General features: G+C 59.9%; 107 protein-coding genes and 2 tRNA genes (2 of these 109 cut by a window edge). 54 read left to right on the top strand and 55 right to left on the bottom strand.

What is annotated here, in order from left to right:
* From ACRAWE_RS03245 to ACRAWE_RS03220, 6 genes are all read right to left on the bottom strand, one after another.
* Window positions 1–1,151: the 5' portion of an MFS transporter gene (locus tag ACRAWE_RS03245; RefSeq protein ID WP_432524776.1), read on the bottom strand. The gene continues 460 nt to the left of window position 1, outside the view; 1,151 of the gene's 1,611 nt are visible here — the first part of the coding sequence; the start codon lies at window positions 1,149–1,151; its stop codon lies beyond the left edge, outside the window.
* A complete protein-coding gene (locus ACRAWE_RS03240; protein WP_019452447.1) occupies window positions 1,144–1,569 on the bottom strand; it encodes a DoxX family protein in 426 nt (141 codons plus the stop codon). Before ACRAWE_RS03240 ends, ACRAWE_RS03245 begins: the two co-directional genes overlap by 8 nt.
* Before the next feature lie 9 nt (window positions 1,570–1,578).
* A complete protein-coding gene (locus ACRAWE_RS03235; protein WP_432524774.1) occupies window positions 1,579–2,409 on the bottom strand; it encodes an alpha/beta fold hydrolase in 831 nt (276 codons plus the stop codon).
* Window positions 2,410–2,551: 142 nt separating this feature from the next.
* Window positions 2,552–3,946 (bottom strand): MFS transporter, encoded by a 1,395-nt coding sequence (locus ACRAWE_RS03230; RefSeq protein WP_432524772.1) that lies wholly within the window; start codon window positions 3,944–3,946, stop codon window positions 2,552–2,554.
* 173 nt (window positions 3,947–4,119) lie between these two features.
* Window positions 4,120–5,310, bottom strand: a complete 1,191-nt coding sequence (locus tag ACRAWE_RS03225; RefSeq protein WP_019452444.1) for a sugar transporter — start codon at window positions 5,308–5,310, stop codon at window positions 4,120–4,122.
* A gap of 73 nt (window positions 5,311–5,383) precedes the next feature.
* Window positions 5,384–5,551 (bottom strand): hypothetical protein, encoded by a 168-nt coding sequence (locus ACRAWE_RS03220; RefSeq protein ID WP_156785426.1) that lies wholly within the window; start codon window positions 5,549–5,551, stop codon window positions 5,384–5,386.
* Window positions 5,552–5,577: 26 nt separating this feature from the next.
* Between ACRAWE_RS03220 and ACRAWE_RS03215 the strand changes: the two genes are divergently transcribed.
* Window positions 5,578–6,264: an aspartyl/asparaginyl beta-hydroxylase domain-containing protein gene (locus ACRAWE_RS03215; RefSeq protein WP_019452443.1), complete on the top strand. Its 687-nt coding sequence runs from the start codon at window positions 5,578–5,580 to the stop codon at window positions 6,262–6,264.
* A gap of 13 nt (window positions 6,265–6,277) precedes the next feature.
* On the opposite strand, the gene ACRAWE_RS03210 is transcribed toward ACRAWE_RS03215, so the two are convergent.
* Window positions 6,278–7,225, bottom strand: a complete 948-nt coding sequence (locus ACRAWE_RS03210; protein WP_432524769.1) for an aromatic alcohol reductase — start codon at window positions 7,223–7,225, stop codon at window positions 6,278–6,280.
* Window positions 7,226–7,311: 86 nt separating this feature from the next.
* On the opposite strand from ACRAWE_RS03210, the gene ACRAWE_RS03205 reads away from it, so the two are divergent.
* Window positions 7,312–7,734 (top strand): winged helix-turn-helix transcriptional regulator, encoded by a 423-nt coding sequence (locus ACRAWE_RS03205; RefSeq protein WP_019452440.1) that lies wholly within the window; start codon window positions 7,312–7,314, stop codon window positions 7,732–7,734.
* Window positions 7,735–7,763: 29 nt separating this feature from the next.
* On the opposite strand, the gene ACRAWE_RS03200 is transcribed toward ACRAWE_RS03205, so the two are convergent.
* From ACRAWE_RS03200 to ACRAWE_RS03180, 5 genes are all read right to left on the bottom strand, one after another.
* Window positions 7,764–8,480: an ABC transporter ATP-binding protein gene (locus ACRAWE_RS03200; protein WP_019452439.1), complete on the bottom strand. Its 717-nt coding sequence runs from the start codon at window positions 8,478–8,480 to the stop codon at window positions 7,764–7,766.
* On the bottom strand, window positions 8,477–9,352 hold the full coding sequence (locus ACRAWE_RS03195; RefSeq protein WP_019452438.1) for an ABC transporter ATP-binding protein: 876 nt from the start codon (window positions 9,350–9,352) through the stop codon (window positions 8,477–8,479). Before ACRAWE_RS03195 ends, ACRAWE_RS03200 begins: the two co-directional genes overlap by 4 nt.
* Window positions 9,349–10,635, bottom strand: a complete 1,287-nt coding sequence (gene livM / locus ACRAWE_RS03190; RefSeq protein WP_197667759.1) for a high-affinity branched-chain amino acid ABC transporter permease LivM — start codon at window positions 10,633–10,635, stop codon at window positions 9,349–9,351. Before livM ends, ACRAWE_RS03195 begins: the two co-directional genes overlap by 4 nt.
* A 10-nt stretch (window positions 10,636–10,645) precedes the next feature.
* Window positions 10,646–11,560 (bottom strand): ABC transporter permease subunit, encoded by a 915-nt coding sequence (locus ACRAWE_RS03185; RefSeq protein WP_432524765.1) that lies wholly within the window; start codon window positions 11,558–11,560, stop codon window positions 10,646–10,648.
* A 125-nt stretch (window positions 11,561–11,685) separates the two neighbouring features.
* Window positions 11,686–12,804, bottom strand: a complete 1,119-nt coding sequence (locus tag ACRAWE_RS03180; protein WP_019452435.1) for a branched-chain amino acid ABC transporter substrate-binding protein — start codon at window positions 12,802–12,804, stop codon at window positions 11,686–11,688.
* Window positions 12,805–13,237: 433 nt separating this feature from the next.
* Here ACRAWE_RS03180 and ACRAWE_RS03175 point away from each other — a divergent pair.
* Window positions 13,238–13,313 (top strand) — tRNA-Asn (locus ACRAWE_RS03175).
* A 133-nt stretch (window positions 13,314–13,446) separates the two neighbouring features.
* Here the strand turns inward: ACRAWE_RS03175 and ACRAWE_RS03170 are convergent.
* Genes ACRAWE_RS03170 through ACRAWE_RS03160 form a run of 3 tightly spaced genes read right to left on the bottom strand, consistent with a single transcriptional unit; the run spans window position 13,447 to window position 15,953 of the window.
* Complete coding sequence (locus ACRAWE_RS03170) at window positions 13,447–14,082, bottom strand: SDR family oxidoreductase (RefSeq protein ID WP_432525560.1); 636 nt, start codon at window positions 14,080–14,082, stop codon at window positions 13,447–13,449.
* Between the two features lie 15 nt (window positions 14,083–14,097).
* On the bottom strand, window positions 14,098–15,033 hold the full coding sequence (locus ACRAWE_RS03165) for an alpha/beta hydrolase (RefSeq protein ID WP_063919700.1): 936 nt from the start codon (window positions 15,031–15,033) through the stop codon (window positions 14,098–14,100).
* Window positions 15,033–15,953, bottom strand: coding sequence for an alpha/beta hydrolase (locus tag ACRAWE_RS03160; RefSeq protein ID WP_025160200.1), 921 nt, complete (start codon window positions 15,951–15,953; stop codon window positions 15,033–15,035). Before ACRAWE_RS03160 ends, ACRAWE_RS03165 begins: the two co-directional genes overlap by 1 nt.
* 138 nt (window positions 15,954–16,091) lie before the next feature.
* Here ACRAWE_RS03160 and ACRAWE_RS03155 point away from each other — a divergent pair, with 138 nt between their 5' ends.
* Window positions 16,092–17,000, top strand: a complete 909-nt coding sequence (locus tag ACRAWE_RS03155) for a LysR family transcriptional regulator (protein ID WP_019453564.1) — start codon at window positions 16,092–16,094, stop codon at window positions 16,998–17,000.
* A gap of 27 nt (window positions 17,001–17,027) precedes the next feature.
* On the opposite strand, the gene ACRAWE_RS03150 is transcribed toward ACRAWE_RS03155, so the two are convergent.
* From ACRAWE_RS03150 to ACRAWE_RS03135, 4 genes are all read right to left on the bottom strand, one after another.
* On the bottom strand, window positions 17,028–17,330 hold the full coding sequence (locus tag ACRAWE_RS03150) for an XRE family transcriptional regulator (protein ID WP_074053691.1): 303 nt from the start codon (window positions 17,328–17,330) through the stop codon (window positions 17,028–17,030).
* 4 nt (window positions 17,331–17,334) lie between these two features.
* Window positions 17,335–17,688, bottom strand: coding sequence for a type II toxin-antitoxin system RelE/ParE family toxin (locus tag ACRAWE_RS03145; RefSeq protein WP_432524761.1), 354 nt, complete (start codon window positions 17,686–17,688; stop codon window positions 17,335–17,337).
* 311 nt (window positions 17,689–17,999) lie between these two features.
* On the bottom strand, window positions 18,000–18,365 hold the full coding sequence (locus ACRAWE_RS03140) for a diacylglycerol kinase (RefSeq protein WP_063919704.1): 366 nt from the start codon (window positions 18,363–18,365) through the stop codon (window positions 18,000–18,002).
* 218 nt (window positions 18,366–18,583) lie between these two features.
* Window positions 18,584–19,708: a GNAT family N-acetyltransferase gene (locus tag ACRAWE_RS03135; protein ID WP_063919705.1), complete on the bottom strand. Its 1,125-nt coding sequence runs from the start codon at window positions 19,706–19,708 to the stop codon at window positions 18,584–18,586.
* A gap of 741 nt (window positions 19,709–20,449) precedes the next feature.
* Here ACRAWE_RS03135 and ACRAWE_RS03130 point away from each other — a divergent pair.
* From ACRAWE_RS03130 to spt, 4 genes are read left to right on the top strand one after another with little or no spacing between them, the layout of a single operon-like run.
* On the top strand, window positions 20,450–22,189 hold the full coding sequence (locus ACRAWE_RS03130; protein ID WP_071892015.1) for a fatty acyl-AMP ligase: 1,740 nt from the start codon (window positions 20,450–20,452) through the stop codon (window positions 22,187–22,189).
* Window positions 22,186–23,100 carry an NAD-dependent epimerase/dehydratase family protein gene (locus ACRAWE_RS03125; protein WP_432524757.1) on the top strand — a complete coding sequence of 305 codons (915 nt, stop codon included), beginning with the start codon at window positions 22,186–22,188 and terminating at the stop codon, window positions 23,098–23,100. The genes ACRAWE_RS03130 and ACRAWE_RS03125 overlap by 4 nt, the downstream gene beginning before the upstream one ends.
* A gap of 31 nt (window positions 23,101–23,131) precedes the next feature.
* Window positions 23,132–23,392 (top strand): acyl carrier protein, encoded by a 261-nt coding sequence (locus ACRAWE_RS03120; protein ID WP_019453571.1) that lies wholly within the window; start codon window positions 23,132–23,134, stop codon window positions 23,390–23,392.
* Window positions 23,379–24,551: a serine palmitoyltransferase gene (spt, locus tag ACRAWE_RS03115; RefSeq protein ID WP_063919708.1), complete on the top strand. Its 1,173-nt coding sequence runs from the start codon at window positions 23,379–23,381 to the stop codon at window positions 24,549–24,551. The genes ACRAWE_RS03120 and spt overlap by 14 nt, the downstream gene beginning before the upstream one ends.
* Before the next feature lie 70 nt (window positions 24,552–24,621).
* Here spt and ACRAWE_RS03110 read toward each other — a convergent pair whose 3' ends face one another.
* A complete protein-coding gene (locus tag ACRAWE_RS03110) occupies window positions 24,622–25,353 on the bottom strand; it encodes a hypothetical protein (protein WP_019453573.1) in 732 nt (243 codons plus the stop codon).
* Window positions 25,354–25,721: 368 nt separating this feature from the next.
* Between ACRAWE_RS03110 and ACRAWE_RS03105 the strand changes: the two genes are divergently transcribed.
* The 7 genes from ACRAWE_RS03105 to lptG all read left to right on the top strand — a co-directional run bounded on the left by ACRAWE_RS03105 (window position 25,722) and on the right by lptG (window position 32,310).
* Window positions 25,722–26,447, top strand: a complete 726-nt coding sequence (locus ACRAWE_RS03105) for a hypothetical protein (RefSeq protein WP_432524754.1) — start codon at window positions 25,722–25,724, stop codon at window positions 26,445–26,447.
* Window positions 26,448–26,477: 30 nt separating this feature from the next.
* Window positions 26,478–27,272, top strand: coding sequence for a hypothetical protein (locus tag ACRAWE_RS03100; RefSeq protein ID WP_432524752.1), 795 nt, complete (start codon window positions 26,478–26,480; stop codon window positions 27,270–27,272).
* Window positions 27,273–27,344: 72 nt separating this feature from the next.
* Window positions 27,345–28,682, top strand: coding sequence for a lipopolysaccharide biosynthesis protein (locus ACRAWE_RS03095; RefSeq protein ID WP_019453576.1), 1,338 nt, complete (start codon window positions 27,345–27,347; stop codon window positions 28,680–28,682).
* A complete protein-coding gene (locus tag ACRAWE_RS03090) occupies window positions 28,679–29,548 on the top strand; it encodes a hypothetical protein (RefSeq protein ID WP_198636366.1) in 870 nt (289 codons plus the stop codon). The genes ACRAWE_RS03095 and ACRAWE_RS03090 overlap by 4 nt, the downstream gene beginning before the upstream one ends.
* Window positions 29,549–29,568: 20 nt before the next feature.
* Window positions 29,569–30,135 (top strand): YtfJ family protein, encoded by a 567-nt coding sequence (locus tag ACRAWE_RS03085; protein WP_432525559.1) that lies wholly within the window; start codon window positions 29,569–29,571, stop codon window positions 30,133–30,135.
* 28 nt (window positions 30,136–30,163) lie between these two features.
* Window positions 30,164–31,234, top strand: a complete 1,071-nt coding sequence (gene lptF / locus ACRAWE_RS03080; protein WP_063919714.1) for an LPS export ABC transporter permease LptF — start codon at window positions 30,164–30,166, stop codon at window positions 31,232–31,234.
* Window positions 31,231–32,310, top strand: coding sequence for an LPS export ABC transporter permease LptG (gene lptG, locus ACRAWE_RS03075; RefSeq protein WP_432524749.1), 1,080 nt, complete (start codon window positions 31,231–31,233; stop codon window positions 32,308–32,310). Before lptF ends, lptG begins: the two co-directional genes overlap by 4 nt.
* A gap of 134 nt (window positions 32,311–32,444) precedes the next feature.
* On the opposite strand, the gene ACRAWE_RS03070 is transcribed toward lptG, so the two are convergent.
* The 3 genes from ACRAWE_RS03070 to ACRAWE_RS03060 form a co-directional block, all read right to left on the bottom strand.
* On the bottom strand, window positions 32,445–33,437 hold the full coding sequence (locus ACRAWE_RS03070; RefSeq protein ID WP_141967758.1) for a hypothetical protein: 993 nt from the start codon (window positions 33,435–33,437) through the stop codon (window positions 32,445–32,447).
* A 407-nt stretch (window positions 33,438–33,844) separates the two neighbouring features.
* On the bottom strand, window positions 33,845–34,051 hold the full coding sequence (locus ACRAWE_RS03065) for a DUF6434 domain-containing protein (RefSeq protein WP_432525558.1): 207 nt from the start codon (window positions 34,049–34,051) through the stop codon (window positions 33,845–33,847).
* 197 nt (window positions 34,052–34,248) lie between these two features.
* On the bottom strand, window positions 34,249–35,556 hold the full coding sequence (locus tag ACRAWE_RS03060) for a serine hydrolase (protein WP_432524747.1): 1,308 nt from the start codon (window positions 35,554–35,556) through the stop codon (window positions 34,249–34,251).
* 107 nt (window positions 35,557–35,663) lie between these two features.
* Here ACRAWE_RS03060 and ACRAWE_RS03055 point away from each other — a divergent pair, with 107 nt between their 5' ends.
* The gene (locus tag ACRAWE_RS03055) at window positions 35,664–36,557 is read left to right on the top strand and encodes a LysR family transcriptional regulator (RefSeq protein ID WP_432524745.1); all 894 of its coding nucleotides are present in this window, start codon (window positions 35,664–35,666) and stop codon (window positions 36,555–36,557) included.
* Between the two features lie 460 nt (window positions 36,558–37,017).
* A complete protein-coding gene (locus ACRAWE_RS03050; RefSeq protein WP_432524743.1) occupies window positions 37,018–37,836 on the top strand; it encodes a haloacid dehalogenase-like hydrolase in 819 nt (272 codons plus the stop codon).
* 149 nt (window positions 37,837–37,985) lie between these two features.
* On the opposite strand, the gene ACRAWE_RS03045 is transcribed toward ACRAWE_RS03050, so the two are convergent.
* Window positions 37,986–38,684 (bottom strand): hypothetical protein, encoded by a 699-nt coding sequence (locus tag ACRAWE_RS03045; protein WP_432524741.1) that lies wholly within the window; start codon window positions 38,682–38,684, stop codon window positions 37,986–37,988.
* Window positions 38,685–39,103: 419 nt separating this feature from the next.
* Between ACRAWE_RS03045 and ACRAWE_RS03040 the strand changes: the two genes are divergently transcribed.
* Window positions 39,104–40,108 (top strand): LacI family DNA-binding transcriptional regulator, encoded by a 1,005-nt coding sequence (locus tag ACRAWE_RS03040; RefSeq protein ID WP_432524739.1) that lies wholly within the window; start codon window positions 39,104–39,106, stop codon window positions 40,106–40,108.
* 6 nt (window positions 40,109–40,114) lie between these two features.
* Here ACRAWE_RS03040 and araD read toward each other — a convergent pair whose 3' ends face one another.
* From araD to ACRAWE_RS03000, 8 genes are all read right to left on the bottom strand, one after another.
* The gene (gene araD / locus ACRAWE_RS03035) at window positions 40,115–40,807 is read right to left on the bottom strand and encodes an L-ribulose-5-phosphate 4-epimerase (RefSeq protein ID WP_033632583.1); all 693 of its coding nucleotides are present in this window, start codon (window positions 40,805–40,807) and stop codon (window positions 40,115–40,117) included.
* A complete protein-coding gene (locus ACRAWE_RS03030; RefSeq protein ID WP_432524736.1) occupies window positions 40,801–41,670 on the bottom strand; it encodes an L-ribulose-5-phosphate 3-epimerase in 870 nt (289 codons plus the stop codon). The genes araD and ACRAWE_RS03030 overlap by 7 nt, the downstream gene beginning before the upstream one ends.
* A complete protein-coding gene (locus tag ACRAWE_RS03025; protein WP_211129744.1) occupies window positions 41,657–43,144 on the bottom strand; it encodes an FGGY-family carbohydrate kinase in 1,488 nt (495 codons plus the stop codon). The genes ACRAWE_RS03030 and ACRAWE_RS03025 overlap by 14 nt, the downstream gene beginning before the upstream one ends.
* A gap of 8 nt (window positions 43,145–43,152) precedes the next feature.
* Window positions 43,153–44,142 (bottom strand): ABC transporter permease, encoded by a 990-nt coding sequence (locus ACRAWE_RS03020; RefSeq protein WP_164114325.1) that lies wholly within the window; start codon window positions 44,140–44,142, stop codon window positions 43,153–43,155.
* The gene (locus ACRAWE_RS03015; RefSeq protein WP_432524733.1) at window positions 44,139–45,629 is read right to left on the bottom strand and encodes a sugar ABC transporter ATP-binding protein; all 1,491 of its coding nucleotides are present in this window, start codon (window positions 45,627–45,629) and stop codon (window positions 44,139–44,141) included. The genes ACRAWE_RS03020 and ACRAWE_RS03015 overlap by 4 nt, the downstream gene beginning before the upstream one ends.
* A 54-nt stretch (window positions 45,630–45,683) precedes the next feature.
* On the bottom strand, window positions 45,684–46,601 hold the full coding sequence (locus tag ACRAWE_RS03010; protein WP_015378502.1) for an ABC transporter substrate-binding protein: 918 nt from the start codon (window positions 46,599–46,601) through the stop codon (window positions 45,684–45,686).
* A 135-nt stretch (window positions 46,602–46,736) separates the two neighbouring features.
* On the bottom strand, window positions 46,737–47,804 hold the full coding sequence (locus ACRAWE_RS03005) for an erythritol/L-threitol dehydrogenase (protein ID WP_004935601.1): 1,068 nt from the start codon (window positions 47,802–47,804) through the stop codon (window positions 46,737–46,739).
* 285 nt (window positions 47,805–48,089) lie between these two features.
* Window positions 48,090–49,043: a LysR family transcriptional regulator gene (locus ACRAWE_RS03000; RefSeq protein WP_432524731.1), complete on the bottom strand. Its 954-nt coding sequence runs from the start codon at window positions 49,041–49,043 to the stop codon at window positions 48,090–48,092.
* A 138-nt stretch (window positions 49,044–49,181) separates the two neighbouring features.
* On the opposite strand from ACRAWE_RS03000, the gene ACRAWE_RS02995 reads away from it, so the two are divergent.
* A complete protein-coding gene (locus ACRAWE_RS02995) occupies window positions 49,182–50,363 on the top strand; it encodes a M20 aminoacylase family protein (protein ID WP_432524729.1) in 1,182 nt (393 codons plus the stop codon).
* 22 nt (window positions 50,364–50,385) lie between these two features.
* Window positions 50,386–51,174, top strand: a complete 789-nt coding sequence (locus tag ACRAWE_RS02990) for an ABC transporter substrate-binding protein (protein WP_154746527.1) — start codon at window positions 50,386–50,388, stop codon at window positions 51,172–51,174.
* 144 nt (window positions 51,175–51,318) lie between these two features.
* Here the strand turns inward: ACRAWE_RS02990 and tmaR are convergent, their stop codons facing one another.
* From tmaR to ACRAWE_RS02975, 3 genes are all read right to left on the bottom strand, one after another.
* Window positions 51,319–51,636, bottom strand: a complete 318-nt coding sequence (gene tmaR / locus ACRAWE_RS02985) for a PTS system regulator TmaR (protein WP_004935612.1) — start codon at window positions 51,634–51,636, stop codon at window positions 51,319–51,321.
* A 160-nt stretch (window positions 51,637–51,796) separates the two neighbouring features.
* A complete protein-coding gene (locus ACRAWE_RS02980; protein ID WP_019453595.1) occupies window positions 51,797–52,864 on the bottom strand; it encodes an FUSC family protein in 1,068 nt (355 codons plus the stop codon).
* Between the two features lie 94 nt (window positions 52,865–52,958).
* Window positions 52,959–53,726: an N-acetylmuramoyl-L-alanine amidase gene (locus tag ACRAWE_RS02975; RefSeq protein WP_309530502.1), complete on the bottom strand. Its 768-nt coding sequence runs from the start codon at window positions 53,724–53,726 to the stop codon at window positions 52,959–52,961.
* A gap of 176 nt (window positions 53,727–53,902) precedes the next feature.
* Here ACRAWE_RS02975 and ACRAWE_RS02970 point away from each other — a divergent pair, with 176 nt between their 5' ends.
* On the top strand, window positions 53,903–54,649 hold the full coding sequence (locus ACRAWE_RS02970) for a S24 family peptidase (RefSeq protein WP_019453597.1): 747 nt from the start codon (window positions 53,903–53,905) through the stop codon (window positions 54,647–54,649).
* A gap of 36 nt (window positions 54,650–54,685) precedes the next feature.
* On the opposite strand, the gene ACRAWE_RS02965 is transcribed toward ACRAWE_RS02970, so the two are convergent.
* The gene (locus ACRAWE_RS02965) at window positions 54,686–55,795 is read right to left on the bottom strand and encodes an SDR family oxidoreductase (protein ID WP_197668043.1); all 1,110 of its coding nucleotides are present in this window, start codon (window positions 55,793–55,795) and stop codon (window positions 54,686–54,688) included.
* 258 nt (window positions 55,796–56,053) lie between these two features.
* Between ACRAWE_RS02965 and ACRAWE_RS02960 the strand changes: the two genes are divergently transcribed.
* From ACRAWE_RS02960 to sbcB, 3 genes are all read left to right on the top strand, one after another.
* Window positions 56,054–56,260, top strand: a complete 207-nt coding sequence (locus ACRAWE_RS02960) for a hypothetical protein (protein ID WP_432524725.1) — start codon at window positions 56,054–56,056, stop codon at window positions 56,258–56,260.
* A gap of 54 nt (window positions 56,261–56,314) precedes the next feature.
* The gene (locus tag ACRAWE_RS02955) at window positions 56,315–56,503 is read left to right on the top strand and encodes a DNA polymerase III subunit theta (RefSeq protein ID WP_019453600.1); all 189 of its coding nucleotides are present in this window, start codon (window positions 56,315–56,317) and stop codon (window positions 56,501–56,503) included.
* A 90-nt stretch (window positions 56,504–56,593) separates the two neighbouring features.
* Window positions 56,594–58,021: an exodeoxyribonuclease I gene (gene sbcB, locus ACRAWE_RS02950; RefSeq protein WP_019453601.1), complete on the top strand. Its 1,428-nt coding sequence runs from the start codon at window positions 56,594–56,596 to the stop codon at window positions 58,019–58,021.
* A gap of 69 nt (window positions 58,022–58,090) precedes the next feature.
* Here sbcB and ACRAWE_RS02945 read toward each other — a convergent pair whose 3' ends face one another.
* Both ACRAWE_RS02945 and ACRAWE_RS02940 read right to left on the bottom strand, forming a co-directional pair.
* A complete protein-coding gene (locus ACRAWE_RS02945) occupies window positions 58,091–59,458 on the bottom strand; it encodes an APC family permease (protein WP_019453602.1) in 1,368 nt (455 codons plus the stop codon).
* A gap of 535 nt (window positions 59,459–59,993) precedes the next feature.
* Complete coding sequence (locus tag ACRAWE_RS02940) at window positions 59,994–61,412, bottom strand: glutamine synthetase family protein (protein ID WP_211129741.1); 1,419 nt, start codon at window positions 61,410–61,412, stop codon at window positions 59,994–59,996.
* A 395-nt stretch (window positions 61,413–61,807) separates the two neighbouring features.
* Here ACRAWE_RS02940 and puuR point away from each other — a divergent pair, with 395 nt between their 5' ends.
* The 5 genes from puuR to ACRAWE_RS02915 all read left to right on the top strand — a co-directional run bounded on the left by puuR (window position 61,808) and on the right by ACRAWE_RS02915 (window position 68,262).
* Complete coding sequence (puuR, locus tag ACRAWE_RS02935) at window positions 61,808–62,365, top strand: HTH-type transcriptional regulator PuuR (protein WP_055317221.1); 558 nt, start codon at window positions 61,808–61,810, stop codon at window positions 62,363–62,365.
* A gap of 157 nt (window positions 62,366–62,522) precedes the next feature.
* The gene (locus tag ACRAWE_RS02930) at window positions 62,523–64,034 is read left to right on the top strand and encodes a sugar ABC transporter ATP-binding protein (RefSeq protein ID WP_432524721.1); all 1,512 of its coding nucleotides are present in this window, start codon (window positions 62,523–62,525) and stop codon (window positions 64,032–64,034) included.
* Window positions 64,031–65,026 carry an ABC transporter permease gene (locus ACRAWE_RS02925; RefSeq protein ID WP_432524719.1) on the top strand — a complete coding sequence of 332 codons (996 nt, stop codon included), beginning with the start codon at window positions 64,031–64,033 and terminating at the stop codon, window positions 65,024–65,026. Before ACRAWE_RS02930 ends, ACRAWE_RS02925 begins: the two co-directional genes overlap by 4 nt.
* 244 nt (window positions 65,027–65,270) lie before the next feature.
* On the top strand, window positions 65,271–67,259 hold the full coding sequence (locus ACRAWE_RS02920; protein WP_063919731.1) for a ligand-gated channel protein: 1,989 nt from the start codon (window positions 65,271–65,273) through the stop codon (window positions 67,257–67,259).
* A gap of 55 nt (window positions 67,260–67,314) precedes the next feature.
* A complete protein-coding gene (locus ACRAWE_RS02915; protein ID WP_432524716.1) occupies window positions 67,315–68,262 on the top strand; it encodes a siderophore ABC transporter substrate-binding protein in 948 nt (315 codons plus the stop codon).
* A 33-nt stretch (window positions 68,263–68,295) separates the two neighbouring features.
* Here the strand turns inward: ACRAWE_RS02915 and ACRAWE_RS02910 are convergent, their stop codons facing one another.
* Complete coding sequence (locus tag ACRAWE_RS02910) at window positions 68,296–69,084, bottom strand: ABC transporter ATP-binding protein (RefSeq protein ID WP_019453610.1); 789 nt, start codon at window positions 69,082–69,084, stop codon at window positions 68,296–68,298.
* Window positions 69,081–70,163 carry a FecCD family ABC transporter permease gene (locus ACRAWE_RS02905; protein ID WP_025160187.1) on the bottom strand — a complete coding sequence of 361 codons (1,083 nt, stop codon included), beginning with the start codon at window positions 70,161–70,163 and terminating at the stop codon, window positions 69,081–69,083. The genes ACRAWE_RS02910 and ACRAWE_RS02905 overlap by 4 nt, the downstream gene beginning before the upstream one ends.
* A gap of 362 nt (window positions 70,164–70,525) precedes the next feature.
* On the opposite strand from ACRAWE_RS02905, the gene ACRAWE_RS02900 reads away from it, so the two are divergent.
* Window positions 70,526–71,626, top strand: a complete 1,101-nt coding sequence (locus tag ACRAWE_RS02900; RefSeq protein ID WP_063919733.1) for a GGDEF domain-containing protein — start codon at window positions 70,526–70,528, stop codon at window positions 71,624–71,626.
* 45 nt (window positions 71,627–71,671) lie between these two features.
* On the opposite strand, the gene ACRAWE_RS02895 is transcribed toward ACRAWE_RS02900, so the two are convergent.
* The 3 genes from ACRAWE_RS02895 to ACRAWE_RS02885 all read right to left on the bottom strand — a co-directional run bounded on the left by ACRAWE_RS02895 (window position 71,672) and on the right by ACRAWE_RS02885 (window position 74,540).
* On the bottom strand, window positions 71,672–73,150 hold the full coding sequence (locus tag ACRAWE_RS02895; RefSeq protein WP_025160186.1) for an amino acid permease: 1,479 nt from the start codon (window positions 73,148–73,150) through the stop codon (window positions 71,672–71,674).
* A 221-nt stretch (window positions 73,151–73,371) separates the two neighbouring features.
* The gene (gene yieE, locus ACRAWE_RS02890; RefSeq protein WP_063919734.1) at window positions 73,372–74,238 is read right to left on the bottom strand and encodes a DNA-binding transcriptional regulator YeiE; all 867 of its coding nucleotides are present in this window, start codon (window positions 74,236–74,238) and stop codon (window positions 73,372–73,374) included.
* A 104-nt stretch (window positions 74,239–74,342) separates the two neighbouring features.
* Complete coding sequence (locus ACRAWE_RS02885) at window positions 74,343–74,540, bottom strand: hypothetical protein (protein WP_019453615.1); 198 nt, start codon at window positions 74,538–74,540, stop codon at window positions 74,343–74,345.
* Between the two features lie 194 nt (window positions 74,541–74,734).
* On the opposite strand from ACRAWE_RS02885, the gene ACRAWE_RS02880 reads away from it, so the two are divergent.
* Together ACRAWE_RS02880 and nfo are read left to right on the top strand one after the other, a co-directional pair.
* Window positions 74,735–75,808 (top strand): YeiH family putative sulfate export transporter, encoded by a 1,074-nt coding sequence (locus tag ACRAWE_RS02880; protein WP_154746531.1) that lies wholly within the window; start codon window positions 74,735–74,737, stop codon window positions 75,806–75,808.
* A gap of 89 nt (window positions 75,809–75,897) precedes the next feature.
* The gene (gene nfo / locus ACRAWE_RS02875; protein ID WP_019453617.1) at window positions 75,898–76,737 is read left to right on the top strand and encodes a deoxyribonuclease IV; all 840 of its coding nucleotides are present in this window, start codon (window positions 75,898–75,900) and stop codon (window positions 76,735–76,737) included.
* Window positions 76,738–76,756: 19 nt separating this feature from the next.
* Here nfo and ACRAWE_RS02870 read toward each other — a convergent pair whose 3' ends face one another.
* The 4 genes from ACRAWE_RS02870 to fruB all read right to left on the bottom strand — a co-directional run bounded on the left by ACRAWE_RS02870 (window position 76,757) and on the right by fruB (window position 81,277).
* Window positions 76,757–77,350, bottom strand: a complete 594-nt coding sequence (locus ACRAWE_RS02870; RefSeq protein ID WP_370520167.1) for a DJ-1/PfpI family protein — start codon at window positions 77,348–77,350, stop codon at window positions 76,757–76,759.
* Between the two features lie 161 nt (window positions 77,351–77,511).
* Window positions 77,512–79,194, bottom strand: coding sequence for a PTS fructose transporter subunit IIBC (fruA, locus tag ACRAWE_RS02865; protein ID WP_432524711.1), 1,683 nt, complete (start codon window positions 79,192–79,194; stop codon window positions 77,512–77,514).
* A gap of 11 nt (window positions 79,195–79,205) precedes the next feature.
* The gene (gene fruK, locus ACRAWE_RS02860; protein WP_004935702.1) at window positions 79,206–80,147 is read right to left on the bottom strand and encodes a 1-phosphofructokinase; all 942 of its coding nucleotides are present in this window, start codon (window positions 80,145–80,147) and stop codon (window positions 79,206–79,208) included.
* The gene (gene fruB, locus ACRAWE_RS02855; RefSeq protein ID WP_197668049.1) at window positions 80,144–81,277 is read right to left on the bottom strand and encodes a fused PTS fructose transporter subunit IIA/HPr protein; all 1,134 of its coding nucleotides are present in this window, start codon (window positions 81,275–81,277) and stop codon (window positions 80,144–80,146) included. The genes fruK and fruB overlap by 4 nt, the downstream gene beginning before the upstream one ends.
* Before the next feature lie 248 nt (window positions 81,278–81,525).
* On the opposite strand from fruB, the gene ACRAWE_RS02850 reads away from it, so the two are divergent.
* From ACRAWE_RS02850 to ACRAWE_RS02835, 4 genes are all read left to right on the top strand, one after another.
* Window positions 81,526–81,948 carry a nucleotide triphosphate diphosphatase NUDT15 gene (locus ACRAWE_RS02850; RefSeq protein WP_019453623.1) on the top strand — a complete coding sequence of 141 codons (423 nt, stop codon included), beginning with the start codon at window positions 81,526–81,528 and terminating at the stop codon, window positions 81,946–81,948.
* A gap of 233 nt (window positions 81,949–82,181) precedes the next feature.
* Window positions 82,182–83,342, top strand: a complete 1,161-nt coding sequence (locus ACRAWE_RS02845) for a NapC/NirT family cytochrome c (protein ID WP_060559953.1) — start codon at window positions 82,182–82,184, stop codon at window positions 83,340–83,342.
* Window positions 83,343–83,354: 12 nt separating this feature from the next.
* Entirely contained in the window at window positions 83,355–85,829 is a 2,475-nt protein-coding gene (gene torA, locus ACRAWE_RS02840; protein ID WP_432524708.1) for a trimethylamine-N-oxide reductase TorA, read from the top strand.
* A gap of 155 nt (window positions 85,830–85,984) precedes the next feature.
* A complete protein-coding gene (locus tag ACRAWE_RS02835; RefSeq protein ID WP_025160184.1) occupies window positions 85,985–87,160 on the top strand; it encodes a sugar efflux transporter in 1,176 nt (391 codons plus the stop codon).
* Here ACRAWE_RS02835 and ACRAWE_RS02830 read toward each other — a convergent pair.
* The gene (locus ACRAWE_RS02830; protein ID WP_019453627.1) at window positions 87,157–87,411 is read right to left on the bottom strand and encodes a YkgJ family cysteine cluster protein; all 255 of its coding nucleotides are present in this window, start codon (window positions 87,409–87,411) and stop codon (window positions 87,157–87,159) included. The genes ACRAWE_RS02835 and ACRAWE_RS02830 overlap by 4 nt on opposite strands.
* A 269-nt stretch (window positions 87,412–87,680) precedes the next feature.
* Between ACRAWE_RS02830 and mtr the strand changes: the two genes are divergently transcribed.
* Entirely contained in the window at window positions 87,681–88,925 is a 1,245-nt protein-coding gene (gene mtr, locus ACRAWE_RS02825; protein WP_019453628.1) for a tryptophan permease, read from the top strand.
* A 126-nt stretch (window positions 88,926–89,051) separates the two neighbouring features.
* Window positions 89,052–89,624 (top strand): elongation factor P-like protein YeiP, encoded by a 573-nt coding sequence (gene yeiP, locus ACRAWE_RS02820; RefSeq protein WP_004935725.1) that lies wholly within the window; start codon window positions 89,052–89,054, stop codon window positions 89,622–89,624.
* Window positions 89,625–89,666: 42 nt separating this feature from the next.
* On the opposite strand, the gene uxuA is transcribed toward yeiP, so the two are convergent.
* The gene (uxuA, locus tag ACRAWE_RS02815) at window positions 89,667–90,857 is read right to left on the bottom strand and encodes a mannonate dehydratase (protein ID WP_063919740.1); all 1,191 of its coding nucleotides are present in this window, start codon (window positions 90,855–90,857) and stop codon (window positions 89,667–89,669) included.
* A gap of 293 nt (window positions 90,858–91,150) precedes the next feature.
* On the opposite strand from uxuA, the gene ACRAWE_RS02810 reads away from it, so the two are divergent.
* Window positions 91,151–92,623, top strand: a complete 1,473-nt coding sequence (locus ACRAWE_RS02810) for a mannitol dehydrogenase family protein (protein WP_211129737.1) — start codon at window positions 91,151–91,153, stop codon at window positions 92,621–92,623.
* Between the two features lie 62 nt (window positions 92,624–92,685).
* On the opposite strand, the gene ACRAWE_RS02805 is transcribed toward ACRAWE_RS02810, so the two are convergent.
* On the bottom strand, window positions 92,686–92,994 hold the full coding sequence (locus ACRAWE_RS02805; RefSeq protein WP_019453631.1) for a type 1 fimbrial protein: 309 nt from the start codon (window positions 92,992–92,994) through the stop codon (window positions 92,686–92,688).
* Window positions 92,995–93,312: 318 nt separating this feature from the next.
* Between ACRAWE_RS02805 and ACRAWE_RS02800 the strand changes: the two genes are divergently transcribed.
* The 8 genes from ACRAWE_RS02800 (at window position 93,313) to yejF (ending at window position 103,688) form a co-directional block, all read left to right on the top strand.
* Window positions 93,313–94,287: a CobW family GTP-binding protein gene (locus ACRAWE_RS02800; RefSeq protein WP_154746537.1), complete on the top strand. Its 975-nt coding sequence runs from the start codon at window positions 93,313–93,315 to the stop codon at window positions 94,285–94,287.
* Between the two features lie 78 nt (window positions 94,288–94,365).
* Window positions 94,366–95,076 (top strand): phosphatase PAP2 family protein, encoded by a 711-nt coding sequence (locus tag ACRAWE_RS02795; RefSeq protein WP_063919743.1) that lies wholly within the window; start codon window positions 94,366–94,368, stop codon window positions 95,074–95,076.
* Window positions 95,077–95,486: 410 nt separating this feature from the next.
* Window positions 95,487–96,062: a bifunctional murein DD-endopeptidase/murein LD-carboxypeptidase gene (gene mepS / locus ACRAWE_RS02790; RefSeq protein ID WP_025160183.1), complete on the top strand. Its 576-nt coding sequence runs from the start codon at window positions 95,487–95,489 to the stop codon at window positions 96,060–96,062.
* Window positions 96,063–96,474: 412 nt separating this feature from the next.
* Complete coding sequence (locus ACRAWE_RS02785) at window positions 96,475–98,061, top strand: cyclic di-GMP phosphodiesterase (RefSeq protein ID WP_019453636.1); 1,587 nt, start codon at window positions 96,475–96,477, stop codon at window positions 98,059–98,061.
* A gap of 89 nt (window positions 98,062–98,150) precedes the next feature.
* On the top strand, window positions 98,151–99,959 hold the full coding sequence (locus tag ACRAWE_RS02780) for an extracellular solute-binding protein (RefSeq protein WP_432524702.1): 1,809 nt from the start codon (window positions 98,151–98,153) through the stop codon (window positions 99,957–99,959).
* Window positions 99,960–99,968: 9 nt separating this feature from the next.
* Window positions 99,969–101,063 carry a microcin C ABC transporter permease YejB gene (locus ACRAWE_RS02775; protein WP_063919745.1) on the top strand — a complete coding sequence of 365 codons (1,095 nt, stop codon included), beginning with the start codon at window positions 99,969–99,971 and terminating at the stop codon, window positions 101,061–101,063.
* On the top strand, window positions 101,060–102,085 hold the full coding sequence (locus ACRAWE_RS02770; protein WP_019453639.1) for an ABC transporter permease: 1,026 nt from the start codon (window positions 101,060–101,062) through the stop codon (window positions 102,083–102,085). The genes ACRAWE_RS02775 and ACRAWE_RS02770 overlap by 4 nt, the downstream gene beginning before the upstream one ends.
* Window position 102,086: 1 nt before the next feature.
* Window positions 102,087–103,688 (top strand): microcin C ABC transporter ATP-binding protein YejF, encoded by a 1,602-nt coding sequence (yejF, locus tag ACRAWE_RS02765; protein WP_019453640.1) that lies wholly within the window; start codon window positions 102,087–102,089, stop codon window positions 103,686–103,688.
* A gap of 8 nt (window positions 103,689–103,696) precedes the next feature.
* On the opposite strand, the gene ACRAWE_RS02760 is transcribed toward yejF, so the two are convergent.
* From ACRAWE_RS02760 to rsuA, 3 genes are all read right to left on the bottom strand, one after another.
* The gene (locus ACRAWE_RS02760) at window positions 103,697–104,041 is read right to left on the bottom strand and encodes a YejG family protein (protein ID WP_025160182.1); all 345 of its coding nucleotides are present in this window, start codon (window positions 104,039–104,041) and stop codon (window positions 103,697–103,699) included.
* Window positions 104,042–104,635: 594 nt separating this feature from the next.
* Window positions 104,636–105,832, bottom strand: a complete 1,197-nt coding sequence (locus tag ACRAWE_RS02755; protein ID WP_019453642.1) for a Bcr/CflA family multidrug efflux MFS transporter — start codon at window positions 105,830–105,832, stop codon at window positions 104,636–104,638.
* A 38-nt stretch (window positions 105,833–105,870) separates the two neighbouring features.
* Complete coding sequence (gene rsuA, locus ACRAWE_RS02750) at window positions 105,871–106,587, bottom strand: 16S rRNA pseudouridine(516) synthase RsuA (RefSeq protein ID WP_019453643.1); 717 nt, start codon at window positions 106,585–106,587, stop codon at window positions 105,871–105,873.
* 320 nt (window positions 106,588–106,907) lie between these two features.
* Between rsuA and ACRAWE_RS02745 the strand changes: the two genes are divergently transcribed.
* A complete protein-coding gene (locus ACRAWE_RS02745) occupies window positions 106,908–108,665 on the top strand; it encodes a DEAD/DEAH box helicase (RefSeq protein WP_019453644.1) in 1,758 nt (585 codons plus the stop codon).
* A gap of 162 nt (window positions 108,666–108,827) precedes the next feature.
* On the top strand, window positions 108,828–109,112 hold the full coding sequence (gene rplY / locus ACRAWE_RS02740; protein WP_019453645.1) for a 50S ribosomal protein L25: 285 nt from the start codon (window positions 108,828–108,830) through the stop codon (window positions 109,110–109,112).
* 84 nt (window positions 109,113–109,196) lie between these two features.
* Here the strand turns inward: rplY and yejK are convergent, their stop codons facing one another.
* Window positions 109,197–110,204 (bottom strand): nucleoid-associated protein YejK, encoded by a 1,008-nt coding sequence (gene yejK / locus ACRAWE_RS02735; RefSeq protein ID WP_019453646.1) that lies wholly within the window; start codon window positions 110,202–110,204, stop codon window positions 109,197–109,199.
* A 210-nt stretch (window positions 110,205–110,414) separates the two neighbouring features.
* On the opposite strand from yejK, the gene ACRAWE_RS02730 reads away from it, so the two are divergent.
* The 5 genes from ACRAWE_RS02730 (at window position 110,415) to ACRAWE_RS02710 (ending at window position 113,774) form a co-directional block, all read left to right on the top strand.
* Window positions 110,415–110,642 carry a YejL family protein gene (locus tag ACRAWE_RS02730; protein ID WP_004935782.1) on the top strand — a complete coding sequence of 76 codons (228 nt, stop codon included), beginning with the start codon at window positions 110,415–110,417 and terminating at the stop codon, window positions 110,640–110,642.
* A gap of 9 nt (window positions 110,643–110,651) precedes the next feature.
* Window positions 110,652–112,433: an LPS biosynthesis-modulating metalloenzyme YejM gene (gene yejM / locus ACRAWE_RS02725; RefSeq protein ID WP_198636329.1), complete on the top strand. Its 1,782-nt coding sequence runs from the start codon at window positions 110,652–110,654 to the stop codon at window positions 112,431–112,433.
* A 78-nt stretch (window positions 112,434–112,511) separates the two neighbouring features.
* A tRNA-Pro gene (locus ACRAWE_RS02720) sits at window positions 112,512–112,588 on the top strand.
* Window positions 112,589–113,095: 507 nt separating this feature from the next.
* Window positions 113,096–113,470: a hypothetical protein gene (locus tag ACRAWE_RS02715; RefSeq protein WP_432524697.1), complete on the top strand. Its 375-nt coding sequence runs from the start codon at window positions 113,096–113,098 to the stop codon at window positions 113,468–113,470.
* A gap of 67 nt (window positions 113,471–113,537) precedes the next feature.
* Window positions 113,538–113,774 (top strand): hypothetical protein, encoded by a 237-nt coding sequence (locus ACRAWE_RS02710; RefSeq protein ID WP_432524695.1) that lies wholly within the window; start codon window positions 113,538–113,540, stop codon window positions 113,772–113,774.
* Between the two features lie 61 nt (window positions 113,775–113,835).
* Here the strand turns inward: ACRAWE_RS02710 and ACRAWE_RS02705 are convergent, their stop codons facing one another.
* Window positions 113,836–114,240: the 3' end of a peptidase domain-containing ABC transporter gene (locus ACRAWE_RS02705; RefSeq protein ID WP_432524693.1), read on the bottom strand. 1,695 nt of this gene lie beyond the right edge of the window; the window shows 405 of its 2,100 coding nt (coding positions 1,696–2,100); its start codon lies beyond the right edge, outside the window; the stop codon is at window positions 113,836–113,838.

Raw genomic sequence — 114,240 nt, 5'->3', positions numbered from 1 at the left:
GCGGCGACGCCCAGCTCCTGCGCCACCAGCCCCCACAGCAGGCTGCCCGCCGCCATCGCGCCGTTGAACACCATCAGGTAGATGGCCAGGCCGCGGCCGCGCACCCAGTTAGGCAGCACACCCTGCGCCGCGCCGTTGAGCGTGGTCAGCGCGATGATCCAGCCGGCGCCCAGCACCAACAGCAGCACCACCGCCAGCCACTGCGGCGGCGCCAGCGACAGGGCCGCCATCACCACGGCGGTGAGCACCGCCGCCAGCAGCACCAGCCCGTCGGCGTTGAGCCGCTGGCGCAGACGCGGCAGCACAATAGCCCCGAGGATCGCCCCGGCGCCCACCGCCCCCAGCAGAACGCCGTAAAAACCGGCGCTGCCGCCCAGCATGCGGCGCGCCACCAGCGGCAGCAGCGCCCAGACCGAGCTGGAGAAGGCGAAAAACACCGCCGCCCGCAGCAGCACCACGTGCAGCTCGCGGCTGGAACGCGCATAGCGCAGACCGGCGCGGAAGGCGCCGAAGAAATGCTCCGACAAGCCGCTGTCTTCGGCCTTCGGCCGCTTCCACCACAGCAGCGCCGCGATCACCAGCACATAGCTCATCACGTCCGCGCCGTAGGCCGCGCCGGCGCCGAAGCTGGCCAGCAGCAGGCCGCCGGCCGCCGGGCCGATGGAGCGGGCGATGTTGATGCCCAGCGAGTTCAGCGCCACGGCGTTTTTCAGCTCGGCGCGCGGCACCAGTTCCGGCACGATCGCCTGCCAGGTCGGCCCCATCAGCGCCGCGCCGATGCCGCCGACAAAGGTCAGCGCCAGCAGGTATTCCACCGTCAGCGCACCGGTCTGCGACAGCACCAGCAGGCTGCCGCTGACGCAGGCCAGCAGGATTTGCACGAAGATCAGAAAGCGCCGCCGATCGAGAATGTCCGACAATACTCCGGCCGGGATCGCCAGCAGGAACACCGGCAGCGTGGCGGCGGTTTGCATCAGCGCCACCGCCGAGGGGTTGCTCGACAGGTCGGTGATCAGCCACGAGCTGGCGACGTCGCGCATAAAGCTGCCGACGTTGCCGAGCACCGTCGCGCCCCACAGCACCGCAAATAATGGGATTTTCAGCGGCGCGAAGCCGCCCGCCGCCGCCTTGTTTTCCGTCTGTTCAGCCATCCGTTCGCTCCTTCAAATCGTTAAATGCCACCAGCAACAGCGCGCCGGCCAGCCCGAGGTGTTCAAAAAATCCGTTCATCATCTGGCCGCGTTCCGCGCCGTCGAACTGCCAGAACGGATTGGCCATCAGCGTCGCCATCAGGGTAAAACCGGCCAGCGCCAACGCGCCGAGCCAGCGGTAAAAACCGCTCAGGATCAGCGCCGACGCCGCCAGTTCAAACAGCGTCACCAGCACGGCGAACAGCGCCGCCGGCTGCAGGCCGAAGTGGGTCATCTCGGCGACCGCGCCCTCGACGTTCAGCGCCTTGACCAGCCCGCCCTGAATGTAGGCGGCGCAAATCGCGAGCAGCAGCAGCCAGCGCACCGCGGGCGCATGCAGCCGCTGAGCGCAGCGGGCGGCGATATCGGTAATATTCATCGCGCCCCCTTAGAATGGCGAATTCTGGATAAAGGCCAGCAGATCGGCGTTGAAGCGATCGGGATCGGTCTGCGCCAAACCGTGTGAGCCGCCAGCGTAAACATTCAGCTCCGCCTGTTGCATAAGCTTAGCGGCTTTCTGCGCCGAGGCTTCGAACGGCACGATCTGATCGGCGTCGCCGTGCACCAGCAGCGTCGGCTTGTCGATCGCCAGCAGATCGGCGGTGTAATCCACTTCGGAGAACTCGCGCACGCCGTCGTACTGGCCTTTCACGCCGCCCTGCATGCCCATCAGCCAAAAGCTGTCGATAAGCCCCGCGTTGCTCTCGACCTCATCGCAGTGGAGGCCGTAGAACGGCACCGCCAAATCTTTGAAGAACTGCGAGCGGTTGCCCGCCACGCCGCTGCGAATGCCGTCGAACGCCGCCATCGGCGTGCCCTCGGGGTTGGCCGGCGTCTGCAGCATCAGCGGCGCCGGCGCCCCCACCAGCACCACCTTCGCCACCCGACTGCTGCCGTGACGGCCGATATAGCGCGCCACTTCGCCGCCGCCGGTGGAATGGCCGACCAGTATCAGATCGCGCAGATCCAGCGTTTCTATCAGCACAGCCAGATCGTCGGCGTATTGATTGATGTCGTTGCCGTACCAGGTTTGATCCGAACGGCCATGGCCGCGGCGATCGTGAGCGATCACGCGGAATCCGCTCTGGCCGAAAAACAGCATCTGGTTGTCCCAAGCGTCGGCGGACAGCGGCCAACCGTGGGAGAACAGGATCGGCTGGCCGCGTCCCCAATCCTTATAGAAAATGCGTGCGCCATCGGGCGCGGTAAGAGTGCTCATGACGTGCTCCCCGTTCGGTATCGAATTGGATTTTGTACGGGTTAACAGTACGGCAGGCGTAAAGGCAGTGATAACGGAATAATTTTCGCATGATCGCGAGTTTTTTTGCTGAAGAGGCCGGCGTAGCCGCCGGCGCATAACGTCAGATGTTTTCCAGATCGATGCCGCGCGTTTTCGGGCCAAACAGCCCGATCACCAGCATTACGATCAGCATGCTGGCGACGATAAACGCGATCACCCCCAGCGAGCCGCCGTACTGCAAGATAATGCCGATGATGATGCTGCTGAACACCGTCGACAGGCGGCTGAAGGAGTAGCAAAAACCGACGGCGCGGGCGCGGATGTGGGTCGGGAAGATCTCGGATTGATACGAGTGGTAGCTGTAGGTCAGCCAGGCGTTGGACCAGGTGATGAAGAAGCCGCACAGGATCAGCCACAGCGGATTGTTCTGCAGCGCGAACAGCGAGCCGAAGATCACCGTCACCAGGCAAGACAACACGATCTGCCACTTGTTCTCCATCTTGTCAGCGTAAAAACTGCACAGCAGCGAGCCCAGCGGATAGGCCAGCGTGATGAAGAAAGCGTACAGCAGGCTGTGCGTGACCGACGCGCCCTTGCCCGACAGCAGCGCCGGCAGCCAGTTGCCGAAGCCGAAGAAGCCGATGGCCTGAAAGAAGTTCATCACCACCAGCATCAGCGTGCGATCGCGATACTGCGGCGCCCAGATGTCGCGAAAGCGGCCGCGCTGCGGCGCGCCGTCGGCCTCTTCAGCCGGGCGCAACGGAAACTCCGCGGGCGCCACGCCGCAGCGCCGTTCCATGTCCCGCATCACCTGCCGCGCCTGCGCATAGCGCCGTTGCTGCACCAGCCAGCGCGGCGACTCCGGCAGCCCCTTGCGCACCAGCCAGATCACCAGCGAGGCCAGCGCGCCGGCGATCACCACGTAACGCCAGCCGCTCAGCCCCCAAATCGTCTGCGGCACCAGCCACCAGGACATCAGCGCCACCGCCGGCACCGACAGGAACTGCACGAAGAACGCGAAGGCGAAAGCCCGGGTGCGCAAGTGCGCGGGCACCCACTCCGTCAGGTAGGTATCGATGGTCACCAGCTCGATGCCGAGCCCCACTCCCACCAGAAAGCGCAGAAAGATCACCCATTCCGCCTGCTGTTGAAACGCCAGCAACAGCGAGAAGGCGCCATACCAGATCAGGGCAAACATAAAGGTGGCACGGCGGCCGAAGCGGTCAGCGTAAGGGCTCAGCAGGCTGGCGCCGACGAACAGACCGAGAAAGGTGGCGGCGGCGAAGGCCGCCTGATCCGACACGCCGAAGACGCCCAGCACCCCAATGTGGAAAATGCCGTCGGCGATAAGGCCGGTGCTGATATAGCCGGTCTGGAACAGATCGTAGAGTTCGAAAAAGCCGCCTAGCGACAGCAAAATGATAAAGCGCCACAGGCCGGCCGACGCGGGCAAGGCGTCGATTCTGGCCGCCAAATCCCGCGCATGGATCGGCGACGCCGCTATAGAGTCACTCACCGTTAACCTCGCATTAACATTTTTGATGACTTTCTATGCTAGCGAAGCGACGCCGGAGTTAAATTTTTAATTAGCAGACTATGAAAAAAAGTTAAGCATAAAACGCTGCAGCGGCCTGTTTTATAGCGAGAAAATGTAGCGCGGGATGCCGGCCGGCATCCCGAATCGGTGGATTAACGGCTGTGGTGCTGCTGCAACCGTTCGCTGCGGTAAAAGCTCAGCAGGCACCAGCCGAGGGCGATCAGCGCCAGCGGCGCGGCGACGAAACCGATGTTGCCCATCCCCAGATGCAGGCTCACCTGATTGCCCAACAGCGCGCCGCTGCCGATGCCGAAGTTGTACAGGCCGGAGAAGATCGCCATCGCCACATCGGTGGCGTCCGGCGCCAGGCTCAGCACCTTGGCCTGCATCGACAGGCCGATGGCCATGATCGCCATGCCCCAGAAAATGCACAGCACCGTCAGGTGGCTTTCGCTGCCGGCGGCCGGCAACAGCAGCAGCAGGCTCAGGGCCAGCAGCGCGATGGCGCCGATAAAGAAGCCGGAAGGAAACCGCTCGCTGTAGCGGCTGAACAGCAGGCTGCCGACGATGCCGGCGGCGCCGAACAGCAGCAGCATCAGCGTGGTGAAGTTTTCCGACAGCCCGGCCACGGTCTGGATAAACGGCTCGATGTAGCTGTAGGCGGTGAAGTGCGCCGTCACCACGATGATGGTCAGCATGTACAGCGCCACCAGCGCCGGGCGTTTGAACAACAGCGGCACGCTGGCCAGCGAACCGGAGTGCTCGCTTTTCAGCACCGGCAGCAGGCGCCACAGCAGCACCAGCGCCAGAGTGGCGCACACCGCGATGCCGATAAAGGTCATGCGCCAGCCGAGTAGCTGCCCGACCACCCGCCCGAGCGGCAGCCCGAGCACCATCGCCAGCGCGGTGCCGCCCGCCAGCAGGCTCAACGCCTGCGCTTTCTTGCCCGGCGGCGCCACGCGGATCGCCAGCGAGGCGGTGATCGACCAGAACACCGAGTGCGCCAGCGCCACGCCGGCGCGTGAAATCACCAGCGTGGTGAAGTTCCAGGCCACGGCGGTCAGCACATGGCTGGCGATAAACAGGATGAACACGCCGATCAGCAGCTTGCGGCGCTCGATCTTGCTGGTCAGCAACATGCACGCCAGCGAGGCGGCGGCGACGATCCAGGCGTAAATGGTGATGATCAGGCCGACCTGTTCGGTTTGCATCGAGAAGCTGGCGGCGATATCGCTCAACAGCCCGACCGGAATAAATTCGGTGGTGTTGAAGATAAAGGCCGAGACGGCGAGGATAACCACGCGCAACCAGGCGGTTGAGCGCGAAACGGGTGCGTGTTCCATGGTAAACAAAATCCGGACAGGTGCGGGCAAGTAGCGATATTTTAACCAACCGCCGCGCTAAATGCGATACGCGTCACACTTTAATTGTGTGGTTTTTTTCGCCGCATTTCGACACACTCGCAGACACACGGTTGCACAAATGCTGTGCTAATCTCTTGAAGCGTACCAATTTTTCCTGCCGCTCTTCCTTCAGCCGCCGCAAGACGATGCGCCGCGCCGAAGAACCGCGCGCAGTGTCCATTTGGCGTTTCCTGAGGCGAGGTCATTATGTCCGCGATTTATGATTGGTCCGTGCTCGCATTGCGCAATGTTTACGATCGTCGCATTCAGGGCCAACCGGTGCTCGACAGCGCCGCGCTGTTCCCCGATGCGGAACGTTTCACCGCCCAGTGGCGGCAGATCCGCGAAGAGGCGCTGACCGTCGCCCACGATCTGCACAATATCCCACGCTTTCACGAGATCATGATCCAACAGGAGTCTATCTCCGCCAACGACGCGCGCGACTGGCGCATGTTCATCATGAAGGCCTACGGCCAGCCGATCGCTCGCAACCTGGCGCGCTGCCCTGCGCTGGCGGCATTGATCGCCTCCTCGCCGGACGTGCTGTCCGCCTCGCTCTCCTTCCTGGCGCCCGGCAAGCAGGTGCCGCCCCACCGCGGCCCGTTCCGCGGCATTCTGCGCGGCTATCTGGTGCTGGACATGCCCAAGCGCGCCGACGGCGTACCGGCGGCGGTGCTGAAAGTGGACGGCCGCGAATACCGTCTGCATGAGGGGGAATTCATGCTGTGGGACGACACTTTCGAACACGAGGTGTGGAACGACAGCGCGCAGGTGCGCACCGTGCTGCTGCTGGATATCCGCCGTCGCGACATGCCCGGCGGGCTGCGGCTGCTCTCCAGCGCCATCATCGCGCTGGTGCGGCTGAACGTGCGCTGGATGCAGCGCCAGTTCTGAACTGCTCAGGCGATCAACCGCCGTGAGCGACCGGCCAATACCGCGCCAGCCACTGGCCGGCGGTGGTGGTGAGCAGGCCCTGACGCGCATTGAAGGTTGCCGCCTTGTCCCAGGCTACGCCGTCGGGCCGGGCGAAAGCCAGCCGGTATTTGGCGCCGACGTCATGCGGATGGTTCCGCACCGCCTCCTGCAGCCGTGCGGAGTCGAGCAGGGTTCTGTTGACCTCGACGCCCCAGTGCGCCTGCAGGAGATCGGCAAGCTCGCGGTAGGTCAACGTGTCGCCGGCGATATAAACCACCTGGTTGCGAAACGCGGGCCGATGGAAAAAAATCTCGGCCGTCAGCCGGCCAATGTCCTCAGGGGTGGTCAGCGTCACCGCATAGCGCCAGTCGCCCAGCGCGCGCACCGTTTTGCTTGCCGCGTCCACCACGCCAAAGCCGGGGTCAAACAGGTAGCTGGTGAAAATGCCCGTGGAAACAATCACCCACTCCGTCGCACGCTGCGCACGCAGCAGGTGGCGCACCTCGAGCTGTTCATCCCACACCTGCTGCCCGCTGCCTTTACCCACGACATCGTAATCTACGCCAAACTGCCACGGGAAATAGCGCGCCACGCCCGCCTGCAAGACGGCCTGGGTGATCTTTATCTGCGTGCCCGTCCCGCCGACAAAGCCGCTGCAGTTGATCACTGCGTCGAAGGAACGGAATAGCGCACTCAGCGCCTCCACGCCGTTTTGCTGCAGATCGCCTTCCACCACGGCGATGCCGAGCCGCATCAGCTCATCTCGCCGCGCCCGATGCGGGCCGCTGACGGCGCGGGCGGCCTCCGGCCGGAGCAGCACGCTGATGGTGACATTCGCATGCCGCTGAGCCTGCCGGCTCATCGCACGCAATACCGGCAGCCCCAGTTCACCGGCGCCGAGTATGAGCACGGTATTGATAGATGGATTTGTGGATTTCATTCTTGCCTCCTGTCTTAACACTGCGTCATCCTGACAGCTGACAAAAACGGGTTCAATTAGGTACACGCGTGATACCGGAGAGGAATATGACGAGCGATCGCGCAGCGCTGCTGCAATTTTCGCAGGCGTTCTGTGAAGAACTGAGCAACGACGATGAAGGGTTGAAGCGTGAGATCCTCGCGCATGCGGGCAACCGTTGGTCGCTGGGGGTATTGCATATCCTGGGCACTCACGGGCCGCTGCGCCACGGCGAGATAAGCCGCCAGCTGGCGGGCGTGACGCAGAGAATGCTGACGCGGACGCTGCGCCATCTCGAGCGGGACGGGCTGATATCGCGCTGCGATTATCAGGAAAAGCTGCCCCGCGTGGTGTACGCCATCACCGAAGCGGGGGAAACGATGCTGCTCAACATGCTGCCGCTCTGGTCGTGGATTATCTCCTCCGCCGACGCTTTCAGGACGGCCCGCTCGCACTACGATGACCAACAGCGCAACGCCGCCGAGGAATGAACGCGGGCTTCCCTGCCCTTGGGCGGCACTCAGCCGCCGCCCAGATAGGCCTTTCTCACCTCAGGATCGTTCAACAGTTCCTGGCCGCTGCCGGTGAGGCGGATCTGGCCGTTGACCATCACATAGCCGCGATCGGACAGCTTCAGCGCGTGGTTGGCGTTCTGTTCCACCAGAAACAGCGTCATGCCGCTGCGGGTCAGCTCGCGCAGCACGCCGAAGATCTGCCGCACCACGATCGGCGCCAGCCCCAGGCTCGGCTCGTCCAACAGCAGCAGCTTCGGCCGGCTCATCAGCGCGCGGGCGATAGCCAGCATCTGCTGTTCGCCGCCCGACAGGGTCATCGCCCGCTGATTGCGCCGCTCCCTGAGGCGCGGAAACAGCTCGAACATGCGCTGTAAATCCTCCGCCAGATAGCGATTGCCGACGGTGATGGTGCCCATCAGCAGGTTCTCCTCCACGCTCATGTCCGGGAAGATGCGCCGCCCTTCCGGCGCCTGCGCGATGCCGCCGGCTGCCACGTAGTGCGTGGAGCGACGGCTGATGTCCTCACCGCCGAACAGGATCTGCCCGCCGGCGATGCGCGGCTGGCCGAAGATCGACATCAACAGCGTGGATTTGCCCGCACCGTTGGCGCCGATCAGCGCCACCGTCTCGCCGGCGTTGACCTGCAGCGACACCTTGCGCAGCGCCTGGATCGGCCCGTAAAACACGTCCACTTCGCGAAATTCCAGCATCGCTTCGCTCATCCCGCCAGCTCCTCTTCGTCCGCGCCCAGGTAGGCGGCGATCACCGCGTCGTTGTGTTGGATCTCCTGCGGCGTGCCGCGGGCGATCACGTCGCCGTGATCGAGCACGATCACCCGATCGGAGATCTCCATCACCATGCCCATGTCATGCTCGATCAACAGCACCGTGATGCCGTGATGCTGGCGCAGAAAACGGATGATGCGGCTCAGCGTGGCCGTCTCCACCGGGTTCAGCCCGGCGGCCGGCTCGTCGAGGCAGATCATCTCCGGCGCGGTGCACATGGCGCGCGCGATCTCCAGCCGCCGTTGCTGGCCGTAGGACATCTCCCCCGCCAGACGGTTGGCGCAGTCCACCAGATCCACCACCTCCAGCCAGTAGAAGGCGCGATCCAGCGCGGCGTTCTCCGCCCGACGATAGCCCGGCGTATTCAGTACGCCGGCGATCAGGTTGCGGTTGCTCTGCATGTGCTGCGCCACCAGCAGGTTCTCCACCACCGACATTTCACGAAACAGGCGGATGTTCTGGAAGGTGCGCGCCAGCCCGGCGCGGTTCACCAGGTGCGTGCCGCCGAACATCTTGTAGTAGAGACGCGAACCGAGCCGCTTCGGGCGTATCCAGTCGCCGGCGCGGAACTTCTGCCCCAGCACCTGGATCACGTCGGTCGGCCGCTTGTGGGTATTGAGCAGGATCGCGCCGCCGGTGGCGCGGTAGAAGCCGGTCAGGCAGTTGAATACCGTGGTCTTGCCGGCGCCGTTGGGGCCGATCAGCGCGGTGATCGAGCCGCGCTCCACCTCCAGATTGACGTCGTTCAGCGCCTTGATGCCGCCAAAGCGCATCATCAGGTGCTCCACCCGCAAAATGGCATCGCTCATGGCGCCACCCCCTTGCGCTCAGCGAAGCTGGATCGGCTGATGCGCACCAGCCCACGCGGCCGCCAGATCATCATCGCCACCATCAGCACGCCGAACAGCAGCACCCGGTATTCGGCGAAGCTGCGCAGCAACTCCGGCGCCACCGTCAGCACGAAGGCCGCCAGCACCACGCCGAGGGTGGAACCCATGCCGCCCAGCACCACGATCGCCAGGATCAGCGCCGACTCGAAGAAGGTGAACGAAGTCGGGTTGACGAAGCCCTGATAAGTGGCGAAAAACACCCCCGCCAGCCCGGCGGTGGAGGCGCCCAGCATAAAGGCCGACAGCTTCACCAGCACGTGGTTCAGCCCGAGGGAGCGGCAGGCGATCTCATCCTCGCGCAGCGCCTCCCAGGCGCGGCCGATCGGCATGCGCGTCAGCCGATGCTTGATATACAGCACCAGCAGCACCACCAAAAACAGCACCGCGTAGATGAAAATGAACTTGAGATTGGGGTTGTAATCGATGCCGAGAAACTCGTGGATCGGCACCCCGCCCTCTTTGGCCCGCCGGCCGAACTCGAGGCCGAACACCGTCGGCGCCGGCACCGAGACGCCGTTCGGCCCGCCGGTGAGCGACATCCAGTTGTTCAGCACCAGCCGGATGATCTCGCCGAACCCCAGCGTAACGATCGCCAGGTAGTCACCGTGCATGCGCAGCACCGGGAAGCCCAGCAATGCGCCGGCCAGCGCCGCCATCAGCGCGCCCAGCGGCAGCATCGCCCAGAACCCCAGCCCGAGATACTGGTAGCCCAGCGCCAGCCCGTAGGCGCCGATGGCGTAAAACGCCACGTACCCCAGATCGAGCAGCCCCGCCAACCCGACCACGATGTTCAGCCCCAGGCCGAGCAGCACGTAGATCAGGCCGAGGATCGCCACCGTCAGCAGGTATTTGGTGGCGACGAACGGGAACAGCAACGCGATCGCCGCCATCAGCGGCAGGATCCAGCGCAGGTTGGATTTATAGCCGAGCGGCCGCACGTAGACGCCGTCGTTGCCGCCGTCGAAGCGCGCCAACACCTTACGCCCCGGCGCGGTTTGCAGGAACAGGCTCAGCAGCAGCCGCCCGGCCATCACCGCGACGATGATCCACACCAGCCGGTGCGGCTCGAAGTTGAAGCTGTAGCCGTTCAGCACGATGCCGACGATCGGCCCGAACACGATCAGGGCGATCAGCCCGGCCAAGACGGCGTCCAGCAGGCTGCGTTTAACGTCCAGCCCGCCGTTGATCACGGATTGCGACATGGCGTTCTCCTTAAACCTTGGCGACCAGCGGCCGGCCGAGCAGGCCCTGCGGCCGGAAGATCAGGATCGCCACCAGCAACCCGAAGGAGAACACGTCCTTATAATCCGAGTTCACCATGCCGGCAAACTGCGCCTCCGCCACCCCGAGCAGCAGCCCGCCCAGCATCGCGCCCGGCAGCGAACCGATGCCGCCCAGCACCGCGGCGGTGAAGGCCTTGATGCCGATGATAAAACCGACGTAAAAATCGAAGGTGCCGTAGTTCATGGTGATCAGCACGCCGGCCAGCCCGGCCATGGCGGCGCCGATCACGAACACCAGCGAGATCACCCGATCGGTATTGATGCCGAGGATCGAGGCCATTTTGCGATCCTGCTGGGTGGCGCGGCAGATGCGCCCCAGCCGGGTGCGCTGAATGATGTAGGTGAGGATCGCCATGCCGAGCAGCGACGCCACCAGAATAAACACCTTGGTGTAGGTGATCTGCAGCACGCCGCCGTCGAACTCCAGGCGGAACACGCCGCTCAGCAGCGTCGGGATGCCCTGCTGGCGCGGCCCCTGGCTAATCTGCGCGTAGTTTTGCAGGATTAACGACATGCCGATGGCGGAGATCAACGGCGCCAGGCGGGTAGAGTTGCGCAGCGGCTTGTAGGCGATGCGCTCGATCACCCAGCCGTAGACCCCGGTGATGACGATGGTGAACACCAGCGTGCCGAGGATCAGCAGCGGGAACGAGTGCAGCCCGAAGAACGACAGCAGCGCCAAACCGATGGCGCAGAGATAGGCGGAGATCATGTACACCTCGCCGTGGGCGAAGTTGATCATGCCGATGATGCCGTAAACCATGGTGTAGCCGATGGCGATCAGGCCATACACCGGACCGAGGGTCAGGCCGTTGATCAGCTGTTGCAGAAAGAATACATCCATAATGAGCAGTCTCGCCTGGTAAGGCCGCCAACGCAGTCCGATGCGGCCCAAAGGTCATCGCGGAACGGGCGCGCCACAGCGGCGGGCCCGTCTGTCATGGGGTCACAACTTCAGTATTGGGTTGTTCAAAGCTGGTGATATTTGCCCTTGTCATCCCACTGATAGACCACGTAGTCCGAAACCTTCAGGTCGCCCTTCTGGTCCCAGGCTTTCTTGCCCATCACGGTGTCCACGTCGTGCGATTTCAGCCATTCGGCGGCCTTGGCGCTGTCTTTGCCGCCGGTGGCGTTGAAGGCGGCGGCGATCGCCTGGATCGAGGCATAGGAATAGAGGGTGTAGCCTTCCGGCTCAAAGCCGCTGGCGCGGAACTTGGCGATCACCGCCTTGCCTTCCGGGATCAGGCGCGGATCGTTGCCGAAGGTCATCAGCACGCCGTTGGTGTACTGCGGCCCGCCGGCAGCGGTCACCAGCTCTTCGGTCACCACGCAGTCGCCGGAGAAGAACTTGGCGGTCACGCCCTGCTCGCGCATCTGGCGCACCAGCGGCCCGGCTTCCGGATGACAGCCGCCGAAGTAAACCACGTCCGGCTTGACCGAGGCGATCTTGGTCACCAGCGCGTTGAAGTCTTTTTCGCCGCGCGACAGCCCCTCATACAGCACCTCTGTGACGCCGCGCTTGTTCATCGCCGCCTTGGCGGCATCCGCCAGCCCCTGGCCGTAGGTGTCTTTATCGTGGATCACCGCGATGCGTTTGGCCTTCAGCGTATCCAGCATGTAGTTGGTGGCGATCGCGCCCTGCTGATCGTCGCGCCCGCACATGCGGAACATGGTCTTCATGCCGCGCTCGGTGATCTGCGGGTTGGTGGAGCCGGGGGTGATGGCGATGATGCCGGCTTCGTCATACACCTCGGAGGCAGGCATGGTGGAAGAGGAGCAGAAATGGCCGACCACCGCCGAGACCTTGTCCTGATCCACCAGCCGGTTGGCGACCGCGACAGCCTGTTTCGGTTCGCAGGCGTCATCCCCCTGCACCAGCTTGATTTTTTCCCCTTTGATACCGCCGGCGGCGTTGATGTCCGCCGCCGCCTGCGAAGCGCCGCGCCAATACTGATCGCCATAGGTGGCGTTCGGCCCGGAGAACGGCCCGGCGACGCCGATGACGATATCGGCCTGCGCAGAAAAGGCCGTGCCTAAACAACCGATGAGCAAAGCAGCGAGCGGACTTTTTATCAATTTCGATGACATTGTTATCTTCCTCAGCACTGTTGTAGCGAAACGCCCTGGGGCGCGGATCAGTCACTTTATGTGTAGACGGGGAAAATAATTTTCTTGAGAGCGCAGTCGCATTCCCCAAAAATGGGTAAGCAAAAATCCAGCCATTGTGACGACGAATACATATTGTTTGCTTATTCATCCTACATATCAGTTGCAGCGCAGCGTGTGGCGGGGATAACCGAGAGTCTGGGCAGTGCGGCTAGCGTGAGAGGGAGAACGGCCTTGCACCATCGCCGTGCAAAGGCTTGTGCAATCGTTGTGGGCCACAAAATCACCGCACAGCGATGGAAAATGCCGAAAAACAGCGCAAGATGTTCATTCCGCCAGCAAACGCGCTTTTTTTGCAGTTTAGCGCTTTGACAAACCCCAGGTGCCCCGCTATTATTCGCCCCGTTCACACGATTCCTCTGTAGTTCAGTCGGTAGAACGGCGGACTGTTAATCCGTATGTCACTGGTTCGAGTCCAGTCAGAGGAGCCATATTTAGAGAAGCCCGCTTAAGGAAACTTAAGCGGGCTTTTTGCTTTTGGCGCGTGCGCGCAATGGCAGAGATGCCACCGGCTTTCTGAACACTGCCTTAACGCTATAGGTTGCTATAGGTTATTGAAGGCACTTACATAAAATACGGCTTGTCACCGTCAGTGCCCGGCTGGTTGACGCCGATGTTCCCACCCAGATGTTTTTTCGGTTGCTCGATGATGTCGGCAATTAAAGCGGCGACGCTCTTGCGCGATACGATGGTTCCTTTGAACGGCGCATTGCGGGCGGTAAGCTCATAGTCAACCTGGTCTTCGTCCGTTAACCAGGCCGGGCGCAGAATGGTGTAGTCCAGCCCGGAGGCTTCAATCGCGTCAGCCGCCCGACGAAATGGCTTGAGGGGCTCACCGATGATCGCGTTGTTCCATTCACCGAATTTTCCCGGGACCTCATCATAAATCCCCAGCGAAAGAACGAAGATCAGGCGCTTGACGTCGCTGGCCTGCATGGCGGCAATCACCGCCTCAGCCTGCACATCCAGATCCTCCCCCGTCAGGTTGGCATACACCAGATCCTGGCTCTGCATCGCTTGTTTCAATGCGGACGGGTTCAACACATCGCCGATAAGGATCCGGCCGTTGGCCGGGCGCGACCGGATTTTTTCCGGCCGGCGAGCGAACAACGTTTGCACAAGCGACTGTTCATCCGCCAATCGGTCGATAACATGACGGGCGATTTGGCCGCCGGCGCCAAGGATCAATACATTTTTCATGGTGTTCTCCATCGGTTATTCACCCAGGTGCGCGGCTAAAAACGGCAGCACCTTGTCCATCGCTGCACGAACGGCTTCCGGCTTGTCATACAGCTCGTAATGTGAAAAGTCCGCTAACGAGACCAGCTCGCGATGCGCCGAAGCCGTTGCGCGCCCATAGACTTCCATGCCATCACGATAGGCGCCAAAGGCACCGACTTTCTCGCCCACCACCACCATCACCGGCTGAGTCAGCAGCACCTCGGCAAAGGCGAAGGCATCCCAGGCCAGCGTTTTTTGCGCATGCGAGAACAACATGCGTGTCGCGCCACCCGGCTGTTGGCCGCGCGCGGTCTTGTAATAGTCTGTCGCTTCGAAAACGTCGCGTTCGGTGAGCCCATGGGCCGTTGCCTCTTGAGGACTGGCGGGCAGCAGTTCATTGACCTGAAGCTCTCCGCCCCGCGCTTCCCGGGTGCGCTGCGCAGCCATCGCGTTCAGCGCGCCCAGCGGATCGTAGCCGCTGAAGCCTTCGCGGAAGAGTCGCCCAATATTAACGCCGGTGATGCTCACCACGGCTTTGATGCGTTTCTCTGTCAGCGTGGCATTGACGGCATAACCGCCGCCGCCGCAAATGCCCAGCACGCCGATACGCTCCGCATCGACATACGGCAAGGTGACGGCATAGTCGATGACGCGGCTGATGTCTTCCACCCGCTGGGTCGGATCTTCTATCCAGCGCGGCGCCCCGCCCGACTCCCCCTGAAAACTGGCGTCATAGGCGATAACGACGTACCCCTGTTCCGCCAACGCCTTACCGTAAACATTGCCGGAGGTTTGTTCCTTGCAGCTGCCGAAAGGATGGACGCTGACCACCGTCGGGTAGCGCTTGGATTCATCGAACCTTGGCGGCAGCTGAATGTTGGCGGCGATGTGCCAGGCCATATCGGCGTTTTGGATGCGAACATTTTTCATTACAGTGTCTCTTCAAAGAACGGCGCCAGGACGGAAACGGCTTCGGCGACATAGGCTTTGCCGTCATACAATTCCATATGATTCGCACCTTCGACGATGTGGTAACGCTTGTCGCTGCTCGCGGCGCGATCGTATAAATCGTCACTCATCCATTTACTGCCCGCCACGCTGCCCGCCACGATCTGCATCGGCTGAGTCAGATACACTTCAGCCATATGGTAGGCGTCGTAGGTAATGATCTGGTTGAGGCTGCGCAGCGTCGCATAGCCGGGCGCCGTCGGATATTGCGCGCGCGGGGTGTGGTAATACTCCCAGGCCTGGCGCAGCTCTTCGTTCGGCGCATCGGATTCTTTCATCGGCGCCAGCGGCATGGTGGCATGTTCACCGCTGCTGATATCGCCGGTACGGGCGTTGGAACCCGCCTCAACATACGGCAGCGCATCAATGGACTTCACATTGTTTTCCCACCCGTTGCGGAACATCGAGCCGATATTGACGGCGCTGACGGTGCCGATCGCCTTGATGCGGCGATCCTGGATCGCAGCGTTGGCGGTATAGCCCGCGCCGGCGCAAATTCCCATCGCGCCTATGCGCTCGTTGTCGACATAAGGCAGCGTGGTCAGGTAATCAATCACCGCGCTGACGTCTTCGGTGCGGATATAAGGGTTTTCCAACTGACGCGGTTCGCCGCCGCTTTCCCCCTGATAAGAGGCATCGTAAGCCACGGTCACAAATCCCTGCTCCGCCAGTTTTGCGGCATAGGTGCCGGCGGTTTGCTCTTTCACGCCGCCCCCCGGGTGAGAAACGACGATGGCCGGATACTGACGGCCCGCGTCGAACGCCGGTGGCAAATAGAGCACTGCGGAAAGATCGATGGTTGGGTTATTGCTATTAGTGAAGCTGATTTTCTGGTTCATCATCCGGTTCCTCATCAGGGTGGTCGGTTAACTACATCGTTTCTGATTCTCACTATAGACATTGAACATTAAGATGATTAGACCCAAAATAATGATTGGACCTATCACTTAAATGATTAATCAGCCGAGCGGAAAACAGAGATGAAACGTGATGAGATAGCCGATTTGGTGGCATTTGTGGTGGTCGCCGAGGAGCGCAGCTTCACCCGGGCCGCGGCCCGCCTGGGCATGGCGCAGTCGGCGTTAAGCCAGATCGTCCGCCGCATCGAAGAACGGCTGGGGTTTCGTCTGCTGACGCGCACCACGCGCAGCGTAGTGCCCACCGAGGCCGGGGAGCAGCTTTTGTCGACCCTTGGCCCCATGCTGCAAGACCTGGATTCCGTCATGACGTCACTGGGCGAGCTGCGCAACCGCCCTTCCGGCACCATACGCATCACCACGGTGGAGCATGCGGCAAAAACCCTGTTGCTGCCCGCCATGCGCACGCTGCTGAAATCTCACCCAGAAATAAACGTGCAGCTCCTGATCGATTATGGTCTTAGCGATGTGGTCGCCGAGCGTTTCGATGCCGGCGTCCGTCTGGGGGGAGAGATGGATAAGGATATGATTGCCGTGCGGATTGGGCCTGATATTCCGATGGCGATCGTTGGCGCGCCGGATTATCTTGCCCGGCGAGGCACCCCGACTTCGGTGGCGCAGCTGGTCGATCATCAGGCGATTAACCTCTATCTTCCCACCTCGGGTACCGCCAACCGCTGGCGACTCATGCGCGGCGGACGTGAAGTTCGGGTTCGCATGGAAGGCCAACTGTTGTTAAACACCATCGACCTGATCCTGGATGCCGCTCTCGACGGGCACGGCCTGGCCTACCTACCTTGCGATCAGGTGCAGAGCGCCCTTGACGAGAAAAAACTCGTTCGCGTGCTGGACAAGTTCACCCCGGACCTGCCGGGGTATCATCTTTACTACCCGCACCGCAAGCACCCAGGATCGGCCTTTTCTTTGCTTATCGATGTGCTTAGGTTTAACGACGCGCAGAAGCCCAAATAGCGTACTGCCGCCAGCTGACAACGGCGCTTACAGCACAAATTCGTAGTGCGAACCGTCCGGCAGTTCGACATCCAGGCGCAGTTTGCCGCCCGCCGCCTCAACATAGCGTTTGAGCGAGGAAAGCTTCAGATCGCGGCCCGGCTTTTCCATCACGGCGACGGTCGGTTGCCTGATGCCCAGCGCCTGCGCCATTTCAACCTGGGTTTTCTGCACCTTATCGCGCAGCTCGGCAAGATGGATGTTCAGCATAATCTCCGTCGCCATTGCCTGCGCTTCGGCCACGACCTCGGGCTTTTCATCCGCAATAAGCTGTTCCAACGTTCTGCCCATCGCGTCACTCCTTCTCTTTTAGTGTGTTCAGCCAATTCGTGAATTCCCGATCGGCAATCTGCAGCATTCGATCGTAAAAACGTTTTTCATTGCCCGCTTTATTGCCCGCGCAAAGCACCATGCCGACACGGTACGGATCGAAGGCGAAGAATGCCCGCAACGGTTCGCCACGGCTCTGAATACGCAGCTCTTTCATGTTGCAGTAACACGAGCCTTTAACCGTATCGGCATAGGGCCTGGGCAAGCCGGGTCCTTTTTCCCGCAGAACCATCAATGCGGCAAGCACTGCGGCTCGCTCGGCATCGTTGAGAGAGCTAAACCAGTTATCAAACACATCCGTTGTTTTAATTTCCCACACGGGGCCTCCCTGCAATATAGGTCAATTGCTATATAGATGTAAAGCTATAGCAGAGAGGTGCGGGGATGATATGAAGCAACATAAACCTTTGCTGTAATGTGGAACGTACGTTCGGGCATTGATGCAAATGCCGTGTAGGTATTCACCTTTTTACGCGCTGTGCCGAACAATCGGCACGGGGCAGTTCCCCGCCCCGCCATTAACCCTGTCACAAAAGCGCATAACGTTCTCGGCGCCCGGTACCACGGTGGCGCACGGCATGCGGCTGCACGCCGCGTGACACCGGTTTAACGCCTGGGTGAGCCTCGCCCTTATCGCCCCAGCAGCACCGTTGCCCAAACAACGATGGTCATCAGCACCGCCACCAATTGCGCCGCGCCGCCCAGATCTTTGGCGCGTTTGGATAACGGATGCAGCGCCAGTGAAATACGGTCGACCACGGTCTCAATCGCCGTATTAAGCAGCTCGACCACCAACAGCAAGAAACTGCAGGCGATTAATAACAGCCGTTCCATTTTTGTAATATCTAAAGTAAATGTAACAACCAGTAAAATGGCGTTAATAACCAATAATTGACGGAATGCATCCTCGGTCAACATGGCATCAATAAAGCCGGCCCATGAATTCCTTATGCTGTAGGTTAATCGGTTTATTCCTTTTTTCTTTTTCACAGGCATCTATTCTGCTCTCATCCACATCACGGCGACCAGGCGAAAATAAGTCACACGCCGTGAATTTGTCCGTGGTTTATTAGTTAAAGACTTTAATCTATCCCCTCTGGGGATCATCCACTCACTCAGGTTTTAGCATCCACGACTGGAACCGCACCGCACGAAAAGCACCCTGACGCGGCAATTATCCTGGGGACGTTAAAAGACGATTCGCGATCAATCGGTTAAAGTGTTTTTTCGTACAATCGGTAGCGCTTATAAGGCACCGCGCCGATGCGTTCTAAAATCGTCCGCATGCCGGTATTGGTTTCCAGGATCCACGACATTTCCAGCGCGTCGATATTGCGCTTGGCGAAGGGCTCGCGCAGCGCCTCAATCAGCAGCAGCGCAATAATCGGCCCGATGCGGCTGAATTGATATTCCTGACGCACGCCCATCAATGGCACCCGTGCCGTGCGCACGCCGCTGACTTTCAGGCGCCACAGCAATTTGGCCCAGCCGAAAGGCAATAACCGCCCCTGCAGATCGGCAATGGCCTCGTTAATGTTCGGCAGCCCGACGATAAAGGCACAGGGCGCGCCGTCCACCTCGGCGATATGGATCATATCGTCGGGCACCAGGAACTTCAGCTGATCCCCCATGGTGGCGAACTCGTGTTCGGTGAACGGGACAAATCCCCAGTTATGCTGCCATCCGGAATTGAACACCTCCCGCAACACCTGCATCTCTTCCCGAAAGCGCTTACGGTTGAGGCGACGAACGGTCACCTTTTTGCGCACCTGGTCCATCATCCGGCTGAGCGACGGCGAGAAATGCAGGTCGGTTCTTTTCATCCAATAGGCAAGCAGATCAATCCCTTCGCTGTAACCCTGCTGCGCTATCTGGGTCGCATAGTAGGGTTTGGCATGCGTCATCATGGCCGACGGCGGGGTGTCAAATCCCTCGACCAACAGGCCGCTCTCCTGATTGATGTTGAGGCTGAACGGCCCGGTGATCTTGCGCGCGCCCTTCGATCTCAGCCACTCTTCCGCCGCCGAAAATAGCGCGCTGAAAACGGCGGGATCGTCAACGGCGTCAATCATGCCGAAGTGACCGGTATCTTCCCCATGCAGCTCGCGATGCAGGGAGTCAATTTGTGCGGTAATGCGCCCGACGACCTTCCCCTGTTTTTTGGCCACCCACGCCTGCCATTCGATATGGTCGGTGCCGGGATTTTTCTTTGACAGGTGTTCTTCACGCTCTAAATACAGCGGCTCAATCCAGTTCGGATCATCGCGAAACAGTAACGAGGGGAAAGCAATAAACTCTTTAAGTTCGGGTTTATCCAGAACTTTCTCAATACGGATCATAAATAGCCTTAGGTTTTAATAAAATAATCAAATATGAGCGCGACAACGCCTTTAGCATTTTTTATGCTGTTCTCTTTTATTGAATTGTGTCTTGCCTCCGGCTAAACGATAAGAAAAACCGAATATTACCCCCGGTGAATCAGCGCATTAATTGCCCGTTACTCACCCGTAAACACTGTTGATGGTGCAAAAAAAGGAAAGCCCAAAGCGGCGCAGGCATGCTACGCTATTGGTGCTCTTTTATTATTTAGTGCTGTCTCGGCAAAAGAATCCTGCCCGTTTTTAGTGTGCCGACTTTAATCATGAGGGGCACCGTCATTTTTACCACTTAATGCTGTTTTTAAGATTCAGGTTAAATCAGGCATTCACTTTTTGATTTCTTGCGGCATACTGTTTAGGAAGTGTTTAAGTTCTAAGATAGCCATGCATGAGGTCATAACCTATGAGGCGACAGTTATTCCCTGCCCGACAGACACAAACTAAAGAACGGCAAAGCCAGGATATCACAATATCTCCCCGTATATCCCCAACGCGCCGCTCAAGGCTGATGACGCAAGTTGCTCACGGGTTACCGGGTTAATAACTGACGCGCTACTCAAGCTCGGCAATATACGCTGTTCGCGGAATGAAGATGGTTGAATAACAAACTTATTCAAATCCTATTCATAGTAAAATATCAATTACCTCGCCAAGAGTGATGTATCTCTTTTGGTGATTTTTAATCTATGGCTAAGTTTGTCTATGTCTGAAACAAGTTCTGTTCATTCTCTTCCTATGCGCTATGCGGACTTCCCCACTTTAGTGGACGCGTTGGATTACGCGGCGCTCGGTAATACGGGAATGAATTTTTACGACCGTCGCAATCAACTCGTGACCGTTCTCGAATATCGCACGCTGCAGCAAAAAGCGATCTCGGGCGCGCGGCGTTTATTGTCGCTGAAACTCAAGAAAGGCGATCGCGTGGCGCTTATCGCCGAAACCAGCGCGGGATTCGTCGAAGCCTTTTTCGCCTGCCAATATGCCGGCCTGGTGGCGGTGCCGCTGGCGATCCCCATGGGTGTCGGCCAGCGTGATTCCTACACCGCCAAACTGAAAGGGCTGATCGCCAGCTGTAATCCTGCGGCGATCATCAGCAGCGAAGAGTGGACGCCGCTGATCGCCTCCGCCACGGAACGCGCGCCGTCGCTGCACATTCTCAGCGACGCGGACTTCAACGCGCTGCCAGAGCCGGCGATCGCGCTGCCGGCGCCCTCACCCGACGATATCGCCTATCTCCAATACACCTCGGGCAGCACGCGTTTTCCGCGCGGCGTGATCATCACCCAGCGGGCGGCGATGGCGAACCTGAACGCGATCAGCCGCGACGGCATCAAGCTGCGCGCCGGCGACCGCTGCGTCTCCTGGCTGCCCTTCTATCACGATATGGGCCTGGTCGGTTTCCTGCTGACCCCGGTAGCGACCCAGCTGTCCGTCGACTACCTGCGCACGCAAGATTTTGCCATGCGCCCGATGCAGTGGCTGAAACTGATCGCCAAGAACCGCGGCACGGTGTCCGTCGCCCCGCCGTTCGGCTACGATCTGTGCCTGCGCCGCAGCAACGCCAAAGAGCTGGCCGATCTGGATCTCTCCAGCTGGCGGGTCGCCGGCGTCGGCGCCGAACCTATTCCGGCCGAGCTGCTCAGCCAATTTGGCGAACACTTCAGCAGCATCAACTTCGACAGCAAAGCCTTCATGCCTTGTTACGGCCTGGCGGAGAACACGCTGGCGGTCAGCTTTTCCGATCCTTGCTCCGGCCCGCAAACCAACGCGGTCGACCGCGATATTTTGGAGTACCAGGGTAAAGCGGTCGCGCCCGGCAAGAAGACCCGCGCCGTTTCGACCTTCGTCAACTGCGGCCGGGCGCTGCCCGGGCATCGCATCGAGATCCGCAGCGAAACCGGGCAACCGCTGCCGGAACGCCAGGTCGGCCATATCACGATTTCCGGTCCCAGCCTGATGAACGGTTACTTCTGCGACGATGAGTCCCAGCAGCAAATTCAGGTGACCGGTTGGATGGATACCGGCGATCTGGGCTACCTGCTGGACGGCTATCTGTACGTCACCGGCCGCAAGAAGGATTTGATCATCATTCGCGGCCGCAATATCTGGCCGCAGGATATCGAGTACGTCGCGGAATCCGAACCGGAAATCCGCTCCGGCGATGCGATTGCCTTCGTGACCGAAGAACACGACGAAGCGGCCAGAATTATTTTGCAGATCCAGTGCCGGGTCAGCTCGGAAGAACGTCGGGAACAAATCGTCCATTCGCTGAGCGCGCGCATTCAAAGCGAATTCGGCATCGCGGTGGACATTGAGCTGCTGCCGCCGCACAGCATTCCCCGCACGTCGTCGGGCAAACCCGCCCGCGCCGAAGCCAAAAAACGCTGGCTGAGCGCCTCGCTATATCCGCAACTGCCGCAGCTGGCCGGTTTCGCGCAATGAGCGGCACCGTCGCGGTGACGGGCGCGACCGGCTTTATCGGCCGGCATATCGTCCAGGAACTGCTGGCGCAAGGGTTTAGCGTGCGCGCCCTGACGCGGCAAGCCGGAAAAGCCACCGCCGACAACCTGCAGTGGATCCCCGGCGCGCTGGAAGATCGGCCCTCGCTCACCGAACTGGTGCGCGGTGCGGAGTGCGTGGTGCACTGCGCCGGCCAGGTGCGTGGGCATGCGGAAGCGGTGTTCACCCGCTGCAACGTGACCGGCAGCCTGAACCTGATGCAGGCGGCCAGGCAGAACGGCCGCTGCAATCGCTTCCTGTTCATGTCGTCGCTGGCGGCCCGCCATCCGGCGCTGTCCTGGTACGCCCATTCAAAACAGGCCGCCGAACAGCAACTCATCGCCGCCAGCGGCGATATCGCGCTGGGAATTTTCCGCCCGACGGCGGTTTACGGCCCGGGCGATAAAGAGCTGAAACCACTGTTCAACGGCCTGCTGCGCGGCGTGCTGCCCCGGCTGGGCGCGCCTGACGCCAAACTCTCTTTTCTGCACGTGAGCGATTTGGCGCAGGCGGTCGCCCAATGGTTATTGGCGCAGCCCGCGCAGCCGAATATTTACGAACTGTGCGACGGCGTGGCCGAAGGCTATAACTGGCTGCGCCTGCGGGACATCGGCGCTGCGGTGCGCCAGGGCCCGGTGCGCCTGGTGGGCATTCCGCTGCCGCTGCTGAAAGCCATGGCGGATATCGGCGGATTGTGGAACCGCCTGATTAAACGGGAGCCGATGCTGACGCGCAGCAAAATACGCGAATTAACCCATCGCGACTGGTCCGCCAGCAATCATGCGCTGTCGCAGCAGATTAATTGGTTTCCACAGGTGAGTTTGGAGCGCGCGCTGCGTGAAGGGCTGTTTTAATTATTCCAATTAGAGGTGTGTCAACGTTCTTATGCTAAATCGCGATGCTGTAATGGATTATATCCTGACGTGTTTGCAAGGTATCGTCGAAGGCGGAGTCGAAATAAAGCCTGATAGCGATCTCGTCAATGATCTTGGCCTGGAATCCATCAGGGTATTGGATCTGCTGATGATGCTGGAAGATGAATTAGATATCTCCATCCCGATCAATATATTGCTTGATGTCAGAACGCCAGAGCAACTGCTTGACGCGCTGCGCCCTTATCTGGAGAAAAGCCATGGGACTGTATGATAAATTTTCGCGGCTCGCGGGCGAGCGTGAACAATTTCAAACGTCCGGCCTGAACCCGTTCGGTACCTGCATCGACGAAGTCTATTCCGCCACTCAGGGGCGCATCGGCGATCAAAAGATTGTCCTCGCCGGCACCAATAACTACCTCGGCCTGACGTTCGACGCGCAGGCGATCGCCGCCGGCCAGGCGGCCCTGGCCGCGCTCGGCACCGGCACTACCGGCTCGCGCATGGCGAACGGCAGCTACGGATCGCACCTGACGCTGGAGCGGGAATTGGCGGAATTCTTCGATCGCCCCAGCGCCATCGTGTTCTCCACCGGCTATACCGCCAACCTCGGCGTCATCAGCACGCTGGCGGGGCCGGGATCCGTGGTGTTGATCGATGCGGACAGCCACGCGAGCATTTACGACGCCTGCGCCCTCGGCGGCGCGGAGATCATTCGCTTCCGCCACAATGACGCCGCCGATCTGGAGCGCCGCATGCTGCGCCTGGGCGAGCGCGCCCGCGAGGCGATCATCATCGTCGAAGGCATTTACAGCATGCTGGGCGACGTCGCCCCGCTGGTGGAAATCGTCGATATCAAGCGGCGGCTGGGCGGCTATCTGCTGGTGGACGAAGCGCATTCCTTCGGCGTGATGGGCGAGCATGGCCGCGGCCTGGCCGAGGCGCTGGGCGTCGAGCAAGACGTGGATATCATCCTGGGCACCTTCAGCAAAAGCCTGGCTTCGATCGGCGGTTTCGCCGTCGGCGGCAAGGGGATGGACGTGCTGCGCTACAGCAGCCGGCCGTATATCTTTACCGCGTCGCCGTCGCCTTCCAGCATCGCCTCGGTGCGCACGGCGCTGCAAAAAATCGCGCGCCATCCCGAGCTGCGGGAAAAACTGTGGAGCAACGCGCACCGCCTGTACCACGGCCTCGCCGAACTGGGGTATACCCTGGGGCCGCGCATCAGCCCGGTGGTGCCAGTGATGATCGGGTCGAAGGAAGACGGGCTGCGTTTCTGGCGCGAGCTGATCGCCCACGGCGTGTATGTGAATCTGGTGCTGCCTCCGGCCGCGCCGGCGGGCGTCACCCTGCTGCGCTGCAGCGTCAATGCCGCGCACAGCGATGAAGAGATCGATGCCATCGTGCGCGCCTTTGCCGCGCTGAAAAAATAAAGCCTTTCCCTGTCGGCCGCGGCGGCGGTGCCGGAAACGTCATCGCCGCCCTGCCGAACCGATGCGCACCTCAGTGCGCAGCCGTTGACACTCCATCAGCCGAATAGCGATATCCCTGCGCCGCCATAAATTCCGCGATGGCCTGTTCCGCCGCCGAAAGCACCTCTTCGATCGGCCGATCGGCGTCGAGATCCACGATATCGGCACCTTCGAACGTCAATAACGGCGTGACGGCGATCTTCTTCTCCAGCGCCGCTTTGCGATGATCGGGCTTGCGGGCGCAGGCCACGTCCAGACTGACATTCAGCTTGAGGACCAGATCCGGTTTTTGCCCCGCCATCCATTGGAACGCCGCCCGTTCGCGCGCCGCCAGCCAACGGACAAAACGGCTGCCTTCCACATCGACGGGAAATACCGTGCCGTCATACGCGCCGGGGATCTGCGCCTGTGGAAAACGGTCGGTCAACACGATGAATCCCTGCCGGCGAAACGCCAGCATGCGGCGAAACCGCAGCAGCCGCCGCCCCACGAAAGCGATGATCACCGCAGACGGCAATAGACCGATGCGGGATTTTTTCGTTTTGACTTTTTTGGTATTGCTCTCGATAGCCTTGCCCACCGAGCGCCCCAGCAGCGGCAATTTCGCCGCCGCGCGCCCGACGTTGCCCGCCTGTTTGCCCAGATGCACCTGCACCGCCGGGCCATAATGTTTCACATACTCGATCAAATGTTCGCAAACGGTGGACTTACCCGAACCGTCGCTGCCAATAACCGCAATCAACGGCGGAAATTTTGCACTCATAATCAAACTCTCTTTCAATACGCCGGAAACGGCGCGCCTTATTTGAAGCGAAATATCACTCACGGCCGTGGCGACAGCGCGAAAGAAACTCTCTTCACGCGGCGACAAACAGCACAAAATATTAAGCGAAAATAAAAAACCGCCGCTCGTTTTCCGCCGTGGGTCAGGCCGGAAGTTAACATAAAAAGCGAAACCGACCCATGCACGGACAATTAGCACAAAATAACAAGAACCAACGCCATAAATATCAATTCAAATAACGAACGAAAATACAGATCTCATTATTTTATCGCAGCAAAGCACAATAAATATCTTGAACCCAAGGCGTATTGGAATACAATAGTTTTTTTCGCATTGGATCAATTATTGTGAGTCAGCAGATAAGACCTTCATCTGATCGCTCGCCCGTGCGCGTAATAGCGATAACCGGCTGTGACGGCTCGGGAAAATCCACATTGGCTGCCCGTTTGGTCGGCGCCTTATCGGCGCAGGAACCGGCAGAACTGCTGTATCTCGGCCAGTCTTCCGGGCGCATCGGCGAATGGATAAGTTCGCTGCCGATTATTGGCGCGCCCTTCGGCCGTTATTTGCTGAAGAAATCGCAGCGCGTGCACGATCGCCCTTCTACGCCGCCGGATAATGCCACGGCACTGGTTATTTTTTTACTTTCCTATTGGCGCGTTTATAAATTTCGCCGCATGTTGGCGAAAAGTCGCCGGGGCGCATTGCTGATTACCGATCGTTATCCGCAGGCAGAAGTGGCGGGTTTTCGTTTCGATGGCCCGCAGCTGGCGAAAACCGCCGGCGGCAACCGCTGGATCCGCTGGCTGAGAACACGCGAGCAAAACCTGTACCAATGGATGGCGTCTTATCGGCCGTTATTATTAATTCGGCTGGATATTGACGAGCAAACGGCCTATTCACGCAAACCCGATCACTCGCTGGCGGCATTGCGTGAAAAGATCGCCGTTATCCCGCACCTGACGTTTAACGGCGCCAACATACTGGATTTAGACGGCCGCGAGCCGGCCAACCGTATTTTCGACGAGTCGCTGCGCGTCGCTCAAATATCGCTGAGGGCCGCCAATGCCTAGCCGCCAAATAACCTTTTCGTACCGAAACAGATGAATAAAAATAAACTTACCGCCGAGCCGCACGCCTCCGCCACCTGCATTACCGGGCTGATTGCCGTAGTGGGCAGCGACGGCACCGGCAAGTCCACGTTGACCGCCGATCTGGTGAAAAACCTGCAGCGGCATCGCCCCACGGAACGGCGCTACCTGGGGCTGATCTCCGGCGAAGACGGCGACAAAATCAAGAAATTGCCGTTCATCGGCGTATGGCTGGAACGGCGCCTGGCGGCCAAATCCGATAAAACTCAGCGCATGAGCAACAAGCCGCCGGCGCTGTGGGCGGCGCTGATCATGTACGGCTTTTCGCTGTGGCGCGCCGCCAACCTGCGCAAGGTGCGGCGGCTTGCGCAGAGCGGCGTGCTGGTGATCAGCGATCGCTATCCGCAGGCGGAAATATCGGGTTTTTACTACGATGGGCCAGGAATCGGCGTGGAACGCGCAAAAGGCGGTTTATTGAGCCGCCTGGCGGCGCGCGAACGCCGTTTGTATCAGCAGATGGCCGTCTATCGGCCGGAGCTGATCATTCGCCTGGATATCGATGTCGATACGGCGTTTTCCCGCAAGCCCGATCACAGCTATGACGAGCTGAAAGACAAGATTGCCGCCATGGTGCGCCTGCAATACAACGGCGCGCGCATCATCGAACTGGACGCCCGAGCCCCTTACGACGAGGTATTGAGCAACGCGCTCAACGCCATTTCCGCCGTGGTGAACGCCGCGCAGCGCCCACAGAGCGACATCGGGCAATCCGGTGAGAACGCCGGCAAAGAAACTCAGGTTTATTAAACGCATACAGGGCAAGCGCATGACTGCGGGACACAAGATGCAGAAAAATAACGATAACGGTTGGTTTGAGTCATGAAACGGTGGTTTTCCGATGGCGCGTTTCGCTCCATTTTACGTAACGCCGCCTATTTAGGTTCCGGCAGCGTGGCCAGCGCGCTGCTCGGCCTGCTGGCGCTCTCCTGCGCCGGTAAAGGCATGTCGCCTGAAATGTTCGGCGTGCTGGTGGTGATCCAGGCCTATACCAAAGCGGTCAGCGATTTCATCAAATTCCAGACCTGGCAGTTTGTGGTGCAATTCGGCACCCCGGCGCTGGAGCATCAAAATACCGGCCGCTTCCGCGACGTCGTCGCCTTCTCCTTCGGGCTGGATATCGCCAGCGGCGTCATCGCCGTGCTGGGCGGCATGGTCATGCTGCCGTTCCTGTCTCACGCCCTGGGGCTGGACAGCGAGAGCTTCTGGCTCGCCATGCTGTATTGCACGCTGATCCCGTCGATGACCTCATCCACGCCGACCGGCGTGCTGCGCGCCTTCAACCGCTTCGACTTAATCGCCATCCAGCAGGCGATCAAGCCGTTCCTGCAGGCGGTGGGCAGCGTCATCTCCTACTATTTCGATCTGGGATTCCCGGGCTTTATCGTCACCTGGTACGCCTCTAACCTGATCGGCGGCACGCTGTTCTGGTGGTTCACCGCGCGCGAACTGCGCCGCCGCGATATTCACGGCGCGCTGCGGCCGCGGCTGTTCGACGTCGCGCGCCGCATCGAGGGTGCCTGGAACTTCGTCTGGACCACCAACATCGCCCATACCATCTGGGCCGCGCGCAACTCCTGCACCACGGTGCTGGTGGGCGTGGTGCTCGGGCCGGCCGCCGCCGGGCTGTTCAAGATCGCCATGACCTTCTTCGATGCGACGGGTACCCCGGCCAAGCTGCTGGAGAAAAGCTTCTATCCGGAGATCATGCGCCTGGATCCGCGTACCAAGACGCCGTGGCTGCTGGGCCTACGCTCCTCGCTGCTGGCCGGCGGCATCGGCCTGGCCGTGGCGGTGTTGATGCTGCTGGTGGGCAAGCCGCTTATCTCCACGGTGTTCGGGCAACAATACCTGGAAGCCTATGACCTGATTCAAATCATGCTGGGCGCGATCATCGTCTCGATGATGGGCTTCCCGCAGGAATCCTTACTGTTTATGGCGGGCAAGCAGCGCGCCTTCCTGATCGCGCAGGCGACGGCCTCGGCGGCCTACATTGCGCTGCTGGTGTCGATGGCGTACGCCTTCGGCGTGCAGGGCGCCGCCTTCGCTTATTTACTTGGGCAATGTTTAGACGTTCTGTTATCCCTGATACCGACGATCGGCGCCTACCGCAATCGCTTTATGTTGGGGCTGAATGTGCCCAAAGAGAGTAATCAATGACCGCTAACACGAATTGGAAGAAGTTCTCCGCCGAAACCACCCAGGCGCTGTTTGTCGCGGTGGAAGAGGACGATCTGGTCGAGGCGAATATCAGCCTACCGCAGCAGATTGATTTGCAGTGTTCCCCCGAGAGCATCCGGGACAACTACGCGCTGTGCCTGCAGTTTTGGGAAGACGGTTTTTCCCGCCGCGAGCTGCTGCAGCTGGTGAACGGTTTCCTGCAAGACCCGCAATTGGCGGCAGCCACCCGCATGCGCTACAAATATATTCGCGCCCGCTATAAGCACCTGCGCTTCGCCCAGCAGCTGTACGGCGCCTCTCATCGCGCCAACCGCCTGTTCCACACCACCACCGTGGTGCTCGGCCATTTTCAGGACGCATTTCGCAACGGCAACCAGAAGAACCTGACGCTGTACGGCAACCTGCTGCGGCTGCTGCTCAGCAAGCCGGTGTGGTCTTACGTGCGCTATGCGCTGCGCCACACCCGGCTGGAAAGCCCACAAGGCTTTATCACCTACCGCCAGGAACAGATGCGCTCCCTGCAGACGCTGATCGCCAGCCCGGCGCTGACCGGGCATCAGTTCCACGACGTGCGCAAAATCGTCAGCCGGCAGGTGTCGTTTTACGACACGCTGAGATCGATCGATCCCGACAACCGCGAAGCCCGGCAGATCTCGCGCTTCCTGGCGGCGATTAACGGCCTGATGGGCGACCGGCACGACGTGATGGTGGCGGACAAGCTGGCCGGCGGCGATATCTATGACCGGCCGGCGACGCTGGACATCGACATCCGCCAGCGCCTGGAGCTGCTGCTGGCGCGCTTTCCGCTGTCGTTTTCCCAGCCGGCCATCGCGGCGGGCAGATAAGCGCGTTGCTCAGAGCCATGATGACGTTACGCCGCTTGCTGCCCCTCGCCCTGCTGCTGACGCCGCTGGCGGCGCCTGCGCATAACTTCGTGCATGGCAAGCCGGTGGCGCCGATCGCCATCGCCGATCGCGGCGAGCTGCTGCTGCGCGACGGCGATTTCCACTACCGGCCGTGGAACAGCGCCAAACTGGCGGGCAAGGTGCGGGTGATCCAGTACATCGCCGGGCGCACCTCGGCCAAAAAGAAGAACTCGCTGCTGATCAACGCCGTCCAGGAGGCGAACCTGCCGGGCGATCGCTTCCAGCCCACCACCATCGTCAACACCGACGACGCGATACCGGGCTCCGGCTTCTTCGTGCGCGGCAAGATAGAGAAAAACAAGCGGCATTACCCCTGGGCGCAGTTCATCGTCGACAGCGACGGGCTGGGGCGCATGGCCTGGCGGCTGCCGGAGGAGAGTTCCACCATCGTGGTGCTGGACAAGACCGGGCGCGTGCAGTGGGCGAAGGACGGCGCACTCACGCCGCAGGAAGTTGATCAGGTGATCGCCCTGCTGCGCGCCCTGATCGACCGAGAGACGCCATGACGCGCACGCCGCCGGGAGCCGATAACGCATGTCTTTGATTGAACGCTATATCACGGTTGAGATCCGCCGCCTGGTAATGATGATCGCCGGGTTTCTGATCTTCATGTTCGCCAGCTACTCCGCCCAGCGCTACCTGACCGACGCCGCCAACGGCACGCTGGCGCTGCGGGTGGTGGCCGACGTGGTTTTCTATAAATCGTTGATCGCGCTGGAGATGATATTGCCCGTCGCGCTGTATGTCTCGGTGGCGGTGGCCCTGAGCCAGATGTACAGCGATGCGGAGATCACCGCCATGCTGGCCGCCGGCGCCAGCCCGCTGCGGCTGTACAAGGCGGTGCTGATACTGGCCGTGCCGCTGGCGATAGCGGTCACGCTGCTTTCGCTGTATGGCAGACCCTGGGCGTACGCCAATATTTATCAGTTGCAGCAGCAGTCGCAATCGGTGCTGGACGTGAGCCACCTGCAGGCCGACAAATTCAACGTCAGCGGCAACGGCCGCATGATCCTCGCCAATCACGTCGATAAAACGGCCAACCACCTGACGGACGCCCTGATTTACGTACGCGGCGCCCATCACACCAACCTGTACCGCGCGCAGTCGGTGGAGGTGCTCGACGCCTCCCCCGCCAGCCCCGCCGTGCGGCTGAAAACCGGCACCGCCTACGCGCTGGATCGCCAGGGCACCGACGACAACGGGCAGAACTACGACAACTTCGACATCGCGCTCAAACCGTTCGTGCCCAGCGCCGAGTCTCGGCATAAATCGGCCTCGCCGGCGGAACTGGCACGCTCCGCCGATCCGGGTGACGCCGCCGAACTGCAATGGCGCGAAAGCCGCGGGCTGACCACCGTGCTGATGGTGCTGCTGGCGATCCCCTTTAGCCGCATCAAGCCGCGGCAGGGGCGCTACGCCGCGCTGCTGCCCCTGACGATTCTGTTTACCGTGATTTTCTATGGCGGCAACATTTGCCGCACGCTGGTGGCCAACGGCTCTCTGCCGACGATCCCCGGCGTCTGGCTGGTGCCGATAGCGATGGCTGTCGGCATTGCCCTGCTGCTGGCGCGCGACCTATCCCTGCTGCGGAAAACTGCCCGATGACCATTTTTAGCCGCTACCTGATCCGCAACGTGTTCATCGGCTTCGCCGCCGCGGCCGGGCTGCTGATCCCGCTGTTCACCACCTTCACGCTGATCAACGAGCTGGAGGACGTGACCCCGGGCGGCTACCGCTGGCAGCAGGCGCTGCTGGTGACCGTGATGACCCTGCCGCGCAGCCTGGTCGATCTGGGGCCGTTTATCGCGCTGCTCGGCGGCATCGTTGGGCTGGGCCAGCTGTCTAAAACCCTGGAGCTGACAGCGATCCGCTCCGCCGGGATGTCGATATTCCGCATTGCGCTGGTGATGCTCGCCGCCGGGCTGTTGATGAACCTCTCGCTCGGCGCTCTCGATGAATGGGCGGCCTCGCCGCTGCAGCAGCGCGCGCTGCAGATGAAGAACAACGCGCTGGCGCAGTCGAACGATAACGACGTGACCGTGAACCCGCTATGGGCGCGGCGCGGCAACGAATTTGTGACGGTAAAAACCGTCGATGAGAACGACCAGCCCTACGGCATTGAGATCTTCCGTTATCAGGCCAACCGCGCGCTGGAATCTTACATATACGCCGAAAGCGCCAGCGCCTCTGCCGACGGCAGCTGGCTGCTGCACAATGTGATGCAAAAAAGCTGGCAAGGCAGAAAAGAGACGATTGAGCGGCTAAACAGCCTGCCGTGGCGATCGCTGTTCGCCGTGCCGAGCCTGAAAGAGCTGACCCTGCCGGCGGGCAGTTTCTCGCTGCAGCAGTTGGATCGCTATATCGATTACCTGCAGGGCTCGGGGCAGCCCAGCACCGAATACCGCCTGGCGCTGTGGAAAAAACTCGGCCAGCCCCTGCTGGTGCTGGCGATGATTTTGCTGGCCATCCCGTTTACCTTCACCGCCCCGCGCGCCCCCGGCATGGGCAGCCGGTTAGCGCTCGGCGTGATCGTCGGGCTGTTGACCTACATCGCTTACCAGATCGTTCTCAACCTGGGGTTGCTGTTCGCCCTCAATGCGCCTTTCACCGCCCTCGCTCCACCGCTGCTGATTTTGGCGTTGGCGTTGGCGCTGGTTTATCGGTTTGATCGGCGGGGTTAGGGAAAGCGCTGATGCAGAGGCGTGCCTGGCATGCTTGCGGACAACGGAGAGAGTATCAAGCGGAACAATGCCATCACATACAGGGGCAAGGTTCCGCTTTGCGTGCTGAGACTCATCTGATTGGCCGCCTGGCATCAATCTTGCTGGTGCATCTCAATGTTATAGCCAAGGCTGGCAAACTTATTTATCAGCTTTTGAATAGAGCCAATACTCCATTGATTAGTCACTAGTACTATCTCACCGGAGGCAAGCTCAATGGTTTCATCATGAAATCGCTTACGCCGTGACGCAATCACATCCTGTTCAGCTTTAATAAGGCTGCGATGGATATCATCGCCAAACACGGACGCTATCGCCTGCATACCATACGGATTAGTATCCATAATCCATTCGTTCATCAGCTCATAGGCCAGATTTCTTTTATTATAAACCACACCCTTATAGATAAATTTCGAGTAATCTCTCTCTCCTTTTTCTTTGGCATCCCTGGCCTCCGTTTCTTTTCGTTTCTGTCTAACCAAGAAATCTTTTGCTTCGGGCAGTGGTATTATCTGTTCAAAATTGACCAATATCTTATCAAGGTGTAGATAAGGGCTTAACTTGAAACAGCTGACATTTAACCCGTTGTTGTTCAGCCAAAGTACCGTATTAGTCACTTCCGTAGAGAAATCAGCCGAGATCAGAACGATCCTTACCTGAGTATTGAAGTCAGCAATCTCACTTTCGTCTCGCTCACAAAACTTGAGTATCTCCTGCTCTGCGTTCTTAGCAACACCTTCTTTATCAAGATGTTTTTGGTAGCACTCCGCAGCATCATTAAACGTCATTTGTGAAACCATGGCGGCATACCTTACCGCCTGAAGCTCCATATGCGCACCTTGTTCATCCCGCTTCAGCTCAACGACAACCAGATTAAATGCCTTGTCGATACAGAGTAAATCAATTCTACGTTGACTATTTTCCCAATTGTTAAACTCTTCCTGGATTACCAGGCAATCGGGCAAAAAATCGCTCATATTCTTGGCTATTGCTGACTGAATATCCCTGCGTTCAAGGATCGATTCGCGCATAAATGTGGTTTTAGCAACCTTTTTGAATTCTTGATCTTCCAAAGTGAATAAACCCATTACTCCCTCATTATTAAATCTTAAATAGTTTAAGTTTGAAAACAATATTTCATGAATTTAATCTATCACGACGGAAGGGATTTTTCTCTTGGAAAAACAGTTGGTAGGCCTTCTGATATTAATGCAAACATGAGAAAGTTGATTATTGTTTAAATAATCAACATCAGCTCATGCGACCGCCGCTGGTCAATATCTGGTTCTGAATTAATGGCCAAGTACTTACTTCTTCCGCCCTCTGGATTTTATCGCTATGCCTCATTCCAATAAGGCGCCCTGAAATTTCACACCTTGCCGGACTTTATGACAGAGAACCATTTGAAGACTTGAGCAAAATGAATGGCCGTTCTGGTACCCAACAATAAGGCGCTGCCCGTACCGCCCCCTAACCGGCTAGGGTTTATGAACGACTATGAGTGCCTGCGCCGCCACTCATCGGCGACATCACCTAACGTCTTTGGCATGTCATTGCGTATCCATGCCATAAACTCACGATCGAAGCGAAAATCTTCTCCGCACGCCTCAACCATGAAACGACGAACGTTTTGCGTATTTTTGTAGCTTTTATCCACGATCGTGGCGCGTGTTAGCAATGTGCTATGCCAATCGATTTTCAATTTACCCACCCCTGTGAAGAGCCGTTCGATAAAGAGCTTCAACCTGGCCTGACCTATCGCACTTTTGTCACGCCCGTTTCGGCGCAAAGTGGATGTGGTGAAAAGCATAGCCCAGACCGCCGTTTCCGCGCTGTTATATGCACGGGCACATTTATAACAGGGGCGGAATGGCAACCGCCCCTGCTTGCTACGTAGAGTTAACGCAGTTCCTTCGCTATCGCGCTAAACATCAGAGATGCCTCCAGCGGTTGCGCGCTGAAAGAAGGCTCAGCCTGCGGCCAGGTGGACCACTGGACGATCACCAGATTCTCCGCCTGATTGACCATAATCATCTGGCCGAAGATCCCCAGCGCCCACAGGGAATGTTTGAGGGAAGCCTGCGGAGCAGGTTCTACGTTAGTCGCATTCACTGGCACTTCGTTGTTCCACCATTGGAATCCGTAAATGCCGTCAGGATGCGCCGCCGACACTGAGCCCGCCGCCCGCGTCCAGTTGGACGACTGGGCTACCCAATCGGCTGGCAAGATCTGTTTGCCGTTCGGCAGCGTCCCGTTATGCAGAATGAACTCACCGAAGCGCCCCCAGTCTTCCAGCGTGGCGTTGAAGCCATGCGCGCCCACGTCATGCTGGCCTTTGGCGTAGGCATGCCACACGCCGTCGCTCGCCATGCCGTAGGGCTGCCAGATGCTTTGCTCAAGATAGGCCGCCAGCGGCATACCGGTGGCGCGCTCCAGCACGTCGCCCAGCAGCCACGCGCCGCCGGAGGAGTAAGACCAGTTCTGCCCGGCCGGGTGTGCGCGGCGTAAGCCGGCCACCAGCTTGCGCACGCAGGCGTAGGTACCGGGCCTGGCTTCACACTCGGTCAGCTGCGCGAAGTCCGATTTCGGGTTGGTGTAATCCTCATTCCACGCCACGCCGGAGGTATGAGTGATCAGCTGCCTGAGGGTCACACCGTCCCACGCGGTGCCTTTGAGATCGGGTTCGTATTGTGTGATGAGATCGTCGAGCGAGCGGATCTTGCCCTGTTTAATCGCCACGCCCACCAGCGTGGCGACCACCGATTTGCCCACCGAGCGCGACGTCCACAGCGTGGCGTCGGTATTGCCCTGCCCCAGATATTTCCAGGCGATTTTGCCGTCTTTCAATACCAGCATGCCGCTGACGTTCTGGCGCTGCAGGTAATCCTGCAGGTGGTAGGTTTTGCCATTCACCCGATAACTGGCGTCGGTTAATGGTTTAGCGGAGGCCAGCAGCGGCGCAGCGTTGCCGTGATGAAACACATCCCCGGCATAGTTGCGGTAGTCGTTACGAAAACCGATCACCCGGTCGCTCTGGCTCCAGGTGAGCATCTTGTGCGTGTCCGGCAGTTGCGCATCGAAAGGCGCGGGACAGGCGCTGAGTTCGGTGCTTGCACAGGCGGCCAGCGCGGCGGGCACCAACAGGCCGCTGCAGAGACTGATGACAACGCCCGCCAGCAGGCTGCGGTTAAACACTTTGCTTTTCATATTTTTTCTCGCTTAGCTCAGGAAGGCGTTCAGCTTAAAAAAACGCGGCCTATAATAAAAAACGCCTGATAGGGGAAAATCCCCCGCAAAATCGACGGGAGAGCCGCGTGCCAAGCCTGATTTATTCCTTTGCCCAACTGGAAGCCTTCACCGCCGTGGCCGAGCACGGCAGCCTGGCGAAAGCCGCGCTCAAGCTGGGCAAAGACCGCACGACGCTGCGCGATTTGATTGATTTTCTCGAGGATGGCTTGGGCTATGCGCTGTTCCTGCGCGAGGGGCGCAGCCTGCACCTGACGCAGGAAGGCGAACAGCTACAGCGCCAGGCGCACCTGCTGATGCGGCAGGTGAAAGCGTTTGAGGCATTTGCCAAAGACGTGCCCAAGAGCGCGGCGCAGGAAATCTCGCTGGTCTACGATCCCTTTACACCCCGCGCGCTGTTGCAAGCGCTGATTGCCGCCATGGCCCAACGCAACACGCGGCTGAGTCTGATTAACGCCTCACGCGACGAAGCGGAAAGGCTGCTGGCAAGCGGCCAGGCCGATCTGGGGATCTGTCAGGCGCGCCACCGCAGCGTGGGCGACGCCATGGAGTGGCGCGCCTTAGGGGCGATAGAGATGGATTTTTACGCGTCTAAAGCGCTTTTCCCCGGCGCGGAACAACCGCTTTCGCTGCTGGAACTCTCGCTCGCGCCGCAGGTAATTATGCACCCGGATTCTGACGAACCGGTGGCGCGCCGCCTGCAAATTTCCGGGCATACAATGTTTACCAACGAGCTGGAGATGCTGCGCGCCCTGCTCGAACAGGGCTGTGGCTGGGGATTCCTGCCGACACATATGCATGCCGAACGGTGGAAAAACGTCAACACGCTGCGCACCGAAGTGGGCAGCCAAGGGATCAGCCAAACCATGGTGACCATCTGGAAGCCGGGCAATGACCGGCGGGCGTTGATTGATGAGACGTTGGCGCTGTTGCCGGGGTTGTGGCGGAAAGTTGGGGGGTGAAAAGTTGCTGCTAGATTAGCGGGGGTGTTACCGATAGTCGAGCATAGAGCTCATCGTCCACGCTGCTTTTTCGATCGTTCTTAGACGGGGATTGATGCTTCCTCCAATGAGCCCCTCAGTGCCTTAGCTCACTGCTGCTGGCGCTGGTTTATTGCTTTGATAGGCAGCATTTGAGGGGCGGCTTTGAGCGAGGAGCGGAAGCTCACTGTTATTTGTCCAATTAGTTAGGGCATCACTAACATCTGGTTCTATTAATCAAAAGGAAATAGCCAGTTGGTGGAGCAGAGTTTTGACATACTGCTCAAATCTCTATTGACCCATTTTAAACCTGTATTAATATTTTGACATATACTCACTGAAGCAGTATTAATATAGTTTTGACCTTTGACATCACTGCGTTGTCTCCAACCATTGCATACTATGTTCCATAGTTTTGCGTTACGTTAAGTAGGTATAACCAATGAAATGTGCGTTAATTTATGATTTTGATGGAACTCTAGCAGAAGGTGATTGTGCTCAACACGGACTTATGCCCGCTTTAGGAATTAATGATATTGCCTCTTTTTGGCAGTCCGTTAAACAGCGGGCCAAGAGTGATGATGGCGATGAAATATTGTCTTATCTTGGACTTCTTGCTGAGAAAGCGAGTGAGCTTGGTTCCCAAGAGTTAACTGAAGCCAACTTGAAAAGACATGGGAAATCAATCCCGTTATTCCCCGGTGTTGAAGGCTGGTTTGAGCGAATAAATGATTATGCTCAACAACACGGTTTAGAATTATACCATTACATAATTTCCAGTGGTTTAGATGCGATGATTAGAGGGACATCCATAGGCTGTGAATTTCGTGATATCTATGCATGTAAATATCATTATTCTCCTGATGGTAAATCCGTTACATGGCCAGCACAAGCAATCAATTACACTACAAAGACTCAATTTTTATTTAGAATAAACAAAGGTATTCCTAACTCATGGGATAATGCAGCCATCAATAAATTCATTGAGCCTGAGGATCGCGAGATCCCTTTCCAAAAAATGATATACTTTGGAGATGGAGACACAGACATTCCAGCAATGAAAATGGTTCGATATCAAGGCGGAGTTTCTTTGGCTGTATTTGACAATAAAAAATGGAATAATCAAACTACGCAAGAAAAAGTTGAGAAGTTAATAGCTGAAGAAAGGGCTAATTATGTTGTTCCTGCTTTGTATAATGAGGGGAGTCAATTGGATGTTACAGTAAAAGGACTGTTACAATTATTTAAGAGAAAGGGATAGCTAGGCAATGATGTCCGCTCTTGGCACTAAGCGGACAAGCTACCTAAGCTGAAGGTCCGCTGCGAGCGAGTAGCGGACATTGCCTTAAGGACTCAAAATGTTACTGGCGCGCTCTTCTGGAAGACTTACATCAAAGCATCACAAAAGCATTATGATAAGTGCTGGATATTCATCCGAATATCTAGATTTCCCTTCAAATTAATCAGAGAAGCATTATAAACATCTGTCGCCATCGAGAAACAATCTTCTTCCAAAGTTTTTTCTCGATGAGCTTTAATCATCATTTTTACTTCATCTGGAGCATGATGTGGAATTGGTATGTTTTTTATTCTTGTTGCCAAATCATTAATCGACTGAACATTGCTTTCTTCTAAGATGTTCAATTTATGCAGTTCAGATTTAGTGACATTTTTCGTGGCATTATCGAGAATAGAAAGTAATTTATCTAAAAACATATCCTTAGGTTTTTCTATCAGATTCCCACTCCTGTTTGTTACATTATCTGGAGCTAAGATTGCAAATCTACCGTTAATCACATTCCCCGCAGAGACCACATCTTCACCTCTATGAATGATAGAGTTTCTCAGTTCTCTCATATAATCCATGATTGTATTCCCTTCGGAACCTATTTCCTTTTTTATCTTTCTTTCTATTTCAAATTTGCTATTATTGAAGATCGTTTTTTTGTCTTCTATGTAATCGATAAGTGAGAAAATGGATTCAATAAGAATACCATACTGAAACCTTAACTCATCATAATTTACCGGCGACTTAAAAGTCTCTATCGCCGCTATAGACTTATTAATCTTCACTAAATACCAATTTATCGAGTTTTTTATTTCGATCATTTTTACGCTCTCTTAACAGTTATTGCGACTTAAATATAAAAGCCTCAACGTCTTCGGTGGTAAAAAAATCTTTGTTACGTAGCAACCTTCAACTAACATTATCATGGGGAATCTTACTACAACTCTACCATCTCCCCTCTAACTAACATCATGCGGATTCAGTAACATCTGCTCCTGGCACAAAGCCGTCATTAACACCTAATCTCGACCATGCGATACACCTTACCAAACTCTCCGCCAACAAAATATAGCCACATAAAATGATTCAATTCATAATTAATAAATCAACGACATTATTACCTCTATTTTTATTCCATTATTCTCCCTCCCCCCACTCCATCCCCCAACTCCCCCCTAGCACCGCCCTCGCCCTTTCCCTACAATAAGGGATCTGTTGAGGCATAACGCAAGGAAAGACGGTGTCGAAAGCCAATCCCAATGCCACTATCGTGGATATCGCCCGCCGCGCCAGGGTGACCAATATCACCGTTTCCCGCGCCTTCAATAAGCCCGAGCTGGTCAAGCCGGAAACCCGCGAGCGCATTCACGCCATCGCCAAAGAGCTGAACTATGTGCCCAACGCGTTCGCACAGGGGCTGAAAAGCAGCAGCAGCCAGATTATCGGCATCGTTACCAGCAGCATGTACAACCCGTTCTATTCCGGCCTGATCAAGACCGTGTCGCGCATTGCGCGCCAGCAGGGCTACCAGATCATGCTGTTCGACACCGACGGCAGCGAAGAGGCAGAAATGCGCGCCATTCAGGCGCTGTTCGGCTACAAGGCGCGCGGTATCATGCTGTCGGCGGTGCGCGACGACAAGCGCTACCGTCCCGCCTATCTCGAGCTGGCCGAGGTGTACGGCGTGCCGCTGATCCTGATCGACCGCGATCTTTACGATCAGCAGCTGAGCGGCGTGTTCCTCGATAACCGCGAGATCGGCGTGCTGGCCGGGCGCTATCTGGCGGAGCAGCCGGAGCAGAAGCTTTTGATCATCGGCGGCCCGGCGGATTCGGAGATTACGCTAACGCGCACCGCCGGCATCGTCGCGGCGCTACAGGGCAGCGGCCGTGAGATTCATATCATCAACGGCGACTACGATTTCACCTCGCAGGAAAGCGAGGTACGCGCCTATCTGGCGCAGCCGGAAAACCGCCCGGATTACATCATCGGCCTGAACGGCATCATCACGCTGGGCGCCATCGCCATCTGCCACGAGATGGGGCTCTATCAGCAGGTGAAGTTCTTCTCGATAGACGAACCGCCGCGCGCCGGCGCTTACGGCCTGCACATTCCGGGGGTGTATCACGATACGCAGAAACTGGGGGAGATCGCCGCGGAGCTGCTGTTCAGCGCCATTAACAGCCCGCGCGGCGAACTGCCGGTGCGCAGAGAGTTCTTCACCGGCTCGCTGTTGAATCGCTGACGGGCGCTATTGCCCGTAGTAGGCGTGTTTGCCGTGCTTGCGCAGGAAATGTTTGTCCAATAGCTCCGGCTGCATCGGGGCGATGGCCGGTGCCAGCTGGCGCGTCGCCATCGCCATGATCGCCACCTCTTCCAGCACCACCGCGTTGTGCACCGCATCCGCCGCGTCCTTGCCCCAGGCAAACGGGCCGTGGGAATAGACCAATACTCCCGGCACCTGCTGCGGATCGCGCCCCGCCTGATTGAAGGTCTCGATAATCACCTTGCCGGTTTCCCCCTCGTAATCCCCGGCGATCTCCGCCTCGCTCATCGGCCGGGTGCAGGGGATGTCGCCGTAAAAGTAGTCGGCGTGGGTGGTGCCCAGCGCCGGGATCGGCTGCCCGGCCTGCGCCCAGATGGTGGCGTTGCGGCTGTGGGTGTGCACCACGCCGCCGATATCGGCGAAGGCGCGGTACAGCGCCAGGTGGGTGGCGGTGTCGGATGAGGGCTTGCGGTGCCCTTCGCGCACCTTGCCCTCCAGATCCACCACCACCAGATCCTCCAGCGTCATCGCCTCGTAGGCGATGCCCGAAGGCTTGATTACCACCAGCCCGCTCTGGCGGTCGATCGCCGAGACGTTGCCCCAGGTAAAGGTCACCAGCCCGTATGCCGGCAGACTGAGGTTGGCGGCCAGCACCTGCCGCTTGAGTTCGTTCAGCATGCGATGCCTCCCTCATTCATTTGTTGTTCGATCCAGGCCTTGGCCTGGGCGATGCGTTGCTTATCCTGCCCGTCTTCGCGCGCCCACATCTCCAACAGGTAGGGGCCGCGATAGCCGAGCGCGTTGAGCACAGAAAAGGCGTGGGTGAAATCCACGCAGCCTTCGCCGAACGGCACGTCGCGGAACTGCCCGGCGCTGCCCGGCCCCACCGCCACGGTATCTTTGAGGTGCACGGCGGTGATGCTGCCGATGCCCAGCGCCAGCTCGGCGGCGACGTCGTTACCCCAGGCGCTGAGGTTGCCGAGATCGGGATACACCGTGAACCACGGGCTGTTGACGTGGCGGGCGATGTCGCGCCATTTGCTGATGCTGTTGATGAACGGCGTGTCCATCACCTCTACCGACAGCATCACCTGCGCCCTGGCGGCCTGCGTCGCCGCCCACTGCATGCCCTCGATAAAGCGTTCGCGGCTGTGGCGATCGGCCGGTTCGTAATAGACGTCGTAGCCCGCCAGCTGGATGTTGCGGATGCCGAGATCCGTCGCCAGTTCCAGCGCCTTGCTCATCAGCACCCGCGCCCGTTCGCGGGTGGCGGCGTCGGCGCTGCCGAACGGATCGCGCCGGTGCGCCGACAGGCACAGGCTCGGTACCGTCACCCCGCTGTCGAGCCGCGCCTGGATAAACGCCAGCCGCTGGCGGCGATCCCAGTCCAGCCGCTGTTGGCGCGCCGGCTGTTCGTCGATCGACATCTCCACGAACTCAAAGCCCAGCTCGGCGGCGGTGGCCAGCCGCTGCGGCCAGTCCAGATCGGCGGGCAGCGCCTTTTCATACAGCCCCAGACAGGCGGCGTTAGTCGTTTGCATCAGTCACCTCACTCAAAGCCTGGGCGACCGCCAGATAGCGCGCCTGCTGGGCGCGCAGGCGCCGGTGGGCGGCGGTCGCGGGATAATAACAACGCAGTTTGGGCGGCGCGGCGGCGATCGCTTCGGCGAACCCGGCGTACTCCCCGGCGCCGACGGCGGCGCACAAGGCGGCGGCGCGGCAGCCGCTCTGGCGCGTTTCCACCACCTCGAGCGGCAGGTTGCCGGCGTCGGCGTACATCTGCATCCACACCTCGGACTGCGTCGGCCCGCCGGTCATGCGCACCCGCTCGATGCGCGGGTTCAGCTGCACCATGCGTTCCTGATGGATCAGGTGCGAGAACACGATGCCCTGGTAGATCGCCTGCACCACGTCCGCCATCTCGTGGTGGGCGCTCAGGCCGATCAGCCCGCCCGGCGTGTTGCCGCCGAGGTTGGAGCCGTACAGATAAGGCAGGAACAGCAGCCCGCTGGGCTGCTCGCGGCGCTCGGCCACCCAGGCGTTGAACTGGGCGTAACGCTGCCGGTCGTCGGCGCAGAACTGGCGCAGGAACCAGGCCAGGTTGCCGGCCGAGGTCGGGCTGCCTTCGTGCACGAAATAGCGGCCGTCGATGCAATAGCGCCCCCAGGCGTAGGGGTAATCGGCGGGAATGATGCGCTCGGTCACGCAGGTGGCGATCGACCAAGTGCCCGCCACCGCGCTGAGCGTGCGATCGTCGGCCACGCCGGAGCTGAGCGCCGCGCCCACCACGTCGAACAGGCCGCCGTACACCGCAGTGCCCGCTCGCAGGCCGCACTGCGCCGCCGCAGCGGCCGTCACCCGCCCGGCCAGCTGCGCCGAGCCGATCACCGGCGCGGTCTTCTCCTGCGCCTCTTCAATGCCGAAGGCCGCCATCAGCGCCGGATCGTAAGCGCCGCTGTGCTGATTGAACAGGTTACTGCCGGAGATGTTGGTCACTTCGGCCGCCGCCTCGCCGGTGAGGCGAAAGCGCAGGTAGTCGTGCGCCATCAGGATGCGATCGACGGCGGCGTACTGCGCCGGTTGCCGCTGCTTCAGCCAGCGCAACAGCAGCGCCGGGTGGCTGGGCCACAGCGGCTGCAGGCTGCGCGGGTAGCTCTGCGCGTCCACGCCGGCGCGGCGCAGCTCAGCCGCCGTGGCCACCGCGCGGTTGTCCGAAGAGAGGATGCCGTTGCCGACCGGTTTACCGTGGCGGTCGATGGCGTACAGCCCTTTGCCGTGCGCCGAAAAGCTGACGCCGCGCACCTGCCCGGCTTCCAACCCCGCCGCATGCAGCGTCTGGTGGATCGCCGCGCACACGTCATCCCACAGCGCATCCATATTGCGTTCGCTGAAGCCCGGCTGGGCGGCAATCGCCGCGCCGTCGCGTTCGGCGATCGCCAGCTCTTCGCCGCTTGCCCGGTACAGCCCGGCCTTGATCACCGTGCCGCCGACGTCTATGCCAAGAAAGACTGCCATCGCGCCTCCTATTTGCGCCGCACGGAGCTGAGGTAGATGGCGGCCAGGATGATGCCGCCCTTCACCACGTTCTGGATATACGGCGATACGTTCATCAGATTGAGGCCGTTGTTGAGCACCCCGAGCATCATCGCCCCCACCAGCGTGCCGACGATGGCGCCGCGCCCGCCGGAGATCGCCGCCCCGCCCAGCACTACGGCAGCGATGGCGTCCAGCTCGAAGCCTTCGCCGGCGTTGGGCTGCCCGCTCATCAGGCGCGAGGTCAGCACCAGCCCGGCCAGCGCGGCGGTCAGGCCGCTGATCACGTAGACCAGCATCTTGTAGCGCGGCACGCGGATGCCGCTCAGGCGCGCCGCCTCTTCGTTGCCGCCCATTGCATAGACGTAGCGGCCGAACGGCAGCTGGTTAAGCATCAGCCAGGCCAGCAGGTACACGCCGAGCATGATCAGGATCGGCACCTGAATGCCCAGCACCGTGCCGCGGCCGAAGAAGGAGAAGACGTCGGGCAGGCCGGAGATTGGGTAGCCGCCGGTATAGAGCAGCGCCAGGCCGCGGGCGATGCCCATCGACGCCAGGGTGACGATGATCGGCGGCATGCGCAGGTAGGCGATGCAGGCGCCGTTGGCCAGGCCGAACAACGCGCCGACCGCCAACGCCGCCACCATCGCCAGCGGGATCGGCACCGCCGCCAGCATCAGCCCGGCGGCGACCGAGCCGGCCAGCGCCATCACCGGCCCCACCGAGAGATCGATGCCGCCGGTCAGGATGGCGCAGGTCATGCCCACCGCGATGATGGCGTTGATCGACACCTGGCGCGCCACGTTGGTCAGGTTGTTGACGCTGAGGAAGCTGTCGTTCAGCAGGCTCATCAATACGAACAAAATTACGAAGCCGATAAACGGCAAGACCGCCGGGTGATGCAGCAGTTTTTCCCAGCGCTTGCCGAGGCTGGGGCCGGCGGCGCGGCGCGCCACGGCGGGTTGTTCAATTCCGATCATAAGGCACTCCCGGTCGCGTGAAGCATGATGTGGTTGGATTCGATGTCGTCGTCGGTCAGCTCGGCAACGATGTGGCCGCCGCGAAACACCAGCACGCGGTCGCACACGCCGATGATCTCCGGCAGTTCGGAGGAAATCATGATGATGGAGATGCCCTGCTGGGTCAGTTGCTGCATCAGCTGGTAGATCTCGGCCTTGGCGCCCACGTCGATGCCGCGCGTCGGCTCGTCGAAGATCAGGATGTTGCAGTCGTTGTTGAGCCAGCGGGCGATCACCACCTTCTGCTGGTTGCCGCCGCTCAGGGTGCTGACGGCGGTCTCGGCGTCCGGGGTTTTCACGCCCACGGCGCGGATCAGCCGCTGCACCACGTCGCGATCCTTGCGGGCGCTGACGAAGATCTTGCCGCGCCGGTGGTGCCGGTTGAGGGTGATGTTCTGCGCCACCGAGAACGGCAGCACCAGGCCCTCGGTTTTGCGGCTCTCCGGCAGCAGGCCGATACCCTGCGCCAGCGCCTGCGCCGGAGAGCGCAGCGCCGCCGGTTGGCCGCCGAGGCTGACGCGTTTGCGGTGGCAGCGGCTGGCGCCGATCAGCGCCGAGACGGTCTCGGTGCGCCCGGAGCCCACCAGCCCGGCGAAACCAAGGATCTCGCCCTTGTGCAGCCGAAAACGGTCGGTCGCGCCGTGCTTCTCACGCTGGATCTCCGCCTCCAGCAGCACCGTCGCGGTATCGACCGGGTGCTGTTTCACCGGGAAGGCGTTTTCGATTTTGCGCCCGACCATCAGCCGCACCAGCTCTTCCACGTTGGTGTCGCCGGTGGCCAGCGTTTCGATGTAGGTGCCGTCGCGCAGCACGGTGATGCGATCGCAGATGGTGAAGATCTCGTCCAGGTGGTGCGAGATAAACACCATGCCGACGCCCAGCAGCCGCAGATCGTTCATCACGCTGAACAGGTGCTCGGCCTCGCCCGGCGTCAGCGTGGCGGTCGGTTCGTCCAGCACCAGCACCCGCGCCTCCAGCGACAGCGCCTTGGCGATCTCAACGAACTGCTGCTGCGCCACGCTCAGCTGCTCCACCGGGCAATCGAGATCGATAGCCACCGTCAGCCGCTTGAAAATCGCCTCGGCCTTGCGCCGCATCGCCCGCCGATCCAGCAGGCCCCAGCGGTTCCTGATCTCCCGGTTGAGGAAGATGTTGTCGATGGCGCTCATATAGGGAATCAACGAGAATTCCTGAAAAATAATGCCGACCCCGGCCTCGATCGCCTGGCGATAGTTGTTAAAGCGGCGCTGCTCGCCGTCGATAAAAATATCGCCCTCGTCCGGCTGATAGATACCGCACATGATTTTCACCAGCGTCGATTTGCCGGCGCCGTTTTCGCCCAGTAGGGCGTGCACCTCGCCGCGTTGAATGGCCAGATCGATGCCGTCCAGCGCCTTCACGCCGGGAAAGCTCTTTTTTATTCGCTTCAGTTCCAGTAAAGGTGTCACCGCATTGCCCTCCGCGCCGAACGCCCCGCCGCAGCGGGGCGAACCCGGCCGCTGTTACCAGCTAAAGCCGGCCGCATTGCTGCGGTCGATCAGCTTCACTTTGACCGGCACGGTTTTCGGCACCGTGGCGCCCCAGTAGCGGGCCAGCGCAATGCCGAGCGCAATGCGCAGCTGGTCGCGTGGGAACTGCGCCGAGGTGGCGATGAACGGCGAATTCGGCTTGAGGATCTCTTTGATGGCTTCCGGCTGGCCGTCGACGCTCACCAGCTTGACCTTGGCGCCGTTGCTTTCGATCGCCGCCAAGGCGCCGAGCGCGCCGACGTCGTTGACGCTGAAGATGCCCGCCAGATCCGGCGCCGACTGCAGCATGTTTTCGGTCACGGTCAGCGCGGTGTCACGCTCCTGCTTGCCGTTTTGCTTGGTGACGATCTTGATGTCGGGGTATTTTTTCATCGCCGCTTCAAAGCCACGCACGCGCTCCAGGATCGGCACCACCGGGATGCCGTCGAGGATCGCCACCTTGCCTTTGCCACCCAGCGCTTTCGCCAGGTACTCGCCAGCCTGGAAGCCGGCGTCGTAGTTTTCCGAGCCGACGAACGAGTCGAGCGGCCCTTCCGCCTGCGCGTCGATCGCCACCACCACCGCGCCGGCCTTATGGGCGGAGATCACCGCCGACTGCACCCCCACCGAATCGGTCGGGTTGATCAGCAGGATGTCCACCTTCTTCTGCAGCATGTCTTCCACGTCGCCGATCTGTTTGGCGACGTCATGGCGCGCATCGGCCACGTACACCTTGGCGCCGATATCCGCCGCCGCCTGATCCAGCGCCTGCTTCATGGTGACGAAGTAGTCGTTGTTCATTTCCTGGAACGACATACCGATAGTGATTTGCTTGGCCAGCGCCCCATGGCTGGCCGCCAACATTCCACCGGCGACGATAAAAGGCAGGGTCTTTTTGAATAATGAAAACATAGCCAATTCTCCTGTAGGGAAGCTTCTTGTTGTGGTTATCAGAGCAACAGCATGTCTTTACGTTTGGCCGACCGGCCGGCCCCCCATTGCGAGCGGGCCGGCGATCGTGACTGCAACAGCGGTACGGCGGGAGGGTCAGGGAACCAGGATCACCTTGATGGAGTCGGTCGAGTCCGCCAGGGCGAAGGCTTCGTCCCAGTCGTTCAATGAATAGCTGTGGGTCACCACGCCGCTTGAGGTCACCAGCCCGCGCTCGAACAGATCGATGGCGATCTCATAGCTGTAGGGCGCCAGGTGCGCGCCGCGAATGTCCAGCTCCTTGCGATCGCCGATGATCGACCAGTCGACGGTGGTTTCCTTGCCGAACACGCTGAACTCCACGAAGCGGCCCAGCTTGCGGATCATCTGCAGCCCCTGGGTGACGCCGATCGGCGCGCCGGTGGCCTCGATGTAGACGTCGCAGCCGTAGCCGCCGGTCAGCGATTTGACGATCTGGTCGGCGTCTTCCTTCAGCGGGTTGATCACCACGTCGGCGCCAAACTCCTTCGCCAGCGCCAGCCGCTCGTCGATGGCGTCGATCACGATCAGTTTCTTCGGCGTTTTCAGGCGCGCCACCTGCACCATGCACAGCCCGAGCGGCCCGGCACCGGCCAGCACCACCACGTCGTCCAGCTGAATGTCGCCGCGCGCCACGGTGTGGATGGCGCAGGCCATCGGTTCGATCAAGACCGCGTCTTCATGGCTCAGGCTTTCCGGGATCTTGTGCACGATGGCGTTCTCGGAAAAGCGCATGTATTCCGCCATACCGCCTTCCGCCACGTCTTTCTGGAAGCCGTAAATGTTGTGCGTCTCACACATCCAGTAGCTGCCGGATTTGCAGTAACGGCACTCCCAGCACGGTACGATCTGCTCAGCGATCACCCGCTCGCCGATCCGGTATTTGCCTTCCGCGCCCTCGCCCAGCGCGGCGATGCGGCCGTAGAACTCGTGCCCCGGCACCACCGGCGGTTTGACCCACGGATTCTCTCCCCAAAACATCTGCGCGCCGTTCTTGCACTTGCAGTCGCCGGCGCAGATGCCGCAGCCTTCCACCTTGATCACCAGCTCGCGCGCCTTCGGCAGCGGCGTGGGCACCTGTTCGAAACGATAATCCTGCGGGCCGTGGCAAACGACCGCGCGCATTTTTTCCGGCAACTGACTCATCCACTCCTCCAATACACTCGTTAAATACTTGAAAAATCTAAATGTTGACGTTGTCATTTTTATCTAACAAAAAACAAAAAACGCTATAAAGTGATAAATTTCAATTGATTAATCATCAAATATCCAGGAAAACTCAAAATGACAACGTGAACATAGAGCGACATATAACCAAAGCTGCAAAAATAATTATTTGAGCAAAATCACATATCGTTAACATTGCGGCTAAAAATGCTACAAATGCGGATCGCGATCCCATTTACGGGATCGGCGATCCAGGCAGATCCGCTAAATCAGCAGGCGCACGCGATCGTAGATCTGGCGATCCTCCGGCCGCGACGATCGCACCTGCTGGCGCAGGGTGCGTACCAGCGTGTCGATAAACGCGTGGGCGGCGGCGCTCAGAATGCTGTTGCGCCGGGTGACGATATTCAGCTGCGCCGGTTGGCAGCTCTCCCGCAGCGCCAGCGGCTGCACGCGGGAGGCAAACTGCGGCAGCGCGGCGATCGGCCGCGGGCACCAGGTACACATCTCGGCGGACTCCACCAACGCCTGCAGCATGCCGAACGAATGCGCCTGGATAATGCGCTGGCGCGGCAGGCGCGCGCCGTGGCGGTGGAACACTTCGTCGAGCAGCGCATCGAAACTTTCCTGGGTATAGCTCATCACCCAATCCTGCTCCAGCAGCTGAAGCAGCGAGGTGCTGTGCGCCAGCGGGTGGCCGCGCCGCACCATGTACGCCGTTTCATACTCCAGCAGCGGCTCGCAATGAAACTCCTGCGGCGCCGACGACGCCGGCAGCGGCGTGATGGCGAAATCCATCGTGCCCTCGCGCAGCTGCGACTGAGCGTTGGCCATCAGGCTTTCCGACAGTTCCAGCCGCACCGCCGGCACCTTGCCGCGAAACGCCATCACCGCCGGCGGCAGCACCGTCAACATCAGCCAGGGGGTAATCGCCGCCTTGACCAGATCCGCCGCACTCCCGCGCAGCGCCGCCATTTCGCCCTGCGCCTGCTCCAGTTGGTTGAGCACCAGCCGCGCGTGCGCCAGCAAGGTTTTGCCGTAAGGGGTGAAGCCCAGCCCGGTCGGCGTGCGGATCAGCAGCGGCAGCGCCTGCTCCTGTTCCAGTTCGCGCAGCGCGCGGGTCACCGCCGCCTGCGACAGCCCCAGATGCCGCGCCGCCGCGCGAATGCTGCCGCTGTCGGCGCTGGCCACCAGCGCCTGCAGTTGATGCAGTTTCATGTTTACCTCCTGACAATCACAGGTTGTCAGCATAACCGAACGGCGGCTACCCGACAAAAACGGAGTTTGCTAGTCTCGATACCAACCTCTCTGCCCCGTTTACCGCCCGTTAGCCGGGGCCCTTTGCCGGAGATCGTGATGATGCATTCACTGATACTGCCTGATATCGCCGCCGTTCATGATGAGATGGTCGCCCTTCGCCGCCACCTTCACGCCCACCCGGAATTGGGATTCCAGGAGTTCGCCACCTCGGATCTGGTGGCGCGGCGGCTGGAGGAATGGGGTTACCGCGTCACGCGCGGCGTAGGACAAACCGGCGTTGTCGCCACACTGCAGCGCGGGCCGGGAAAATCGCTCGGCATTCGCGCCGACATGGACGCCCTGCCGATCGCCGAAACCACCGAGCTGCCTTACGCCAGCACCCATGCCGGGGTGATGCACGCCTGCGGCCACGACGGGCACACCGCCATGCTGTTGGCGGCGGCGCGCTATCTGGCGCGGCAGCCGAACTTCAGCGGCACCCTGCACCTGATCTTTCAGCCAGCGGAAGAAGGCGGCGGCGGCGCCAGAGTGATGATCGAAGACGGCCTGTTTGAGCGCTTCCCCTGCGACGCGGTGTTCGCCATGCACAACGTGCCCGGCTTCCCCACCGGTCACCTGGGCTTCGCCAGCGGCCCCTTGATGTGCTCGGCCGACACGGTGCACATCACCCTGCACGGCCACGGCGGCCACGGCGCGGTGCCGCAGAGCACCGTCGATCCAGTGGTGGCCTGCGCGGCCATCGTCATGAGCCTGCAAACCATCGTGGCGCGCAATATCGATCCGCAGGAAACGGCGATCGTCACCGTGGGGGCGATGCAGGCCGGTCAGGCCGCCAACGTGATCCCGGCGACCGCCACCCTGACGCTCAGCGTGCGCGCGCTGACGGCGGCGGTGCGCGCGCGGCTGGAGCAGCGCATCACCGAGCTGGTCACGGCGCAGGCCGCCAGCTTCGGCGCCCGCGCGGAGATCGACTACCAACACGGCTATCCGGTGCTGGTGAACCACCCGGCAGAAACCGAGCTGGCGCGCGCCGTGGCGCTGGAGTGGGCCGGAGAGGGCCGGGTGATCCCCACGCTGCGGCCGTTCACCGCCAGCGAAGATTTCGCCTTTATGCTGGAGAAGTGCCCGGGCAGTTACATCTCAATCGGCAACGGCCCCGCCACGCCGGGCAATGCCCTGCACAACCCCGGCTATGACTTCAACGACGACAGTCTGTCGCTGGGCGCCACCTACTGGGTCAAATTGGTCGAGCGCTTTTTGGCTCGCCCTGCGGTTTAATCGCCAACGCTGAGGAAATGACATGAAAACCATCAAAGGGCTGTTGTTGTTGCTGCCGCTGGCCGCGAGTTTTCCCGCGCTGAGCGGTGAATTCAGCGGCAAAGTGATCAAGTTGGGCATCGATCCCACCTTTCCGCCGCTGGAATATAAAAACCCGCAGGGCAAGCTGACCGGCTTCGGCGTCGATATCGCCCAGGCGCTGTGCGACCAGATGCAAGCCAGGTGCGTGTGGGTGGAAAGCAGCTGGGACGGCATGATCCCCGGCCTGCAGGCAAAGAAGTTCGACGCTATCGCCTCGTCGATGACCATCACGCCGCAGCGCCGGCAGCAGATCGCATTCTCCAGCAAAGTCTCGAACGCCCCGGCGCGGCTGGTGGCGCATAAGGGCAGCGACCTGCAGCCTACCGCCGCCTCGCTGAAGGGCAAATCCGTCGGCGTGCAGCAAGGCTCCAGCCAGGAGGCCTACGCCAACGCGCTGTGGCGCCCAGCCGGCGTTAACGTGGTCGCCTACCAAAGCCAGCAGGAGGTGAACGAAGATCTGGCCAACGGCCGCCTGGATGCGTCGCTGCTGGCCAGCGTCAGCGCCAGCGAGTTCTTCAAAACGCCCGGCGGCAAAGACTTCGCCTTTATCGGCGCCGAGCTGACCGACAGCAAATACTTCGGCGTCGGCGACGGCATCGGGGTGCGCAAAGAGGATACCGCACTGCTGAACGCCTTCAACGACGCGCTGCAGGCGATCCGCGCCAATGGCACTTACAAGAAAATCAATGACAAGTATTTCGACTTCGACATGTACGGCGCGGAGCAGTAACAAACGTTCCCTTGCGGTCACCTGCCGATCGGGCAGGATGGGGAGGCGCCTTCGGCCGCCGGGGAACGCCCCAACGAAAACGGCAGTGTTAGCAGGTGGGATAGCGATACGGGCCAGGCAGGACGCCCGGCCCGATAAGGCGATTTACTTCACTTCGCCCATCGCCTTCAGCTTTTTGGACAGCTCGCGGCGTTCTTTGGACAGATCGGCATTTTTGATGATGTAGTCATCAACGCGATCTTCGTAGTCGCTGCGCATGTTGGCGATGATGCCCTGAATGTCTTCAATGCTCATGCCGGGCTTGATGTACTCACTCAGGTTGTCGAGCAGCAGCACGCGCTTCTGGTTATCACGAATTTTCTTTTCGTTGTCGACGATCTCGCGTTGCAGTTTGTTTTTGCGGCGGAACATACGCACAAACTCCAGCACGTCCTGGAAACTCGGCTTATTTGCATTATCCATCTTTATACCCTTGCTTTAGTAATACACAGATTCATTTGCTTACGGCCACATGGCACCAAGATACAGGTTTGTGGCGGTCCGGCACAACAGTGATTGCCTTATCTTACCCACTTTGCCCCGGCGGCCAAAACCCAAAGCGCCACCTTCATGATCTGACCCCTTATTCACGCCCGGCGGCGGTGCAAACCTGGAGCAGATCCCCTAACTCTTCCAGCTGTTGCGCCAGCTCCATGCTGAGCCAGACATAGCCGTAAATCGGCGCTTCGCCGTGCTGGCCGAGGCTAACCTCCTGCATCAGCGTTTTCAGCTCGCCGGCGATCTCCGCCAACTGCCCCGCCGCCGCCTGCCGCTGCGCCTGAGGCCCTTCGCGCATCAGCAGCGCCAGCGATTCCAGCGAGCTCAACGTCAGCAATTGGGTGCTGCGCAGCGTGCGGGCGTTCAGCATGATGAAGTGCGTTTCGCGCGAGGCCCAGTAGGCGTCGGCCATCAGTTCCAGCGTGCACACCAGATTGCGGCTGAGGGTTTGCACCGCTTCGAACACCGTTTTGGGAATGCGGGTCTCCTTGCTGGCGGGCACGATCAGGCTGCGCAGCTTCACCACCTGATTCAACAAATCCTTGAGCTGCGGCTCCAGCCGCGGCCGCTCAATGACGTTCGGTGAAAAATAGGCGCCGTAGATGCGGGCGGCGGTTTGCAGGCAGTCCGCCATTTGCATGCGCCACAGAATGTAGGCGCGTTGCGGGTAGATGCTGGTAAACAGCAGCGCCAGCAGCGAACCGAAGATCACGTCGCCGCTGCGCCACAGCGCGGTGTGCATGTCGCCGGCGCCCGCGCCGCACACCACCGCCAGCGTGATCCCCACCAATAGCGCCATATACGGCCGTTTGCCGAGCGTCAGGTAACCGCAGACGAACATCACCACGCCGCACCATGCCAGCATCAGCGGCAGCGAATAGAGCTCGAGGTAGAGGGCGATCAGGCCGGAAACGGCGCCGAACACCGTACCGGCGATACGTTGCAGCGCCCGCTGCAGCACGTTGCCCCAAAACGAGATCGGCCCCATCACCACCACCAGGGTGATCAACGGCCAGGTGCCTTCAGGCACCGCCAGCAGGCGGATCAGCAGAAAAGTCAGGATAAACGCCAGCCCGATGCGCACGCCGTGGACGACGCGATAATGGCGATAGGTCAGCAGCTCAAGGGAAGAGATTTTTCGATCGAGGCGCACGATGCCTCCGATAAGTACCAGCCAGGCCGCTATTTTAACGGAGGAAGCGCGACAAGGAAAAGGCGAATGAGGCGTCCCTCATTCGCACTCAGGCTCAGGCGACGTATTTGTCGACCAGCGCGCGCAGAACGGCGGCGGTCTCCACATCCATCACGCCGTCATACTTCTGCTGACGGAAGTGCAGCTGGAACGCGCGCACCAGCTGGCGATAGCCTTCTGCGGTGTTCGCCGCCGAGGTGTCGTAGCCGTATTGGGCGAACAGTTTCAACAGCTCGGCCTGCGCCGGCAGCCCCTGGCTGCAATATTCCTGCTGGCGCTGCTGCTTGGTCGCTTCGTCATACCAGGCGCCGACGCCGGCCTGATACAGCTGCTGCCACGGGAACTGCGGGCCCGGATCGCTCTTGCGGCCCGGCGCGATGTCGGAGTGCGCCACCACGTTCACCGGCGAGATGTCCGGATAACGCTGCAGGATGTTCTGCGCCAGCTGGGTGACCGCCTCGATCTGCTGCGGGTTGAACGGCGGGAAGGTGATGTTCCCACCGTCGCCGCTCGCCAGGTTAACGATCTCGATGCCGATCGAGGTGTCGTTGATGTTGCTGCGGGTGCCCCACTGGCTGGTACCGGCATGCCAGGCGCGTTCGTTCTCGTCCACCAGGTTGAAAATGCGCACGCCGTTGAAGCCGGCGGCCTGATAGGTGGCCTCGGTCGGATCCGGCACCAAATAGTGCGCGCTGACCGATTTTCCGGTCAATGACTTCACCGAGTCGGCGAAGTTTTGCGCCGTGTAGTGCAGCACCAGAAAGCGCACGCGGTGGCCGAAGCTGGCGACCGATCGGTAGCTATTGTAATCAATCTTGTACATCGTAAAGTCCCTCTCTCGTTTGATTTCACTGAGCGGCCCCTCATCATGACAGGCCGCCCCGCACAGGTGAACCTTCGGCTCACCCTTTCTGTTTTAGCTAATTGCTAAATCATGCGCAAGTGTTTTTTAGCAAAACCGTTATTTACCTTTTTGCTAAAGAGTGCGATCATCAAACGATGGAAACTAAAGAAATCAGGCGCAACAATCTGCGCGAATTGATGGCCCGCTACGCCCGGCAAGGCGTCAACCAGAATGAGTTCGCCACGCTGGTTGAATCTTCCGCGCCAACGCTGAGCCAAATCATCGGGGAAAAATCCTCCCGCAATCTTGGCGACAATCTGGCCAGGCGGATCGAGGCCAGGCTGAATTTGCCTAAAGGCTGGTTCGACGTATTTCATGAAAAGCAGCTGGTGCGCCCGTTTGACAACGTGGCGGCGGAGTCGGACTTCCAACCCGCCCGTTTGAAACCGGTGGTATGGGAAGATACCGAACAAGACAAGGAAGAGTTTGTGGAGATCCCGCTGCTGGATATCGATTTTTCCGCCGGCGACGGCTGCTACGAAATCGTCGATCGCGAGGAGTTCTCGCTGATCTTTCGCCGTTACTATCTGCACAAGATGGGGGTAGCGGTCAACGCCGCGCGCATCATCCGCATCTCCGGCTCCAGCATGGAGCCGCGCCTGCAGGATGGCGACGTGGTCGGCATCAACACCGACGACACGCGCATTCGCGAAGGCAAGACCTACGCCATCCGCCACGGCAATTTGCTGCGGGTGAAGGTGCTGATCGAACAGCCGGACGGCGGCGTTATCATCCGCTCCCTCAACCGGGAAGAGTACCAGGACGAGCATCTCAGCTATCAGCAGCGCAAAGAGCAACTGGTGGTGCTCGGCCGCGTCTTCTGGTCGTCTTCGTCCTGGTAACGGACGACAACGTCGGGCGCCCGTTGCGCCCGGCGGTTACTTGAAGTCCACCACCATCTGCTGCTGGATAGACAATCCGCGGGTCGACTGCACGCAACCGGCGATGTAGTCGGTGAAACGCGGCGGTTTCGGCATGCCCAGCTTGAGGATCTTCTCGTTGCTGAAACGCACGTTGAGCATGGCGAACGATCCGTACAGGCGCATCGCCTTCAGCATCAGCCGCTCGTTGCACGGGCCGAAAATGTCTTTCAGCTGCCGGCGCATTTTCACCAGCGCGTCGTAGGTTACCTGCGCATACTCATCGCCCACCGGCGCTTTTTCCAGCGCCGCCGCCATGGCGTTGTCAATTTCGGCAAAGCTGACGCTGCTCTCTACGCCGGCGGAGATGTGATAAACGTCGTTCTCCAGCGTTTCGCTGTTCATCAGCATCACCAGCGCATCCGCACAGTAGTCCGCCGGGATCACGTCGATATTGTCCTGCAGCGAGCACATGAACTTGCGCAGCATCAGCGCCATGCCGAATACCCAGAAAATGCTGCTGGAAGGCTGACAGCCCAGGCGAGTGTGCCCCACCACGATCGACGGACGCGCGATGGTCAGCGGCATTTGCGGGCAGCGTTGGCGCATCAGCTGTTCGATGGTGGATTTGGAACGCGTATATTCCACCAGGTGCTCGGCGTCCTCCTCAAACTCGCCGCTCTCCGCCACCAGCGAACCCGGTTCCGGCGAACAGGACATGGCGGTGCCGACGTGCAGGAAACGTTTTAACCCCGGCACCTGCGCCATTCTTTCGGCAAAGGCCAGGGTGCCTTCCACGTTTACCTTCCAAATGAGCGGGTTATTACCAAATGATGCAACGGCCGCACAGTTAATAACGTGCGTGACATTGTTAATGCGTGCGTCAGTTAAAAACTCGGCCGGCTCGGAAAGATCGCCCAACAATATATTTTCTATCGTGATTTTAGAAAGCAGGTTCGCGTCGATATTAAACTTTTCCATATTCGCGCGAATACGGGCCAGCCCTTGCTGCGCATCATCGGCGCGCACCAGTAAAAGATAATTAATAGACTGATTTTCAATCAATAATTTTTCGAGAACTGCACCACCGAGAAAGCCGGTAGCGCCGGTCAACAGTAGCGTTTTCATAATTGTCACCCACATTGGTATTGAATGTGGAAGATTGTATCTGCGGATAATTAAACAAATATTAAATAGAATTACGGCACCCTGACTCACTCTTCTTAATATTATCTTAAGGAATCTTTTGAAACATCCGTCATGGATTTAGTAACAAAAGAGTCGGGCAACCATTGCGATTAATCCCTACTGTTTAAATACCATTGATGCAGCCCCTGATTTAATTTAACGGTCAATGTTATTTCTCTTCTCGTCCGTGGAGGACTTATGACCTATAACCAAAAAGCCTGGTTGGGGGTTTTACTGCTGTGCACCCTGTTTTGGGTGGCGGTGATCGGCGGCGCCTGTTCGCTGTATAACCGGACTGAGCGGCTCGGCGCGCACCACCCGGAGAGCGAGTTCGCCGCTCGCCACAGCGTGGCCCCTTGCCAGCAACCCAACGCCCAGGTGCTGACCGCCCCCCGGAATGGGTAGGGACAATATCCGCTAACGATCCTATTATGCCCTAAGGTTAACAGGGAGATAACGATGGCTCGAAAGCTGGATAGCTTACCGCAAGCGCAACGTGAACAGATAGAAACCGATTTGCTGGCCATCAGCGTGATCTACAACGAACGCTACGGCATCGCTTCGACCCAGGCGGAAACCGAACAACAGATCCCCGACCACCTGCTCCCCTACTTTCATCAACGGCTGGATTACTATCGTCGTGCGTAATTGCGCGCATTTCGCTAACCGCCGCTTGGCATCGCTCCCCACGCCGTTACAATAGGAGCATATTGTATCCGCCACTGAAGAGACGCGATTTTGAGCAGCAAGGCAACGGCCACATTTTACATTCACGATTACGAAACCTTCGGCAAGAGCCCGTCGCTGGACCGCCCGGCGCAGTTCGCCGGCGTGCGCACCGATATGGATTTCAACATTATCGAAGAGCCGCTGGTCATCTACTGCGCCCCGGCCGACGACTACCTGCCGGAACCCGAGGCGGTGATGATCACCGGCATCACCCCGCAGGTGGCGCGCGCCAAAGGCGTTAACGAGGCCGAGTTCACCCGTCAAATTCATCAGGCCTTCAGCGTGGCCGGCACCTGTATTCTCGGTTACAACAACATCCGCTTCGATGACGAAGTCAGCCGCAATATCTTCTACCGCAACTTCTACGATCCCTATGCCTACAGCTGGCAAAACGGTAACTCGCGCTGGGATCTGCTGGATGTGATGCGCGCCTGCTACGCCCTGCGCCCGGATGGCATCGTCTGGCCGGAAAATGAAGACGGCTTCCCCAGCTTCCGCCTCGAACACCTGACGCGCGCCAACGGCGTCGAGCACACGCAGGCTCACGACGCGATGTCGGACGTTTACGCCACCATCGCCATGGCCAAGCTGGTCAAGCAGGCGCAGCCGCGGCTGTTCGATTTCCTGTTGCAGCACCGCAACAAGCACAAGCTGAACGCTCTGATCGACGTTGCCGACATGACGCCGCTGGTGCATGTCTCCGGTATGTTCGGCGCGGCGCGCGGCAACACCAGCTGGGTGTCGCCGCTGGCCTGGCATCCGGACAACAAGAATGCGGTGATCATGTGCGATCTGGCCGGCGATATGACGCCACTGCTGACGCTGAGCGCCGAGCAACTGCGGGAAAGGCTGTACACCCGCCGCGACGATCTGGCACCGGATCAGGCGCCGGTGCCGATCAAGCTGGTGCACATCAACAAATGCCCGGTGCTGGCGCCGGCCAAAACCCTGCTGCCGGAGAACGCCGAGCGGCTGGGCATCGATCGCCAGGCCTGCCTGCAAAACCTGCAGCTGCTGAAACAGCACCCGGAAGTGCGCGAGAAAGTGGTGGCGCTGTTCGCCGAAGCCGAGCCGTTCAAGGGCTCCGACGACGTCGACGCCCGGTTGTATGACGGCTTCTTCAGCGACGCCGACAAGGCGGCGATGAAGATTATCCAGCAGACCAAACCGCAAAACCTGCCGGCGCTGGATTTGGCCTTCAACGACGGCCGCATGAAAGAGCTGCTGTTCCGTTTCCGCGCGCGCAACTACCCGAATACGCTGGACGACGCCGAACAGCGCCGCTGGCTGCAGCACCGTCAGGAAGCCTTGAGCGCGGAGCGCGTGCAAAGTTACCTGCTGCAGTTGGAATCGCTGTATAACCTGCACGAAGGCGACAAAGAGAAAACCGCCCTGCTGAAAGCGCTGTTCGATTACGGCAAAGAATTGGTGGGGTAACCCCGCAGCAGCAGAAAAGAAAAAGGCCGCGAATGCGGCCTTTTTTGTGGCTGAGGAAACGGCTCGCGCTTAGGCGGCGTCTTCGCTCGCTTGCGGCACCGGCAGGCGGAAGCTGCGGGTAACGACGGCCAGGTAGATCAGACCGATGGTCGCCCAAACCAGGCCCAGCGTCATCGAGCTGGCTTCCAGGTTGATCCACAGCGCGCCGACGGTCAGTGCGCCCATCACCGGCAGGATCAGGTAGTTGAACGTGTCCTTCACGGTGCGGTTCATCTTGTCGCGAATATAGAACTGCGAGATCACCGACAGGTTGACGAAGGTGAAGGCCACCAGCGCACCGAAGTTGATCAGCGCGGTCGCGGTCACCAGGTCAAACGACACCGCGGACAGCGCGATGGCGCCAACCAGCAGCACGTTCAGCGCCGGGGTACGCCACTTCGGATGCACATAGCCGAAGAAGCGGGTCGGGAACACGCCGTCGCGGCCCATCACGTACATCAGACGCGAAACGCCCGCGTGCGCCGCCATGCCTGACGCCAATACCGTCACGCAAGAGAACACCAGGATCACCGACTGGAAGAACTTGCCCGCCACGTACAGCATGATTTCAGGCTGCGACGCGTCAGGATCCTTGAAGCGCGAGATGTCCGGGAAGTACAGCTGCACGAAGTAAGACACCACGATAAAGATGATGCCGCCGATCAGCGCCGTCAGGAAGATGGCTTTCGGGATCACTTTTTCCGCGTCTTTGGTCTCTTCGGACAGCGAGCTGATGCCGTCGAAGCCCAGGAACGAGAAGCACAGGATGGTCGCGCCGGTAATCATCGGCACCACGTGTGCGTTATCGGACCAGAACGGACGGCTGCTGACCAGCGTACCGGCGCCTTCGCCGTGGTAGATGCCGTTGATCACCAGGCCGAGGAACACGATCATGATCGCCACCTGCACCACCACGATGATGGAGTTCAGGTTGGCCACCAGCTTGATGCCGCGCAGGTTGAAAATCGTCATCAACCCGACCAGCACCGCCACGAAGATCCAGGACGGAACGCCCGGGAAGATCGCTTCCAGGTAAATCTTGGCCAGCAAAATGTTGATCATCGGCATGAACAGGTAGTCCAGCAGCGATGACCAGCCCACCATAAAGCCGACGTGCGGGCTGATGGCTTTCTGGGCGTAGGTGTAGGCAGAACCGGCGGAAGGGAATTTCTTCACCAGTTTGCCGTAGCTCAGGGCGGTAAACAGGATCGCCAGCAGAGCGAAGGCGTACGCGGTCGCGACGTGACCATCGGTCAGGCCGGATACGATGCCGAAGGTATCGAAAATGGTCATTGGCTGCAGATAAGCCAGGCCCATCATCACTACCGGAACTAAAGTCAGGGTTTTACGCAGCTGAGTGCGCTGAGCCGGAGCGGCGTTGATGGTGTTATCGGACATTGGTCAGCCCCCCCTTACCTTGAGCCTTGCGGATGGCGGACACGCCAAGACTTAAGGTTGCGGGGAAACTTCGCAACGAGCGACTTAATTCTAAAAGAAGGGGATTGTAAGCTGGATAACGGGTCGAGGTAACCTCGGCTGCTCCATAGTCGCTGCGGCCACAGCGGAAACCGGCGGGCACCGGTGCTAAAGTGAAAAATTGCCCCATCTTTCTAATCCTCATGAGTCACGACCATAAAGTTTTGTTTGATCGTGCACGAAACTATTTATCTATCCGGATCGGTGTCCGGCCTCGCTTGGTGTATGAAACGCTACGTTGGTAAAACTTAATGCAAAAAAAATAACCGACGCTTTCAAAACGTCGGCTATCTGCATTTGAGATATTTTGCACCAGAATGCCTCCGGATGACAAGATCCGGAAACCCTCAAATACAAATTCTTTTTGTCGATCGAACGGAAAACCAGCCCGGCAGGCGAATTAATCCGCTACCGGCAGGCTGGTCGCCCGCACATACCTCTTACTTTATACGCCTATTCAGGCATTTTTCAACATCCAGTCGATCTCGGTCTCCGTCACTCGCCGTTCAAACTGCAGCAGCTCGTCGGTCTTGCAGGCGTGGTAGACGTGGGTGAAGCGCTCGCCGAGATAGTGCGTCAGCGCGCGCTGGTGTTCAAACTCGTACAGCGCGTCGCTCTGACGTATCGGCAGCGGCAGCCCCTCTTGCTCCAGCCCGTTGCCGGTTACCGGTGCAGGCAACGGCAACGCGGTGTCCAGCCCATACAGCATGCCGGCCAGGATCGCCGCCATTACCAGATACGGATTGGCGTCGGCGCCCGCCACGCGATACTCCACCCGGCGGTTCTCCGCCTCCCCGCAGGGAATGCGCAGCGCCACGGTGCGGTTGTTGTGGCCCCAGGAAGCCTGGATAGGCACATACATCCCCGGCTGGAAGCGCCGGTAGGCGTTGACGTTCGGCGCCAGCAGCGCCATCGACGCCGGCATCAGGGTGATCATCCCGGCCAGCGTCTGCTCCAACAGCGGCGAATCCTCGCCTTCGGCGTCGGCGAACAGGTTATTGCCGGCGCCGTCCTGCATGCTGACATGCACATGCATGCCGCTGCCGGCGTAATCCTCATAGGGTTTGGCCATAAAGGTGGCGTGCATGCCGTGATTCTCGGCCACCAGCCGCACCAGCCGTTTCAGCGCCAGCGCATGGTCGCAGGCCAGCAAGATATCGTCGGTATGCCGCAGGTTGACCTCAAACTGCCCCGGTGAGGCCTCCGCCACCGCGCCGTCCGCCGGCAGCCCCTGCAGCTTCGCCAGCGCGTCGATATCGTTCAGCACCTCGGCGAAATGGTTGAGGTTATCGACGGAATACACCTGGCTTTGGGTGTTGCGCTCCTGGGTGCCGGGCGCGCACGGCGGCTGCAGATCGCCTTCCGCGTCCCGCTGCCGATCGATGAGATAAAACTCCAGCTCTACCGCTGCCATCGGGAACAAGCCGCGCTGTCGCAGCGCCTGCCACACGCGATTCAGCACATTGCGGGGTTCAACGTCAAAGGGAGTGCCATCTTCGTCCAGCATGGTCAGCAGCACCTGGCCGATGTGCTCAGGATCGGCGGCCGAGGGGGTCAGCGAGCCCGGCACCGGCAGGCACACGCGGTCCGGTTCGCCGAGCTCCTGCCCAAGACCGGTCTCCTCCACCACGTTGCCGAGGATGTCCATAGCGAACACCGACGCGGGGAAGTAGCTGCCTTTTTCCAGTTTTTTCAACCCTGAGACGGGTATGCGTTTGCCGCGGAAGGAACCATTAAGATCGGTGAGAAGGATATCGACATACTGCGTGGCGGGATGGCGTTCCAAATAATGAGCGACCTCATTTTGGAACGCGCTACTTCGCCTCTCTTCATGATGCTGTGCAAAATGTTCAACTGCTGCGCTATTGGTTTGCATACGTCACCCGCCATTATGCTCTGAAGGCGCGCTGGCGCCCGTCCGCCGTTCGATTCAACACATGATAGGATTTCTCGCCAGGCCGCGCCGCTGCTGGGCGCTCAAAATAACATCCACAATATGAAACATAGCCTTAACAGAATTGGTTTGCAAATGTTACAATCCTGTTTGATTATTCGCCGCCGGCTGCTAAATTGATAAAATATTGACCGAAAAGGCCTTGCCGCCATTTTCACGTCAACTATTTTGTCCGCCGCGCTGAAGGTGAGCATGGGCAATATATTTTCCAAACTCGCCCTAACTACCGATATCATGCAGCATCGTTATCGCCCAGACAGGCGCCCGATACCGATATTCATTTCTGCCTGTCGCCCCTACCAGAAGGAAGTACCGCTATGAGCGAAGCCAGCTTGGCACCGGGCAAGCGCCTGTCGCAGATCCGTCAGCAATTGGGTTTGTCGCAGCGCCGGGTCGCCGAACTGTCCGGGTTAACCCACAGTGCGATCAGCACCATCGAACAGGACAAGGTCAGCCCGGCCATCAGCACGCTGCAAAAGCTGCTGAAGGTCTATGGTCTGTCGCTGTCGGAATTCTTTGCCGAACCGGAAGCCGCCGACGAGCCGCGCGTGGTGATCGACGCCGAGGACCTGATTGAGATCGGCAGCCAGGGGGTGTCGATGAAACTGGTGCATAACGGCAGCCCGACGCGCAACCTGGCGATGATGCTGGAAACCTACCAGCCCGGCACCACCACCGGCGAAAAGATCAAGCATCAGGGAGAAGAGATCGGCACCCTGCTGGAAGGCGAAATCGTGCTGACCATCAACGGCCAGAGCTACTGCCTGAGCGCCGGCCAGAGTTACGCCATCAACACCGGCATCCCGCACAGCTTCAGCAATACGTCGGCGCGCATCTGCCGCATCGTCAGCGCACACACCCCCACCACCTTCTGACCGCTTCTCGCACCGGCGCAGCCTGACGCGGGTTGCGCCCCAGCCCGCCAACGCTTTTTTCATCTCCGTTATGCCATTTTGTTGGTTGCCAACGGCGCAATCTGTGTTACAACAGAACAAAACAGCCATCTAAACATCTAAACGGCCTTAATACCCTATGTCAACCGCAACGCCTTCACGCCTCGAGATGCGCAATATCTCGATCGCCTTCGCCGGCTTTAACGCGCTGCAAGACGTGGACTTCACGCTGCAGGGCGGCTCAATCCATGCGCTGGTCGGCGCCAACGGCGCAGGCAAGTCGACGCTGATGGCGATCCTCTCCGGCGCCCACGATCATTATCGCGGCGAAATCCTGATCGACGGCCAGGCGGTGGCGATCCACTCTCCGCTGCAGGCGCGCCGCCACGGCATTCACGTGGTGCAGCAAGAGGTCGACGTCGCGCTGATCCCCACGCTGTCGGTGGCGGAGAACATCATGCTGGACTGGCTGAACGAGCCGGGGCATTGGCTGAACTGGGCGGAGCTGCACCGCCGCGCCGCGCAGCTGTTGCAGCAATGGGCGCTGCCGCTCAACCCGCGCAAACGCCTGGCAGACTGTACGCTGGCGGAAAAACAGCAGGTGCTGCTGGCGCGCGCGCTGTCACACCGCTGCCGTTTTCTGGTGCTCGACGAGCCGACCGCGCCGCTCGATCGCGCCGAGAGCGAGCGCCTGTTTAACGTGGTGCGCCGCCTGCAATCCGAAGGTATCGGCATCGTGTTCATTTCCCACCGCATCCACGAACTGAGCGACATTTGCGATCGGCTGACGGTGCTGCGCGACGGCCGCCGCGTCAGCGAAGACGCCATGCGCGGGCTGAGCGGCGAACAGATCGTCGAAAAGATGCTCGGCCATCGGCTGGACGACATTTTCCCGCCGCCGCGCCCGCCGCACCCTGAGCGAACGCTGCTGCAGGTGCAAGGCTTACGCGATCGCCACAAGCTGCGCGACGTTTCGCTGCGGCTGCATGAAGGCGAGATCCTCGGCATCGCCGGGCTGGCCGGATCGGGCAAAACCGAGCTGTGCAAAGCGCTGTTCGGCGCCAGCGCCGTGCAGCTCGAGCGCGGCGAACTGCGCGGGCAACCCTGGGCGCCGCGCGCGCCGCATCTGTCGGTCGAACAGGGATTGGCGCTGGTGCCGGAAGAGCGCCGCAAAGAAGGCATTTTTATCGATGAGGCGATCCCGATGAACCTGAGCGTCAGCGCCGACGACAGCTTCTCGCGCTGGAGCCTGTTCAGCCGGCGACAGGAACTGCGCTGGGCGCGCGAGATCATGCAGCGCCTGAACATTCGCGCCTCCGGCCCGCAACAGCGGCTGGCGCGCCTGTCCGGCGGCAATCAACAAAAAGTGGCGATCGGCAAATGGCTACGCGGCGACGCCGAGGTGCTGATCTTCGATGAGCCGACCAAGGGCGTGGACATCAAGGCCAAGCGGGAACTGTTCAGCCTGATCGACGGCCTGGCGCGCGCCGGCAAAGGCGTGATTTACGCCTCCGGCGAGTTTGCCGAACTGGTTGGCCTGTGCGATCGCATCTGCGTGCTGTGGGACGGCCGCATCGTGGCGGAGCTGCACGCCGCCGACATCGACGAAGAAACCTTATTGCTCTATTCCACCGGAGGAACCCCTGCGTGAGTAAAGAATTTGCCCTGCGGCCAGCGCTGCCCTGGCGTCAACAGCTGTTCGATTTCCTCTACAAATGGGGCATGCTGCTGACCGTCGCGGCGCTGATCGCCCTGTTCGGCCTGGCGTCGGACAACTTTCTCGACGCCAACAACATCATCAATATCCTGCGTTCGATCGCCATCGTGACGGTGATCGCCATCGGCGTCTCTCTCTCGCTGTCGGTCGGCGGTTTCGATCTGTCGGTCGGTTCGACCGCCTCGTTGGCCAACGCGCTGGTGATTTCGCTGTTCGTCTGGCACGGGTTCGACACCACCGGCGCCATTGTGGTGACGCTGTTGCTGTGCACGCTGGTCGGCCTGTTCAACGCCCTGCTGATTGTGGTGTTCAGAATTCCCGATATGCTGGCGACGCTGGCCAGCCTGTTCGTGATCCAGGGCGTGGCGATGACCTACAGCTACGGCGGCTCCATCACCCAAAACATGGTGCTGCCGAACGGCGACATGGCGGAAGGCCTGATCCCGGAGATGTTTTCCGCCCTCGGTCAGGTGCCGGTGATCGTGCTGATCATGCTGGCGGTCACCGTGGCGGTGCAGCTGTTCCTGTCGCTGACCAAGCACGGCCGCCGCATGTATGCCATCGGCGGCAACCCCGAGGCTGCGCGCCTGTCGGGCATTCGCACCGTACGTTACAGGGTGGCCGCTTACGTCATTTCTTCTTGGCTGGCGGCGCTTGGCGGCATCCTGTTGGCGTCACGTATCGGTTCTTCGCAGGTCAACGCCGGCGGCGGCTATCTGATGGATGCGGTGGCGGCGGCCTACATCGGCTTCTCGCTGGCCGGCTCCGGCAAACCCAATGCGCTCGGCACCCTGATCGGCGCGGTGATCCTCGGCGTGCTGCAAAACGGCCTGGTGATGCTCTCGGTGCCCTACTACGCCATGGACATTATCAAAGGCCTGGTGTTGGCGCTGGCGCTGGCCATCACCTATATCCAGAAACGCTGATCCTCTCCGGCGCACGTCCGCTGCGCCGCTTTTCCCTTTAATTCATCCGGTTACTCTTTCCCGTCAGAATAACAAGCATACAAATGATATGAATTATCATTAGCGTTTACATTCAGTAAAAAATCCTTACAATGGCCTCACGCAACGCTGACGAAGCGACGGATTTCTCAGCGAACGATGAATTATTTCATTAGAAATTCAATTGGTTAATTACTTTCACTTCAATCCAGGAAAGGTTTACCTCATGGAAACGCCACGTTACAGCAAGCTCGCCGCTCTGGTGATCGCCTCACTCAGCGCCACCGCCGCACTGGCCGCGCCGCAGGACGATACCCAAGACACCATGGTCGTCACCGCCTCCGGCTTCCAGCAAAAAATTCAGGACTCCGCCGCCTCCATCTCGGTGATCCCGCGCCAGCAGATCGAAGATAAGGCCTATCGCGACGTGACCGACGCGCTGAAAGACGTGCCGGGCGTAGTAGTCACCGGCGGCGCCAGCAGCAGCGACATCAGCATTCGCGGCATGTCTTCCAAGTACACGCTGATCCTGGTGGACGGCAAGCGCGTCGACACCCGCAGCACCCGGCCGAACAGCGACAACGCCGGCATCGAACAGGGCTGGCTGCCGCCGCTGGAAGCCATCGAGCGCATCGAAGTGGTGCGCGGGCCGATGTCTTCACTGTACGGTTCCGACGCCATGGGCGGGGTGATCAACGTCATCACCCGAAAAACCTCCCGTACCGAGTGGAAAGGCTCGCTGCACGGTGACGCCACCCTTCAGGAAAACCGCGATTCCGGCGATCTGTTCCAGACCAACGCCTACGCCTCCGGCCCGCTGGTTGAAGGCCTGCTGGGCCTGCGGGTCAACGGCCTGCTGTCGCGCCGCGCGGAAGATAAAATCGTCAACGGTTACAACGAACAGCGCATGCGCAGCGGCACCGCGGTGTTCACCCTGACGCCGGACGAGAAAAACGAATTCGACTTCGAAATCGGCCGCTCGCTGCAGGACCGCAACAGCACGCCGGGCAAATCGGTGGTGGCGGAACGCTGCAGCAAAGGCAAATGCACCCCAACCGAAGTCAGCGAAAACCTGTATACGCGCACCAACTACGCGCTGACCCACAACGGCTATTACGATTTCGGCAACTCCACCAGCTACATTCAACGCGAAGAAACCGGTAATCCGGGCCGTAACATGAAGGCCTACAACACCATCTTCAACACCCAGAACCAGTTCGAACTGGGTTCCCATATGTTGAACCTTGGCGGACAGTATCGTTACGAGAAACTGGGCGATGGCGGTAACCAGCTTGAATCGGCTCAAGGCCTCAGCAAGCTGACACGCTGGAGCTGGGCATTGTTCGCTGAAGACGAATGGGCGCTGACCAACGACTTCAGCCTGACGACCGGCATCCGCATGGATCAGGACGAAAACTTCGGCAGCCACTGGACGCCACGCATGTACGGCGTCTGGCACCTGACCGAACAGTGGACGCTGAAAGGCGGCGTCTCCGCCGGTTACAAATCGCCGGATCTGCGCCAATCCTCCCCTAACTGGGGGCAGGTCACCGGCGGCGGCGTGCGTAAAGGCATCATCGTCGGCAACCCGGATCTGCAGCCAGAGAAGAGCCTGAGCGAAGAGATCGGCCTGATGTGGGATAGCCTGAAAGGCATCAACGCCGGCGTGACGGTCTTCAACACCGACTTTAAAGACAAAATCACCGAAGTGCGCCGCTGCGAAGACACGCCGGACTGTAAGATCGGTAACGATGTCTATGACTTTATCAGCGATCGCGTTAACGTCGACAAAGCCAATATGCGCGGCATAGAAGCCACCTTCGGCTGGCAGATCAACAAAGACTGGAAGTGGAACACCAACTACACCTACACCTCTTCCGAGCAGAAGAGCGGCGAGTTCCAGGGCAAGGCACTCAACCAGATGCCGAAGCACATGCTGAATACCGTGCTGGACTGGCGTGCCACGCAGGACCTCAGCCTGTGGTCGCGCGTTAACTTCCGCAGCAAAACCTCACAGTATCTGAGCCGCACCTCGATGGCGACCAGCACGCCGTCCTACACCTTCGTCGATGCGGGCCTGAGCTACCAGGCGGCGAAAAACCTGCAGCTGACCGGCGGGGTTTACAACATCCTCGACAAAACCGTGGATTACGATCACTTCCGCACTACGCTGGACGGCCGCCGTTATACCGTCGGCATGACCTACAACTTCTGATGCCCCCGGGCGCGCGCTGCGCGCCCTTTTCATTCCATCACCGTGAGGAAGCCCCATGAAATTACGCCGCTCCCCCCTGATGATCGCCCTGCTGGCCACGATGGCGCTGGCGGGTTGCCACAGCAAAACCGACGCGCCGGCGGCCCCGGCCACCGTCAATGTCCAGCACCTGAACGGCAGCACCGAGGTGAAAAAACACCCACAGCGCATCGTGGTGCTGGATTACGCCTCGCTGGAAACGCTGCAGCTGCTGGGCGTCGAGCCGCTGGCGCTGCCCGGCAACCGCAAGAACTTGCCGGATAACCTGAAGCGCTATCAGGACGACAAATACCTCAATGCCGGTACCCTGTTCGAGCCGGATATGGCCGTGCTGCGCGCCGCCAAACCGGATCTGATCCTGATCGCCGGCCGGGCGTCCAAGGCCTATGACGAGCTGAACGCGCTGGCGCCGACGTTGAACATGTCCGTCGATCCGCAGGATCAGTTGGGCAGCCTGAAACAGCGCACGCTGCAGTTGGGTGAGCTGTTCGATAAGCAGCAGCAGGCGCAGGCGGCGGTCGATAAGCTCGATGCGCAGATCGCCGCGGTCAAACCGCAGGCCGCCCAGGCCGGGCACGGACTGGTGGTGCTGTTCTCCGGGGGCAAGATCAGCGCTTACGCCCCCAAGAGCCGTTTCAGCTTCGTCTATGACGCCCTCGGCTTCTCGTCTGCGTTGCAGTCCGACGAGAAAGACGTGCGCGGCAACAAACTGACGCCTGAGCAGGTGGCCAAACTGAATCCGGACTGGCTGTTCGTTATCGACAGAGACGCCGCGACCGGGCGGCCGAACGCGGTGGCGCCGCAGAAGATCCTTACCGGCACCGCGCTGAAGAAAACCACGGCGGTGAAAAAAGGCCAGGTGGTTTACCTGCCGGCGGTCGAGGTCTATCTGTCCGGCGGCATCGTCACCGCCCAGCACGTTGTTGAACGCGTGAGCGAGGCGCTCAATCACACTGCACGATAAAAAAAGCCCGGCGATGCCGGGCTTTTTTCTGGATTAAATCGTCGGCTGATTTACCAAGCCGTCTATCAGCACCTGCGGCGTGCCCTGCGAGCAGCGTTCGATACGCCCGCGCACGCCGTAGACCCGCGCCAGGCTCTGCGGCGTAATCACCTGATCCGGCGCGCCGTCGGCGATCAGATCGCCATCCTGCAGCATCAGCACGTGGTCGCCGTGACGCAGTGCGATATTGATGTCATGCACCACCACCACCGTCACGATGTTGCGCTTGCGGGTTTCGCGGCGCACCAAATCCATCACGTGGAACTGATAGTTGAGATCGAGCGCGCTCAGCGGCTCATCCAGCAACAGCAGAGAAGGCTGGCGGATCAGCGACTGCGCCAACCCCACCAGCTGTTTCTGGCCGCCGGACAGCTGATCGAGATAGCTCAGCGCCAGGTGGGCGATGCCCAGCTGTTCCAGCAAAGCCATCACTTCCGCTTCGCTGCCGGCGTTGCTGCGGCCGCCCGAGGCGCGCTGCGCCACGATGATCGACTCCAGCACGTGCAGATGCACCCCGGCGGGCAGCGACTGCGGCAGGTACACCACCTTCTCCGCCCGACGGGCGAACGGCATCTGCATCAGATCGCCGTCGTCCAGCCACAGCTTGCCCTGCGCCGGGTTCAGCCCGGCCAGCGAACGCAGCAGCGTCGATTTGCCGCTGCCGTTCGGCCCCAGCAGCACGGTGATTTGCCCACGCGGCAGCATCGGCACCGAGAGATCGTCAATCACCTGGCGTTTCGGGTAGCCCGCCGAGAAGTTTTCTATCCGCAAGCCCTGATTCATACGTTCCCCCGGTGGCGCAGAATAATGCTCAGGAAGAACGGCACCCCGACCAGCGACGTCACGATACCCACCGGAATGATCACCCCAGGCACCAGGTTTTTCGACGCCACCGAGGCCATCGACAGCACCAGAGCGCCGATCAGCGCGCTGGCCGGCAGATAGAAGCGGTGATCTTCGCCGAAGATCATGCGGGCGATATGCGGCGCCACCAGGCCGATAAAGCCGATTGGCCCGACGAAAGCCACCGCCAGCGCCGAGAGAATGCTGATGCGCAGCAGCGTGGTCAGCCGCAGGCGACGCACGTCGATGCCGAAGCTCACCGCCCGGTCTTCACCCAGGCGCAGCGCCGTCAGTTTCCACGAGCTCATCATCGACAGCGGCAGCAGCACGGCGAACACGCCGAACAGAATGCCCAGCTTATCCCATGAAGCGCGCGCCAGGCTGCCCATGGTCCAGAACACCAGCCCCTGCAGCGTGTCCTCGCTGGCGATGAACTGCATCATCGAAACCAGCGCGTTGAAGGTAAATACCAGCGCGATGCCGAACAGCACCACGCCGGAGGTGGCGACCCGCGTCCAGCGCGTGATGCCGTCGAGCATCAGCGCGGCGAACAGCGCAAAGATAAAGGCGTTGGCGGAGATGAACCACTGATCGGGAATCCCCGGAATGCCGATGCCGAGCACGATCGCCAGCGCGGCGCCAAAGGCCGCGGCGGAAGACACGCCGAGAGTAAAGGGGCTGGCCAGCGGGTTATTCAGGATGGTCTGCATTTCCGCCCCGGCCAGGCCGAGCGCAAAGCCCACCACCACCGCCATCAGCGCATACGGCAAGCGGATATCCCAGACGATCACCCGCGTACCGGCGTCGGCCGCGGCGGGGTCAAGCAGCGTTTGCCATAAGGATGCCAGCGACAGGCCGGAGGGCCCCATGGTGAAATCCAGCAGCAGCGAGCCCAGGATCGCCAGTGCCAACACGCCCATCATCAACAGGCGATGGCGAAGAATATGCTGATAACGCCCCATCACGCCGGCGTCGGGTTGCCCCTTGGCTTCAGTCATGGGATCGGTGGATACGCTCATTAGTTAAGATACCTGTTGCAACCATGATGACAGCGGCGCGAAAGCGGCCGCCGTGAACCGGAAAGTGCACGCAGACCGCCCGCGCGCAGCCGTTAACAATAAAACAAACGATAATACTTATCAATCATATCAATAGGTGAAAACGGCGTTGTCGAAATGTAATAATTTGTTTTTACTCGCCATTTTTCAACCCCTCGCGTTTCCTCCCTTCACCGCCATTAGGTTAATTATTCTGAAAATTATTCCTGATCCGACCAGACTCTGACAAAACACGAAAAAACCACATAGAATCCAGAACCACGGCACCGCGCGTGCAAAAAACTTCAGGCTGCCGCAAGAGCGGCCTTATTGACGAGGCAGTAATGAGAAGTCCATCTCCGGCGGTAACGCCCAAACGTCCTGCGCTGCTGAACTGGCTGTTATACAGCCCGCTGCACGCCGATGACGAGCCGTTTCAACGCCAGCTGCGGCTCACGTTGACGCCCTCTCCTCTCACCCCCTGGCTGAATGCCGCGGGGCCGGCCGCGCTGCTGGTGGGGTACGCCTGGCTGAGCCAGCGGCCGATCGGCATCGGCTTGCTGCTGCTGTTGCTGCTGTTGACCGCCGGGCGCGCCTGGCTGGCGCGCCGACGTCAGCCTGCCTGGCCGAACGCCATGCTGGTGACGGTGCTGCTGTGGGCGCTGCTGGTCGGCGCCAGCGCCGCCCTGGCGATGCTGTCGGGCCGCTTCGTGCTGATCCTGTTCGCCGGTCTGACGATCACCGCCCTGGCCTGCTGGCTGATGCAGCGTCACGCCGCCGCCCCGCGCTTCGCGCTGCTTGAAGTGATCGTACTGACGCTGCCCTATCTGCTGGCGGCCCCGCTGTCGCGGGTGCAAAACCTGTTTATCCTGGCGGATCTCGCCCCGCTGTGGCTGGTGCTGGCTCATGGCATGATCGCTCGCTATCACCGCCAATTGGTGCAGCGCGTCACGCTGGCGTGGGAAAAGCAGCTGGCGTCACACCGCGATCGCCTGACCGGCTTCCTCAACCGCGCGGGCGGCGAAGCGGTGATGCGCAGCATCTGCCGCCCCGGTTCGACGCAGCCGATCTCCCACCTGTTCATTCTTGAATTCGGCCCGCTGGCAGCGCTCTACCAAAGCCACGGCGTCCAGATCGGCGACGACGTACTGCGCACCGTCGGCGAACGCCTCAAGACGCTGATCCGCCCCAGCGACTACGTCTGCCGCTATACCGGCGGTCTGTTTTTGATTCTGGTGCACGATCTGCCCTACGGGGCGGAAAGCGAGTTCCTGGCGCGCATTGTGCCGCCGCTGGAGGCGCCCTACGATTTTGGCGCGTTCGGCGAGGTGAACATGCAGCTTAGCGCCGGCATTCTGGCGTTGACGCAGGATTACGCGACGGTGGACAGTTTGATGAGCTCGGCGCAGCAGGCGCTGGCGGAAGCCAAAGGCGGGAAAAAGTAACATAAAACGCGGCGGGAGCCCCCGCCGCGTATCACTCACCGAAAATTACTTCACGTCCATCTTCGGGAATTCCATTTCGCTGTACTTCACCACACGGGTGCCGCGCGACAGCTTGTAGCCGAACCAGATCAGCAGGAACAGCGGGATGCCGATGTAGGTCGCGGTCACGCCGTACCAGTCGATCTTGTCTTGCAGGAAGGCCTGATAGTTCTGGCCCAGGGTGATGATCAGGCACAGCACGAAGGCGAAGATCGGCCCCAGCGGGAAGAACCCGGAACGGTACGGCAAGTCGTTCAGATCGCGCCCCTGCAGCATGTAACCGCGACGGAAGCGGTAGTGGCTGATGGCGATGCCCAACCAGGCGATGAAGCCGGTCATGCCCGAAGTATTCAGCAGCCACAGATAAACCGACTGGTTGCCAAACATCGACGTCAGGAAGCACAGGCCGGCCACCACGCAGGTCGCATACAGCGCGTTGCGCGGCACGCCGCCTTTCGACAGCTTGGCGAAGATGCGCGGTGCCTTGCCTTCCGAGGCCAGAGTGAACAGCATGCGGGTAGACGCGTACATACCCGAGTTACCGGCGGAAAGCACCGCCGTCAGGATCACCGCGTTCATCACCGCCGCCGCCGACAGCAGGCCGGCATGCTGGAACACCAGGGTGAACGGGCTGACGCTGATGTCTTTCACGTCATTGCGCAGCAGGCTCGGATCGGTGTACGGAATGATCAGGCTGATGATCAGAATGGCGAAGATATAGAACAGCAGGATACGCCAGAACACCTGACGCACCGCGCGCGGGATGTTTTTGCCCGGGTTTTCCGACTCGCCGGCCGCGATGCCGATAAGTTCGGTGCCCTGGAACGAGAAGCCGACGATCATCGCCACGCCGATCATCGCCGAGAAGCCGCCGGCGAACGGCGCGTCTCCTATCGTCCAGTTCTGCCAGCCGGCGTGTTCGCCGCCCTTCAGAATGCCGACGATCATCAGCACGCCGACGGCGATGAAGATAATCACGGTGCTGACCTTGATCAGCGCGAACCAGTATTCCGCCTCGCCGAACCCTTTCACCGAAATGTAGTTCAGCAGGAACATCAGGCCGAGGAACAGCGCGCTCCAGATCCAACCCGGCGTGTCCGGGAACCAGTAACTCATCACCAACTGCGAGGCCACCAGGTCAACCGCGATGGTCACCGCCCAGTTGTACCAGTAGTTCCAGCCCAGCGCGAAGCCGAAGCCTTCTTCCACGTATTTGGCGCCGTAGGTGGAGAATGAACCGGAGACCGGCATAAAGGCCGCCAGTTCGCCCAGGCTGGTCATCAGGAAATACACCATCAAACCGATCAGAGCGTAGGACAACAGCGCCCCGCCGGGGCCTGCCTGAGAAACCGTGGCGCCCGAGGCGACGAACAGACCGGTGCCGATGGAGCCGCCGATGGCGATCATGGTCAAATGCCGGGCTTTCAGCTCGCGGCGCAATCCGGGTGCTTGCTGCCCCGATGTTTTTATATCCTGCTGAGCCATTCGTTCCCTATCTATCTGCTCTTCGAAAAATGAGGGCGGATTGTAACAAATACCCGCCGGTGAACTAGCAACATTGCACTGATATAAGATAGCTTCATAATTCAGAGGCAATTATTAGCCGCGGCCCTTATGGCCTTACTTACTCTCATTAATGTGAGCGTGCGCAGATTTTTATGCTTTTTCAGGCCTGCGCGGCGATAGAAGGCGTGACGCGCTGCCGATTACAGCGCGCAATAGCTGAGAAAACGCTGCAACGCGTTGGAGATGTGCTTTTGCCGATGGCGAATCAGGTACAGGGTGCGACGCAGCGGCGGCAGCGGAAGCGGCAGTTCCACCAGCGCGCCGCTGGCAAGCTGTTCGGCCACCACCCGCCGCGACAGGCAGCTGATGCCGATACCGTGCCGCACCGCGTGCTTGATCGCCTCGGAGTTGCCCAGCTCCATCACCAGCTGGAAATGTGGCAGATGCGCCAACAGCAGATGATCCAGCACCTCGCGAGTGCCCGAACCGCGCTCGCGCAGGATCCAGGGCGCATTGGCCAATGCCTCCAGCGTCGGCGGCTCGCGGGTCAGCGGGTTATCCGGCGCGGCGAACACCACCAGCTCGTCCTCCAGCCACGGCTGCGTCACCAGCTCCGGCATATGGCAAGGCCCCTCGATCAATCCCAGATCGACGCGAAAATCCGCCACCGCCACGATCACGTCCTGGCTGTTGCCGACATTCAGCTCCAGCGGCGCGGCCGGAAAATCCCGGCGGTAACGGGCGATCATCTCCGGCAGCATGTAGTTGCCGATGGTGCTGCTGGCGGCGATGCGCAGCGCCCCGCCGTCATGGCGAAATAGCTGCTCGATCTCCCCCGCCTGTTCCAACAGCGCCAGCGCTTTGGGATACAGCAACCGGCCATGTTCGTTGATCACCAGCCGTTTGCCGACGCGATCGAACAGCTGCACGCCCAGCTGCCCCTCCAGATCCGCCAGTGCCGCGCTGACCGCCGACTGCGACAGCGCCAGCACCACCGAGGCCTGAGTGGTCGAACCGCTTTTCAGCACTTCAGTGAAGACTTCCAGTTGACGCAATGTGATATGCATAGCTGTCCCGGTATTGAAAGAAGGTTCCGTCAGAGAACCAAAATATGATGTCGGCATGATGTGGGCGACCCGATCAGGCCACCCGGTTTACGGCCCGATCGGCGTTACTTGCCCAAAGCGACCAGCTGCGCCGCGGCGGCCAGCACCGCCTCGCGCGGCGTGCCGGTTTCGTCCCGCTGTATTAATTGCAGCATCGCCACCAGGCGATCGCGATCGACCGCTTTGTTCTCTTCAATCAAACGCCGCACCGCGCGGCCCACTTCCAGGTCTATCTGCTCTCTGCGTTGATCGTCGATATCCATCGCCTGCTCCTGTTCAGTTGGAAAATTGACGGCGGCTCGCCGCGCCTCCCTCACCCTAGCCGCAATGCGGCTTTATGCCAATGTCTGAACACATACCACTTATTCAGATAGGTTATAAATATATAATCAATTTCTCTTTTATTCAGCCCAAACGTACTCTTAGCGGCAAGAAACAGACTGAAGGACTGACTTTTATGGCGACTGATACCACTCACACTTATCCCGAGCGACGCTTTCCGCTGTTCGGCCTGCCGCGGCTGGTGCCAGGGCTGCTGCTGACCGGCGCGCTCACCGCGCTGGCCGTCTGGGCCGGCGATATTCCCTGGGTGGCGGAGCTGGGGCTGGGGGCGCTGACGCTGGCGATCCTGCTCGGCATTCTGGTGGGCAACACGTTGTATCCGCGCTGGCAAACCGCTTGCCACAGCGGCGTACAGTTGGCTAAACAGCGTCTGCTGCGTTTGGGTATTATCCTTTACGGCTTCCGGCTGACCTTTCAGCAGATCGCCGACGTGGGCGCCAGCGGCATCATCATCGACGCGCTGACCCTGACCACCACCTTCCTGCTGGCCTGTTGGCTTGGCAAAAAAGTGTTCGGCATCGACAGCCAGACCGCGATACTGATCGGCGCCGGCAGCAGCATTTGCGGCGCGGCGGCGGTGATGGCCACCGAGCCGGTGCTGAAGGCCGACTCCAGCAAAGTGGCGGTGGCGGTCTCGACCGTGGTGGTGTTCGGCACTCTGGCGATCTTCGCCTACCCGTGGCTGTATCAGTTGAATGAACACTTCCAGTGGCTGCCGTTCAGCCAGGAAACCTTCGGCATCTACGCCGGCTCCACCATTCACGAAGTGGCTCAGGTGGTCGCCGCCGGGCACGCCATCGGCCCTGACGCCGAAAACGCGGCGGTGATCGCCAAGATGATTCGCGTGATGATGCTGGCGCCGTTCCTGCTGCTGCTGTCGGGCTACATCAGCCGCGGCGGCGAAGGCAAGGCGGAAAAATCCGCCATCACCATTCCGTGGTTCGCCGTGCTGTTTATCGCCGTCGCCGGGTTGAACTCCTTCAACCTGCTGCCGGCCACGCTGGTGCGTCACCTGATCACCGCCGACACCTGGATGCTGGCGATGGCGATGGCGGCGCTGGGGCTGACCACCCACATCAGCGCCGTGCGCCAGGCCGGGATGAAACCGATTCTGTTGGCTACGCTGCTGTTCGTCTGGCTGCTGGTCGGCGGCGCCGCGATAAATCAGCTGGTGCAACACTGGTTCTAATCTCCCCTTCTGCGGCCCGCTTCGGCGGGCCGCATTTATTCCGCCCGCCATCAATGCCATAATGTCACCGATAACACAGGAGAATGAAGATGAAGTTTGTCGGTGCACATGTCAGCGCGTCAGGCGGCGTGGATCAAGCGGTTATCCGCGCGCACGAATTGGAGGCGACCGCGTTCGCCCTGTTCACCAAAAATCAGCGTCAATGGAAGGCCGCGCCGCTGGCCGCCGACGTGATCGATAAGTTCAAGAGCGCCTGCGCCCAGTACGGCTTCGGGCCGGGGCAGATCCTGCCGCACGACAGCTACCTGATCAACCTTGGGCACCCGGTGGCCGACGCGTTGGAAAAATCGCGCGAAGCGTTTATCGACGAGCTGCAGCGCTGCGAACAGCTGGGGCTGACGCTGCTGAACTTCCACCCAGGCAGCCACCTGCTGCAAATCGATGAAGACAAGTGCCTGGCGCGCATCGCCGAATCGATCAACATCGCGCTGGATAAAACCGCCGGCGTGACGGCCGTGATCGAGAACACCGCCGGCCAGGGCAGCAATCTGGGCTTCAAATTCGAACACCTGGCGGCGATCATCGACGGCGTGGAAGACAAAAGCCGCGTCGGCGTCTGCATCGATACCTGCCACGCCTTCGCCGCCGGCTACGATCTGCGCACCGAAGAAGAGTGCGAGCGCACCTTTAAGCAGCTTGGCGACATCGTCGGTTTCAACTACCTGCGCGGCATGCACCTGAACGACGCCAAGAGCGAGTTCAACAGCCGCGTCGATCGTCACCACAGCCTGGGGGAAGGCAACATCGGTAAAACGGTGTTCAGCTACATCATGCGCGATCCGCGTTTCGACAATATTCCGTTGATTCTGGAAACGGTAAACCCGGATATCTGGGCCGAAGAGATCGCCTGGCTGAAGGCGCAGCAGTAACCCTCCCCTGGCCGCTCGCCTAAGCGCGGGCGGTTTCCTTCACCGCGTGCTCCGCCGCCAGCATGGCGCTGAACTGACGCAGCGTTTCTTCATCCAGGCCCGCAGCCCTGAACACCGCGGTGGTAAAGCTGACCGGCGCCGATCCCGGCGCCGTAATGACCCGGTCATCCGCCACGGCGGCGGCGCTCGCAACGAAACGGCGCTGCCCGGTATAGCCCGCCACATGGCGCGTCAAAAACTCGGCATCGTTGGAGGTGTGCGCCCTGCCGTTCAACAGGCCGGCCCGCGCCAACGCCAGCGTTCCGCCGCAAATGCCCGCCACAGTCGCGCCGCGTTGCAGCTGCTCGTTGAGCAGCGCGCTGATATCCGGCGCCCGCTCGGTTTCCCACAGGGTGCCGCCGACCACCACCAGCACCTCGGGGCACCAATCCGCCAATACGGCGACGCCGCGAGCCACTTCCACCGTCAACCCGCCCTGTGAGCGAAGCTTTCCGGCCTCCGGCGCAAAAAACGCCACATCCAAGCCATAAAACGGCCCGCCAACGCCGGCGATAAGCGCGTATTCCCAATCGGCGAAACCGGATGTCAGTACGATCGCCACTTTTTTAGCCACTGATGAATCTCCTTGAGTCATTCCTTGTTCGCAGGAACAAAGTCGCGCTATCAGCGTAGAAAGCATTGTGATTTTTGACCAGGGGTAAATCGTGCTAACCGACTAAGACACAAACAAAAACGCGCAGCTCGAGGCTGCGCGTTTTGCGGTATCGGCAAGGCTTACGCCGCGGCGGCTACCGGCGCTTCAGCACGTTTCAGCAGGGCGTACGCCACCCCCGCCAGCAGCGTGCCTGCAGCGATCGCCACCAGGTACAACAGCACCGGCGAAATCGCGCCCGGGATCAGCAGCACGAACAGCCCACCGTGCGGCGCCATCAGTTTGGCGCCGAAGGCCATCGACAGCGCGCCGGTCAGCGCCCCGCCGGCAATGCAGCACGGCAGCACGCGCATCGGATCGCGGGCGGCGAATGGAATCGCCCCTTCGGTAATAAAGCACAGCCCCAGCACCAACGCCGCCTTGCCGCCTTCCTGTTCGGATTTCGGGAACTTGCGGCGCGCCAGCAGCGTCGCCAGCCCCATCGCCAGCGGCGGTACCATGCCCGCCGCCATGATCGCCGCCATCGGCGCATACACCGAGGAGCTGAGCAGCGCGACGCCGAACGCGTAGGCCGCTTTGTTCACCGGGCCGCCCATGTCGGTGCACATCATGCCGCCGAGGATTGCGCCCAGCAGCACTGCGTTGGCGGTGCCCAGCGATTGCAGCCAATGGGTCAGGCCTTCCATGATCTTCGCCACCGGCGTGCCGACCACGTAAATCATGATAAGGCCGGTGATCAGGCTGGCAACCAGCGGAATGATCAGGATCGGCTTCAACGCTTCCATGCTTTGCGGCAGGCGCAGCTTGCTGCTGATCGCCTTGGCGACGTAACCCGCCAGGAAGCCGGCGATGATACCGCCGAGGAAACCGGCGCCGGTGCTTACCGCCAGCATGCCGCCGATCAGGCCCGGCGTCAGCCCCGGACGATCCGCGATGGAAAAGGCGATGAAACCGGCCAATACCGGCACCATCAGCGCGAAGGCGGAGCCGCCGCCGATCTGCATCAGCGCCGCCGCCAGCGTGCCTTTGACCTCAAACGCCTTGATGCCGAACACGAACGACAGCGCGATGCACAACCCGCCTGCCACCACCATCGGCAGCATGTAAGACACGCCGGTCAGCAGGTGGCGATACGGGCCGTTGCCCTCTTTCTTTTTCGCCGCCGGCGCCGCGTTGCCGCGCTGCTGCGGCTGAAAAACTTCCGCCTCGGCCTGCGCCTTGTCCAGCTCCTGGGCGGTTTTCTTCAGCGCCAGGCCGGTCGAAGTGCGATACATCGGCTTACCGGCAAATTTGTCCAGATCCACTTCGATGTCCGCCGCGACGATCACCAAATCCGCCGCCGCCACTTCTTCCGGAGTGATAGCGTTGCCGGCACCCACGGAGCCGCGCGTTTCCACCTTCACCCACCAGCCGCGCTTCTTCGCTTCGCTTTCAATGGCTTCAGCCGCCATAAAGGTGTGCGCCACGCCGGTCGGGCAGGCAGTGATCGCCACGATGCGTTTTTGCCCGGCGGCTTTCACCGCCGCCGCCTGCGGCGCCTGATAGGTTTCAGCTTCGGCCTTGGCCCGTGCCAGAAAAGCCTCCGGTTCACGCACCGCCTGCTCTACCTCACCCACATACACCCATTTGCCGTTCAGCCCGGCGTCAGCAGGTGCAGTCTGCCCTGCCACCACCACCAGTTCGGCATCCTGCAGCGACTCGACCAGCGTCAGGCCGGTTTTGGCCGCGGCAGCCTCCAGCATGCGTTTCGCCAGGTGGCCACGGGCCTGCCCCAACGAACTGTCTACCATCAGCAGCGTTTTCATTCTGCCTCCTGCTATTGATTGAAAGGTTTCAGATCGACGCGCGCCATCATCGCGGCCAACTGGGGACGATCGGTCACGCCGACGTTGCTCTGGCTGACCGCCAGCGCCGCTACCGCCGTGGCCAAACGCAGGGTGTGTTCGCTGGATTCGCGCATCAACAGGCCGTAAATCAGGCCGCCGACCATCGAATCGCCGGCACCCACGGTGCTGACCACCTCACAGGACGGCGGTTTGGCGATCCAGGCGCCGGAAGCGTTAACCCACAGCGCGCCTTCCGCACCGAGGGAGATCACCACGTGGGCGATGCCCTGCTCGCGCAGCGCATGCGCGGCCTCAACCACGTCCGCCAGCGCCGGCAGCGGGCGGCCGGCCCAGATTTCCAGCTCGCGGCGGTTCGGTTTGACCAACCACGGCGAGGCCTTCAGCCCGGCGACCAGCGCTTCGCGGCTGCTGTCGAAAATGATGCACGGGCACTTGGCGCGCAGCTGGGTCATCCAGTCGGTAAACGCATCGGGATCGACGCCGGCCGGCAGGCTGCCGCTCACCGCCACCATATCGAACTGGCCCAGCCAGCTCAGCGAGTCGCTGACGAAACGATCCCAGTCCTGCGGCGTGACTTCAAAACCGGAGAAGTTAAAGTCGGTCACTTCGCCGTCTTTTTCCGTCAGCTTGACGTTGATACGGGTGCGGCCCGGCACCACCTGGAAGCGGTTGGCGATCCCCAGATCGCTGAACAGCAGCTGGAAACCGTCCTGATTGTCTTTGCCCAGGAAGCCGCCGACGGTGACGTCGATGCCTAAATCCTTCAACACCTTGGCGACGTTGATGCCCTTACCGGCAGCGTGCAGGCCGGCGGTTTTTACCCGGTTGACTTCCCCGCGCTCGATCTGCGGGCAGAAACCCACCAGATCGTACGCCGGGTTCAAGGTGATCGTTGCTACTCTTCTGCTCATGCTGCGCCCTCGCCCAGTCCTTCATTAATCGCTTCGCCGATCGCCTTCAGCGCGGCTTCAGCATCTTCTCCATTGGCGGTAAAGCGCAGGTGGTGCCCTTTCTTCACGCCCAGTGCCACCACCTTCATCAGGCTGCGCCCGTTGGCCGGCTTGCCGCTGCCGTCCAGGTTGGTGACGGTGATGTCACTGTTGAAACTTTTAATCACGTTAACCAGCGCCGTGCCCGGCCGCGCGTGCAGACCGTGCTCGTTGCGGATCACGAACTCGGCGCTCAGCACGCTGCTCTCCTCGGCCACTTCGCTGGTCAGCAGCGCCAGCACGCCGGCGGCATCCGCCTTCAGCAAGCGTTCAGCTTTATTGGCCAGCAGTAGATCGCTGAGGTAGTTGAGCACAGCCAGCGGCTGCGCGTCGGCGACCGACACCGTCAGCAGCAGCGCCACCGGCTCGCCGTCTTCCACGAAAGCCTGCGCCGGTCGGCTGACGGTGGCCGCGCTGGCCAGGTTGCCTTCAACGCTGTCGCTCAGCCAGATACCCTGCCCCAGGTTCAGCGGCTTACGGGTGATGACATCGCTGACGAACTGCGCATTGACCGCACCGACCTTTTGCAGCCGGCCGGCGTTCAGCGCCTGCAGCGTCATCAGGCTGTCGGCCGCGACGTCGAGCGCAATCAGCGAGACGTCGAACTGGAATTCGGCGCTCTGCTGCTCGCCCATCAACAGGCTGCGCAGCTCTTCCGCAGAGGTGGTTTTCGCCAACCGCTCCGCCACGCTGTCATCGCTCAGCACGTGGGTGAGCTGACGCAGCAGCGCCAAATGCTCGTCGGAACGGGCGGCGATGCCGATCGCTACATAGGCGGTCTGGCCTTCTCCCCAGGTGATGCCCTGCGGGAACTGAAACACCTGCACGCCGGTTTTCAACACCAGATCACGGGTATCGGTGGTGCCGTGCGGAATGGCGATGCCGTTACCCAGATAGGTGGACGTCTGCAGTTCGCGCTGCAGCATGCCGTCTACATAGCCGGCGCTGACGCAGCCGGCTTCGGTCAGGGCGGCGGCCACCTGACGGATGGCCTCCTGCTTACCGGCAGCCGCGGCGCCCAGATGAATGTCTTGCGGTGACAACTGGAACATGATTCTCCTCTCCTGCTGAATTGAATCGTTTCAGCTTCATTGAGAAAAAGGAGCGCTATCCGCTGACCACAAGCGGCGGGATAACGCTGAAACGTTTCAAGGAGTGTGTGAGCAGCGCAAGGCGAAAGCAAGTTTTCTCCCTTTCGCCATTGCAGATTTTTGAGCTTACGCACACTTTCGCCGGCGCATTGGTCAGCGCCGGGGCAAAATGACATACTGGTGCTGAAACTTTGCTGACGGAGAAAAGCATGAACGTAGTGACGGGCGTCGGGGTGATCATCGTCAACCCGCAAGGCGAGATTTTGTTGGGCAAACGCTGCGGTTCCCACGCGCCCTTTTGGTCGATTCCCGGCGGCCATCTGGAGGCCGGGGAGACCTTCGAGCAGTGCGCCCAGCGCGAAATCGCCGAAGAGACCGGCTTGCTCATCGATCCGCCGCGCTTCGTGGGCGTCAGCAACAATCTGCAGACCTGGCGCGCCGAAGGCAAACACACGGTGTCTATCTGCCTGCAGGTGGCCCACCCCGGCGGCGCAGCCGAGCTGAAAGAACCCGAGAAATGCGCCGAGTGGCGCTGGTGCACGCCTGAAGCCCTGCCGGAACCCCATTTCGAAGCCAGCCGCACCGCTATCCGCCTGTGGCTGAGCGGCCAAGCCTACCTGCCAGCGGTCTGATCCAGTGCGAGCGCGTGCTGCGCTCGCTTCCCCTGCCGCATCGCCCCACCGTTATATAAATTAGAATATAACGCTATTTTTTGCGATATACGCCATTTTTTTGACTACGGATAACCCTATGGGGTTAACCCTCTTCTATCATTATCCCTGCAATCGACGTGGCATTCTGACCTCCGGTCGGCGGCCTTTTGGCAAGATTTTATTTTAAATTCATAATTATAAGCGGGTTTACCATGAGCAAAAAACTGACTGGCTTTGAAAAAAAGCGTCGGTGGGGATGGCTATGGCTTTTGCTGCTGGGGATTATCCTCGGCGCGGCGCTGTTGGCCGGGACCGCCACCGTATTCCATAAAACCAGCGATACCGCCTTCTGCGTTTCCTGCCACACCATGCAACAACCGTTGGCCGAATATCAGGGCAGCGTCCACTTCCAGAACACCAAGGGCATCCGCGCCGAGTGCGCCGACTGCCACGTGCCGCACCAGCCGATCGATTATCTGTGGACCAAAATCCGCGCGGTGAAAGACATTTACGGCGAGATGGTCGGCACCATCGATACGCCGGAGAAATACGAAGCGCACAAGCTGGCGATGGCGCAGTCAGTCTGGAAAACGCTGAAAGAGAACGACTCGGCCACCTGCCGCTCCTGCCACAGCTACGACGCCATGGATATCACCGCCCAGCGCCCTGAAGCGCGCCTGCAGCACCCGGTGGCGATCAAACAGGGCGAAACCTGCATCGATTGCCACAAGGGCGTGGCGCATATCTTGCCGGACATGAGCGGCGAAACCCAGGCCGGCGCCGCCGAGCTGGCGAAGGCCGCGGCGTTGACCGCACCGGACGCCACCACCCTCTACACCATCGCCACCGAGCCGTTCTTCCTCGGCGCCAACGACAGCCATAACGCCGGCAACCTGATGCCGTCCACCGAAGTGCAGGTGGTCAAGCAGGATGGCGACAAAGTGCTGGCCACCGTCAGCGGCTGGCAGCAGGACGGGGTCAGCGAAGTGTTCTACGCCGCGCAGGGCAAACGCATCCTCAGCGTGCTGCTGGGTGAAGACGCACGCCAACAGCTGAAGACCGCCGCCACCCAGACCGATGCGGAAACCGGCCTGGTCTGGCATCAGGTTTCTCTGCAGGTGTGGCTGCCGCGCAAACAGTTGATTGACGATCAGCAAAAAATCTGGCGCTACGCCGCAGACATGATGTCGGCCAACTGCACCGGCTGCCACGGGCTGACCGCGCTCGATCGCTTCAACGCCAACCAATGGATCGGCGTCATCAAAGGCATGGCACCGCGCACTTCGCTGACGCAGGAACAGCTGCGCGTGCTGACGCAATACGTACAAAAACACGCCAGCGACATGCCACCTGCCGCACCGGCCAAGCTTTAAGGGAGAAGCGCAATGAGCAACCAACAACCGTTAACCATGAGCCGCCGCCGCTTCCTGACCGGCGCCGCCGCGCTGGCCACCGCCCCGCTGCTGGCGGGCTTATGGCCCAAAGCGGCGCTGGCGCAGGCCATCAGCGAAGCACTGCCGCAGTTCATCGTCTTGCGTCAGGCGCAGAAAGGCATTCTGACCGGCGCTCACTGGGGCGCGTTTGAAGCCATCGTGCAAGACGGCAAGATGGTCGGCGTACAGCCGGTGCAGGACGATCCGTATCCCAATGAGCTGATCACCATGGCGCCTTATCAGGTGCACGCCGAGAACCGCATCAAATACCCGATGGTACGTAAAAGCTGGCTGGAAGGCGGCCCCGGCAGCCGCACCGAGCTGCGCGGCCGTGACGAGTGGGTGCGCGTCAGCTGGGACAAAGCGACCGAGCTGGTGTGCAATGAGATCGTTCGCCTGCAAAAAGATCACGGGCCGCAGTCGATCTACGCCGGTTCCTACGGTTGGAAAAGCGTCGGCATGCTGCACAACAGCCGCACGCTGCTGCAGCGCCTGATGAACCTGACCGGCGGTTTCCTCGGCTACGCCGGCGACTACTCCACCGGCGCGGCGCAGGTGATCATGTCGTACGTGGTCGGTTCGATGGAGGTCTACGAGCAGCAGACCGCCTGGCCGAACGTGATCGAGAACAGCGAGCTGGTGATCCTGTGGGGCTGCAACCCGATGGTCACGCTGAAAAACAGCTGGAACGTGCCGGATCACGTCGGCCAGACCGGCTTCGAGGCGCTGAAGAAGAAAGGCACCCGGGTGATCAGCATCGATCCGGTGCACAGCGACAGCGCCAAGTTCGTCAATGCACAGTGGATCGCCCCGCGTCCTTATACCGATGGCGCGATGCTGATCGGCATCGCCCACACGCTGCTGACCGAGAAGCTGCATAACCCGGACTTCCTGAAAACCTACACCGTCGGCTTCGACAAGTTCCAGGCCTACCTGTTGGGCAAGAGCGACGGCGTGGAGAAAACAGCCGAATGGGCGGCCGACATCAGCGGCGTCGATGCCGATACGCTGCGCGGACTGGCGCGCGAGATGGCGAAACACCGCACCATGATCATGGGCGGCTGGGGCATTCAGCGCCAGCACCACGGCGAACAGCAGCACTGGCTGCTGGTGACGGTGGCGGCGATGCTCGGCCAGATCGGCCTGCCGGGCGGCGGCTTCGGCTTCAGCTACCACTATTCCTCCGGCGGCAGCCCGACCGCCAAAGGCGGCATCATCGCCGGCATCTCCGCCGGCAACGCGCCGAAGAACTCGCCGGCGCCGATCCCGGTGGCGCGCATCGCCGAATGCCTGAGCAATCCGGGCAAAACCATCGACTTCAACGGCGCCAAGGTCACCTACCCCGAGGTGAAAATGGTGTATGTGGCGGGCGGCAACACCTTCCACCAGCATCAGGACACCAATAACCTGGTCAAAGCCTGGCAGCGGCCGGACACCATCGTGGTCAACGAGCCTTACTGGACCGCCACCGCCAAGCATGCCGACATCGTACTGCCGGCCACCACCAGCTACGAGCGCAACGATCTGGAGATGGGCGGCGACTATTCGCAGCTCTACGTGTTCCCGATGCATCAATGCGTGCCGCCGCAGCACGAGTCGCGCAGCGACTTCGACATCTTCTCGGCGATGGCGGCCAGGCTGGGCGTGCAGGATGCCTTCACCGAGGGCAAGGATGAAACCCAGTGGCTGAAAGGCATGTACGACGACATGAAGAACCAGGCGCGCGCCGCGCGGGTGGCGCTGCCGCCGTTCGACATGTTCTGGCAATCCAATAACTACGTGCGTTTCCCGGTGCCGGAGGCCAACACGCAGTGGGTGCGCTTTGCCGACTATCGCGACAACCCGTTGCTGAACCCGCTGGGCACGCCGTCGGGCAAGATCGAGATCTACTCCGACGCCATCGCCAAAATGCATTATGCGGATTGCCCCGGCATCCCGACCTGGATGCCGCCGCACGAGTGGTATCGCGGGCCGGAAGCGGCCAAATATCCGCTGTCGCTCAATACCGCGCACCCGACCAACCGGCTGCATTCCCAGCTCGACAACACGCCGCTGCGCGAGAAATACGCGGTGGCGGACCGTGAAGCGATCCTGATCCACCCGCAGGACGCGCAGCCGCGCGGCATCAGCGGCGGCGATCTGGTGCGGGCGTTCAACGATCGCGGCCAGATCCTGGTGGGCGCGGTGGTCAGTGAAGACGTGCGGCCCGGCGTGGTGCGCATCAGCGAAGGCGCCTGGTTCGATCCGGCCGATCCGGCGCAGCCCGGCTCGCTGTGCAAGAACGGCAACGTCAACTGCCTGACCTTCGACATCGGCTCTTCCAGCCTGGCGCAGGGCAACTGCGGGCAGATGGCACAGCTGCAGATCGAGAAGTATCAGGGGCCGGCGCTGAAAAACACCGCGCACGCGGTGCCACAAGGCGCCTGATTTATCGGCAAGTATCAGGGGCGCGGTGCGCCCCTTTTTTCTCGTCGCCGCGCGAAATATTCGCTTACCCTACGCCGCTGGATAGCGGTTTGCGTTTCTTTTCAACGGGCGTATGATGCGCGCGACCTCCCTTTTTCGACGAATTCTCAACCGCCATGCCGACTTCATCCGCAGTAACGCGACGCGCGCCCGACCTCACTTCGCTGGCCTTTTTGGCGGTGGCGTTCCTGACCGGCATCGCCGGCGCTTTGCAAACCCCGACGCTGAGTCTGTTTCTGGAAACCGAGGTTAAGGTGCGGCCGGCGCTGGTCGGGCTGTTCTTTACCGGCAGCGCGGTGATCGGCATTTTGGTCAGCCAGTTTCTCGCCGGCCGTTCGGATAAAAAAGGCGACCGCAAATCACTGATTTTCCTCTGCTGCATGCTGGGCGCGCTGGGGTTCACGCTGTTCGCCTGGAGCCGCAACTATTACCTGCTGCTGCTCGTCGGCGTACTGCTCACCAGCTTCGGTTCCACCGCTAACCCGCAGATGTTTGCGCTGGCGCGCGAGCACGCCGATCGCTCTGGACGCGAGGCGGTGATGTTCACCTCCATCATGCGCGCCCAGGTCTCCCTCGCCTGGGTGATCGGTCCGCCGATCGCCTTTGCGCTGGCGCTGGGATTCGGCTTCAAAACCCTGTATCTGGCGGGCGCGGCAGCCTTTGTGCTGTGCGGCCTGCTGGTGTGGCAGCGGTTGCCTTCGATGCCAAAGGCCGTGGCGGCGGGCGCCCCGCTGGCCGCGCCGCGCCAACATCGCCGCGATTCGCTGCTGTTGTTCGCCGCCTGCACCCTGATGTGGACCGCCAACAGCATGTACCTGATCACGATGCCGCTGTATGTGGTGCACGAATTGCGGCTGCCGGAACGGCTGGCCGGGATACTGATGGGCGCCGCCGCCGGGCTGGAGATCCCCATCATGCTGCTCGCCGGGCTGGCGGCGAAACGCTGCGGCAAGCGTTTCCTGATGCGCGTGGCGGTGGTCGCCGGCGTGCTGTTCTACGCTGGCCTGCTGTTTATCACCGGCAGCGGGCAACTCATCGCTCTGCAGCTGCTGAATGCGGCGTTTATCGGCGTGCTGGCGGGGATCGGCATGCTCTATTTCCAGGATTTGATGCCCGGTCAGGCCGGCACCGCCACCACGTTGTTCACCAATACCATCCGGGTGGGCTGGATCATTGCCGGCGCCCTCGCCGGCGCGGTGGCGGAAATCTGGCGCTATCATGCGGTGTTTTACGCCGCGCTGGCGATGGCGGCAGGGGCGACGCTGTGTCTGTGGAAGCTGAAGGAGGCTTAGGGCGCAGTGTCCGCTTCCAGCCTGGCGAGATAGATCAACGCCTGATCGCGGTGATCGTGGCACATGTCGCGGCTCGGCTGCAGGCTGCCGCACACCTTCGGCCGCAGCGGCGAGTGAAACAGGCCGCAGCGCAGCTGTTCATCCAAATGAATGCAGCGGGTATTGGCGGGCTTGCCGTTCGGCATGCCGGGGATCGGGCTGGATATTGACGGCGCGATACAGCAGGCGCCGCAGTCGCTGCGACAGTCCATCAGCGCTACTCCTGGTGGGCTGGGGAAAAGAAGCGCGACAATAGCAGCCGCGCGCGGCGGCTGCCAGCAGAATCCCTGCGGCCCGGCGATCTTTACACACTTCTCGCGGCGGCTTGGCACCGGTTTATTTAGCCACGTGGCGAATAAACGTCCAAAACATCTCATTTTAAAGATAAAAACGCGTGAAACGTGCAATCCCCCTGCTTTACATGCGTCATACACCCATGTACCATTGAGCTAGTACAAAAGAACCTCTTTCAGGAGCACACATGTCTACGGACACCATCCAGAAGCTGGCCCGCCCTTCCGTCCTCGGCGGCGCGATGATCATTGCCGGTACCGCCGTTGGCGCCGGCATGTTTTCCATTCCGATCGTCACTTCCGGTGTCTGGTTCAGCGGCTCCGTCGCGCTGCTGGTGTATACCTGGGCCTGCATGTTGCTGTCCGGCCTGATGATCCTCGAAGCCACGCTGCACTACCCGAGCGGCGCCAGCTTCAACACCATGGTCAAGGATCTGCTGGGTAAAGGCTGGAACGCCGTGAATGGCCTGTCGGTGGCATTCGTGCTGTACATCCTGACCTACGCCTATATCTCCGCCGGCGGCTCGATCATCGCCCACACGCTGGAAGGCATCGTCGGCGTCGGCCAGACTACCGCCGGCCTGGTGTTCGCACTGGTGGTGGCATTTATCGTCTGGCTCTCCACCCGCGCGGTCGATCGCCTCAGCACCATTCTGATCGGCGGCATGGTGATCACCTTCGTGATGTCGGTGGGCGACATGTTCACCCACGTGCAGCCTGCGGTGCTGTTCAACAGCGGCGACGATCGGGCCAGCTACCTGCCTTATGCCCTGGCGGCGTTGCCTTACCTGCTGACCTCGTTCGGCTACCACGGCAACATTCCCGGGCTGGTGAAGTACTACCACAAGGACAGCGGCTCCGTGGTGCGCAGCCTGGTGTACGGCACCCTGCTGGCATTGGCTATCTACATCCTGTGGCAGTATGTGATTCAGGGCAATATCGCGCGCGACGCCTTTAAACAAGTGATCGCCGAAGGCGGCAATATCGGCAGCCTGCTCAAGCAAATGGGCAACGTCTCCAGCAGCCAGACCGTCAGTCAACTGCTGAACGCCTTCTCCTATATGGCGCTGGCTAGCTCGTTCCTCGGCGTGTCGCTGGGCCTGTTCGATTATCTGGCGGACTTCTGCAAGTTCAAGGACGACGCCGTCGGGCGCAGCAAGACCGCTCTGGTGACCTTCGTGCCGCCGACCCTGGCCGCGCTGCTGTTCCCGAACGGCTTCCTGTACGCCATCGGCTTCGCAGGGCTGGCGGCCACCATCTGGGCGGTGATCGTGCCGGCGCTGATGGCGCGCGCCAGCCGCCGCCGCTACCCGCAGGCGGGTTACCGCGCACCGGGCGGCCGCGCCGTGATTCTGTTCGTCATCCTGTTCGGGCTGATCAACGCCGCCGCGCATATCCTGTCGCTGTTCGGCCTGCTGCCGGTCTTCCAGTAATCCTTGAAGGGAGAGCGCCTGCTCTCCCTTTCCTGCACTGTTTTTACGCCGGACTCTTGCCTGAAATCGGCGGCGCGAGTACCTTGTCGCAACTTCTCTAATACTCTTCATTGCGGATGAATTGAAATGGCAAGAGCTAACGAAATTAAGCGCGGCATGGCGATCAGCTACAACGGCAAACTGCTGCTGGTAAAAGATATCGACGTGCAGAGCCCGAGCGCCCGTGGCGCCAGCACCCTGTACAAAATGCGCTTCTCCGACGTGCGCACCGGCCTGAAAGTGGAAGAACGCTTCAAGGGCGACGATATTCTGGACACCATTTCCCTGTCGCGCCGCAAGGTGAACTTCTCCTATATCGACGGTGAAGAATACGTGTTCATGGACGACGAAGATTACACGCCGTACATCTTCAAGAAAGACCAGATCGAAGATGAACTGCTGTTCATTCCGGAAGGCGGCCTGCCGGGCATGCAGGTGCTGACGCTGGATGGCCAGGTGCTGGCGCTGGAGCTGCCGCAAACCGTGGATATGGAAATCGTCGAGACCGCACCGGGCATCAAAGGCGCCTCCGCCAGCGCCCGCAACAAACCGGCCACCATGGCGACCGGTCTGGTGATCCACGTGCCGGAATACCTCAGCGCCGGCGACAAGATCCGCATTCATATCGCCGAACGCCGCTATATGAGCCGCGCCGACTAGTCGCGCCTACGGGGCCGATGCTCGGCCCCGTGTCACTTTCCGCTACGGCAATTCCGGGAAAAAGCGCCGCTTGAGCGCCAGCTCGACGCCGCGCAGCTCCGCCAGCCCTTTCAACCGCCCGATGGCCGAATAGCCCGGATTGGTTTTCTTTTTCAAATCGTCCAGCATCTGATGCCCATGATCGGGGCGCATCGGGATCGGCCGCCGATCGCCCGCCCGTTGCCGCCGCAACTCTTCGGTCAGGATCGCTTCGATCACCGCCACCATGTCCACATCGCCCTGCAGGTGCGCCCCTTCATGGAAGCTTTTCGGGTTTTCCTCGCGGCAGGTGGCGCGCAGATGGGTGAAATGAATGCGATCGCCGAAGGTTTCAATCATCCGCACCAGATCGTTGTCGGCGCGCACGCCGTATGAACCGGTACACATCGTGAAACCGTTATGAGGGCTGTCGACGGTCTGTTTCAGCCACTGCATGTCTTCTAGGGTGGAAACGATGCGCGGCAGGCCGAGGATCGGCCGCGGCGGATCGTCGGGGTGCACTGCCAGCCGGATGCCGGCCTCTTCCGCCACCGGCACGATGGCGCGCAGAAAGACCGCCATGTTTTCGCGCAGCCGCGCCTTGTCGATGCCGTCATATTCCGCCAACCGCCGGCGGAACTGCTCCAACGTATAGCCTTCTTCCGCTCCCGGCAGCCCGGCGATAATGTTGCCGGTCAGCCGGTTTTTTTCCTCCTCGCTCATGGCGGCGAAATAGGCCGCCGCCTGACTGCGCTCCTCTGACGTATAGTCCGCCTCGGCACCGGTGCGCTGCAGGATATGCAGCTCGAACGCGGCGAAGGCGGTCTGATCGAAACGCAGCGCTTTGGAACCGTCCGGCAGCGGATAGGCCAGATCGGTGCGCGTCCAGTCGAGGATCGGCATGAAGTTGTAGCAGACGGTGTCGATGCCGCAGGCCGCCAGGTTGCGCAGCGTCTGTTGATAGTTGACGATATGCCGCCGCCAGTCGCCGCTGTGGGTTTTGATCTCCTCATGCACCGGTACGCTTTCCACCACCGACCACACCAGCCCCTTTTCCGCCAGCAGCGCCTGCCGCGCGCGGATCTCGTCGATCGGCCAGACCTCGCCGTTCGCGATATGGTGCAGCGCCGTCACCACCCCGGTCGCCCCGGCCTGACGTACGTCGTCCAAAGAGACCGGATCGTTCGGGCCATACCAACGCCATGTTTGTTCCATGTTTTATCCTTATGCCTGTCTCGCACCGCAATGCTGTTATACCAGTTTAATTTATATGTCAGCTATCTTTACCTTACTCTTTCGCCCTCCACTGTCAAAACCGAACCCTTGATTGGTTGATCCACTTCACGAATCTGGCTTATTTTGGACAGGCCAATTTATTTGACTGGCTGACAGCTCTACACTGGCCGCAGTTTTATATCGTCAGCGCGCCCTTGTTGATAGGGCGACAAACTGGTCCGCTAACTTGACGCAAGGGGCCAACCAGCTGTCTTACAGGCTTTGGAGATGAGATGAAAACGATCGCCAACACCCCGCTGCCGGGCGCCGTCCGGCAACCGAGCTATGACCGCCGAGCCCTGCGCAGCCGCATCGTGCACCTTGGTTTCGGTGCGTTCCACCGCGCGCATCAGGCGCTGCTGACCGATCGGGTGCTGAACGCCCAAGGCGGCGACTGGGGCATTTGCGAGATCAGTCTGTCCGGCGGCGTACCGCTGTTTGAGGCGCTGCGACAGCAGGATCATCTGTACAGCGTGCTGGAGAAAGGCGCGGACGGCCATCAGGCCATCGTGATCGGCGCGGTGCGTGAGAGCCTGCACCGCAAGCTGGAGGGCATCGCCGCGGTGCTGGAGAAGCTGGCCGAACCGCAGGTGGCGATCGTCTCGATGACCATTACCGAAAAAGGCTACTGCATCGAACCCGGCAGCGGGCGACTGGATCGGCAGCATCCGGGGATCGTCACCGATCTGGCGTGGCCGCATCAGCCGCAGACCGTGCCCGGCATTTTGGTGGAAGCGCTGCGGCTGCGGCGCGAACGCGGCCTGCCCGCCTTCTCCCTGCTCTCCTGCGACAATATTCCGGAGAACGGCCATGTGCTGCGCCGGGCGGTGCTCGATCTGGCGCAGGCGCGGGATCCGTCGCTCGCCGATTGGATCGCCAGCGCCGCTACCTTCCCCTGCACCATGGTGGATCGCATCGTGCCGGCCGCCACGCCGGCCACGCTGGATGAGATCGCCGCCGCGCTGGGCGGCGTGCGCGACGAATGCGCCATCGCCTGCGAGCCCTTCATTCAATGGGTGGTGGAAGACCACTTCGCCGCCGGACGCCCGGCGTGGGAGTTGGCCGGCGCCCAGTTGGTCAGCGATGTGCTGCCGTTTGAACACATGAAGCTGCGCATGCTGAACGGCAGCCACTCGTTCCTGGCTTACCTAGGCCACCTGGGCGGCTACCGCTATATCAACGAGTGCATGGCGGATGAGCACTACCGCCGCGCCGCCCTGCGGTTGATGCTGGATGAACAGGCGCCAACGCTGAGCGTCACCGGCATCAGCCTGCCCGACTATGCCGCGCAGCTTATCGCGCGTTTCAGCAATCCGGCGCTGCAACACCTCACCTGGCAGATCGCCATGGACGGCACGCAGAAGCTGCCGCAGCGCCTGCTGGATGCCGTGCGCTGGCATCTGCGGCACGGCGGCGACTATAGCGGGCTGGCGTTGGGCGTGGCGGGCTGGATGCGTTACGTCGGCGGCGTCGATGACGCCGGTGAGCCGATCGACATTCGCGATCCGCTGGCAGACATGCTGCTGCAGACGGTTGCCGCAACGCCGGACGATCGACGGCGCGTAGCGGCGCTGTTGGCGTTGAAATCGGTATTCGGCGAAACGCTGGCGGCGCATGCGGCGTTTAGCGAAGCGGTGACGCAAGCCTATTTATCGCTGCGCGATCGCGGTGCGCGTGAAACGGTGAAGGAGTGGGTGATGCGGTGAGGAGCCTGCAGAGCCGAGAATAACCATGCCGGCGTAACGTTACGCCGGCATGGCGGAACGACTTAACGATAAACGACCGTCATAACAGCGAGTTTCTTCTGTTGGTCTACCCACTTCATTTCGGTTGTGCCTAGATTTAGCGGAAGTTCTTTGCGTGTAGTATCAAAACCTGACAACGCTTGCTGGGCCTGATAATGCTGGCCGTTGCGGTAACATTGCGTATTCGCCTTAGAATCTGCAATATTGACCGTGCAAGGACTTTCAACGATAGAACCGACGAAGCGAATTACCCCGCCGGCCACTCCTGCATGACTCACTGCCGTCCATGAAAACAACATTCCTACGATCAAAAATAACCGAAAGATATTCATGGCAACCTCATTTCTAGTTAAGCCAATTTAACCATAGAGGATCTTGTTAGGAATAATCGCAAGGAAAGGGGCAGGATTTGATCGTTAATCGCGTCATTAACAATGTAAAAACAAGCTACTAACAAAAGTTAACCGTATCTAATACAGGGTTTTATCTAAGAACTTTCTTGTTCTGAAAAGTGGATTTTGTCGGTTGAAAAGCGCAGGGTGACGTGCAAAATTTGAGAGATAGAGCACAAATTAAATCGCAGCGGCCTTGCCAATCCGGCAGCGTAACTCATTTATTAAGCAAGTTAATTTTTGCACCTGGAATTATTAATGACCAAAACCAATCTGATTACCGGCTTCCTCGGCAGCGGTAAAACCACCACCATCCGCCATTTGCTGGCTCATAAACCCGAGCATGAGCGCTGGGCGGTATTGGTCAATGAATTCGGCGAAATCGGCATCGACGGCGCGCTGCTGGCGGACAGCGGCGCGGTGCTCAAAGAGATCCCCGGCGGCTGTATGTGCTGCGTCAACGGCCTGCCGATGCAGGTGGGTTTGAATATGTTGTTGCAGCAAGCCAAACCGGACCGGCTGCTGATCGAGCCAACCGGGCTTGGGCATCCGAAACAAATCCTGTCGCTGCTGACCCAGGAAAGCTATGCCGGCTGGATCGATCTGCAGGCGACGCTGTGCCTGCTGGACGCGCGCCAGCTCAGCCAACCGCGCTACCGCGACAACGAAAACTTCCGCGATCAGCTGGCCGCAGCCGACATTATTTTGGCCAGCAAAAGCGATACCTATCAGGCAGAAGATCGGCTGGCGCTAACAGCCTGGACGGCGCAGGATCCGCTGCAGCGGCCCTGCTACGCTATCGCGCAAGGCGAGGCGGATGTCGCGCTGTTGTCACTTCCGCGCACGAATCGTACAGAATTGCCGGACGCGCAGCATCATCATGGGCAGGCGAAAACGCAGGGATTGGCGGCGCTGCGGCTACCGGAAAACGCCCGCTGGCGGCGGGCGTTGAACGAAGGGCAAGGCTTCACCAGCTGCGGCTGGATTTTTGACGGCGAAACCCGGTTCGACACCGTCGGTTTTATGGAGTGGGTGCGGCTGGCACCGGTCGAACGTGCCAAAGGCGTGGTGCGCATCCCCGAAGGCACGCTGCTGATCAACCGCCAGGGCCAGGATCTCAACATCGAAACTCGTCCGGCCGCCCCGCTCGATAGCCGCATTGAGCTGATCCACAGCGAAAATGCCGATTGGAACGCCCTGCAATCCGCCTTGTTTAAGATTCGTTTAAGTTAAATCTCGTACCGTTGCCCCCCCGGTTGTCGCAGGGCAGCCGGGTTTTGTTTCATTTTCATTTTTTCAACAGGTTATGTCATGACACGCCGCAATTTACCCTTCATTCTCTTCTTCAACTTACTGGGCGTTGCGCTGTTTCTGTCCTGGTTCCTGCCGGCCAACCACGGCGGCTGGTTTACCCTGGACTCGGCGATCTTCTTCTTCTTTAACCGCCATCTGGCCACCGACCCGTCATTTTTGCACTTGGTCGCCATCACCAATAACCGGGCGTTCGATGTGATTTCGCTGCTCGCCATGGGCCTGCTGTACCTGTACTTCTACCTGAAGCAGGACGCCGCCGGCCGCCGCCGCCTGGTGATCACCGGCGTGGTGATGCTGCTGACCGCCGTGGTGCTGAACCAACTGGGTCACCTGCTGCCGGTGAAACATCCGAGCCCAACCCTGACCTTCGACAATATCAATCGCGTTAGCGAGCTGACCGGTATCCCCACCAAGGACGCTTCCGGCGACAGTTTCCCCGGCGACCACGGCATGATGCTGATTATTTTTTCCTGCTTTATGCTGCGCTATTTCGGCCGCAGCGCCTTTGCCATCGCCTTGCTGATTACGCTGGTCTTTTCATTGCCGCGCGTGATGATTGGCGCCCACTGGTTTACCGACATCGCCGTCGGTTCGCTCTCCGTGGTGCTGGTTGGCGCCAGCTGGGTGTTGATGACGCCTTGCAGCGACTGGATTATCGATCGGTTGAATCGCCTGTTGCCCGGCAAACACCGCCCCGGCCAACCATAACTTGCGTCTATGACTCATGCCGGGAGGTCCACGCCTCCCGTGCTCTCCCCCCGCGCAGCGCGCAAAATTTCACCGCCGCCCGTTAACGCTTTTACAACCTGATTTCACGCCAGATTCATACATCGGACAATTGGCGTTTTTTATATGAAGATTTACATTATGTTACATCACAAATTCATATAAAAAAGACGGGAAAAAGGCTCGCAATCCCCTATCTGTTCCGGTAATCTCGGATGCGTTTGTGCCTGGTTTAAGTTGAATCAGTATGGAATCCGGTAAAAATGTGCGTTCCCGCACGTTTTCAGCGGTAACTGATTGTCGATGCAGCAGGTGCAGATTAGGCTCGTTCCGTTTGGCATTTTTCAGGTAGCGACTTTCGTCGTTAAGGACTTCAAGGGAAAACAACAACAATGGTCAAATCTCAACCGTTTCTGAGATATTTTTTGCGGGCGATCCCTGCAATTGCCGCTGCGGTTATGCTGTCAGCGTGCAGCTCGACTCACACTTCGAACTTGAATAACGCACAAACTGAGATGCGTGCAGTTAATGACAAAGACGGTCTTTTACTGCAAGCCTCTCAGGATGAATTCGAAGCGATGGTCCGCAACGTTGACGTCAAGTCAAAGATTATGGATCAGTACGCGGACTGGAAAGGCGTTCGCTACCGCTTAGGCGGTGACACCAAGCGCGGCATCGATTGCTCGGCGTTTGTACAGCGCACCTTCCGCGAACAGTTCGGCATGGATTTACCGCGTTCGACCTATGAACAGGAAGATCTCGGCAAGAAAATCCAGCGCACCAAGCTGCGCGCCGGCGATTTGGTGCTGTTCCGCGCCGGTTCCACCGGGCGCCATGTCGGCATCTATTTAGGCAACGACCAGTTCGTTCACGCCTCCACCAGCAGTGGTGTCATGATTTCCAAGCTGACCGATAACTACTGGGACAAACGTTATCGAGAAGCGCGTCGGGTGCTGACCAGCGGCTGACGGCGCCATGCCTTGAAGTTTCTGAAGACCAAACGAGCGATAAGCGCCGCCTACGGGCGGCGTTTTTATTGCTGTCGAACCGCCGAATCACCGGGGTTTGGCCGGGTATTATCGTTACCTTCCCCACCAAGCCGCCGCCACCCACCATTATTTTGATAAACTGTTGGCAGGAAATCGCGCCGGCGAGGAGAAACTCGCCTATTATCGTCAGATGACGGCAACGGCACCCCGGCGTTATTTAAAACGTTACCGCTTAAAATATGCGCAATATATTTATCAGCGACGCTTCGCATTTAAACGGCGCCGTCGGCTGGGTACAGGATAGAAAGGCAAAAATGAAAAAAAAGCCGTTGGCACAATCCATTAAATGGCTGCGCAATAACCCTGACGCCCTGATGCAGAGGACTCGATTATGGGCTTGAAAAGGGCTTTCGCCCGCAGCGTGTCGCTTCGGCAGCGCAGTCTGGCTAAGAGCTGCGTCGCCGCCCTGGTCTTTTTTACGCTATTTACCGCGGTCACGCTTTCTTTGATCAACCACCAACGCACGCAATATCAGCATAAGGTTGAAGCTCGCACCAGGCAGTTCTCGCTGGATTATATTTCGCACCTGACGGCGGTCATGCAAAAAATGATGCCGTTGCTGGACAAGCCTTGCCTCTCCAGCCAGTCGGACATTACCTATCAGGCGGCCTTCACCAGCGGCGTGCGCACCTTCCTGTTAGTGAAGGAAGGTTACGCCTATTGCTCATCCGCCACCGGCGACATGATGTTGCCGATGAAAAATCTGTATCAGGATATCGACTGGACTCTGCCTCTGGATATGAAATTGCAGCAGGGCACGCCGATTGTGCCGAACAAACCGGCGGTGGCGGTTTGGCTGCGGCATCCCGGCGAGCCGGCTACCGGTATTCTCGCGACGCTGGACATCGATCTGATGCCTTATCTGCTGTTCACCTCGCATGACGAACAGGCGCCGGGCATCGCCATCGTGATGGGCCAGCGCGCCCTGACCACTTTCAGCCCGAACCTGATGCCGGTCGATCAGCTGCCGAAAGGCAAGGCGGATTACCTGACGCTGCCCAATCTGCCGCTGACCATTATGTTTTACAACGAAAAATTGACGCCTAATGACATCCGCCTGACGCTGCTGGGCAGCCTGGTGCTGTCGCTGATGATCGGCGTGCTCTGCTATTACATGCTGCTGCTGCGGCAAAGCCCGGAACGCGCGCTGCTGCGCGGCATCAAGCGCAATGAGTTCTTTGTCGAATACCAACCGGTGTTTCATACCGGCAGCAACAGCATCGGCGGACTGGAAGCGCTGATTCGCTGGCAGCATCCTATCGAAGGGCGCATTCCGCCGGATATCTTTATCCCTTATGCCGAAAGCAACGGGCTGATCGTGCCGCTCACCCGCCACCTGTTCAGACTGATCGCCGAAGATGCGCCGCAGCTGGCCAAAGCCTTACCGCAAGGCGGCAAGCTCGGCCTCAATATCTCCCCCTCCCACCTCAGCGCGCCATCCTTCCACCAGGACGTGTATGAACTGCTGGCGCAGTTGCCGTGCAACTACTTTACGCTGGTGTTTGAAATTACCGAACGCGGCATGGTGGAAGAAGAGAGCGCGCTGGCGGAATTCGACTGGTTGCATAAGCAGGGCATCGAGATCGCGGTAGACGACTTCGGCACCGGCCACAGTGCGCTTATTTATCTTGAACGTTTCACCATGGATTACCTGAAGATCGATCGCGGCTTCGTCAATACCATCGGCCAGGATACGGTCACTGCACCGGTGCTGGATGCCGTGATTTCGCTGGCGAGAAAGCTGAAAATGCTGACGGTGGCCGAAGGCGTGGAAACCGCCGAGCAAATGCAGTTCTTGCAGGAACACGGCGTCAACTTCATGCAGGGTTATTACTTCAGCAGGCCCTTGAGCCTCGACAATTTCGTCGCTTACTGTAAGGCGCATCAGGTCTTTGATTATCAGGAAAAAAATAGTTAATCTTTAAGCATCTTTATCCTGCGCCTCCCCGAAGAATGTTATGCTGGGCGCAGGTTGTACTTCATTCCACAGCAGGAGCTTACCGTCTGATGTCCGTGCGCATTTTCGCAGCTTTGGTGCTTTCGACACTGAGCTTCGGTCTGCAGGCCGAGGCCCTCAATGAAAGCTACGCTTTCGCCCTTCTCGGTGAACCGAAATACGCCACCGACTTCAGCCATTTCGACTACGTCAATCCGGCAGCGCCCAAAGGCGGCGACGTGCGGCTGGCGGCCATCGGCACCTACGACAATTTCAACCGCTTCGCCACCCGCGGCGTGCCCGGTGCGCGTACCGACCAACTCTACGATACCCTGTTCGCAACGTCCGACGACGAACCCGGCAGCTATTACCCGTTGATTGCCGAATCGGCCCGTTTCCCGGCCGACATGCGCTGGATGGAATTGGATATTAACGCCCGCGCCCGCTTCCAGGACGGCAGCCCGATCACCGCCGCCGACGTGGCCTTCACCTTCAACAAATTCATGGCCGAGGGCGTGCCGCAGTTTCGTGCTTTCTACAAAGGCGTTACGGTCAAGGCAATTTCCCGGCTGACGGTGCGCATCGAGCTGCCTAAGGCGAATCGGGATCAAATCCTCAGCCTGCTCAGCCTGCGAGTATTGCCGGAAAGCTTCTGGAAAAACCATAAGCTCAATGAGCCGCTCAACACCCCACCACTCGCCAGCGGCCCATATAAAATCAGCGATTACCGCCTCGGCCAGTACATCACCTACCAGCGGGTGCGCGACTACTGGGCAGCCAACTTGCCGGTGAATCGCGGCCGTTACAACTTCGACAGCATTCGCTACGATTATTACCTGGACGATAAAGTGGCGCTGGAAGCCTTCAAGGCCGGGGCTTACGATTTCCGCATCGAGCCGTCGCCCAAGAGCTGGGCCACCCAGTATCAGGGCGGCAACTTCGCGCGCAACTACATCATCAAACAGGATGAGACCAATCAGGCGGCGCAGAATACCCGCTGGCTGGCGTTCAACCTGCAAAAGCCGCTGTTTGCCGATCGCCGGGTACGGGAAGCGATCGGTTTGGCTTTCGACTTCAACTGGATGAACAAGGCGCTGTATTACAACGCCTATCAGCGCACCGACAGCTATTTCCAAAATACCGCCTACGCTGCCCGCGGCTACCCGGACGCCGACGAATTGGCCTTGCTGGCGCCGCTTAAGGGCCAGGTGCCGCCGGAAGTGTTTACCAGCATCTACCAACCGCCCTCTTCCGACGGCAGCGGTAACGACCGGCAAAATCTGCTGAAGGCGACCCAACTGCTGAAAGAGGCCGGCTGGGTGGTCAAAAACCAAAAGCTGGTCAACGCCAAAACCGGCCAGCCGTTCACCTTTGAACTGATGCTGCTGAGCGGCAGCAACTTCCAGTATGTGCTGCCGTTCCGCCATAACTTGCAGCGGCTGGGCATCGAGATGCAGATCCGCGAGGTCGACGCTTCGCAGTACACCCGCCGCATGCGCGAACGCGATTTCGACATGATGTCAACGGTATATATGGCGATGCCGTTCCCCAGCGCCGATCTGCAAATCCTGTGGGATTCACAGTACATCGATTCCAGTTACAACACGGCCGGCGTCAAAGATCCGGCGGTCGACAGCCTGGTCAGACAAATCGCCGCCCATCAGGGCGACGAAAAAGCCCTGCTGCCGCTCGGTCGCGCGCTGGATCGGGTGCTGACCTGGAATCGCTATATGCTGCCAATGTGGTACTCCAGCCACGATCGCTACGCCTATTGGGACAAGTTCTCCACGCCGCCGATCCGCCCGGCCTATGCGATCGGATTCGACAACTGGTGGTACGACGTCAACAAGGCGGCACGTTTACCGGCTCAACGGCAATAAGGAGTCGGAATGGCAGCCTATCTGATACGCAGACTGTTACTGGTGATCCCCACGCTGTGGGCGATCATCACCATCAACTTTTTTATCGTGCAAATCGCCCCCGGCGGCCCGGTCGATCAGGCCATCGCCGCCATCGAACTGGGTCAGGGCAGCGGTTTTGGCAGCGGCGGCGTGAATGAAGGCCTGGGCCATGCTCGGGCCGGCGTTCCCGCCGCAACTGAAGGCCAATATCGCGGTTCGCGCGGCTTGGATCCGGAGGTGATCGCCGAGATCACTAAGCGTTACGGCTTCGACAAACCGCTGCACGAGCGCTACTTCACCATGCTGTGGAACTATATGCGCTTCGACTTCGGCGACAGCCTGTTTCGCGGCGCTTCAGTGATGCAGCTGATCGGCCAGAGCCTGCCGGTCTCCATCACGCTGGGCCTGTGGAGCACGCTGATCATCTATCTGGTGTCGATCCCGCTCGGCATCCGCAAGGCCGTCCACAACGGCAGCGCGTTCGATACCTGGAGCAGCACGCTGATTATCATCGGCTACGCCATTCCGGCTTTTCTGTTCGCCATTCTGATGATCGTGCTGTTCGCCGGCGGCAGCTACCTGGACTGGTTCCCGCTGCGCGGCCTGGTGTCGAGCAACTTCGACACCCTCTCGTGGCCGGCGAAGATCGCCGACTACCTGTGGCACATCACGCTGCCGGTGCTGGCGACGGTGATCGGCGGTTTCGCCACCCTGACCATGCTGACCAAGAACTCATTCCTCGACGAGATCCGTAAACAATACGTCACCACCGCCCGTGCCAAGGGGCTGGACGAGAAAAAAATCCTCTACCGCCACGTGTTCCGCAACGCCATGCTGCTGGTGATCGCCGGTTTTCCGGCCACCTTTATCAGCATGTTCTTCACCGGCTCGCTGCTGATCGAAGTGATGTTCTCGCTCAACGGCCTGGGGCTGCTGGGCTACGATGCCACACTGCAGCGCGACTACCCGGTGATGTTCGGCACGCTGTATATCTTCACCCTGATCGGCCTGCTGTTGAATATCCTCAGCGATATCACCTACACCCTGGTCGATCCGCGCATTGACTTCGAGGCCCGCCAATGAGCCGCCTTAGCCCGATCAACCAGGCACGCTGGGCGCGTTTTCGCCGCAACCGCCGCGGTTACTGGTCGCTGTGGATCTTCTTGGTGCTGTTCACCCTCAGCCTGGCCGCCGATCTGATCGCCAACGACAAACCGCTGTTGGTGCGTTATGAAGGCCGGCTGTATCTGCCGTTTATGATCAACTACAGCGAAACCGCGTTCGGCGGCGAGCTGAGTACCGAAGCCGACTATCAGGATCCGTTCGTGCAGCGGCAGATCGAACGGCACGGCTGGGCGGTTTGGGCGCCGATCCGCTTCAGTTACGACACCATCAATTTCGCCACCGAGGTGCCCTTCCCCTCGCCGCCTTCGCGCCACAATCTGCTCGGCACCGACAGCAACGGCGGCGACGTGCTCGCTCGTGTGCTGTACGGTTTTCGCATTTCGATGCTGTTCGGCCTGGCGCTGACGCTGTTTTCCAGCCTGATCGGCGTGTGCGTCGGCGCGACGCAGGGATATTACGGCGGGCGCTTCGATCTGTGGGGGCAACGCTTTATCGAAGTGTGGTCGGGCATGCCGACGTTGTTTCTGATCATTCTGCTGTCGAGCATCGTTCAGCCCAATTTCTGGTGGCTGCTAGGCATCACTATCCTGTTCGGCTGGATGAGCCTGGTGGGCGTGGTGCGCGCCGAGTTTCTGCGCACTCGCAACTATGACTATATCCGCGCCGCGCGCGCCATGGGCGTGTCGGATCGGGTCATCATGTCCCGCCATATGCTGCCCAACGCCATGGTGGCAACGCTGACCTTCCTGCCGTTTATCCTCTGCGGCTCGATCACCACCCTGACGTCGCTCGATTTTCTCGGCTTCGGCTTGCCGATAGGTTCGCCGTCGCTCGGCGAACTGCTGCTGCAAGGCAAAAACAATCTGCAGGCGCCGTGGCTCGGCATCACCGCCTTCCTGGTATTGGCGGTACTGCTGTCGTTATTAATCTTTATCGGCGAAGCGGTGCGCGACGCCTTTGACCCCAGCAAGGCGCATTGATATGGCCACTCCTCTGCTCGCTATCCAGGATCTCAGCATCGCCTTCCGCCAGGGCGACAGCCTCACGCCGGTAGTCAATGAACTGTCGCTGCAAATAGCGCCGGCGGAAACGCTGGCGTTGGTGGGAGAATCCGGCTCCGGCAAAAGCGTCACCGCCCTGTCGATACTGCGCCTGCTGCCCGCGCCGCCGGTGGTCTATCCTGCCGGCGATATCCTGTTTAACGGCGACTCGTTGCTGCATGCGCCGGAAGCGGCGCTGCGCAAGGTGCGCGGCAACCAGATCGCGATGATCTTTCAGGAGCCGATGGTGTCACTCAACCCGCTGCACACCATCGAAAAGCAACTGGCGGAAGTGCTGATGCTGCACCGCGGCCTGCGGCGCGAGGCCGCGCGCGCCGAGATCGTCGAGTGTCTGGAGCGCGTCGGCATCCGCCAGGCCAAGAGCCGATTGCAGGACTACCCGCATCAGCTGTCCGGCGGCGAACGCCAGCGGGTGATGATCGCCATGGCGGTATTGACCCGCCCGAAACTGCTGATTGCCGACGAACCCACCACCGCACTCGACGTGACTATCCAGGCGCAGATCCTGACGCTGCTGCAAGAATTGAAACAAGAAATGGGCATGGGGCTGCTGTTCATCACTCATAACCTGAATATCGTGCGCCGCCTGGCGGACAACGTGGCGGTGATGCGCCAGGGGCGCTGCGTGGAGCAAAACGGCCGCGCACAGCTGTTCAGCCGGCCGCAGCATCCCTACACGCAGCAGCTGCTGGCCGCCGAAGACGTCGGTGAACCGCTGCCGCTGCCCACCGCGCGCCCCGGCGACGAGCGGCCGCTGCTCAAGGTGGAAGGTCTGCAGGTACGCTTCCCCATCCGGCGCGGCCTGCTGCGCCGCACGGTGGATTATCACTATGCGCTAAAATCGTTGAGCTTCGAGTTGCGCGCCGGGGAAAGCGTGGGGCTGGTGGGGGAATCCGGATCGGGTAAAAGCACCACCGGGTTGGCGCTATTGCGTCTGCTGGCCTCGCAGGGCGCCATCTGGTTCGACGGCGAACCGTTGCACCCGCTCACGATGAAGCAGATGTTGCCCTACCGCAGCCGGATGCAAATCGTCTTCCAGGATCCCTACTCCGCCCTGAACCCGCGCCTGAACGTGCAGCAGATCATCGCCGAAGGGTTGGAAGTGCACCAGCGGCTTAGCGCCGAGCAGCGGGAGCAGCGCGTGATCGAGGTGTTGCAGGAGGTCGGCCTGGATCCGCAGCTGCGCCATCGTTACCCTACCGAGTTTTCCGGCGGTCAGCGCCAGCGTATCGCCATCGCGCGCGCGCTGATCCTGCAGCCGCAGCTGCTGATCCTCGACGAGCCGACCTCTTCACTGGATAAATCGGTGCAGGCGCAGATCCTGACGCTGCTGAAATCGCTGCAGCAACGCCACCGGCTGGCTTATCTGTTCATCAGCCATGACCTGCAGGTGGTGCGTTCGCTGTGCCACCAGGTCATCGTGCTGCGACAGGGGGAAGTGGTTGAGCAAGGGGACTGCCGGGCCATTTTCGCGGCGCCTGCAGCCGACTATACCCGACAACTGCTGCAGTTGGCGGATTAGCGGCGAAGTCAGAAGGGGTATTGTGCGCTAAGCGGTTCGGCGATGGCGGCGCCGACGTTTTTCAGGCGGCACATCGTCGCGCTCTCGTCGCTGCGCTGTACGAACAGGCAAGGTTCCCCTTCCCATTCGACGATCGCGCAGTCGACCTGAATCTCCTGCAACGACAGATTAAGCTGTTGCATCACCTGCCAGGCCTCGGCGCCTTCATGGCTGAGCAACTTCAGCCCAATCAGGTTGTTATCCTCGTCTATTCCGTTAAACGGAAGCGGTTCGACCTTCACGCCGGTGAAACCGGATAGCCAACGATAACTTTGCGGCAAGCGATGCACTACCGAAAGTTGGATACTCTCCACATGAAATCCCTAGTTTGAAAAGGTGAAACACGTTTACCTGACAGGGTAACTAAGTTATAGCCGTTGACTCCCGACTCTGCCGCGCACAAATGTTATTTAAATGTAAATTTTGCCGCAAGCCATTAACATTACCCCGTGCGAGCCGATGCCGTGCCATTTTCTGGCGCGCCGTGCGGTGTTATTTCACGGCATTTTGCGACTCAGCTCGCATTTTTGCGTTATATGTAACCCTTTCCCGCCGCGATCTCAACTCTTTTTTCTTGCAATGCGACTACTTTTTCGTCGCCATATTTTTACATTGAGGAAACATTTCCCCTGTCTAATTAGCGCACACCATGGCGCTAATAGGTTGATTTACATTGCCCCTAATACAAATCACCCACTTCAGCCAGCCGGTAGAACGCCGCGCCGCCCGGCCGATATCGGGCGGCGCGACAGCGGTTATTTTTAACAAAAAGCACACAGGTGAGAAAATGGCCAATTGATTAGCTAGCGTATATTTAGCAACAAAATTTTCATTGCCGGTTGCACGATGAAATGGCAGGGCGCAACCTCATGATGAAACGGGGCTGCGCGCCCCGCTCCCGGAGAACGTCAGACCGCGCGATCGCGCGGCCGGCTGGCGTACAGGTAGAACAGCACCGCCACAATGCTGCACAGCGCCATCGAAGTGACCATAGGCCAGGCGCTTTTGCCTGGCGCCATCGACAGCACCGCGCCCACCAGCGCGCCGATGCTGAAACGCAGCGTGCCGGCCAGGGAAGAGGCGGTGCCCGCCATATGCGGAAAATCGTCCAGGATCACCGCCATGGCGTTGGACGAGATCATCGCGATGCACCCCAGATAGACCGCAACGCCGATCACCAGCGCCCAGAAACCCAGCCCGATGGCGCTCACCGCCAGCAGCCACAGCCCCATCGCCAGCTGCACCAACAGCCCCAGTTTGAACATCTTGACCGCGCCGAATCGCCGCACGTTGCGGCTGTTGATCAGCGTCGTCAGGAACAGGAAGACGATGTTCAGCGCAAAGTAGTAACCGAAGTGCTGCGGCGAAACGTGGTTCAGTTCAATGTAGACGAACGGCCCGGCGCTGAGGAACGAGAACATGCCGGCGAACGAGAAGGCGCTGGCCAGCATGTAGCTCAGCACCCGCTTGTGTCGGAACAGCGAACCGAAGTTGCCCAGCGTGGTGCGCAGGTGGAAGCGCTGTCGCCGCTCTTTCGGCAACGTCTCCTTGATGAACAAGGCCACCAGCAGTGAACCGATCAACGCCGCGGCGCCCATAGTCCAGAAGATGGCGTGCCAGCTGAACCACAGCAGCAGCGCACCACCGATCATCGGTGCCAGCAGCGGCGCGATGGTCATCACCAGAATGACGAACGACATCATGCGCGAAAACTCGTCCTTGGTGAACATGTCGCGCATCAAGGCGTTGATCACCACGCTGGCGGCGGCGGCGGCCAGGCCGTGCAGGAAACGCAGCCCGATCAGCTGATCGATCGACTGCGCCATGGCGCAGGCGCAACCGGCGATGGCGAAGATCAGCGTCCCCCACAGGATCACCGGTTTGCGGCCGATGCTGTCCGACATCGGCCCATAGAACAGCTGACCGAAGGCGAAGCCGAGCATATAAGCGCTGAGCGTCATCTGCACGCTGCCAGATTCGACGCCAAACTGGGCGGCGATCACCGGCATACTGGGCAGGTACATGTCGATGGCCAACGGCATCAACATGGACAACAGGCCCAGAATGAAAATCAAACCGAGATGAGAGGTTCGGTTCTGTTGCACGTTCTACGACTCCTTAATCGGCCGCAATCAATGATCGTTTATCCGCCCTGCAGGTGCGGCGCGCCCACGCTGGCGATCTCTTCTTCGGTCAGGGGGCGGTATTCCCCCGGTGCCAGGTCGTCATCCAGCACGATGCCGCCGATGCGCTCGCGGTGCAACTCGATCACCCGGTTGCCAACGGCGGCGAACATCCGCTTCACCTGATGGTAGCGCCCTTCGCTGATGGTCAGACGCACCACATGCTCGTCAACCTGCTCCAGCGTCGCCGGCCGCGTCAGATCTTTCTCGTTGTGCAGTTGCACCCCTTCGGCGAAACGTTGCGCGGTGTCTTCCGCCAGCGGGTGCTCCAGCGTCACCAGATAGGTTTTCTCGCAGTGGTGACGCGGCGACGTGACGCGGTGCGACCACTGGCCGTCGTCGGTCATCAGCACCAGCCCGGTGGTATCGATGTCCAGCCGCCCGGCGGCGTGCAGTTTGTACGCGACCGGCTCATCGAGGAAATACAGCACCGTCGGATGATCGGGATCGTCGGTGGAGCAAACGTAGCCCTGCGGTTTGTTGAGCATGAAATAGCGCGGGCCGTTCTGCTGCTGCAGCGGGTTGCCATCGAACGCCACCTCTTGCTCCGGGGTCAGTTTGAGCGCCCCGCTCTTCGCTATTTCACCGTCCACGGTAACGCGTTTAGCCCGAAGTTCGCGCGCTACCAGCGCACGGCTGATGCCTAACTGCTGAGATAAAAACTTGTCCAGTCGCATGGGATCTGCTTTGCCTGTCGTTGTTATGATCGCATTGATCGTATTGCCAAAATATGACGCCCCCGCCGTTGCACCGGGTGCAAATGGCAGGTTCAAGGGGGAAATCGCGTGGGGGAACAGCGATTGCTGTCGCACGAGTATAGCGACACAACGCGTTGCCCGACAGGGGTAATTTTCACGCCTCTCGCACCGCGCGCGCCGGGAAGGCATAATAATAGAAATTTTTCGGCCGCCCAGCGCGTAAAATGTCACGATTTCTGTGGGAACAGCGGTGACAAAACCGGCACCCGGCGGCCCATTCCAACCTACGGCGTTCATTTATGGCCTTTACCCTACGCCCCTACCAACTGGAAGCGGTCGAAGCCACCATTAACCATTTCCGGCGGCATCCCGAACCGGCGCTGATCGTGCTGCCGACCGGCGCCGGCAAAAGCCTGGTGATCGCCGAGCTGGCGAAGCGCGCCCGCGGGCGGGTGCTGGTGTTGGCGCACGTCAAGGAGCTGGTGGCGCAAAACCACGCCAAATACTGCGCCTACGGCCTGGAGGCGGACATCTTCGCCGCCGGCCTGCAGCAAAAAGAGAGCGCCGGCAAGGTGGTGTTCGGCAGCGTGCAGTCGGTGGCGCGCAACCTGCCGTTGTTCGACGGCGCCTTTTCGCTGCTGATTGTCGATGAATGCCATCGCATCAGCGACGACGACGACAGCCAGTACCAGCAAATCATTCAGCACTTGCAGAAAACCAACCCGCAATTGCGGTTGCTGGGGCTGACCGCCACCCCCTACCGGCTGGGCAAGGGCTGGATTTACCAATATCACTACCACGGTTTCACCCGCGGCGACGGCGCCAGCCTGTTTCGCGACTGCATCTACGAGCTGCCGCTGCGCTATATGATTAAACACGGCTTTCTGGTGCCGCCGGAGCGGCTGGACATGCCGATCGTGCAGTACGATTTCAGCCGGCTGGAGGCCAGGAGCAACGGCCTGTTCAGCGAAGCGGACCTGAACCGCGAGCTGAAGCGGCAAAACCGCGTCACGCCGCACATCATCAGCCAGATCGTGGAGTACGCCGAAGATCGTAAAGGGGTGATGATTTTCGCCGCCACCGTCGAGCACGCCCGCGAGATCCACGACCTGCTGCCGAACGGCGAAGCCGCGCTGGTCAGCGCCGAAACGCCGCCCGCCGAGCGCGATGCGCTGATCGAGGCGTTCAAACAGCAGCAGTTGCGCTACCTGGTCAACGTGGCGGTGTTGACCACCGGCTTCGATGCGCCGCACGTCGATCTGATCGCCATCCTGCGCCCGACCGAGTCCGTCAGCCTGTACCAGCAGATCGTCGGACGCGGGCTGCGTTTGGCGCCCGGCAAAGAGGATTGTCTGATCCTCGACTATGCCGGCAACCCGCACGACCTGTTCACGCCGGAGGTCGGCGTCAGCAAGCCGCACGGCGACAGCCAACCGGTGCAGGTGTTCTGCCCGGCCTGCGGCTTCGCCAACCTGTTCTGGGGCAAGTGCACCGAAAACGGCGACATCATCGAGCACTACGGCCGCCGCTGTCAGGGCTGGCTGGAGGACGACGACGGCCGCCGCGAGCAGTGCGACTACCGCTTTCGGTTCAAGAGCTGCCCGCACTGCGGCGCGGAGAACGACATCGCCGCGCGCCGCTGCCATCAGTGCCAGGAAGTGTTGGTCGATCCCGACGATATGCTGAAAGCGGCGCTGAAGCTGAAAGACGCGCTGGTGCTGCGCTGCGGCGGTATGGAGCTACAGAGCGGCCGCGACGACAAGGGCGAATGGCTGAAGGCCACCTATTACGATGAGGACGGCACCAGCACCAGCGAGCGCTTCCGCCTGCAGACGCCGGCGCAGCGCAAAGCGTTCGAGATGCTGTTCCTGCGCCCGCACCAGCGCGCGCCGGGCGTGCCGTTCGCCTGGCACACCGCCGCCGACGTGCTGGCGCAACAACAGGCGCTGCGCCATCCGGATTTCGTGGTGGCGCGCAAACGCGGGCAGTTTTGGCAGGTGCGCGAGAAAGTGTTCGATTATCAAGGCCGTTTTCGCCGCGCCAATCAATTGGCCTGAGCGAACTGTCCCCAATCTGGGCAGGTTTTCATTGCCCTGCGGATGGCTTTCCGTTAAAATGCCGCGCGCTTTACCTGGGCCTGCCCAGCGTTAAAGCGGGTTTCCGAACTTGCTACTTGGGTCGCCTGTAGCAGGGTAAATTTTCTTTTAAGAGAAAAAACAATGTTCACTATCAATGTAGAAGTACGTAAAGACCAGGGTAAAGGTGCGAGCCGCCGCCTGCGTGCAGCAAACAAATTCCCAGCTATCGTTTACGGTGGCAAAGAAGCTGCAGTTTCCATCGAATTGGACCATGATTCTGTTAAGAACATGGAAGCTAAACCAGAATTCTACAGCGAAGCAGTAACTCTGGTTATCGACGGTAAAGAAACCAAAGTTAAGGTTCAGGCTGTACAGCGTCACCCGTTCAAGCCAAAACTGGCTCACATCGACTTCGTTCGCGTTTAATCGCTACGTTTTCGAACCTTTCGGGACGCCGAAATAAAGAACGCCGCAATTGCGGCGTTTTTTATTGTCTGCGATTCGGCAAGCTTACTTGCCGCTGCCGGTCCGGCGCTGCAGCTGATCGCGCAGGTTCGGCGGCGTGCCTTTGATGGTCAGCGTGTCGGTGGCCGCATCCCAGAAAATGCGCTCGCCAAGCAGCATGGCGTCGAAGTTCAGGCTGATGCCGCCGCCGCTGCCGGCGAATTTGGTCAGCTGGCGCAAAGTGCCGCGATCCGCCGGGAAGCTCTCTTCCAGCTCATACCCTTGCTCGCTGGAGAACTGCATGAAGTCTTTCTCGCCGACCGGCGACAGCTCCTGCGACAACGCCTGCAGTTCGATCTCTTCGCCCGCCTGCAGCTGTTCGTTGCAGTAGCTGTAAACTTGCTGGCGCACCGACTGGCGCTCATTCTTGTCCAGCTGCGCATCGGCACAGTAGTCGTCTACCGCCTGCAGCAGCCCGCGGTTTTGCGCCTTGGTGTCCAACCCTTCGGACGCCGCCAGGAAATCCATAAAGAAGTCAGCAACCTTGCGGCCCACGCGCCCGCGCAGGAAGGTCAGATAGCGGGTCGATTCCGGGTTGGTTTCCCACTCGGTCAGATCGATGCGCGCGACGATATCGGCGTTGTTGATATCCAGATAGTGCGTGGTGTTGATATCCAGCTCTTCGTTGACGCGCATGCTGTTGCGGCTGTTCAGCACCGCGATCAGCAGATACTCCACCGCCAGATAACGGTATTGACCGAACAGCACCACGCCGCCTTCAGCGAACGGATACTTCGCCAGTTCGTCGCGCAGGCGACCGGTTGCCGCACGGCTGAAGGCCAGAAAGTCCTTATCGTCCTTGCGGCAGGTGCGCAGCGCCTCCGCCAGCTCGCTGCCTTCGTTGAACAGGCCTAAAGCCTTGCTCTTGGCGCTGTAAACGCGATGCAGTTCCGCCATCATTTCTTCCACCGCCGCGTTGTTGGGCAGCAAGGAATCGCGCAGCACCACGTCCAGCGTTTGCTCGTCGCGTTTCACCAATTGATGCAGAGCGATCTGGTCGATATCCAGACTCATGGTAAATCCTCCTGTTCTTTAGGCGCGTATTCAAACACTGAAGGCCCCGCCCTGCAATACTAAAAACCGCGGCAAACCGGAAAGGCGCGGCGATGAGCCGCCTCGCCGCCGACTATCGCGGATCCGAATGACAGGAAGTGATAAAAGAGCGGAAAATCACTGTCCTATACGGTAAGATAGAGCACTTTGCAGATTACTAAGCGCAATTTTATGCCACAATCATCCCGTTACAGTGACGAACACGTTGAACAACTGCTCTCAGAGCTGGTCAATGTTCTGGAAAAACACCATACCCCCACCGATCTTTCCCTGATGGTGCTGGGCAACATGGTCACTAATTTGATCAACACCAGCGTTGCCCCCGCGCAGCGGAAAACCCTGGCGAGATCGTTCGCGGAAGCCCTGCAGGCTTCTGTCCGTGAAGATAAAGCGCATTAATATTGACTTATGGTGACAAACCGTCAGCGTTATCGTGAAAAAGTCTCCCAGATGATCAGCTGGGGGCACTGGTTCGCCTTATTCAACATCCTGCTCGCCCTTGGGTTGGGCAGCCGCTACCTGTTTGTCACCGACTGGCCCGCTTCCCTGCTGGGCCGGGTCTATGCTCTGGTCAGCCTGCTGGGGCATTTCAGCTTTATCGTGTTCGCCGGCTATTTGTTGGTGATCTTCCCCCTCACCTTCGTGGTGATGTCGCAGCGGCTGTTGCGATTTATTTCCGCCGCGTTGGCCACCGCCGGGCTCACGCTGTTGCTGGTCGACAGCGAGGTGTTCTCTCATTTCCACCTGCACCTCAATCCGGTGGTGTGGGATCTGGTGGTCAACCCGGACCAAAGCGAGCTGTCGCGCGATTGGCAGCTGATGTTTATCTGCGTGCCGGTGATCTTCCTGGTGGAGATGCTGTTCGGCACCTGGAGCTGGCAGAAGCTGCGCAGCCTGAACCGACGCCGGTTCGGCAAGCCGCTGGCGGCGCTGTTTATCAGCGCCTTTTTCGCTTCGCACCTGATTTACATCTGGGCCGACGCCAACTTCTATCGCCCGATCACCATGCAGCGGGCCAACCTGCCGCTCTCGTACCCGATGACCGCGCGCAAATTCCTCGAGAAACACGGCCTGCTCGACCAGCAAGAATATGAGCGCCGCCTGGTGCAACAGGGCAATCCGGAAGCGGTAGCGGTTGAGTATCCGCTCAGCGATCTCAGCTACAGCGATAAGGGTAGCGGCTATAACCTGCTGATGATCGTGGTGGACGGCATTCGCGCCAAAGACGTGGCGCAGGACATGCCAACGTTGACGCGTTTCGCCCAGGAAAACGTGCGTTTCAGCGATCACTATAGCTCGGGCAACCACGCCGACACCGGGCTGTTCGGCCTGTTCTACGGCATTTCTCCGACCTATCTGGACAGCGTGCTCGCCGGCCGCAAACCGTCGGCGCTGATCAACGCGCTCGGCGATCAGGGCTACCAACTGGGGCTATTCTCGTCCGACGGCTTCAACGCCAGCCTGTACCGTCAGGCTCTGTTGACCGACTTCTCGCTGCCGACGCCGGTGCCGCAAAGCGACGCGCAGACCACGCAGCAGTGGCAACGTTGGCTGACGGATCAGGGCGGTAAAGAACCATGGTTCTCTTATATCAACTTCAGCGGCGCTGAGCCGGCCGAAGGCGACAAAACTCCGGCGCCGGCCGACTTTATCCAGCGTTATCGCACCGGCGCGCAAGACGTAGACGCTCAGATAGCCCAGGTTCTGGACACCCTGAAACAACGCGGCCTGCTGGATAAAACCGTGGTGGTGATCACCGCCGAGCACGGCGTCGAGTTCAACGACAGCGGCAAAGGGCAATGGGGCGCCGGCACCGCCTTCAATCAGGCGCAGCTGCAGGTGCCGCTGGTGATCCACTGGCCGGGTACGCCGGCGCAGACCATCAACAAGCTGACCGGCCATAACGACGTGATGCGTACCCTGATGCAACGGTTGCTGCACGTGAAGACCACGCCAAAAGACTATTCGCAGGGCGAGGATCTGTTCACCGCCCAGCGCCGCAACAACTGGATTGCCACCGGTGACAACAACCAGCTGGTGATCACCACGCCGACGCAGACGCTGATGCTGGACAACAGCGGCAACTATCGCGTCTACGATCAGAACGGCGAGGAAATAAAAGACGAGAAACCGCAGCTTGCTCTGCTGCTGCAGGTGCTGACCGATGTAAAACGCTTTATCGCCAACTAACTGCTTAAAACTAAAGCAATCAAGTGGCGAGGCGCTTGCATTAACATCGGGAATCGGTAGTATGATTTTTCATAGCGTCGGCATGTAGCGCAGCCTGGTAGCGCACCGTCATGGGGTGTCGGGGGTCGGAGGTTCGAATCCTCTCATGCCGACCAAATTTAAGAAAACCTGCTGTTACAGCAGGTTTTTTTTCGTCTGCACGCTGAGAGGATGAGAATCTCCGAAGGAGGTTTGAGCCGAGCGTAGACAGGGCGCGAAGCCCCTCCGTAGCATAATGAGTGCGAATTCCCTTTTGTTACTTTTAAGCCTCCCTTTAAGGCGGTTGCCTAACTTAATTCATTCATTTTGGCACGCGCCCCGAAACAAATGATAAATATGAATACAATGCCTACCAACTGCGGCCGAATTGCGCCACAAAGGAAGTCGTCTCCTATATGCTTGCTGAGATCGAGGCATGTGTAAGTCGTAGCCCCAGAGAACCAAGCTTTTATCCAAAAAGTTTTCTTCATGGGATGTCCCTATTCCAAAACATTTTAATATGTCACATAACAGAGTAAACAGTCATTAATATAAAAATTGATTCGATTGTGGAAAAGAGCTAATTATAAAGAGCCTTACGAAGGCTTACATAGTATCAATCAAATAATCAAAAGGAGTTGTTTATGAAAGTTATTGATTCTTCAATGCTAAATTTCGTTTCTGGCGCAGGGAATTTTTCGGATAACCGTAGCAGTAACGGCAAGGTCAACAATAATAATGGGGGCTGTGGTGCTTCAACTAACTATGGTGGCCAGGCTAATGGTTTTGTTAGCAACTCTTCAGCCGGCATGAGCAAGGATTGTGCTATAGCACTAGGATTGGCAGCGGCAGGTGGCGTTATCGGCGGACTTATATCGCAAGGCGCCAGGGCTGTTATTGGTGGTGTAGTGGGATCTTCGATTGGCTCCCTTGGAGCATGCATTGGTGGAAGCAACAACAATGGTTTTCAAAACGCCTCTAAAGGCGGAGGTTATAACGGGGGCACCTGCTCCTGGTAATTACACACGAAATACTAACAGTGCTTATAAAAATATTGCATGGTGTTTTTTGAAAGGAGGAAAGGAAATGAAAAATCCATTTGTTGTTTTTGCTTTTGTTTTTATAATGATTTCATTATCGCAAAGTGTTTTTCACACTCTGGGAATAACAAGTTACAACGGGCTTTTAAATATCAGCTTACCTAAAGATCTCGCTCTGAGCATTATAATTATTTCTGTTCCAATAGGGATTTTTGCAATCATGTATGGGATCTATTCATCTGTTAAATGGTTTGCTAAAACGTGGAATAAATCTGGAGGGTAACAGATTACTCCCTATGCGATAGCGGAGGATAAACTCTCCCCTATCGCTGGTGTATTATTATTTAATCCAACCTAATCACTCTATCTGCCGACGCTATCGTAGTTTCACGGTGAGCAATGATGATCCGCGTAATTTTTAGTTTTTTGATCGCCTGATTCACCTTCGCTTCACTGTCCTTGTCCAGCGCACTGGTCGCCTCATCCAGGAACAAAATCGCCGGTTTCTTGTAAATGGCTCGGGCAATAAACAGGCGTTGCTTCTGCCCACCGGACAACCCTTCCCCCAGTTCGCCGATCAGGGTTTCGTACCCCATCGGCATGCGCATGATCACCTCATGCAGATAGCTGGCGCGGGCACAGGTTTCCATCCAGGCATCATCCATCTCGTCCGCGAACCCGCAGATATTTTCCCGGATCGAGCCGGAGAACAGCTTGTCGTCCTGCATCACGCAGGCGATCATCTTGTG

It is taken from the genome of Serratia sp. BFP-2025 (genome assembly GCF_050880365.1).
Taxonomy (GTDB): domain Bacteria; phylum Pseudomonadota; class Gammaproteobacteria; order Enterobacterales; family Enterobacteriaceae; genus Serratia; species Serratia surfactantfaciens.
The sequence above is the reverse complement of the archived record's forward strand: the minus strand, read 5'-3'. Positions and strand labels throughout refer to the sequence as shown.

Coding starts and splice junctions, on each gene's coding strand:
- ACRAWE_RS03240 (WP_019452447.1), bottom strand. CDS start 1,569: ATGAATATTACCGATATCGCCGCCCGCTGCGCTCAGCGGCTGCATGCG.
- ACRAWE_RS03235 (WP_432524774.1), bottom strand. CDS start 2,409: ATGAGCACTCTTACCGCGCCCGATGGCGCACGCATTTTCTATAAGGAT.
- ACRAWE_RS03225 (WP_019452444.1), bottom strand. CDS start 5,310: ATGGAACACGCACCCGTTTCGCGCTCAACCGCCTGGTTGCGCGTGGTT.
- ACRAWE_RS03220 (WP_156785426.1), bottom strand. CDS start 5,551: ATGGACACTGCGCGCGGTTCTTCGGCGCGGCGCATCGTCTTGCGGCGG.
- ACRAWE_RS03215 (WP_019452443.1), top strand. CDS start 5,578: ATGTCCGCGATTTATGATTGGTCCGTGCTCGCATTGCGCAATGTTTAC.
- ACRAWE_RS03210 (WP_432524769.1), bottom strand. CDS start 7,225: ATGAAATCCACAAATCCATCTATCAATACCGTGCTCATACTCGGCGCC.
- ACRAWE_RS03205 (WP_019452440.1), top strand. CDS start 7,312: ATGACGAGCGATCGCGCAGCGCTGCTGCAATTTTCGCAGGCGTTCTGT.
- ACRAWE_RS03200 (WP_019452439.1), bottom strand. CDS start 8,480: ATGAGCGAAGCGATGCTGGAATTTCGCGAAGTGGACGTGTTTTACGGG.
- ACRAWE_RS03195 (WP_019452438.1), bottom strand. CDS start 9,352: ATGAGCGATGCCATTTTGCGGGTGGAGCACCTGATGATGCGCTTTGGC.
- livM (WP_197667759.1), bottom strand. CDS start 10,635: ATGTCGCAATCCGTGATCAACGGCGGGCTGGACGTTAAACGCAGCCTG.
- ACRAWE_RS03185 (WP_432524765.1), bottom strand. CDS start 11,560: ATGGATGTATTCTTTCTGCAACAGCTGATCAACGGCCTGACCCTCGGT.
- ACRAWE_RS03180 (WP_019452435.1), bottom strand. CDS start 12,804: ATGTCATCGAAATTGATAAAAAGTCCGCTCGCTGCTTTGCTCATCGGT.
- ACRAWE_RS03170 (WP_432525560.1), bottom strand. CDS start 14,082: ATGAAAAATGTATTGATCCTTGGCGCCGGCGGCCAAATCGCCCGTCAT.
- ACRAWE_RS03165 (WP_063919700.1), bottom strand. CDS start 15,033: ATGAAAAATGTTCGCATCCAAAACGCCGATATGGCCTGGCACATCGCC.
- ACRAWE_RS03160 (WP_025160200.1), bottom strand. CDS start 15,953: ATGATGAACCAGAAAATCAGCTTCACTAATAGCAATAACCCAACCATC.
- ACRAWE_RS03155 (WP_019453564.1), top strand. CDS start 16,092: ATGAAACGTGATGAGATAGCCGATTTGGTGGCATTTGTGGTGGTCGCC.
- ACRAWE_RS03150 (WP_074053691.1), bottom strand. CDS start 17,330: ATGGGCAGAACGTTGGAACAGCTTATTGCGGATGAAAAGCCCGAGGTC.
- ACRAWE_RS03140 (WP_063919704.1), bottom strand. CDS start 18,365: ATGCCTGTGAAAAAGAAAAAAGGAATAAACCGATTAACCTACAGCATA.
- ACRAWE_RS03135 (WP_063919705.1), bottom strand. CDS start 19,708: ATGATCCGTATTGAGAAAGTTCTGGATAAACCCGAACTTAAAGAGTTT.
- ACRAWE_RS03130 (WP_071892015.1), top strand. CDS start 20,450: ATGTCTGAAACAAGTTCTGTTCATTCTCTTCCTATGCGCTATGCGGAC.
- ACRAWE_RS03125 (WP_432524757.1), top strand. CDS start 22,186: ATGAGCGGCACCGTCGCGGTGACGGGCGCGACCGGCTTTATCGGCCGG.
- ACRAWE_RS03120 (WP_019453571.1), top strand. CDS start 23,132: ATGCTAAATCGCGATGCTGTAATGGATTATATCCTGACGTGTTTGCAA.
- spt (WP_063919708.1), top strand. CDS start 23,379: ATGGGACTGTATGATAAATTTTCGCGGCTCGCGGGCGAGCGTGAACAA.
- ACRAWE_RS03110 (WP_019453573.1), bottom strand. CDS start 25,353: ATGAGTGCAAAATTTCCGCCGTTGATTGCGGTTATTGGCAGCGACGGT.
- ACRAWE_RS03100 (WP_432524752.1), top strand. CDS start 26,478: ATGAATAAAAATAAACTTACCGCCGAGCCGCACGCCTCCGCCACCTGC.
- ACRAWE_RS03095 (WP_019453576.1), top strand. CDS start 27,345: ATGAAACGGTGGTTTTCCGATGGCGCGTTTCGCTCCATTTTACGTAAC.
- ACRAWE_RS03090 (WP_198636366.1), top strand. CDS start 28,679: ATGACCGCTAACACGAATTGGAAGAAGTTCTCCGCCGAAACCACCCAG.
- ACRAWE_RS03085 (WP_432525559.1), top strand. CDS start 29,569: ATGACGTTACGCCGCTTGCTGCCCCTCGCCCTGCTGCTGACGCCGCTG.
- lptF (WP_063919714.1), top strand. CDS start 30,164: ATGTCTTTGATTGAACGCTATATCACGGTTGAGATCCGCCGCCTGGTA.
- lptG (WP_432524749.1), top strand. CDS start 31,231: ATGACCATTTTTAGCCGCTACCTGATCCGCAACGTGTTCATCGGCTTC.
- ACRAWE_RS03070 (WP_141967758.1), bottom strand. CDS start 33,437: ATGGGTTTATTCACTTTGGAAGATCAAGAATTCAAAAAGGTTGCTAAA.
- ACRAWE_RS03060 (WP_432524747.1), bottom strand. CDS start 35,556: ATGAAAAGCAAAGTGTTTAACCGCAGCCTGCTGGCGGGCGTTGTCATC.
- ACRAWE_RS03050 (WP_432524743.1), top strand. CDS start 37,018: ATGAAATGTGCGTTAATTTATGATTTTGATGGAACTCTAGCAGAAGGT.
- ACRAWE_RS03045 (WP_432524741.1), bottom strand. CDS start 38,684: ATGATCGAAATAAAAAACTCGATAAATTGGTATTTAGTGAAGATTAAT.
- araD (WP_033632583.1), bottom strand. CDS start 40,807: ATGCTGAACGAACTCAAGCGGCAGGTGCTGGCCGCCAACCTCAGTCTG.
- ACRAWE_RS03030 (WP_432524736.1), bottom strand. CDS start 41,670: ATGCAAACGACTAACGCCGCCTGTCTGGGGCTGTATGAAAAGGCGCTG.
- ACRAWE_RS03025 (WP_211129744.1), bottom strand. CDS start 43,144: ATGGCAGTCTTTCTTGGCATAGACGTCGGCGGCACGGTGATCAAGGCC.
- ACRAWE_RS03020 (WP_164114325.1), bottom strand. CDS start 44,142: ATGATCGGAATTGAACAACCCGCCGTGGCGCGCCGCGCCGCCGGCCCC.
- ACRAWE_RS03010 (WP_015378502.1), bottom strand. CDS start 46,601: ATGTTTTCATTATTCAAAAAGACCCTGCCTTTTATCGTCGCCGGTGGA.
- ACRAWE_RS03005 (WP_004935601.1), bottom strand. CDS start 47,804: ATGAGTCAGTTGCCGGAAAAAATGCGCGCGGTCGTTTGCCACGGCCCG.
- ACRAWE_RS03000 (WP_432524731.1), bottom strand. CDS start 49,043: ATGAAACTGCATCAACTGCAGGCGCTGGTGGCCAGCGCCGACAGCGGC.
- ACRAWE_RS02995 (WP_432524729.1), top strand. CDS start 49,182: ATGATGCATTCACTGATACTGCCTGATATCGCCGCCGTTCATGATGAG.
- ACRAWE_RS02990 (WP_154746527.1), top strand. CDS start 50,386: ATGAAAACCATCAAAGGGCTGTTGTTGTTGCTGCCGCTGGCCGCGAGT.
- tmaR (WP_004935612.1), bottom strand. CDS start 51,636: ATGGATAATGCAAATAAGCCGAGTTTCCAGGACGTGCTGGAGTTTGTG.
- ACRAWE_RS02975 (WP_309530502.1), bottom strand. CDS start 53,726: ATGTACAAGATTGATTACAATAGCTACCGATCGGTCGCCAGCTTCGGC.
- ACRAWE_RS02970 (WP_019453597.1), top strand. CDS start 53,903: ATGGAAACTAAAGAAATCAGGCGCAACAATCTGCGCGAATTGATGGCC.
- ACRAWE_RS02965 (WP_197668043.1), bottom strand. CDS start 55,795: ATGAAAACGCTACTGTTGACCGGCGCTACCGGCTTTCTCGGTGGTGCA.
- ACRAWE_RS02960 (WP_432524725.1), top strand. CDS start 56,054: ATGACCTATAACCAAAAAGCCTGGTTGGGGGTTTTACTGCTGTGCACC.
- ACRAWE_RS02955 (WP_019453600.1), top strand. CDS start 56,315: ATGGCTCGAAAGCTGGATAGCTTACCGCAAGCGCAACGTGAACAGATA.
- ACRAWE_RS02945 (WP_019453602.1), bottom strand. CDS start 59,458: ATGTCCGATAACACCATCAACGCCGCTCCGGCTCAGCGCACTCAGCTG.
- ACRAWE_RS02940 (WP_211129741.1), bottom strand. CDS start 61,412: ATGCAAACCAATAGCGCAGCAGTTGAACATTTTGCACAGCATCATGAA.
- puuR (WP_055317221.1), top strand. CDS start 61,808: ATGAGCGAAGCCAGCTTGGCACCGGGCAAGCGCCTGTCGCAGATCCGT.
- ACRAWE_RS02930 (WP_432524721.1), top strand. CDS start 62,523: ATGTCAACCGCAACGCCTTCACGCCTCGAGATGCGCAATATCTCGATC.
- ACRAWE_RS02920 (WP_063919731.1), top strand. CDS start 65,271: ATGGAAACGCCACGTTACAGCAAGCTCGCCGCTCTGGTGATCGCCTCA.
- ACRAWE_RS02915 (WP_432524716.1), top strand. CDS start 67,315: ATGAAATTACGCCGCTCCCCCCTGATGATCGCCCTGCTGGCCACGATG.
- ACRAWE_RS02910 (WP_019453610.1), bottom strand. CDS start 69,084: ATGAATCAGGGCTTGCGGATAGAAAACTTCTCGGCGGGCTACCCGAAA.
- ACRAWE_RS02905 (WP_025160187.1), bottom strand. CDS start 70,163: ATGAGCGTATCCACCGATCCCATGACTGAAGCCAAGGGGCAACCCGAC.
- ACRAWE_RS02900 (WP_063919733.1), top strand. CDS start 70,526: ATGAGAAGTCCATCTCCGGCGGTAACGCCCAAACGTCCTGCGCTGCTG.
- ACRAWE_RS02895 (WP_025160186.1), bottom strand. CDS start 73,150: ATGGCTCAGCAGGATATAAAAACATCGGGGCAGCAAGCACCCGGATTG.
- yieE (WP_063919734.1), bottom strand. CDS start 74,238: ATGCATATCACATTGCGTCAACTGGAAGTCTTCACTGAAGTGCTGAAA.
- ACRAWE_RS02885 (WP_019453615.1), bottom strand. CDS start 74,540: ATGGATATCGACGATCAACGCAGAGAGCAGATAGACCTGGAAGTGGGC.
- ACRAWE_RS02880 (WP_154746531.1), top strand. CDS start 74,735: ATGGCGACTGATACCACTCACACTTATCCCGAGCGACGCTTTCCGCTG.
- nfo (WP_019453617.1), top strand. CDS start 75,898: ATGAAGTTTGTCGGTGCACATGTCAGCGCGTCAGGCGGCGTGGATCAA.
- fruA (WP_432524711.1), bottom strand. CDS start 79,194: ATGAAAACGCTGCTGATGGTAGACAGTTCGTTGGGGCAGGCCCGTGGC.
- fruK (WP_004935702.1), bottom strand. CDS start 80,147: ATGAGCAGAAGAGTAGCAACGATCACCTTGAACCCGGCGTACGATCTG.
- fruB (WP_197668049.1), bottom strand. CDS start 81,277: ATGTTCCAGTTGTCACCGCAAGACATTCATCTGGGCGCCGCGGCTGCC.
- ACRAWE_RS02850 (WP_019453623.1), top strand. CDS start 81,526: ATGAACGTAGTGACGGGCGTCGGGGTGATCATCGTCAACCCGCAAGGC.
- ACRAWE_RS02845 (WP_060559953.1), top strand. CDS start 82,182: ATGAGCAAAAAACTGACTGGCTTTGAAAAAAAGCGTCGGTGGGGATGG.
- torA (WP_432524708.1), top strand. CDS start 83,355: ATGAGCAACCAACAACCGTTAACCATGAGCCGCCGCCGCTTCCTGACC.
- ACRAWE_RS02835 (WP_025160184.1), top strand. CDS start 85,985: ATGCCGACTTCATCCGCAGTAACGCGACGCGCGCCCGACCTCACTTCG.
- ACRAWE_RS02830 (WP_019453627.1), bottom strand. CDS start 87,411: ATGGACTGTCGCAGCGACTGCGGCGCCTGCTGTATCGCGCCGTCAATA.
- mtr (WP_019453628.1), top strand. CDS start 87,681: ATGTCTACGGACACCATCCAGAAGCTGGCCCGCCCTTCCGTCCTCGGC.
- yeiP (WP_004935725.1), top strand. CDS start 89,052: ATGGCAAGAGCTAACGAAATTAAGCGCGGCATGGCGATCAGCTACAAC.
- uxuA (WP_063919740.1), bottom strand. CDS start 90,857: ATGGAACAAACATGGCGTTGGTATGGCCCGAACGATCCGGTCTCTTTG.
- ACRAWE_RS02810 (WP_211129737.1), top strand. CDS start 91,151: ATGAAAACGATCGCCAACACCCCGCTGCCGGGCGCCGTCCGGCAACCG.
- ACRAWE_RS02805 (WP_019453631.1), bottom strand. CDS start 92,994: ATGAATATCTTTCGGTTATTTTTGATCGTAGGAATGTTGTTTTCATGG.
- ACRAWE_RS02800 (WP_154746537.1), top strand. CDS start 93,313: ATGACCAAAACCAATCTGATTACCGGCTTCCTCGGCAGCGGTAAAACC.
- ACRAWE_RS02795 (WP_063919743.1), top strand. CDS start 94,366: ATGACACGCCGCAATTTACCCTTCATTCTCTTCTTCAACTTACTGGGC.
- mepS (WP_025160183.1), top strand. CDS start 95,487: ATGGTCAAATCTCAACCGTTTCTGAGATATTTTTTGCGGGCGATCCCT.
- ACRAWE_RS02785 (WP_019453636.1), top strand. CDS start 96,475: ATGGGCTTGAAAAGGGCTTTCGCCCGCAGCGTGTCGCTTCGGCAGCGC.
- ACRAWE_RS02780 (WP_432524702.1), top strand. CDS start 98,151: ATGTCCGTGCGCATTTTCGCAGCTTTGGTGCTTTCGACACTGAGCTTC.
- ACRAWE_RS02775 (WP_063919745.1), top strand. CDS start 99,969: ATGGCAGCCTATCTGATACGCAGACTGTTACTGGTGATCCCCACGCTG.
- ACRAWE_RS02770 (WP_019453639.1), top strand. CDS start 101,060: ATGAGCCGCCTTAGCCCGATCAACCAGGCACGCTGGGCGCGTTTTCGC.
- yejF (WP_019453640.1), top strand. CDS start 102,087: ATGGCCACTCCTCTGCTCGCTATCCAGGATCTCAGCATCGCCTTCCGC.
- rsuA (WP_019453643.1), bottom strand. CDS start 106,587: ATGCGACTGGACAAGTTTTTATCTCAGCAGTTAGGCATCAGCCGTGCG.
- ACRAWE_RS02745 (WP_019453644.1), top strand. CDS start 106,908: ATGGCCTTTACCCTACGCCCCTACCAACTGGAAGCGGTCGAAGCCACC.
- rplY (WP_019453645.1), top strand. CDS start 108,828: ATGTTCACTATCAATGTAGAAGTACGTAAAGACCAGGGTAAAGGTGCG.
- yejK (WP_019453646.1), bottom strand. CDS start 110,204: ATGAGTCTGGATATCGACCAGATCGCTCTGCATCAATTGGTGAAACGC.
- ACRAWE_RS02730 (WP_004935782.1), top strand. CDS start 110,415: ATGCCACAATCATCCCGTTACAGTGACGAACACGTTGAACAACTGCTC.
- yejM (WP_198636329.1), top strand. CDS start 110,652: ATGGTGACAAACCGTCAGCGTTATCGTGAAAAAGTCTCCCAGATGATC.
- ACRAWE_RS02715 (WP_432524697.1), top strand. CDS start 113,096: ATGAAAGTTATTGATTCTTCAATGCTAAATTTCGTTTCTGGCGCAGGG.
- ACRAWE_RS02710 (WP_432524695.1), top strand. CDS start 113,538: ATGAAAAATCCATTTGTTGTTTTTGCTTTTGTTTTTATAATGATTTCA.